Annotated in this window: 102 protein-coding genes, 1 pseudogene and 1 riboswitch (2 of these 104 cut by a window edge); of the genes and pseudogenes, 48 read left to right on the top strand and 55 right to left on the bottom strand. The window is 72.7% G+C overall.

Translation table 11 applies throughout. From position 1 onward, the window contains the following. On the top strand, window positions 1-1506 hold the 3' portion of the coding sequence (locus ACIBD9_RS22275) for a discoidin domain-containing protein (protein ID WP_396720381.1). 720 nt of this gene lie to the left of the window's left edge; only the last 1506 of its 2226 coding nucleotides appear in the window; its start codon lies beyond the left edge, outside the window; the stop codon is at window positions 1504-1506. A gap of 144 nt (window positions 1507-1650) precedes the next feature. Here the strand turns inward: ACIBD9_RS22275 and ACIBD9_RS22270 are convergent, their stop codons facing one another. From ACIBD9_RS22270 to ACIBD9_RS22240, 7 genes are all read right to left on the bottom strand, one after another. Continuing rightward, window positions 1651-2256, bottom strand: a complete 606-nt coding sequence (locus ACIBD9_RS22270) for a hypothetical protein (RefSeq protein ID WP_396720379.1) — start codon at window positions 2254-2256, stop codon at window positions 1651-1653. Window positions 2257-2338: 82 nt separating this feature from the next. Then, the gene (locus tag ACIBD9_RS22265) at window positions 2339-2920 is read right to left on the bottom strand and encodes a histidine phosphatase family protein (RefSeq protein ID WP_396720377.1); all 582 of its coding nucleotides are present in this window, start codon (window positions 2918-2920) and stop codon (window positions 2339-2341) included. Window positions 2921-2974: 54 nt separating this feature from the next. Beyond that, window positions 2975-3520 carry a dCTP deaminase gene (gene dcd, locus ACIBD9_RS22260; protein WP_396720375.1) on the bottom strand — a complete coding sequence of 182 codons (546 nt, stop codon included), beginning with the start codon at window positions 3518-3520 and terminating at the stop codon, window positions 2975-2977. Between the two features lie 15 nt (window positions 3521-3535). Continuing rightward, entirely contained in the window at window positions 3536-4333 is a 798-nt protein-coding gene (locus tag ACIBD9_RS22255; RefSeq protein ID WP_396720373.1) for a radical SAM protein, read from the bottom strand. 15 nt (window positions 4334-4348) lie between these two features. Further along, window positions 4349-5227: a hypothetical protein gene (locus ACIBD9_RS22250; protein WP_396720371.1), complete on the bottom strand. Its 879-nt coding sequence runs from the start codon at window positions 5225-5227 to the stop codon at window positions 4349-4351. Then, complete coding sequence (locus tag ACIBD9_RS22245) at window positions 5224-5682, bottom strand: hypothetical protein (protein ID WP_396720370.1); 459 nt, start codon at window positions 5680-5682, stop codon at window positions 5224-5226. Before ACIBD9_RS22245 ends, ACIBD9_RS22250 begins: the two co-directional genes overlap by 4 nt. 140 nt (window positions 5683-5822) lie before the next feature. Next, the gene (locus ACIBD9_RS22240) at window positions 5823-6581 is read right to left on the bottom strand and encodes an endonuclease/exonuclease/phosphatase family protein (RefSeq protein ID WP_396720368.1); all 759 of its coding nucleotides are present in this window, start codon (window positions 6579-6581) and stop codon (window positions 5823-5825) included. A 478-nt stretch (window positions 6582-7059) separates the two neighbouring features. Here ACIBD9_RS22240 and ACIBD9_RS22235 point away from each other — a divergent pair, with 478 nt between their 5' ends. Beyond that, window positions 7060-8193: a glutamate--cysteine ligase gene (locus ACIBD9_RS22235; RefSeq protein ID WP_396720367.1), complete on the top strand. Its 1134-nt coding sequence runs from the start codon at window positions 7060-7062 to the stop codon at window positions 8191-8193. Between the two features lie 26 nt (window positions 8194-8219). On the opposite strand, the gene ACIBD9_RS22230 is transcribed toward ACIBD9_RS22235, so the two are convergent. Continuing rightward, a complete protein-coding gene (locus ACIBD9_RS22230) occupies window positions 8220-10004 on the bottom strand; it encodes an N-acetylglutaminylglutamine amidotransferase (RefSeq protein ID WP_396720365.1) in 1785 nt (594 codons plus the stop codon). A gap of 99 nt (window positions 10005-10103) precedes the next feature. Next, window positions 10104-10535 (bottom strand): MarR family winged helix-turn-helix transcriptional regulator, encoded by a 432-nt coding sequence (locus tag ACIBD9_RS22225; RefSeq protein WP_396720363.1) that lies wholly within the window; start codon window positions 10533-10535, stop codon window positions 10104-10106. A gap of 97 nt (window positions 10536-10632) precedes the next feature. On the opposite strand from ACIBD9_RS22225, the gene ACIBD9_RS22220 reads away from it, so the two are divergent. Then, the gene (locus ACIBD9_RS22220; RefSeq protein ID WP_396720414.1) at window positions 10633-12411 is read left to right on the top strand and encodes an ABC transporter ATP-binding protein; all 1779 of its coding nucleotides are present in this window, start codon (window positions 10633-10635) and stop codon (window positions 12409-12411) included. Window positions 12412-12458: 47 nt separating this feature from the next. Here ACIBD9_RS22220 and ACIBD9_RS22215 read toward each other — a convergent pair whose 3' ends face one another. Continuing rightward, window positions 12459-13358 (bottom strand): TetR family transcriptional regulator, encoded by a 900-nt coding sequence (locus tag ACIBD9_RS22215; protein ID WP_396720361.1) that lies wholly within the window; start codon window positions 13356-13358, stop codon window positions 12459-12461. Between the two features lie 109 nt (window positions 13359-13467). Between ACIBD9_RS22215 and ACIBD9_RS22210 the strand changes: the two are divergent. The 4 genes and pseudogenes from ACIBD9_RS22210 to ACIBD9_RS22195 form a co-directional block, all read left to right on the top strand. After that, a pseudogene (locus ACIBD9_RS22210) lies at window positions 13468-14337 on the top strand (ATP-binding cassette domain-containing protein); the annotation flags it as partial. Between the two features lie 170 nt (window positions 14338-14507). Next, window positions 14508-16133: an ABC transporter permease gene (locus ACIBD9_RS22205; RefSeq protein WP_396720359.1), complete on the top strand. Its 1626-nt coding sequence runs from the start codon at window positions 14508-14510 to the stop codon at window positions 16131-16133. A 355-nt stretch (window positions 16134-16488) separates the two neighbouring features. Then, entirely contained in the window at window positions 16489-17091 is a 603-nt protein-coding gene (locus tag ACIBD9_RS22200) for a restriction endonuclease (protein ID WP_396720357.1), read from the top strand. 44 nt (window positions 17092-17135) lie between these two features. Further along, entirely contained in the window at window positions 17136-18020 is an 885-nt protein-coding gene (locus ACIBD9_RS22195; RefSeq protein ID WP_396720355.1) for a S41 family peptidase, read from the top strand. 207 nt (window positions 18021-18227) lie between these two features. On the opposite strand, the gene ACIBD9_RS22190 is transcribed toward ACIBD9_RS22195, so the two are convergent. Then, a complete protein-coding gene (locus tag ACIBD9_RS22190; protein ID WP_396720354.1) occupies window positions 18228-19091 on the bottom strand; it encodes a hypothetical protein in 864 nt (287 codons plus the stop codon). Between the two features lie 203 nt (window positions 19092-19294). Here ACIBD9_RS22190 and mptB point away from each other — a divergent pair, with 203 nt between their 5' ends. The 4 genes from mptB (at window position 19295) to ACIBD9_RS22170 (ending at window position 22866) form a co-directional block, all read left to right on the top strand. Further along, window positions 19295-20698: a polyprenol phosphomannose-dependent alpha 1,6 mannosyltransferase MptB gene (gene mptB / locus ACIBD9_RS22185; RefSeq protein ID WP_396720352.1), complete on the top strand. Its 1404-nt coding sequence runs from the start codon at window positions 19295-19297 to the stop codon at window positions 20696-20698. Continuing rightward, a complete protein-coding gene (locus tag ACIBD9_RS22180; protein ID WP_396720350.1) occupies window positions 20695-21918 on the top strand; it encodes a glycosyltransferase 87 family protein in 1224 nt (407 codons plus the stop codon). The genes mptB and ACIBD9_RS22180 overlap by 4 nt, the downstream gene beginning before the upstream one ends. 59 nt (window positions 21919-21977) lie before the next feature. Beyond that, window positions 21978-22427: a ribonuclease domain-containing protein gene (locus tag ACIBD9_RS22175; protein WP_396720348.1), complete on the top strand. Its 450-nt coding sequence runs from the start codon at window positions 21978-21980 to the stop codon at window positions 22425-22427. A gap of 73 nt (window positions 22428-22500) precedes the next feature. Next, window positions 22501-22866 (top strand): barstar family protein, encoded by a 366-nt coding sequence (locus tag ACIBD9_RS22170; RefSeq protein ID WP_396720347.1) that lies wholly within the window; start codon window positions 22501-22503, stop codon window positions 22864-22866. A 235-nt stretch (window positions 22867-23101) separates the two neighbouring features. On the opposite strand, the gene ACIBD9_RS22165 is transcribed toward ACIBD9_RS22170, so the two are convergent. The 8 genes from ACIBD9_RS22165 to ACIBD9_RS22130 all read right to left on the bottom strand — a co-directional run bounded on the left by ACIBD9_RS22165 (window position 23102) and on the right by ACIBD9_RS22130 (window position 33735). After that, window positions 23102-24595, bottom strand: a complete 1494-nt coding sequence (locus tag ACIBD9_RS22165) for an FAD-binding oxidoreductase (protein ID WP_396720345.1) — start codon at window positions 24593-24595, stop codon at window positions 23102-23104. 151 nt (window positions 24596-24746) lie between these two features. After that, the gene (locus ACIBD9_RS22160; protein ID WP_396720343.1) at window positions 24747-25472 is read right to left on the bottom strand and encodes an HD domain-containing protein; all 726 of its coding nucleotides are present in this window, start codon (window positions 25470-25472) and stop codon (window positions 24747-24749) included. Window positions 25473-25553: 81 nt separating this feature from the next. After that, window positions 25554-26909 (bottom strand): polysaccharide lyase family 1 protein, encoded by a 1356-nt coding sequence (locus ACIBD9_RS22155; protein ID WP_396720341.1) that lies wholly within the window; start codon window positions 26907-26909, stop codon window positions 25554-25556. Window positions 26910-26961: 52 nt separating this feature from the next. Beyond that, window positions 26962-28137 (bottom strand): Gfo/Idh/MocA family protein, encoded by a 1176-nt coding sequence (locus ACIBD9_RS22150; RefSeq protein ID WP_396720339.1) that lies wholly within the window; start codon window positions 28135-28137, stop codon window positions 26962-26964. A gap of 25 nt (window positions 28138-28162) precedes the next feature. Next, entirely contained in the window at window positions 28163-29656 is a 1494-nt protein-coding gene (locus tag ACIBD9_RS22145) for a mannitol dehydrogenase family protein (protein ID WP_396720337.1), read from the bottom strand. Then, entirely contained in the window at window positions 29647-30951 is a 1305-nt protein-coding gene (locus ACIBD9_RS22140; protein WP_396720335.1) for an enolase C-terminal domain-like protein, read from the bottom strand. The genes ACIBD9_RS22145 and ACIBD9_RS22140 overlap by 10 nt, the downstream gene beginning before the upstream one ends. Further along, on the bottom strand, window positions 30948-32381 hold the full coding sequence (gene uxaC, locus ACIBD9_RS22135) for a glucuronate isomerase (protein ID WP_396720333.1): 1434 nt from the start codon (window positions 32379-32381) through the stop codon (window positions 30948-30950). The genes ACIBD9_RS22140 and uxaC overlap by 4 nt, the downstream gene beginning before the upstream one ends. A 25-nt stretch (window positions 32382-32406) precedes the next feature. Continuing rightward, entirely contained in the window at window positions 32407-33735 is a 1329-nt protein-coding gene (locus ACIBD9_RS22130) for a Gfo/Idh/MocA family protein (protein ID WP_396720331.1), read from the bottom strand. A gap of 236 nt (window positions 33736-33971) precedes the next feature. Between ACIBD9_RS22130 and ACIBD9_RS22125 the strand changes: the two genes are divergently transcribed. The 6 genes from ACIBD9_RS22125 to ACIBD9_RS22100 are packed head-to-tail and all read left to right on the top strand — an operon-like array spanning window position 33972 to window position 39879. Continuing rightward, window positions 33972-35102 carry a LacI family DNA-binding transcriptional regulator gene (locus tag ACIBD9_RS22125; RefSeq protein WP_387166309.1) on the top strand — a complete coding sequence of 377 codons (1131 nt, stop codon included), beginning with the start codon at window positions 33972-33974 and terminating at the stop codon, window positions 35100-35102. A 19-nt stretch (window positions 35103-35121) separates the two neighbouring features. After that, window positions 35122-36471: an ABC transporter substrate-binding protein gene (locus ACIBD9_RS22120; protein ID WP_396720329.1), complete on the top strand. Its 1350-nt coding sequence runs from the start codon at window positions 35122-35124 to the stop codon at window positions 36469-36471. 31 nt (window positions 36472-36502) lie between these two features. Continuing rightward, window positions 36503-37486 carry a carbohydrate ABC transporter permease gene (locus tag ACIBD9_RS22115; protein WP_387166313.1) on the top strand — a complete coding sequence of 328 codons (984 nt, stop codon included), beginning with the start codon at window positions 36503-36505 and terminating at the stop codon, window positions 37484-37486. Then, entirely contained in the window at window positions 37486-38373 is an 888-nt protein-coding gene (locus tag ACIBD9_RS22110) for a carbohydrate ABC transporter permease (RefSeq protein ID WP_396720326.1), read from the top strand. Before ACIBD9_RS22115 ends, ACIBD9_RS22110 begins: the two co-directional genes overlap by 1 nt. Beyond that, window positions 38357-39037: a hypothetical protein gene (locus ACIBD9_RS22105; protein ID WP_396720324.1), complete on the top strand. Its 681-nt coding sequence runs from the start codon at window positions 38357-38359 to the stop codon at window positions 39035-39037. The genes ACIBD9_RS22110 and ACIBD9_RS22105 overlap by 17 nt, the downstream gene beginning before the upstream one ends. Beyond that, window positions 39034-39879, top strand: coding sequence for a PmoA family protein (locus tag ACIBD9_RS22100; RefSeq protein WP_396720322.1), 846 nt, complete (start codon window positions 39034-39036; stop codon window positions 39877-39879). Before ACIBD9_RS22105 ends, ACIBD9_RS22100 begins: the two co-directional genes overlap by 4 nt. A gap of 19 nt (window positions 39880-39898) precedes the next feature. On the opposite strand, the gene ACIBD9_RS22095 is transcribed toward ACIBD9_RS22100, so the two are convergent. From ACIBD9_RS22095 to ACIBD9_RS22015, 17 genes are all read right to left on the bottom strand, one after another. Next, on the bottom strand, window positions 39899-42118 hold the full coding sequence (locus ACIBD9_RS22095; protein WP_396720320.1) for a hypothetical protein: 2220 nt from the start codon (window positions 42116-42118) through the stop codon (window positions 39899-39901). A 50-nt stretch (window positions 42119-42168) separates the two neighbouring features. Continuing rightward, complete coding sequence (locus ACIBD9_RS22090) at window positions 42169-42924, bottom strand: hypothetical protein (RefSeq protein ID WP_396720318.1); 756 nt, start codon at window positions 42922-42924, stop codon at window positions 42169-42171. A gap of 30 nt (window positions 42925-42954) precedes the next feature. Beyond that, window positions 42955-43416: a hypothetical protein gene (locus ACIBD9_RS22085; protein WP_396720316.1), complete on the bottom strand. Its 462-nt coding sequence runs from the start codon at window positions 43414-43416 to the stop codon at window positions 42955-42957. Beyond that, window positions 43413-44342, bottom strand: coding sequence for a hypothetical protein (locus ACIBD9_RS22080; RefSeq protein ID WP_396720315.1), 930 nt, complete (start codon window positions 44340-44342; stop codon window positions 43413-43415). Before ACIBD9_RS22080 ends, ACIBD9_RS22085 begins: the two co-directional genes overlap by 4 nt. Further along, window positions 44339-44854, bottom strand: a complete 516-nt coding sequence (locus ACIBD9_RS22075; protein ID WP_396720313.1) for a phage tail protein — start codon at window positions 44852-44854, stop codon at window positions 44339-44341. Before ACIBD9_RS22075 ends, ACIBD9_RS22080 begins: the two co-directional genes overlap by 4 nt. Next, complete coding sequence (locus ACIBD9_RS22070; protein WP_396720312.1) at window positions 44835-47522, bottom strand: putative baseplate assembly protein; 2688 nt, start codon at window positions 47520-47522, stop codon at window positions 44835-44837. Before ACIBD9_RS22070 ends, ACIBD9_RS22075 begins: the two co-directional genes overlap by 20 nt. Continuing rightward, on the bottom strand, window positions 47519-47953 hold the full coding sequence (locus tag ACIBD9_RS22065) for a GPW/gp25 family protein (protein ID WP_396720310.1): 435 nt from the start codon (window positions 47951-47953) through the stop codon (window positions 47519-47521). The genes ACIBD9_RS22070 and ACIBD9_RS22065 overlap by 4 nt, the downstream gene beginning before the upstream one ends. Beyond that, the gene (locus ACIBD9_RS22060) at window positions 47950-48288 is read right to left on the bottom strand and encodes a hypothetical protein (protein WP_396720308.1); all 339 of its coding nucleotides are present in this window, start codon (window positions 48286-48288) and stop codon (window positions 47950-47952) included. The genes ACIBD9_RS22065 and ACIBD9_RS22060 overlap by 4 nt, the downstream gene beginning before the upstream one ends. Next, window positions 48288-49880 (bottom strand): phage baseplate assembly protein V, encoded by a 1593-nt coding sequence (locus ACIBD9_RS22055; protein WP_396720306.1) that lies wholly within the window; start codon window positions 49878-49880, stop codon window positions 48288-48290. The genes ACIBD9_RS22060 and ACIBD9_RS22055 overlap by 1 nt, the downstream gene beginning before the upstream one ends. Beyond that, window positions 49877-50749: a hypothetical protein gene (locus tag ACIBD9_RS22050; protein WP_396720304.1), complete on the bottom strand. Its 873-nt coding sequence runs from the start codon at window positions 50747-50749 to the stop codon at window positions 49877-49879. Before ACIBD9_RS22050 ends, ACIBD9_RS22055 begins: the two co-directional genes overlap by 4 nt. Continuing rightward, complete coding sequence (locus ACIBD9_RS22045) at window positions 50749-52191, bottom strand: hypothetical protein (RefSeq protein ID WP_396720302.1); 1443 nt, start codon at window positions 52189-52191, stop codon at window positions 50749-50751. Before ACIBD9_RS22045 ends, ACIBD9_RS22050 begins: the two co-directional genes overlap by 1 nt. Further along, window positions 52166-52648, bottom strand: a complete 483-nt coding sequence (locus ACIBD9_RS22040) for a phage tail protein (RefSeq protein ID WP_030327509.1) — start codon at window positions 52646-52648, stop codon at window positions 52166-52168. Before ACIBD9_RS22040 ends, ACIBD9_RS22045 begins: the two co-directional genes overlap by 26 nt. Before the next feature lies 1 nt (window position 52649). Next, entirely contained in the window at window positions 52650-53900 is a 1251-nt protein-coding gene (locus ACIBD9_RS22035) for a phage tail sheath family protein (RefSeq protein WP_387166338.1), read from the bottom strand. Window positions 53901-53923: 23 nt separating this feature from the next. Next, window positions 53924-54622 carry a carboxypeptidase-like regulatory domain-containing protein gene (locus ACIBD9_RS22030; RefSeq protein WP_396720299.1) on the bottom strand — a complete coding sequence of 233 codons (699 nt, stop codon included), beginning with the start codon at window positions 54620-54622 and terminating at the stop codon, window positions 53924-53926. Then, window positions 54619-55227 (bottom strand): glycine zipper family protein, encoded by a 609-nt coding sequence (locus tag ACIBD9_RS22025; protein ID WP_355430871.1) that lies wholly within the window; start codon window positions 55225-55227, stop codon window positions 54619-54621. Before ACIBD9_RS22025 ends, ACIBD9_RS22030 begins: the two co-directional genes overlap by 4 nt. Before the next feature lie 11 nt (window positions 55228-55238). Further along, a complete protein-coding gene (locus ACIBD9_RS22020) occupies window positions 55239-55574 on the bottom strand; it encodes a hypothetical protein (RefSeq protein WP_396720297.1) in 336 nt (111 codons plus the stop codon). A gap of 141 nt (window positions 55575-55715) precedes the next feature. After that, window positions 55716-56498, bottom strand: a complete 783-nt coding sequence (locus tag ACIBD9_RS22015; RefSeq protein WP_396720295.1) for an LppM family (lipo)protein — start codon at window positions 56496-56498, stop codon at window positions 55716-55718. A gap of 170 nt (window positions 56499-56668) precedes the next feature. On the opposite strand from ACIBD9_RS22015, the gene ACIBD9_RS22010 reads away from it, so the two are divergent. Beyond that, a complete protein-coding gene (locus ACIBD9_RS22010) occupies window positions 56669-57136 on the top strand; it encodes an NUDIX domain-containing protein (RefSeq protein WP_396720293.1) in 468 nt (155 codons plus the stop codon). Here ACIBD9_RS22010 and ACIBD9_RS22005 read toward each other — a convergent pair. After that, window positions 57106-58269, bottom strand: a complete 1164-nt coding sequence (locus tag ACIBD9_RS22005; RefSeq protein WP_396720291.1) for an FAD-dependent oxidoreductase — start codon at window positions 58267-58269, stop codon at window positions 57106-57108. The two genes, ACIBD9_RS22010 and ACIBD9_RS22005, sit on opposite strands and share 31 nt — an antisense overlap. A gap of 67 nt (window positions 58270-58336) precedes the next feature. Here ACIBD9_RS22005 and ACIBD9_RS22000 point away from each other — a divergent pair, with 67 nt between their 5' ends. After that, window positions 58337-58966, top strand: coding sequence for a TetR/AcrR family transcriptional regulator (locus ACIBD9_RS22000; RefSeq protein WP_396720289.1), 630 nt, complete (start codon window positions 58337-58339; stop codon window positions 58964-58966). A 635-nt stretch (window positions 58967-59601) separates the two neighbouring features. Then, a complete protein-coding gene (locus tag ACIBD9_RS21995) occupies window positions 59602-60726 on the top strand; it encodes an aromatic acid exporter family protein (protein WP_396720287.1) in 1125 nt (374 codons plus the stop codon). Window positions 60727-60882: 156 nt separating this feature from the next. On the opposite strand, the gene ACIBD9_RS21990 is transcribed toward ACIBD9_RS21995, so the two are convergent. Next, entirely contained in the window at window positions 60883-61584 is a 702-nt protein-coding gene (locus ACIBD9_RS21990; RefSeq protein ID WP_396720285.1) for an alpha/beta hydrolase, read from the bottom strand. 90 nt (window positions 61585-61674) lie between these two features. Continuing rightward, window positions 61675-62664: a LacI family DNA-binding transcriptional regulator gene (locus tag ACIBD9_RS21985; RefSeq protein ID WP_396720283.1), complete on the bottom strand. Its 990-nt coding sequence runs from the start codon at window positions 62662-62664 to the stop codon at window positions 61675-61677. A gap of 160 nt (window positions 62665-62824) precedes the next feature. On the opposite strand from ACIBD9_RS21985, the gene ACIBD9_RS21980 reads away from it, so the two are divergent. Both ACIBD9_RS21980 and ACIBD9_RS21975 read left to right on the top strand, forming a co-directional pair. Then, window positions 62825-64087, top strand: a complete 1263-nt coding sequence (locus ACIBD9_RS21980; protein WP_396720281.1) for an MFS transporter — start codon at window positions 62825-62827, stop codon at window positions 64085-64087. Window positions 64088-64160: 73 nt separating this feature from the next. Further along, window positions 64161-65057, top strand: a complete 897-nt coding sequence (locus tag ACIBD9_RS21975; protein ID WP_396720279.1) for an aldo/keto reductase — start codon at window positions 64161-64163, stop codon at window positions 65055-65057. 114 nt (window positions 65058-65171) lie between these two features. On the opposite strand, the gene ACIBD9_RS21970 is transcribed toward ACIBD9_RS21975, so the two are convergent. Together ACIBD9_RS21970 and ACIBD9_RS21965 are read right to left on the bottom strand one after the other, a co-directional pair. After that, complete coding sequence (locus ACIBD9_RS21970; protein WP_396720277.1) at window positions 65172-65840, bottom strand: hypothetical protein; 669 nt, start codon at window positions 65838-65840, stop codon at window positions 65172-65174. A gap of 31 nt (window positions 65841-65871) precedes the next feature. Further along, on the bottom strand, window positions 65872-66153 hold the full coding sequence (locus tag ACIBD9_RS21965; RefSeq protein WP_396720275.1) for a hypothetical protein: 282 nt from the start codon (window positions 66151-66153) through the stop codon (window positions 65872-65874). A 1-nt stretch (window position 66154) separates the two neighbouring features. Between ACIBD9_RS21965 and ACIBD9_RS21960 the strand changes: the two genes are divergently transcribed. Next, the gene (locus ACIBD9_RS21960; protein ID WP_396720273.1) at window positions 66155-66574 is read left to right on the top strand and encodes a hypothetical protein; all 420 of its coding nucleotides are present in this window, start codon (window positions 66155-66157) and stop codon (window positions 66572-66574) included. On the opposite strand, the gene ACIBD9_RS21955 is transcribed toward ACIBD9_RS21960, so the two are convergent. Both ACIBD9_RS21955 and ACIBD9_RS21950 read right to left on the bottom strand, forming a co-directional pair. Then, window positions 66511-67221 (bottom strand): hypothetical protein, encoded by a 711-nt coding sequence (locus ACIBD9_RS21955; protein ID WP_396720271.1) that lies wholly within the window; start codon window positions 67219-67221, stop codon window positions 66511-66513. The genes ACIBD9_RS21960 and ACIBD9_RS21955 overlap by 64 nt on opposite strands. Next, on the bottom strand, window positions 67214-67795 hold the full coding sequence (locus ACIBD9_RS21950) for an RNA polymerase sigma factor (RefSeq protein ID WP_396720269.1): 582 nt from the start codon (window positions 67793-67795) through the stop codon (window positions 67214-67216). Before ACIBD9_RS21950 ends, ACIBD9_RS21955 begins: the two co-directional genes overlap by 8 nt. 129 nt (window positions 67796-67924) lie before the next feature. Here ACIBD9_RS21950 and ACIBD9_RS21945 point away from each other — a divergent pair, with 129 nt between their 5' ends. The 13 genes from ACIBD9_RS21945 to cobA all read left to right on the top strand — a co-directional run bounded on the left by ACIBD9_RS21945 (window position 67925) and on the right by cobA (window position 85348). Then, window positions 67925-68260 carry a hypothetical protein gene (locus ACIBD9_RS21945; RefSeq protein WP_396720267.1) on the top strand — a complete coding sequence of 112 codons (336 nt, stop codon included), beginning with the start codon at window positions 67925-67927 and terminating at the stop codon, window positions 68258-68260. A gap of 258 nt (window positions 68261-68518) precedes the next feature. Next, window positions 68519-68648, top strand: a riboswitch (cobalamin riboswitch). A gap of 334 nt (window positions 68649-68982) precedes the next feature. Further along, the gene (gene cobN, locus ACIBD9_RS21940; protein WP_396720265.1) at window positions 68983-72651 is read left to right on the top strand and encodes a cobaltochelatase subunit CobN; all 3669 of its coding nucleotides are present in this window, start codon (window positions 68983-68985) and stop codon (window positions 72649-72651) included. Between the two features lie 55 nt (window positions 72652-72706). Further along, window positions 72707-75040, top strand: coding sequence for a magnesium chelatase subunit D family protein (locus ACIBD9_RS21935; protein ID WP_396720263.1), 2334 nt, complete (start codon window positions 72707-72709; stop codon window positions 75038-75040). An 87-nt stretch (window positions 75041-75127) separates the two neighbouring features. After that, complete coding sequence (gene cobO / locus ACIBD9_RS21930) at window positions 75128-75739, top strand: cob(I)yrinic acid a,c-diamide adenosyltransferase (protein WP_396720261.1); 612 nt, start codon at window positions 75128-75130, stop codon at window positions 75737-75739. After that, the gene (locus ACIBD9_RS21925) at window positions 75733-77088 is read left to right on the top strand and encodes a cobyrinate a,c-diamide synthase (RefSeq protein WP_396720260.1); all 1356 of its coding nucleotides are present in this window, start codon (window positions 75733-75735) and stop codon (window positions 77086-77088) included. Before cobO ends, ACIBD9_RS21925 begins: the two co-directional genes overlap by 7 nt. After that, window positions 77085-77912 carry a precorrin-2 C(20)-methyltransferase gene (gene cobI / locus ACIBD9_RS21920; RefSeq protein WP_396720258.1) on the top strand — a complete coding sequence of 276 codons (828 nt, stop codon included), beginning with the start codon at window positions 77085-77087 and terminating at the stop codon, window positions 77910-77912. Before ACIBD9_RS21925 ends, cobI begins: the two co-directional genes overlap by 4 nt. After that, a complete protein-coding gene (cobM, locus tag ACIBD9_RS21915; RefSeq protein WP_396720256.1) occupies window positions 77909-78754 on the top strand; it encodes a precorrin-4 C(11)-methyltransferase in 846 nt (281 codons plus the stop codon). Before cobI ends, cobM begins: the two co-directional genes overlap by 4 nt. Beyond that, window positions 78751-79902, top strand: coding sequence for a cobalt-precorrin-5B (C(1))-methyltransferase (locus ACIBD9_RS21910; protein WP_396720254.1), 1152 nt, complete (start codon window positions 78751-78753; stop codon window positions 79900-79902). The genes cobM and ACIBD9_RS21910 overlap by 4 nt, the downstream gene beginning before the upstream one ends. Continuing rightward, complete coding sequence (gene cbiE / locus ACIBD9_RS21905; protein ID WP_396720252.1) at window positions 79890-81179, top strand: precorrin-6y C5,15-methyltransferase (decarboxylating) subunit CbiE; 1290 nt, start codon at window positions 79890-79892, stop codon at window positions 81177-81179. The genes ACIBD9_RS21910 and cbiE overlap by 13 nt, the downstream gene beginning before the upstream one ends. Next, complete coding sequence (gene cobJ / locus ACIBD9_RS21900; protein ID WP_396720250.1) at window positions 81176-82903, top strand: precorrin-3B C(17)-methyltransferase; 1728 nt, start codon at window positions 81176-81178, stop codon at window positions 82901-82903. The genes cbiE and cobJ overlap by 4 nt, the downstream gene beginning before the upstream one ends. Then, window positions 82891-83088: a DUF362 domain-containing protein gene (locus tag ACIBD9_RS21895; RefSeq protein ID WP_387166396.1), complete on the top strand. Its 198-nt coding sequence runs from the start codon at window positions 82891-82893 to the stop codon at window positions 83086-83088. Before cobJ ends, ACIBD9_RS21895 begins: the two co-directional genes overlap by 13 nt. Further along, a complete protein-coding gene (locus ACIBD9_RS21890; RefSeq protein WP_396720248.1) occupies window positions 83085-83681 on the top strand; it encodes a precorrin-8X methylmutase in 597 nt (198 codons plus the stop codon). Before ACIBD9_RS21895 ends, ACIBD9_RS21890 begins: the two co-directional genes overlap by 4 nt. Then, on the top strand, window positions 83678-85348 hold the full coding sequence (gene cobA / locus ACIBD9_RS21885; RefSeq protein WP_396720246.1) for a uroporphyrinogen-III C-methyltransferase: 1671 nt from the start codon (window positions 83678-83680) through the stop codon (window positions 85346-85348). Before ACIBD9_RS21890 ends, cobA begins: the two co-directional genes overlap by 4 nt. A gap of 3 nt (window positions 85349-85351) precedes the next feature. On the opposite strand, the gene ACIBD9_RS21880 is transcribed toward cobA, so the two are convergent. The 7 genes from ACIBD9_RS21880 to ACIBD9_RS21850 form a co-directional block, all read right to left on the bottom strand. Next, on the bottom strand, window positions 85352-87505 hold the full coding sequence (locus ACIBD9_RS21880) for an FtsX-like permease family protein (protein ID WP_396720244.1): 2154 nt from the start codon (window positions 87503-87505) through the stop codon (window positions 85352-85354). Further along, window positions 87502-88182 (bottom strand): ABC transporter ATP-binding protein, encoded by a 681-nt coding sequence (locus tag ACIBD9_RS21875; protein ID WP_396720242.1) that lies wholly within the window; start codon window positions 88180-88182, stop codon window positions 87502-87504. Before ACIBD9_RS21875 ends, ACIBD9_RS21880 begins: the two co-directional genes overlap by 4 nt. After that, the gene (locus ACIBD9_RS21870) at window positions 88179-88703 is read right to left on the bottom strand and encodes a PadR family transcriptional regulator (RefSeq protein ID WP_396720240.1); all 525 of its coding nucleotides are present in this window, start codon (window positions 88701-88703) and stop codon (window positions 88179-88181) included. The genes ACIBD9_RS21875 and ACIBD9_RS21870 overlap by 4 nt, the downstream gene beginning before the upstream one ends. A 115-nt stretch (window positions 88704-88818) precedes the next feature. Then, on the bottom strand, window positions 88819-89181 hold the full coding sequence (crcB, locus tag ACIBD9_RS21865; RefSeq protein WP_396720238.1) for a fluoride efflux transporter CrcB: 363 nt from the start codon (window positions 89179-89181) through the stop codon (window positions 88819-88821). Further along, on the bottom strand, window positions 89178-89651 hold the full coding sequence (locus ACIBD9_RS21860; protein ID WP_396720236.1) for a fluoride efflux transporter FluC: 474 nt from the start codon (window positions 89649-89651) through the stop codon (window positions 89178-89180). Before ACIBD9_RS21860 ends, crcB begins: the two co-directional genes overlap by 4 nt. Before the next feature lie 136 nt (window positions 89652-89787). Then, on the bottom strand, window positions 89788-90546 hold the full coding sequence (locus ACIBD9_RS21855) for a class I SAM-dependent methyltransferase (protein WP_396720234.1): 759 nt from the start codon (window positions 90544-90546) through the stop codon (window positions 89788-89790). Window positions 90547-90689: 143 nt separating this feature from the next. Beyond that, the gene (locus ACIBD9_RS21850; protein ID WP_396720232.1) at window positions 90690-91910 is read right to left on the bottom strand and encodes an MFS transporter; all 1221 of its coding nucleotides are present in this window, start codon (window positions 91908-91910) and stop codon (window positions 90690-90692) included. Window positions 91911-92046: 136 nt separating this feature from the next. Here ACIBD9_RS21850 and ACIBD9_RS21845 point away from each other — a divergent pair, with 136 nt between their 5' ends. The 4 genes from ACIBD9_RS21845 (at window position 92047) to ACIBD9_RS21830 (ending at window position 95635) form a co-directional block, all read left to right on the top strand. After that, window positions 92047-92496 carry a MarR family winged helix-turn-helix transcriptional regulator gene (locus tag ACIBD9_RS21845; protein WP_396720230.1) on the top strand — a complete coding sequence of 150 codons (450 nt, stop codon included), beginning with the start codon at window positions 92047-92049 and terminating at the stop codon, window positions 92494-92496. A gap of 77 nt (window positions 92497-92573) precedes the next feature. Continuing rightward, window positions 92574-93896: a phenylacetate--CoA ligase PaaK gene (gene paaK / locus ACIBD9_RS21840; protein ID WP_396720228.1), complete on the top strand. Its 1323-nt coding sequence runs from the start codon at window positions 92574-92576 to the stop codon at window positions 93894-93896. A gap of 10 nt (window positions 93897-93906) precedes the next feature. Then, window positions 93907-95013: a nucleotide disphospho-sugar-binding domain-containing protein gene (locus ACIBD9_RS21835; RefSeq protein WP_396720226.1), complete on the top strand. Its 1107-nt coding sequence runs from the start codon at window positions 93907-93909 to the stop codon at window positions 95011-95013. 55 nt (window positions 95014-95068) lie between these two features. Continuing rightward, window positions 95069-95635, top strand: coding sequence for a dienelactone hydrolase family protein (locus tag ACIBD9_RS21830; protein ID WP_396720224.1), 567 nt, complete (start codon window positions 95069-95071; stop codon window positions 95633-95635). Window positions 95636-95839: 204 nt separating this feature from the next. On the opposite strand, the gene ACIBD9_RS21825 is transcribed toward ACIBD9_RS21830, so the two are convergent. Then, complete coding sequence (locus ACIBD9_RS21825; RefSeq protein ID WP_396720222.1) at window positions 95840-96532, bottom strand: hemerythrin domain-containing protein; 693 nt, start codon at window positions 96530-96532, stop codon at window positions 95840-95842. Between the two features lie 90 nt (window positions 96533-96622). After that, window positions 96623-99907: a BTAD domain-containing putative transcriptional regulator gene (locus ACIBD9_RS21820; protein ID WP_396720220.1), complete on the bottom strand. Its 3285-nt coding sequence runs from the start codon at window positions 99905-99907 to the stop codon at window positions 96623-96625. Between the two features lie 79 nt (window positions 99908-99986). On the opposite strand from ACIBD9_RS21820, the gene ACIBD9_RS21815 reads away from it, so the two are divergent. Further along, window positions 99987-100532, top strand: a complete 546-nt coding sequence (locus ACIBD9_RS21815; protein WP_396720218.1) for a YciI family protein — start codon at window positions 99987-99989, stop codon at window positions 100530-100532. Between the two features lie 84 nt (window positions 100533-100616). On the opposite strand, the gene ACIBD9_RS21810 is transcribed toward ACIBD9_RS21815, so the two are convergent. After that, window positions 100617-102872 (bottom strand): adenylate/guanylate cyclase domain-containing protein, encoded by a 2256-nt coding sequence (locus tag ACIBD9_RS21810; protein ID WP_396720216.1) that lies wholly within the window; start codon window positions 102870-102872, stop codon window positions 100617-100619. 194 nt (window positions 102873-103066) lie between these two features. On the opposite strand from ACIBD9_RS21810, the gene ACIBD9_RS21805 reads away from it, so the two are divergent. From ACIBD9_RS21805 to ACIBD9_RS21785, 5 genes are all read left to right on the top strand, one after another. After that, a complete protein-coding gene (locus ACIBD9_RS21805; RefSeq protein ID WP_396720214.1) occupies window positions 103067-105964 on the top strand; it encodes an AAA family ATPase in 2898 nt (965 codons plus the stop codon). A 139-nt stretch (window positions 105965-106103) separates the two neighbouring features. Continuing rightward, window positions 106104-106874: a DUF5995 family protein gene (locus tag ACIBD9_RS21800; protein WP_210785763.1), complete on the top strand. Its 771-nt coding sequence runs from the start codon at window positions 106104-106106 to the stop codon at window positions 106872-106874. Between the two features lie 375 nt (window positions 106875-107249). Next, the gene (locus tag ACIBD9_RS21795) at window positions 107250-107651 is read left to right on the top strand and encodes a hypothetical protein (protein WP_396720212.1); all 402 of its coding nucleotides are present in this window, start codon (window positions 107250-107252) and stop codon (window positions 107649-107651) included. 87 nt (window positions 107652-107738) lie between these two features. Further along, the gene (locus tag ACIBD9_RS21790; protein WP_396720412.1) at window positions 107739-109835 is read left to right on the top strand and encodes an amino acid transporter; all 2097 of its coding nucleotides are present in this window, start codon (window positions 107739-107741) and stop codon (window positions 109833-109835) included. 174 nt (window positions 109836-110009) lie between these two features. Continuing rightward, window positions 110010-111503: a hypothetical protein gene (locus tag ACIBD9_RS21785; RefSeq protein ID WP_396720210.1), complete on the top strand. Its 1494-nt coding sequence runs from the start codon at window positions 110010-110012 to the stop codon at window positions 111501-111503. Between the two features lie 84 nt (window positions 111504-111587). Here ACIBD9_RS21785 and ACIBD9_RS21780 read toward each other — a convergent pair whose 3' ends face one another. Further along, entirely contained in the window at window positions 111588-112547 is a 960-nt protein-coding gene (locus tag ACIBD9_RS21780; protein ID WP_396720208.1) for a TIGR03557 family F420-dependent LLM class oxidoreductase, read from the bottom strand. 387 nt (window positions 112548-112934) lie between these two features. Between ACIBD9_RS21780 and ACIBD9_RS21775 the strand changes: the two genes are divergently transcribed. Next, the gene (locus tag ACIBD9_RS21775) at window positions 112935-113390 is read left to right on the top strand and encodes a hypothetical protein (RefSeq protein WP_396720206.1); all 456 of its coding nucleotides are present in this window, start codon (window positions 112935-112937) and stop codon (window positions 113388-113390) included. Window positions 113391-113456: 66 nt separating this feature from the next. Here the strand turns inward: ACIBD9_RS21775 and ACIBD9_RS21770 are convergent, their stop codons facing one another. Further along, the gene (locus ACIBD9_RS21770) at window positions 113457-113663 is read right to left on the bottom strand and encodes a hypothetical protein (protein WP_007460667.1); all 207 of its coding nucleotides are present in this window, start codon (window positions 113661-113663) and stop codon (window positions 113457-113459) included. A 252-nt stretch (window positions 113664-113915) separates the two neighbouring features. Here ACIBD9_RS21770 and ACIBD9_RS21765 point away from each other — a divergent pair, with 252 nt between their 5' ends. After that, window positions 113916-114696, top strand: partial view of a hypothetical protein gene (locus ACIBD9_RS21765; RefSeq protein WP_396720204.1) — the 5' portion only. Its footprint extends 47 nt past the window's final position; only the first 781 of its 828 coding nucleotides appear in the window; its start codon is at window positions 113916-113918; the stop codon falls past the right edge of the window.

Here is a 114696-nt window from a genome sequence, read left to right as displayed (position 1 = left end):
AACCTCGGCTTCTTCACCCAGGTCGCCGGCCTGGGCATGAGCCCCGACGACGTCAACCTCAACGGCCACGTCCGTACCGAGGCGTTCTGGATGGGCGGCAACGCCACCCAGAACTTCTGGCGGGCCGCCGAGAACCTCTCGGTCACCCTGCCCGCCGGACAGACCGTGGAACGGTGGGCGGTCTCCCAGGCCGCGCCGTACCGACGGATGCACCTGCGCGGCGCGCAGAACCAGATCCAGCTCTGGAACGGCGGCGACGGCTGGTCCAGCGGTGGTCTGCTGGCCGACACCCGCATCGACGGCCTGGTCGTCTCCGGCTCGCAGCAGCAGTGGTACTCCCGCAACAGCGAGTTCGGCAACGGCTGGACCGGTTCGGTGTGGAACATGGTCTTCCAGGGCGTCAACGGCGCCCCGGCCCCGAGCTTCCCCAACCCCTCGCACACCGTCATCCCGCAGACCCCGCAGGTCCGCGAGAAGCCGTTCCTGTACGTGACCGGCAGCGGTGAGTACCGGGTCTTCGTGCCGGCGCTGCGCACCAACTCCACCGGCACCAGCTGGTACAACAAGACCCCGGCCGGCTCGTCCATCTCGCTCTCGCAGTTCTTCGTGGTCCAGCCCGGCACCAGCGCCGCCACCATCAACGCGGCCCTCGCCCAGGGGCGGCACCTGCTCTTCACCCCGGGCGTACACCACGTCACCGAGCCGATCCAGGTCAACCGGGCCGACACCGTCGTCCTCGGTCTCGGCCTGGCCACCATCCAGGCCGACAACGGCGCGGTGGGCATGCGGGTGGCCGACGTGGACGGCGTGAAGGTGGCCGGCATCATGTTCGAGGCCGGCACGACGAACTCGCCAGTGCTGATGGAGGTCGGGCCGTCCGGCTCGTCCGCGAGCCACGCCACGAACCCGACCTCGCTGCACGACGTGTTCTTCCGCATCGGCGGGCCGCACGTCGGCAAGGCCACCAACACGCTGACCGTCAACAGCGACAACGTGATCGGCGACCACATGTGGCTGTGGCGGGCCGACCACGCAGCCAGCGGCGTACCGACCGGGTGGACGCTGAACACCGCCGACACCGGGCTCACCGTCAACGGCGACAACGTCACCATGTACGGCCTCTTCGTCGAGCACTACCAGAAGTACCAGACCATCTGGAACGGCAACGGCGGGCGGACGTACTTCTACCAGAACGAGCTGCCGTACGACGTACCGAACCAGGCTGCCTGGATGAACGGGTCGACCCGGGGCTACGCCGCGTACAAGGTGGCTGATTCGGTGACCAGTCACCAGGCGTTCGGGCTGGGCAGCTACAGCTACTTCAACGTCAACCCCGCGGTGGTCGAGGAACGGTCCTTCGAGGTGCCCACCAACCCGAACGTGCGCTTCACGAACATGGTCACCGTCTCGCTCGGTGGCGTCGGCACCATCAATCGGGTGATCAACAACGCCGGTGGCACCGCGAACGCGGCCAACCAGACGGTGTACCTGACCACCTACCCCTGACCGGGGCGCCCGCCGACCCGGACGTCTGACGGACCGGGTCGGCCGGGTCGCACCGTGGGCCGAAGCCGGCCCGGTCCCGCCGAGACCGGGCCGGCTTTGGTCGTGCCGCTCAACCGGATGGGAGGTGGGCCTCGGCTTGGCCGCCTAGCCTCCTGAGGCCTGGAATCTCAGGGCCAGGTAGTAGACGCCGCTTGCCACCAGGTTGAGGGCGTTGATGATGCTGGTACCGAAGTCCTGGAAACTTGTGCCATAAATTCGAGCGTCAGGAGCGAATGCCTCGTATGCAACCAGCTCGACTTCCCGGCTCTTGGTGCGTATGAGGTTCAGCCAATGTAGCAGCTCTGCCGACTCACCATTCAGCAGTAGATGGGTGGTTCCCAAAGATCGCGGGTCATGGGTGGCGGCGTGCAACTCGGCCGCGTCCAGATCATCGAGGATCAGCCTCTCGACCGGTCGCTCGTTGTACTCCGCGGATATCAGCTCACGACAGTAGGCGGCGACCTTGGCCAGTTCGCCCTGAAGCCAGGGTTCTTGCTGTGCGGCCGCGCTGTGTTCCGCCATGCCGACAAGGGCGTGGAGCGAGTCCAGTTGCCCCCGTAGACGAATCCGAGGATGCGACTTCGGCACGAAGAAGTCAGCGTTGAGCTGTGTAACGTACGGGGCCTGTGAACCTACGACTTGGCCACAAGAGATGCAGGCGACGTTGTCGCGGGGTGAGATCGTGAAGGGGGGGTCTGCAGGGTGTGTCATGCTCCGTGCTCTTCCATCTTGGCGAAGGGGTTGACGGACTCCCTGCCTTTCGCCCGTGGGAGTCCACGCAACAGGGCCGACTCTAGGACGATCCGAGGGGAGGCGCAGCGCTGTTCACGGAGTTGATTGAGGCATGGCCCTCACTATAGTCGGCTCCGTTTTGGAGAACCTCGGTAAAAAGTGCCTTGGTGAATTTTCCATGCGTGACGACTGCGACCGTACTGAACCCCGAATCCGCCGCCGAGTCGATGACCGCTTGGAATGCGCCACGAACCCGCTCGACGAAGGGGCCGTACTCCTCGCCGCCTGGGACACAGTCGCGCCCTTCGCCCGGTACGAAATCCAGCCGGTCCAGGAGGTAACCAAACAGCTCTCGGGCTTGCGACCTGGTGTGACCGCTCAACACACCGTATGTGTTTCGTTCTCGAAGGTCGAAGACGACTGTCACAGGTAGGTGTAGTTCGCGACCGATGATTTCTGCGGACTCTCGTGCTCGCGCAAGCGGACTGCTGTAGACAGCCTGCAACCCGAATTCTTTGAGGTCACCAACCACCTGGGCGATTTGAGCGCGGCCGCGATCCGTCAACCGGAAGTCGGCAGCCCCGCCATAGCTGTCACTCGAGTCGTCCTCAGACTCACCATGCCGCACAACGTAGACGAGCACTGCAAAGGCCTCCTCGAAGGTCGAGCACAGGTGATGTGATTGCCGGACAGGCCCTCATTCAGGATACCAAGCGTCGTGAACCATGCGGGACGGCGTCGGGCCATCCTGATTCTGGTATTTTCCCGAGTACTGCGGCTCCGGCGAGCCATGCAGGGAAAACCAGTAGATCTGACCAAAAAGAATTCCGGCATAGACGCGGGTAGGCCGTTGAACAGTAATCTCCAGCGTGATTTGGCCCTCGAACCCCACATCAATCAGCCCGGCGGTTATGTGGTTGGTGACGAACTTCCGGCCAACCGAGCTTCGCCCTGTGATCAAAGATGCGAAAACCCGGGACCCGAACACCTCTGCCGTATGTCCGAGGTAACACTCTCCGGGCTGAAGCACCAAGCCGTCGTTGGCTATGAACACCTCTTCGAACTCGTCAACACCCCGAAGGTCGATCTCTTCGGACACAAGGCGAAGCAGGCTGTTCCCCAGCGTGTAGTTGTACGAGTTGGGGTTCAGCTGATCCTCCCTGAATGGGGAGATCAGAATCTCTCCGCTCGCAACGGCGTCCCGTATTCGGGAACCGGTGAGCCAACCTCCGAGTCTTGTCACGGAATTCCCTGGGGATCACGGGGCTGGAACAGTGAGTGTCCACTCTTTGAAAAGACGGAGATCGCTGGAGAGAATGAGTTGCGAAGCGCGGAAGCAGCCCTCCTGATCTACCTCAATCTCAACGGTGGTGCCGGCCTTGTGAAACTCGGGCATCAGACCCAGCCACGTGTCGCCCGAGAGGGGGTCCCGGTTCGTCTTGTCTGGTGTCGCCGGATAGAGCGGCCGGAATACGATGGCGTCAACGATGTCGCCGCAGTACTCCACGAAGCTCAGGGCGTCCGACAAGGTCTCGACTCCGCCTCGGATGATCGGAACCGAGAGCCTGATGCGCCGGAAGCCGTGGTCTCGCGCTCGCCCGACGACAACTCTGAGGTCCTCGCTTCCCTGACGAAGCCGCATGAGCTGCTGGTTCTGTTCAGGGTCGATCGAGCAGCGTGAGATGTTGAGCTCGTCCACGTGCGTGCCCACCGGCAGCCTTGCTCCGTTGCTGTAGAGCTTGATCATCGCGCCGGTTCCTTGCAGGCTGGCGAGGATTCCAGCAAGCCGCGGGTGAAGGGTGGGTTCTCCTCCGCCGGTGACCTCGAAGCGCGTCACGCCAGCGCTGACGAGAGTGGACGCGATCGGGGCAAGGTTCGACTCGTCCATCACCTCGATCTCGTTCTTGGGATTGTAGACCTCGGTCGCACAAAACACGCATGCCGCATTGCACACCTTCGCCACCGGGATCACGTAACACTTGCCCAGTGCCGCCTCGACGTACTCGCTGAGACTGACGTCCTGATCCGGGGCTCTCGAAATAGTCAGGTTGGCCATCGCATCCGCACCTTCCTAAGCCTTTTCCTCAATGCGCGATATGGAATCGGGCGGCAGGGCGAGGATCAAGTTCCCCCTGTCCGCGATGTGCCTGGTCATATCGAGGTTCCGATTGCGTGTGTTGGCATCGGCTTCCATCTCGGCCAGGGTCAGCCACGAGAACTCACGCCCATTGCGTTCGAAAGAACGCTCGAAGATGTAGCCCGGGATCTCGTCCTCGAGGTTGACGGCGTAGAAGCTGAACCGGTAGACGGTGCCCTGCCTGTAGAACTCGGAGTGCTTCCTGGACCTCAGGTCCGCGCCCGCAATGTAGTTACTGTGCACGGAACTGGCTGGAACGCCGAGATGTGACGCGACGAAGTCGCAGAGCAAGGGGTCGTCAATTTCCTGGAGCTTGACATCAACTACGTTGTAGTGCGGCAGCAGGTAACAGTCCCAGAGTTGGTCGTGGTACACGAGCACCCGGTAGTCGTGATCCGCTCCTCGAACTTTCAGCACACAGATCGCTCGGAACTCCCTCGCGATCTCGGCGCTCTGCACAATCTCGTTGATCACTGACTCAAGGCGAGGACGTCGGAGGTACCCGACGAAGCCGTATGCCGACCGTGCGGTAGCCCACGAAGCAGCGATGATGTACATGATCTGCCACTGGTAGCCGGTGAGGCCGAGACGTGTCCCTTGGGTCGGGAAATCGGTAACGGCCAAGCTCAGCCACAGTGACGCCGCTGCACCGGCGTAAATCGTCCATGCGCCTGCCTTCTCCGCGCGCATCGTGAAGTTGAAGAGGATGAGTCGGAGCCGGTCGAATGCGATGGAAATTGTTTCTGGCACGCCGTCGCCGCTCTGCGGCTCGGAGGGTTTCTCGTTCCGCTTGCGCAGCCACTTGCGGATCATCTCGCCTCCTCAACCCTCATCAGCAACTGTTCGAGTTCGGTGACGAGGCTTGAGAGCCTGCCAGTGTTCGAGACCTCAAAGGTGCAGTCTTCTCGGGCGATCAGGGCGTCGTGGGGATTTGTGGTCCGGCGGGGCGGCGTTACGTCGCCGCGTGACGCCAAGCGGTCCCCGTCCACCCAGACGAGCACGAACTTGAGCCGCTCCAGCACCGATAGCATGGCTGCCCGTCCGTCGTCGTTGATTACCGGGCGATCACCGCATGCCTTGACCCTCTGTTCGAAGTCGACCTCCAGAAAGTCCTTGCTTCTGGAGACCAGCAGGTCGCGTACAGCCTGCAGAAACTCCCCATCTTGTCTTCCCGTCAGGCTCGGCGGGGTAAGGCCAAGCCTCGTGTAGAGATAGTTTTCGACCTCACGCAAGGGCGCGGCGACCGAGACGATTGCCGCGGATGGCATGAGCCGTTGTAGCAACAATGCGGAAGTCGACTTACCGGCGCCAGGCGGTCCGACCAGAGCGATTCTTGGCGCGGGGCGCTCAGTGTGGTTGGTCAACATATGGCCCTGCCCGCTGAGAGGTGTCGAGATGGGGCTATGCGCTAGAGCTGAAGAACGACTTGGCAGTACGAGTGGTCGGCCTGCGTCGGCAGGACTTCTTGTGCCGCCAGCGCGAAGGCGCTGTCGTAGAGCACATAGTCCTGTTGGATGCCTTTGGGGATGGTCGGTGCTGTGAAAGCGTTGACGTACAGGTCGGGCGCCAGCACTGCGGGCAGGAGTTCGTCGATGGGCTCATGGTTGAGATCGATCGTGGCGACCGTCCGGCGGGTGGACCGGAGTGCCAACAGCCTGTCCGAAAACTCACGCCACATCGGCTCGAAGCGCGCCTCGGTCGGGCTCGCGTTGAAGTAGTGGAGCGGGAAGCAGTGAGCGTTCACCAGGCTGACGTCCTCGCCATCGACGCTCACGGCACATGTAGCGTAGCCTTTGTCGAAAAGAACCCACTCATTACCGCCGGGGCCGGTGGCGGAGAGGTTGGGGTTCGGGAATTCGGTATATGTGACGTCGCTAATTGGGTACTTCGACAGAATACCGAGTGCCAGGTGTGCGTCTGATCCGAGGTGGGACGGGCTGATCGGGACGCTGTGCGCGAACTCGTACCCCGCCTCGCGCGCGATCTCTGCCGTCTGGCTCTCCTTCGCCCCCAAGTAGTCGTGTGCCTCCTGTAGGCAAAGGATATCGGGATTCTGGCGGCGAATCAGGTCGATGTGGTAAGTGAGTTCTTCCTCGCCGTTCTCCTGGTGCGACTCGCCCAGAATTCCGGCGCCAATGTTCCATGTTGCGACTCGGAGCTGTGCCATACGTTGCCGTCCCCATTTGTTGATGCTGCGCGCGATTAACCGAAGTCACTTGAACAAAAACGTCTTTTGTCCGCACCAGCCTCATCAGTTGTGACAGGCATGCGGTTCGGAATGAGGTGTCACAAGTAAGCTTCGCCGCATTCACTCCCTGTCCCTTCAGTCACCGCGAGGCTCCGTGCACCCTATTGGCGGTAGAGAGCTGTCTCGTATCAACTGTCCCATACGGTGTCAATAGAGTGATCATGACTTGCCGTGCCGTTCGGCCGAATCGCCCTATGCATCCGGGGCGGGCGTGAGGTCAGGCGTCGGAGTGGGCCGTCGAGGCGTACCGGACGGCAGTCGCCGTGACGGACAACGCGGCCGAACGGGCCTTTCTCACCGCACGCGCGACGGCCGTGGCGACGCCCTGAGGGGGCGTTTGCCGCAGGGGCGGCCGGGAACCCGAGCCACCGGCCGCAGCAGGGGATGGGGAGGGGCCATGGCGAACCGTCCGACCGTCATCGACACCGCGCCCGACCTGTCCACTCTCACGCTCGGCGTGGAGGAGGAGTTCCTGCTGCTCGACCCGGACAGCGGCCGGAACCTGCCGGTGGCCGACCAGGTGCTCGCCGCGCTTCGCGGCCCCGCCCGGCACCAGAGCCGCCAGGAGTTCCGGCACAGCATGGTCGAGATGGTCACCCCGGTCTGCACCGACCTCACCGAACTGCGCGCGCACCTGGTAGCGCTGCGCCGCTCGGCCGCCGAGGCCGCCACCGCGGCCGGGGCCCGACTGGTGGCCGTCGGTGCCACCCCGCTGGCCGAACCGCACCGGACGGTCCCCGACGAACCGCGTTACCACGCGATGTCGCGCCGGTACGGGCCGGTGGCGCACGACCCGGCGGTGTGCGGCTTTCACGTGCACGTCGGTCTGCCCGACCGGGACCTGGCCGTGCTGGTCTGCAACCACCTGCGGGTGTGGCTGCCAGTGGTGCAGGCGATCACCACCAACTCTCCACTGCACGACGGGGACGACACCGGGCACGCCAGTTGGCGCTCGATGCAGCTGGAACGCTGGCCCAGCATCGGACCGACCCCGTACTTCGACTCCGCCGCCGACTACGACCACACAGTCGACCAGCTGATCGCCGCCGGCATCATGCTCGACGCGGCGATGGTCTACTGGTACGCCCGTCCGTCGTCGACGTACCCGACGGTGGAGGTGCGGGTCGGTGACGTCTGCACCGAGGTGGACGACGCGGTGTTGGTCGCCGCGCTGGTCCGGTCCCTCGTGGCCACCCTCGTCGACGACGTACGCGCCGGAGTGACCGCCCCGAACGTCCGGGACTGCCTGGTCGCGGCGGCGCACTGGCGGGCCGCCCACGACGGTCTCGACGGCGAGCTGATCGACCTGCGTGCCGGTGGCACCCGGCCCGCCTGGGCGCTCGTCGACGAGTTGATGGCGGTGATCGCCCCGGCCCTGCTGCGACACGGCGACCTCGGGTACGTCTTGGCGCAGCTGGCCCGGCTGCGGCGCGACGGCACCGGCGCGGCCCGGCAGCGGCAGGTGTTGGAGCGCACCGACGACCTCGGCGCCGTCATCGACGACCTGGTCGCCCGCACGGCCGCCGGCTGACCTCTCGTCGGAGTGGGCCCGGCGGCTCAGCGGATGTCGTGGGTCTGCAGCCACAGCTCCAGCAGGCCGAGCTGCCACAGCTTGTTGCTGCCGGCCGCCGCCTCCGCCCGGTCCGGCTCGGCGAGCAGGTGTGCCACGTACTCCGGGCGGAACAGCCTCCGCTCGCGCGCGGCCGGCGCCTGCAACGCCTGGGCGACCAACTCGCGCACCGGGCCGTCCACTTTGCGCAGCGCCGGCACCGGGAAGTAGCCCTTGGGCCGGTCGATCACCTCGGCGGGCAGCACCTCCCGGGCGACCTCCTTGAGTACGCCCTTGCCGCCCTGGGCGACCTTGTGCTCCGGCGGGCAGTGCGCGGCCAGGGTGACCAGGTCCTGGTCGAGGAAGGGCGTGCGCACCTCCAGACCCCACGCCATGCTCATGCTGTCCACCCGCTTGACCGGATCGTCGGGAAGCATCAGGTGGGTGTCCAGGCGCAGCACGGCGTCCAGGGCCGTCTGCGCCCCGGGCGCGGCGAGGTGCGCGCTGAGCAGGTCCCGGCTGGCGTCGTGCTCCAGCGCGTACGCCGGATCGACGATGCGGCGTAGCTCCTCGTGGCCGCGGTCGAAGAAGGCGGCGGCGAACGTCTCGGCGGCGCCGTGCCGGGGCGCCTCGACCAGTGGCTGGTGGTAGCCGTAGCCAGCGAACACCTCGTCGGCGCCCTGCCCCGACTGGGCCACCTTGACGTGTTGCGCCACCTGCTCGGAGAGCAGGTGGAAGGCGACCACGTCGTGGCTGCCCATCGGCTCGGTCATCGCCAGCACGGCCCGTCGGACGGCGGGCACCAGGTCGTCGTCGGCCAGTCGGATCCGGTGGTGGTCGGTGTCGTAGGCGCGGGCCACCAGGTCCGAGTAGTGGAACTCGTCGCCGGACTCGCCGTCGCGGCTGTCGAAGCCGATGCTGAACGTACGCAGGTGGTGCTGGCCGGCCTCGGCGAGCAGGGCCACGATGAGGCTGGAGTCCAGTCCGCCGGAGAGCAGCACCCCCACCGGCACGTCGGCGACCAGGCGTCGGCGTACCGCCGCGCGCAACGCGTCGCCGATCGCAGCCCGCCAGTCGGCGGCGTCCATCCCCGCGTCGGCGGGCTCCCGCACGTAGTCGGGTCGCCAGTAGACCTCCTCGCGGCTACGCCCGTCCGCCTCGATCACCCGCAGGGTGGCCGGCGGCAGCTTGCGTACACCGCGCAGCACGGTGCGTGGCGCGGGCACGATGGAGTGCCAGGACAGGTAGTGGTGTAGCGCCACCGGGTCGATGCCGGTGTCGACGTCGCCGGCCCGCAGCAGCGCGGGTAGGGTGGAGGCGAACCGGAGCCGCCCCGGTGTCTCGGCGAGGTAGAGCGGTTTGATGCCGAGCCGGTCGCGGGCCAGGATCAGCCGCCGCCGGGCCCGGTCGACCAGCCCGATCGCGAACATGCCGACCAGGTGGTCGACGAAACGTTCACCCCAGTGCGCGTACGCCACCAGGATCACCTCGGTGTCGCTGGTGGAGTGGAAGGCGTACCCGGCGCGGCGCAACTCCTCGCGCAGCTCGGGGTAGTTGTAGATGCAGCCGTTGAAGACCAGCGCCAGGCCCAGGTCGTCGCGGACCATCGGCTGCCCGCCCGCGTCGGACAGGTCGATGATGGTCAGCCGGCGGTGCCCGAGGGTCACCCAGCCGTCGGTGAACAGACCCTCGTCATCCGGGCCGCGTGAGCGCATCGCCTCGGTCATACGGGTGACTGCCGCCGCGTCCGGCGAGCGGCCGTCGAATCGCGCCTCCCCGCTGATCCCGCACATCAGCCGGGCCTCCCGTCACCTCGCCTCCGACCGGTGCCGGCCGGGTCCCGCCGACCGGACGGGGCCGCTGGCTACCCGTGGGCGCGGCGGGCAAACCGGTCAGCCGCGCAGGGTGCGCAGGATGCGGGCCAGTTCGGCGCGGTCGGTGTCGTCGAGGTGGCCGAAGAACCGGTCGGCCTCGGCCCGGCGCGCGGCCCGGATGGCGGTGCTGACGCGCTCGCCCTCCTCGGTGAGCGCGACCAGGGTCGCCCGACGGTCGGCCGGGTCGGGTCGGCGCTCGACCAGCCCACGGGTCTGAAGGTCGTCGACGACCTCGGTCGCCGAGCGGGGCGCGATGCGCAGGTGCTCGGCGAGGGTGCCGGGGCGCACCTCGCCGTGCCGGGCCAGCACGCCGAGGGCCCGGGACTGGCTGGGGGTGACATCCCAGGGCGCCAGGGAGTCCCGGGTCTGCCGGCGCAGACGGGACGCCACCGCCCAGAACGTCTCCGCCAGGCTCTCGTCGTCGGCGCTGTCGGCGGTGTGCTCGGTCACCGGAATACGGTAGCAGGAGATGTGGTTGCTACCTCATGATGAGGTAACCTCAGCAATAGTGTCGACGAAAGGTAGTGCCCCCTTGGAACCCACCCCCATGGGCCGCGACCGCGGCCACCGCACCCTCACCGCGGAAGAGAAGACGCAGGCCCGTCAGGTGTCGCTGCGCCGCATCGGCCGCCTGTTCACCCCCCACCGGCCCGCGCTGGCCGCCGTCACCGCGATCATCGTGGTCTCGTCGATCATCGCGATGGCCACCCCGTTCCTGCTGCGCGCCGTGATCGACCGGGCCCTGCCGCAGGGCGACGTGACGCTGCTGGTCTGGCTGGTCCTCGGCATGGTCGCCGTCGCGGCCGTGACCTCCGCCCTCGGCGTCGTACAGACCTGGATCTCCACCCAGGTCGGCCAGCGGGTCATGCACCGCCTGCGCACCGACGTCTTCAGCCACCTCCAGCGCCAGTCGCTCGGCTTCTTCACCCGCACCCGCACCGGCGAGGTGCAGTCCCGGATCACCAACGACATCGGCGGCATGCAGTCGGTGGTCACCTCCACCGCCACCGCCGTCGCGGCCAACCTCACCACAGTGGTCGCCACCGTGGTCGCCATGGTCGCGCTCTCCTGGCAGCTCTCCCTGGTCTCGCTCGTGGTGCTGCCGCCGGCCATCTGGCTGACCCGTCGGGTCGCCCGGATGCGCCGCGAGATCACCGCCCAGCGGCAACGCGAACTCGCCGACCTCAACGTCACCGTCGAGGAGGGGCTCTCGATCAGCGGCGTACAGCTGGCCAAGACCCTCGGCACCGGCCCCGCGCTGATCGACCGGTTCACCGCCTCCTCGGCCCGACTGGTCGACCTGGAGCTGCGCAGTGAGCTGGCCGGCCGCTGGCGGATGGCCTCGATGAGCATCATCTTCGCCGCCGTACCGGCGGTCATCTACCTCGCCGCCGGCCTGCCCGGCACCGCCGGCACGCTGAGCATCGGCACCCTGGTCGCCTTCACCGCCCTGCAGGGCGGCCTGTTCCGGCCGCTGATGGGGCTGCTCAACGTGGGTGTCTCGCTCACCGCGTCGCTGGCGCTCTTCGCCCGGATCTTCGAATACCTGGACCTGCCGGTCGACGTGGCCGACCCCGCCGAGCCGGTCCGCCTCGACCCCGCCCGGGTGCGCGGCCACCTGCGCCTGGAGGACGTCACCTTCGGCTACCCGGGCAGCGACACCGCCGCCCTGGCCGGGATCACCCTCGACGTGCCCGCCGGCACCAGCCTCGCCCTGGTCGGCGAGACCGGCTCCGGCAAGAGCACCCTCGCCGGGCTGGTCAGCCGGCTGCACGACCCGACCGCCGGCCGGATCACCGTCGACGGCGTCGACCTGCGCGACCTGCGCCTGGCCGACCTGGCCGCGATCGTCGGCGTGGTCAGCCAGGAGACGTACCTGTTGCACACCACCGTCCGGGAGAACCTGCGCTACGCCCGGCCGGAGGCCACCGACACCGAGATCGAGGACGCCGCCCGCGCCGCCCAGATCCACGACCTCATCGCCGGGCTGCCCGACGGGTACGACACCATGGTCGGCTCACGCGGCCACCGGTTCTCCGGCGGTGAGAAGCAGCGCCTCGCCATCGCCCGGACGCTGCTGCGCGACCCGCGCATCCTGGTCCTCGACGAGGCCACCAGCGCGCTGGACACCGAGACCGAACGCGCCGTACAGCGGGCCTTCGACGTGCTCGCGCAGGGGCGCACCACGATCACCATCGCGCACCGGCTCTCCACGGTCCGCGACGCCGACCAGATCGCGGTGCTCGACCACGGTCGGATCGTCGAGGCCGGCACCCACGACAGCCTGCTGGACCGCAACGGCCGCTACGCCACGCTGGCGGCCTGAGCTCCCGGCTCTCACAACCGTCTCGAAATAGTCTCGGAGCTGTCTCGTTATGGTGCGGTCAGGTGGCGGTAGACGGTCGCCCGCGAGACACCCAACGAGGCGGCGATGGCGTCCACCGAGTGGGTGCCCGCCGCGTGCATCCGCCGGGCCGCCTCGATTTGCTCCCGACCCAGCGCGGGCGGCCGTCCCGGCCGCCGACGCCGGCCCGCCGCCCCCGGTGGCGGCGTCGCGGCCGCGCTAGCCGGGGCCGCGTCCCCCGCGACCGCCCCTGGCGGGGCTTGCCGCGCCGCCACCGTCGTGGTCGTGCGAGCCCCGGCCGTGGTGTCCGCGTGGGCCCTGGCCGTGGCGTCCATTCGCGCCCCGGCCGCGTCGTCCGCGTGCGGCCCCGCCGTGGCGTCCGTGGGCAGCGGGGCCAGCAGTCGGCGTGCGCCGTCGAGCATGTCGGCGCGCAGCACCTCGTCCGACACGTCGGTGAAGAAGACGACCGGGTCGCTGCACGCGCCTACCGCCTGCATCGCGAGGACCCGCTCGCGGCGCCCGGCGTCCGGCCCGGCGATGAGGTCGTTGGCCCGCATCGCGATCTCCATCAGGCGGTGGTACGTGTCGCCCCGGCCGATCAGCGCGATGTCGTGGAAGAGCATGCCGAGGGGCCGGCGATGGGCGAGCATGATGTCCACCCAGCCCTCCAGCACCGTCCACCGGGCCAACCCGGCGGGCTGTGTCTGGGCCGCGTCGAGCAGCGCTTCCAGGTCCGCCACCAACGGCTCGACCAGGGCGGCGAGCAGGTGCTCCTTGGCCGGGAAGTGGTACAGGATCGCGGTCTTGGTGAGCCGCAGCCGCTCGCCGATCTGGCGCAGCGAGGTGCGCTGGTAACCGTGTTCGGCGAACAGGTCGAGCGCGGCGCGCAGGATCCGGGTGCGGGTGTCGTCCGCGGGATCGGCGGTCATGCCCGCCAGCCTAGCGACGTCCTGACCGGTGGGCACGATCACCGTTGATTCGACTGACCAACGGTCAGTACAGTGGTGACGGTCGACGCAGCCAACGGCAGGAGGGGCCATGCCCGTCATCTCGATCGGCAACCTGGTCAAGACGTTCGGCGCCATCCGGGCACTCGACGGGCTGGACCTGCACGTCGAGCAGGGGGAGGTGCACGGCTTCCTCGGGCCCAACGGCTCCGGAAAGTCCACCACCATCCGGATCCTGCTCGGGTTGCTCCGCCGCGACTCCGGCGACGCCCAGGTGCTCGGCGCCGACCCGTGGCGTGACGCGGTCCGCCTGCACCGCCGGCTGGCGTACGTGCCGGGCGACGTCAGTCTCTGGCCCAACCTCACCGGCGGGGAAGCCATCGACCTGCTCGGTCAGCTGCGCGGCGGCCTCGACCGGCGCCGCCGCGACGAGCTGCTGCACCGCTTCGACCTGGACCCGACCCGCCGCTGCCGCACGTACTCCAAGGGCAACCGGCAGAAGGTCGCCATCGTCGCCGCGTTCTCCTCCCCGGTGGAGCTGTACGTGCTCGACGAGCCGACCTCCGGCCTCGACCCGCTCATGGAGGCGGTGTTCCAGGACGAGGTCCGACGGGTCAAGCAGGCCGGCGCCACCGTGCTGCTCTCCAGCCACGTGCTCGCCGAGGTCGAGGCGCTCTGCGACCGGGTCAGCATCATCCGCGAGGGCCGCACCGTCGAGTCCGGCACCCTCGCCGAGCTGCGCCACCTCACCCGCACGGCGGTGACCGTGGAGACCGCCCGCCCGGTCACCGGGCTGGACGCGCTGCCCGGCGTGCACGACGTGCACGAGGTCGACGGCCGTACCCACCTGGAGGTCGAGCCTGCCCACCTCGACGAGCTGCTCGGCCAGCTCATCCGCTTCGGTGTCCGCGCGCTGACCAGCACGCCACCGACCCTGGAGCAGCTCTTCCTGCGCCACTACGGTGACGATCCCTCCGCCCCTGCCTCGGACGTTCCCGCCGCCGGCGCCATGGGCGCTCCTGCCTCGGACGTTCCCGCCGCCGGCGCCACGGGCGCTCCTGCCTCGGACCCTCCCCCCGCTGGCGCCTCGGACGCCGACGCGCACGTTGACGCCCCGCAGGGCGGTGCCCGGTGAGCGCCCTCACCGGTACGACCCTTCTGGCCCGGCTCGTGCTGCGCCGCGACCGGATCCGCCTCGCCATCTGGATCCTCGGCACGCCCCTGCTCGGCTACGCCCTCGCCGGCAGCGTCGCCGGCATCTACCCGGACCAGGAGACCCGGCTGGGCTACGCCACCACCTCGGCGTCCAGCCTGGTCGCCCGCGCTTTCAACGGCCCCATCCACGGCACCGACCTCGGCGCCGTGGTGGTCGCCGAGACGTACGTGACGCTGGCCCTGATCGTCGCGCTGCTGAGCACCTTCGCGGTGACCCGGCACACCCGCCAGAACGAGGAGACCGGCCGCGCCGAACTGCTCGGCGCCTCCGTGGTCGGCCGGTACGCGCCGCTCACCGCCGCGCTGCTCGTCATCGTCGCGGCGAACACCCTGGCCGCCGTGCTGCTCGCCGTCGCGTTGATCGGTGCCGGTCTGCCGCTCGGCGGCTCCGTCGCGGCAGCGGCCGCGATCGGCGGCGTCGGGGTCGCCTTCACCGCGATCGCCGCGGTCACGGCCCAGCTGTCCGTCACCTCGCGCGGCGCCAACGCGCTCGCCGCCGCCACCGTCGGGCTCTCCTTCGTGCTGCGCGCCGCCGGCGACGTGCTCGGCGAACAGAGCGCCGACGGGACCCGCGTGCGGAGCGCCTGGCCGTCGTGGATCTCCCCGCTCGGCTGGGGCAACCAGGTACGAGCCTTCGACGGTGAACGCTGGTGGGTGCTCGCCCTGCCCGTCGCGCTGCTGCTCGCCGGGGTGGCGCTGGCGTACGCCCTCGCCGAACGACGCGACCAGGGCGCCGGGCTGATCGCCCCTCGACGCGGCCCGGCCACCGGTGCGCCACGGCTGCTCAGCCCCACCGGCCTGGCCTGGCGGATGCAGCGCGGAACGCTGCTCGGCTGGGCCGTCGGGGTGGCCGTGCTCGGCCTTTCCATGGGCGTCGCCGCCGACGAGTTCGACGACATGATCGACGCGAACCCGGCCGCCGCCGAAGCGATCAACGCGATGGGTGGCGGAGCCGACCTGATCAACGCGTACCTGGCCGCGATGCTCGGCCTCTTCGCCCTGACCATCGGGGCGTACGTCGTGCAGGCCCTCCTCCGCGTACGCGGCGACGAAGCCGACGGGGTGTTGGAGGCCGCCCTCGCCACGGCGGTCAGCCGTACCCGCTGGCTCGGCACCCAGGTGCTCGCCGCCACGCTCGGCGCGGTCGCCCTGCTGCTCCTCGCCGGCGTGACCACCGGCCTCGGCTACGGCATCGTCACCGGCGACCCGCTCGGCCAGGCCGTCGAGCTGGGCGGTGCCGCGCTGCTGCGCCTGCCCGCCCTGCTCGTGGTGGCCGGGGTGGTGACCGCGATCTTCGGGCTGCTGCCCCGCTGGTCGGTGGTGCTGTCCTGGACGGCGCTGCTGGTCTTCCTGCTCCTCGGGCAACTCGGCGCGGTACTGGAACTGCCCCAGGCCGCGCTCAACGTCTCGCCGTACACCCATGTGCCGGCGGTGCCCGCGGTCGACCCGGCGGCGCTTCCCCTGGTGGTGCTGGCGGCGGTGGCCGCGGCCCTGCTGGCCGTCGGCGTGGCCGCCTTCCGCCACCGCGACGTCCCGTCCTGACCCACGGGGCAGCGCCCTGATGATCGCTGGCAGCTGGGCGACTCGACACGCCGACGCCACCCCTGCTGAACTGCCACCGATCATTCGGGCCGGGGGCGGGCAGTCAATGGGCGTGGGTCGGGGCGGACTGGGGTTGCCCGGGGCTGGCAGCCTTGGCGGCTGACGGGTACCGGACACCATGGACGGCAGGGCAGGCGGTTTGTCGGACGCTGCCGCGACACTGAGATTCCCTCGACCGGGGAGGTGCCTCGTGCCGTACGTCAGGTCACACATGAGGAAGGGTGGCGCGCGGGTTCGGGCCCACTACCGGAGGCGGCGTGGCGGCAGTGTTCGCCGCAGATCGACGGTCCGCCGCGTGGGCGGTGGCGGCAGATCGGCCGACGGCTGGGCTCTGGCGCTGTGTGCGGTCGTCGTCTTCGTGCTCCTCCGCATGGTCGTCGACTTCGTGCAGCGGCACCCATACTGGTCCGCTCTCCTGGTGAGCCTCGTCGTCGCGGGGGCGGCCACGGTGGGTCTTGTCGTGTCGAAGCAGCGTGCCCGCGAGCGGGCCGACCAAGCCCAGCGGGACAGGCTGATCGCGGTGACCGACACGATGAGCGGACCCGATTTCGAGCAGTGGTTCGCCCGGATCCTGGCCGCGTCCGGGTTCCGCAACGTGACGGTGTGCGGCGGCCCCGGCGACCGGGGAGCGGACGTCCTGGCGATCGCCCCCGACGGCCGACGCGTCGTGGTGCAGTGCAAGCGGCAGAGCGTCAGCAACCGGGTGGGCAGTGCCGCGATCCAGCGGTTCGCCGGCACCTGCCGGGACATCCACGGTGGCGAGATCTGCATGCTCGTGACGAACAGCTTCTTCACCGCGGGCGACGGCATCCAGATCGCCCGGCAGCTCAACATCACGCTCGTGGACCGGAACGCGCTGGAGATGTGGGCCTGGACGGGACAACCCACTCCCGCGTGAAATTCGGTGGTCAGGAGGCTGTTAGCGGTCTACCGTGGCCCGCCGTGCTCCCAAACGAACAGATCATCGGACAGGCCCTGGATCGGATCGAGGCCGGGTACGTCTTTCCGGAGAAGGTCGCGGACATCGACGCCGCGATCCGGCGCCATCTCGCGGCAGGCGAGTACGACGACCTCGACGGGCCGGTGCTCTGCGAGACGGTGACCGCTCACCTTCAGCAAGTCTGCCCGGACAAGCATCTGCGGCTGCTGTGGTCGGACCAGCCGCAGTCGCTGGAGCCAGCGGACGAAGACGGAGGGCGAGCCGCGTTCCTCGCGCTGCTCAAAGCGGAAAACCAGGGGATCCGCCGTGTCGAGCACCTGGACGGGAACGTCGGGCTCATCGACGTGCGGCGGATCGCGTACGCCGATGAGGGCGCCGCAGCGATCGGCGCGGCCATGCAACTGGTCGCTCTCAGCTCCGCGCTCATCCTGGACTTGCGTACCTGCTCTGGCGGAGCACCGGAGGGAGCCGCGATGTGGTGCAGCTACTTCTTCCGCGACGACCAGGTCCATCTCAACGACTTCTACGAGCGGTCCACCGGTGCCACCCGTCAGTTCTGGACTACCGCGCATCTTCCCGCGCCGCGCTACGTGGACCGCCCGGTCCACGTGCTCACCAGCGCGATGACGTTCTCCGGGGGCGAGGACGTGGCGTACACCCTTCAAGCGCACGGCCGGGCCGTCGTCGTCGGTGAGACGACACGTGGCGGCGCGCATCCGACGGCCCGCCACCCGGTCACCGCACACATCCTCGTGACCGTGCCGACCGCCCGGACCATCAACAGCGTCACCGGCACCAACTGGGAAGGCGTCGGAGTGGTCCCCGACGTACCCGTCCCGGCGGACCAGGCACTCGACACGGCCCTCAAGGCCATTTCGGGCGCGTAGGCGCGGCGGCATCAGCACCCGTTCGCTCGCATGTGGGGGCGTCGTCAGATGGCACGGCGGCTGACGCCTACTCAGGGCGGATGCACATTCGATGGAGATCGACCTGGCGGATCATCGCGGGAGCGCCGAAGTCTTCGCGATCCTCGCCAACCGCCACGCCTGCCCATGATCACTTGATGCTCAGGAGCTCTCGAAGGCCCCGAGCAACTACCCACCGTCAAGTGATCTTGACGGGGGAGATGAGGCAGGCGGGGCGGGGGTGGGGTGGGTCTGTTGTTGGGGGACTGGGGGTGGGGTGGGCGGGTCGGTGGGGTGTTCGTTGTGGCGGTGGAGGAGTTCGGCGATCCATCGTGCGGCTTCTCTTTGCGTGGCGAGCATGTGGTCGCGCGCGTCGGCCAGGTCGTGGTCGTCGGTGTGGTCATCCAGGATCGTCGCCCACTGGCGGCTCAGCTCCTCGGCGTACCGGGCTTGTCGGATCTGCTCGTCGAACTGGTATTCCAGCTTGACGAGGCGGTCGACGTGCGGCTGGAGCGCCGGCATGATCCGCTCGTCGAGTCGTACGGCGGCGTCGGGGCGGCAGGTGAGCGTGATGTCGCCCCGCTGGTAGTGCCACAGGGGATCCTCGGCAAGTGCTCGCTGCAACGCCACCTCCAGGTCACCGGCCCGGTGCGGGGGCAGGTCCCGGGCGGCGTCCGCGGCGAGCCGGGTCAGTCGCTGGATCGCGTTCGGTTGGAAGTACTGCACGTACCAGCTCAGCACCTCGGACCGCAGGCTGGCGGGCGACGACCAGGCGAACGTGGCGCGGATGTAGAACGAGTACACGTATCCGCGTGCCGGGACGGCGATCAGCCGGGGCGCGTCGCGTTGTTCGACGAGTGGACCGGGCGGTGACGGCGCGGCGGCGGAGCCGACGGGCGCCTCGTCCTGGAGCGCGGCGACAAAGCGATCCCAGCTCCGCGCCCACCACCGCCAGCCGCGCACGCCGGCGTCGCGGGCGATGGTCAACCCTCGTACGCCCCGCTGTCGCCACTGGTCCGCGGGCCTCGGCCTCCCGTCGGGGGCGTCCGTCATGGCACCCCTCCACGGTTACGGATCCGCGTTTCACGCTAACAACCGGTGACCGATCTGCCGGCCGCCACGCCGGCACCGGGCAGACCGCATACCGACACGAACCAGACCACGCGCCGACGGCCGAGCCGGTCCGACACCACGCCGTCGCCTGGTGATCGTCCGGGCGTCGTGTGGCGGCCAGCCGTGGGCGACATCCTGCCCGGGTGCGCACACTGCCGACCGTCGTCGCGTACCGGCTGCTCGGGGGCATCGGTGCCACGCTGCTGTCCGGCGCCGGCCTGGCCGCCGGTGCGCTCCCCGTGGGCGCGCACGCCGCCTGGTGGAGCGCGCTGCGGCAGCTCGCCGGGCCGGGTCTGCTCTGCGGGTATGCCGGCCTGACCCTGCTCGTGGCCGCCTGGTGGTGGGCGGGCCGGCATCCGCACGCACCCGACGAGGTGGTCGACCGGCGGTCCGCCGCGCTCACCCTGCTCTGCTGGGCGGGGCCGTTGCTGGTGGCGCCGCCGCTGTTCAGCCGGGACGCGTACAGCTACCTGGCGCAGGGCGCGATGGTCCTCGCCGACATCGACGTGTACCGGCACGGGGTGGCCCAGTTGGGCGGCGCGTTGGCCGGTGAGGTGCCGCAGATGTGGCAGCAGACCCCAGCGCCGTACGGGCCGGTGTTCCTCGCGGTGGCGGCCGTGGTCAGTGGAGTGACCGGCGGCAAGTTGGTGCTCGGCGTGCTCGGCCTGCGTCTGGTGGCGCTGGCCGGGGTGGCGCTGCTGGTGGCGTACCTGCCCCGGCTGGCCCGGCACTGCGGGGTCGACCCGGCCGCCGCGCTCTGGCTGGGCGTGCTCAACCCGCTCGTACCGTTGCACCTCATCGCGGGCGCGCACAACGAGGCGGTGATGCTGGGGCTGCTGGTGGCCGGGCTGAGTCTCGCCTTCGAGCACCGCTACGGCGCGGCCACCGTGCTGGTCACCCTCGCCGCGCTGGTCAAGGTGCCGGCGGTGGTCGGGCTGCTGGTGGTCGTGTCGCTCGCCGCGCGCCACCGCGGGCTGCCGACCTCGGTGGCCCGCACCGCCGGGTTCGCGCTGGGCACCGCCGCCGTGGTCACCTGGGCCACCGGCATCGGGTACGGGTGGGTCGGCGCGCTCGGCACACCGATGTACCGGCACAGCTGGTCGATCTCCAGCGCGCTGGGTCGGTTGGCGGTGCGCGCGGCCGGGCGGTTCGGTCTGCACCTGGGCGACGCCCCGATGCGGCTCTGCCTGGCGCTGGGCGTGGCCGCCGTACTGGCCGTGGCGGTCGGGGTGTGGCGGCATCGGCGGCGGCTCGGCCCGGCGTACGCGCTGGGTCTGGTGTTGGTGGCGGCGGCGCTGCTCGGCCCGGCGACCCGGCCCTGGTACGCGCTGTGGGGTCTGGTGCTGATCGCGGCGGCGGCGCACGGGCGGGCCCGGCCGGCGGCGGCAGTGGGCGCGGTGGTGCTCGCGTTCGTGGCGCTGCCCAGTGGCTTCGGACCGGACGTGGCGCAGGCGGTGCTGGCCGCGGCCGGGGTGCTGGTGGGGCTGCTCGCGGTCGGATCGCTGCGGCTGCTGGTGCCGTCCGCCCCGGTGGAGGTGGCCCGATGAACACGGGTCGGCGGCGGGTGGCGACGGTGCTCGCCGTGGTCACCGTGCTCACGGTGGCGATCGCGGTGCTGCCCGGGCATCGGGGCTGGTTCGACGTCGGTGTCTACCACGGCGCGGTCGGGCACTGGGTGCGCGGCGGCGACCTGTATGAGTGGACCACTAGCAACGGGTACGGGTTCACCTATCCGCCGTTCGCCGCGGTGACCATGCTGCCGATGGCCGCGCTGGCCTGGTACCCGACGATCGTGGCGAACCTGCTGCTCACCGCGCTGGCCGTGGCGTTCCTGCTGCACCTGCTGGTGGACCCGTTGGCCCGGCGGCACGGCTGGACCCGCTGGTACGCGCTCACGGTGGCCTGCTGTCTGCTGGCTGGGCTCAACCCGGTGCGGGACACGGTCAGCTTCGGGCAGGTCAACCTGTTGCTGGTGGCGCTGGTCTACCTGGACCTCTGGTTGCTGGAACGGGGCAGTCGACTGGCGGGCGTGGGGGTGGGGCTGGCCGCCGCCGTCAAGCTCACCCCGGCGATCTTCATCGGGTATCTGCTGGTCACCGGGCGCTGGCGGGCCGCTGCCACGGCCATCGGCACTGCCGTGGGCGCCACAGTGGTCGCGGCGGCGCTCGCGCCGGAGGCCAGCCGCACGTTCTTCGCCGAGGCGCTGTGGGACACCGACCGGGTCGGTGAGTTGGCGTACGTGTCGAACCAGTCGCTGCTCGGTCTGGTCGCCCGGCTCGATTCGGCACACCCGGACCGGCGGCTGTGGCTGCTGCTGGTCGTCGCCGTGCTGGCGGTGTGGGCGGTACGGGTACGTCGGTCCGTGCGTGACGGCGACGAACGGGCCGGCTTCGCGCTGACCGGCGTCGCCGCGTGCCTGGTCAGTCCGGTCACGTGGGTGCACCATCTGGTGTGGCTGGTACCGGGGCTGGTGGTGCTCGCCGCGTCCACGCTGCCGTGGCCGCCGGTGGGCGCGACGGCCCGCCGTCGGGCGCGTGCCGGCGTCGCCGGCTACGTCGTGCTGTGCAGTGGGCTGGTCTGGGTCTTCGCCAACGGGTCTGCCGGGCCGTGGGGGTTCGTCGGCGCCAACGCCTACGTCTGGGTCAGCATCGGGATGCTCGCGCTGCTCCCGATCGGGCGCGCCGAGACAGATGATCATTCGGGGTTCACCGAGCATTGTGGAGCAGTTGGGGTGCCGAGGGGTGTTGTCGCGGACCGGCAGCGGTGAGACTGGGTCCGGTCCGACAATCACGCGGATCGATCGATCGGATGGTCTGGAGGCAGCCTGTGTCCACCCTCGTGTCCCCGCTGGTCACGCTCGGCGCGATCCGCCGGCGTACCACCACCCTCGCCCTGCTCCTCGCCATGGTCGCCGCCGCGTTGGTCGGCCCGTCCGTGGTCTCCCCCCGGTTGACCGACCCGGCCTCGGCGGCGGTCTACAGCTCCTGCACCATGAGCCGCTGCGCGGACGCCCGCACCGCCCGTTCGGGCTGGTCCGCCAAGGGGTTCCCGACCAGCCGCGGCTGGTACTCCTGGAGCGGGGGGAAGTCCAACTTCGCCGGCGGCCAGTTCTACAACTACGAGGGTCAACTGCCCACCAACGCCACCTACTACGAGTACGACGTCTACCCGCGCACCCAGGGCGCCGCCCGGGACGCGTACCGGATCGTGGTGAACCGCAGCACCGGGGTCACCTGGTTCTCGCCCAACCACTACACCGACTTCTACCGGCTCTGACCGATCGGGGGGCCGGCCCGTCGGCGTCGGCCGGCCCCCGCGTCGTCGCCCCGAAAGGATCAGGAGGAACGTGATGGTCGACGAGGACGCGGGTCGGACACCCGACTGGCTGGTCGTCCGCCGCGACGGCGCCCTGGACGTGCCCGGCGCGGTGGTGCTGGCCGGGGCGGCGGCCCGGCGCAGGGCCGGGCTGTTCGCCGCGCTCGCCGCCGTGCTGGCCCTGCCGGCGTACCTGGGCGACACCTGGGACGCCCTCGCCGATGTGCTCCGGGACCGGCTCGACGCCGGCCCGCTCACCCTGCTGATCACCGACGCCGGCCAACTGCTCGTCGACGAGCCGTCCGATCAGTACGGTCTGCTGCTCGCCGTGCTCGGCGACCTCGCCACCAGCGCCCCGCACCCGTTGCGCGTCGTCCTCGACGAGGCGGCACCCTCCTGAGCGGTGATTCGAGCCCGCCGTCGGCGGCGGTGGGGGCGGCATCTCACCGTGGGTGACGGCCGCCGGGCGCGGTTGCTTCGATGAGCGGTATACCGCAGAGGTATGAATATGACTCTGAGGTATACCGCGCTCTTGAGTGACACGCCTCCCGCGCCGGGGCGCGCCTAACTCCCGTTCAGGAGGTTGGTGGCCCGGCGGTGCGGGTTGGTGGCACCCGCACCGCCGGTCATCCGGGTCACTGCGTCGCGGGCGGGATGCTCTGCTCGTACTGGAAGACGTTGTGCGGGTCGTACTTCGCCTTGATCTTGCGCAGCCGGGGGAAGTTGTGCCCCCAGTAGGCCTTCTCCCACTCGGCCATCCCGATGTTCGGCACGTTGACGTAGGCGCCGTCCACGTAGGGCCGCAGCGCCTGGCTGAACTCGGCGATCCAGGTCTGGGCGATCGGGGTGATGGCATCGTCGCTGTCGGGCTCGCCGCGGGTGCCCCAGCCCGCGCCGGGCTCCGAGTAGAAGAGCGCGTCGCGGTGCGGGAACGCCGAGCCGCCAAAGGGCTCCTGTCGTTGCGCCCCCCGGCCGAAGGCCTGGGTGAAGAAGTTGCTGTCGGGCGAGGGCGCCTTCTCCATGAACTCACGGACGATGCTGACCGCCTCCTCCGGGAACGGCTCCCGGGTGAACTGGGAGAAGAACTTCCAGTTCGCCGGGTCGTCCTCGTTCGGGGTCTGGAAGCCGGCGTAGACGTCGCCCCAGTTGCCGATCTGCACGGTGACCGTGGGGTTGCCGATCGACAGGATCGGCGCCAGCAGCTTCCTGGCCTCCGCCTCGGACCCGTCAGCGAGCACCGCGAAGAACAGGATCTCCTCCGGGTGGACCTCGAGCTGGCTGCCGAGGCGCGGGTCGGTGAAGGGTGCGACGCGCTGCCAGCTGTCGAAGACCTCGTGCAGGTTGCCGAGGCCGGGCCAGGTCACCTGCAGGTAGGCGACGCTGGTGAGCGGAGCGACCTTGTAGGTCAGCGAGGTGACGATCCCGAAGTTGCCGTTGCCCGCTCCGCGCAGTGCCCAGAGCAGGTCCGAGTGGTTCCACGGGTCCACCTCGAGCACCTTCGCCCCGTCGGCGCCCGCCGCCACGACGATCTCCGCGCCGATCAGGTTGTCGCAGGCCATCCCGAGGTAGCGGGTGAGGAAACCGAGGCCGCCACCGAGGGTCGCGCCGGACAGGCCCACGGTCCCTTCCGTGCCGGTCGTCACCGCGAAGTCGTGCTCCCCGAGGGCGGTCACCGCCTCCGACTGGGTGAGCCCCGCGCCGACCTTCGCCGTGCGGGCGGCGGTGTCGATGTGGACGTCCTTCAGCTCGCTGACGTCGATCACGATGCCGTTGTCGACGTTCGACCAGCCTTCCAGGTTGTGCCGGCCGCTGCGTACCCGCAGCGCGACGTCGTGCTGCCGCGCCCAGGTGAGCGCGTTGACGACGTCCTGGGTCTCCTGGGCGAAGACGATGACCAGCGGATAGTGCACGAACAGCTCGTCCCAGCCGAGGCTGGCCTCCGCGTAGTCGGGGCTCTGCGGGCGGACGATGCGGCCGGTCAGCTGTGCCGGCGGGAACTTCGTGTCGGAGGGCCACCCAGGACCGTCGGCAGCGATCGCCGAGCTGCCGGCGATCATGCTCGGGATAGCGACCGCTCCGGCGCCGACGGCCGTCGCCCTGAGCAGATCACGACGGGAAAGGTCGCGCATGGTCAGAATCCTCTCGATTGGTGACACGCCCGAAAGACGAACCGAGAGGGGCATTTCCTCTCATCTGGCGCAAAACCAACCGTAAGGCCCCAGGCTTCCTCTCAAATCCGAGAACTTGTCACGGAACCCGGTCGGGTGATCCGGGGACGGGTCAGTTCGGGGCGGGCTGGTCGAGGATGGCGCTGAACCGCTCCTCGGCAAGGTCCAACTGGCCGAAGATGTGCCGCTTCACCGCCGGTGACAACGGGGTGTCCGGTCGGCCGATCAGGTCCCGGAACAGCGGGACCAGCGGCCGGTACTTCCGGGCCGACGAGACCACCTTCGGCCCGACCGTGTGGATAACACCCACCCCGTTGTCGGTGAAGTCCGACACCTTGATCACCCGGGCCCAGGGCTCCCGGTCCAGGCTGACCGCCAAGTGCTCCCGGTACTGCTCGTTGCGGTCCCGCTCGGGGTCGTACACCGGGTTGGTGACCGCGGCGACCAGGGTGGCCACCCGGGGCCCGAACCGCGCGGCGAGCGCGGCCAGCGCGGCCCCGGTCGGGTCGGCGCCCGGGTCACCGTCGGCCAACTCGGCCGGGTGGTCCTCCACCGCGTCGTGCAGCAGACCGGCGACGATCACGTCCACGTCCCGCACCTGGTAGTGGTGCATCAACCGGATCGCCACCCGCAGCAGGTGGTTCAGGTACGGCTCACGGACCCGTCGGTCGTCGCGGTGCAGTTCGGCGGCGAGGTCGAGCGCGGCGGTCAACCGCGCCCGGGCGGCGTCGTCGAACTGCTGGACCTCCAACCGGAAACGTTCCAGCAGGCCCGGTTCGCCGTGGATCTCGGTGATCGCGTGCATCGGCATGCTGCCCAGGTGCGGCGGGAAGTCCATGCGTCACTTATAGCCGATCTTCACCATGTCGATGAGCCCGTACGTCGCCGACCCGACCGCGAGTCGCGGGCACCCGAGCCGTCAGATCGGCAGTCGGTTGGCGCCGGCGAGCGGGCCCACCACGAGGGGGACCAGCGGCGCCGGCAGGACGGGGTCGCGGCGCAGGGTGGGCGTCCAGCCCGCGTCCGCGGCCAGGTCGGGGTCATGGGTCGCGTTGTACGCCGCCAGCAGGTCGACCGGTCGGGCCGCGCCGCCGCCCTGGCGGACCCAGGAGCCCCGCTCGGTCACCGCGGTGCCGCCCCAGTCGTAGAGCAGGTCCGCCGGGTCGACCGCCGCGTCCAGGGTGAAGAAGTTGTTCTGCGCGTAGATCGCCGACTGGACACCCACGCCGAGCGCGTACTGGAAGTCGTCCCCACCGAGCCGGTAGTGGTTGTTGTAGACATCGACCTGACCGAAACGCACCCGGGGCAGCCGTTGCAGGACGCCGTCGAAGAGGTTGTGGTGCAGGGTGACCCGCAACCGGCCCTCGTCCGGGCCGACGGTGTTGGACGAGCCGATCAACAGCAGCTTGTCCCGACCGGTGAAGCGGTTCCACGAGGCGGTGACCAGGCTGGCGGTGTGCGTGACGTCCAACGACCCGTCGTGCACCTGGTAGGGCCGACCGAAGTACACCGGCTGGGCGCTGTCCGGGTTGTCGCCGTCGGTGAAGGTGTTGTGGTCGACCCAGACGTTCTCGCTGCGGCGTACCGAGATCTGGTCGTACTGGCTGTTCCAGTTGCCGGCCTCGCCGTCGGTAGGCGACCAGGCCGGGAAGCAGTCCCGGGCGTCGACGAGGGTCAGGTTGCGGACGATGACGTTCGGCGCCCGGTCGATCATGAGGGTGAGCCCGGTCAGTCGAGCGCCGCGCAGCCCGACGATCGTGGTGTTCGGCCCGACGTTGATCTGGGTCTGCCGGGTCTGGTTGGCCACCGAGCGCACCCGGGCCTCCTCCAGCGGCCCGCTCGGCGGCACCCGCCCCCACACCGCCGAGTCGTACGCGGCCAGGTAGGCGTCCAACCGGTACCCCGGGTCGGCCAGGTCCGCGCAGCTCAGCGGCGTACCGCCGGGCCCTTCGAAGCCGTCGATGGCACCGTCGACGTAGATGAGCTTCGGGGTGGCGTCGGTGGCGTTGCCGGCGTTGTCGCCGCCCAGTGCGGCCACCAGCTCCGCCCGATTGTGGACCACCCGGGTCCGCTCGGGAGTGGCCGCCGCGCCGCCGGTGGTGCCGGGACCGTCGGCAGCCCAACCGTCCCGCTCGGGCAGCGTCTGCCGACCGAGCTGACGAGCCGTCCAGGAGAGCCGGTCGGCGGACGGCACGTCCGGGCGGGCAGCGGCGGGGGCCGGGGCGGCGCCGAGGAGGAAGGCGACCACTGTGGCGCCGCCGAGGATTCTGCGCATCGACTGTCTCCGTTCGTTGGTGGTGGGTCTCCGTCCCAGGTGGCGTCCGCCGCTATCCGGCCAGCTCGGCGCGGTACGCGGCGGACGCCCACGGCACCGCCAGCTCGCTCGGCAGCGCGCCCCGCTCGGCCGCCCGGCGCAACACGTCGACGACTCCCCGCAGGTGGCGGACCCGCTCGGCGCCCTCGCCGAGGGTGGTCACCAGATCGCCGTCGAGCAGCCGGGGCTCCGGCGCGGGGCGCAACGAGTCCAGCAGTGCGGTGAACGGCGCGGTCCGGGCCAGTGGCGCGATCAGCGGCACGCCCGCCGGGTCGGCCCGGTGGGCCAGCAGGTTCTCCAGCAGCCCCAGCCGCCCCGGCACCCGGCGGGTCACCACGTCCCCGGGCAGCCGCAACCGGTCGGTCGGGTACTCCAGCACCGCCTGCCCCGCCGTACCGGTCACCATCACCTCGCCCGCCACGAACTCCTCGGCGGCCAGGGTCACCGCCACCAGCACCGGCGGCCCGGCGCGGAACAGGACCCGCAGCACGGCGGTGTCCTCCACCTCGATCGGCCGGACCCGGTACCGTTCCACCTCGATCGCGACCGGCCAGGGCGTCGCCCCGGCGAGCGCCTCGGCGATCGCCAGGCACTGCATCACCGCGTGCGCGAGCGGGTTGACGAGCGCGCCGTCCAGCACCGGCCGGCCGTCCAGACTCCGTCGACCGGCCCAGGGGGAGCGGGCGTAGTAGCCGTCCGGCCGTTGCCAGGCGGCGATGGTGGAGATGCCGGTGACCGTGCCCAGCCGGCCGGCGGCCAGCGCGTCGGTCAGCGCGGTGAGGGCTGCCGAGCCGAGCGCCTGGAAGCCGACCTGGGCCACCCGGCCGGCGGCGGTGAGGGCCCAGGTCAGCTCCTCGTGCTCGGCCAGCGACAGCACCGGCGGCTTCTCCAGCAGCAGGTCCGCGCCGGTGGCCAGGGCGTCGCGGGCGATCGCCAGGTGGGTGTGCGGCGGCGTGCAGATCACCACCACCTCCGGTCGGGTGGCGGCGAGCATCGCCCGGTGGTCGGTGAAGACCGCCACCCCGGGCGGCACCGGGGCGGCCGGGTCGTCCTCCACCGGTCGGACGTCGACCAGGGCGACCAACCGCAGCCGACCGGCCGCGTGTAGGGGCGCGATGACCCGCCGGTGCCAGCGACCGTGCCCGTTCGCCCCGATCACCGCCACCCGGGGCGGCCCGCCCTCGCTCACCGCCGACCGGCCTGTGCCGACCCGGTCACCGGGCGCCGGCCAGGGTCGCCTCGACGCCGTGCCGTTCCAACGCGGTCAGCCAGGCGATCACGTCGGCGCGGACCTCGTCGTCCTCGGCCACCTCCACCGGGATGACGTCGCGCAGCGCGAAGACCGCGTCGACCGCACCCGCCGGGCTCTGCGCGCCGGCGTCCAACGCGGCCCGGATCGGCCCGGCCAGTGGGTCCTGGAACGGCAACGGCCGGCCGTCGTCGGCGTACCCCAGCGCGAAGCGCAACCAGGACGCCACGACCAGCGCGCCCCAGCGCGCGGACCGCCCGGCCGCACGCAGGTCGGCGATGGTGTGCAGGACGCGCTGCGGCAGCTTCTGCGAGCCGTCGATCGCCACCTGGAGGGTGCGGTGGTGGATCGCCGGGTTACCGAACCGGGCCAGGGCCTGCTCGCCGTAGTCGACCACCCGGACCCCGTCCGGCGGGGTGAAGCTGGCCGCCACGTCCTCGGCGATCAGCTGGCGCAGCACGTCGCGCAGGTGCGGGATCTCCAGCGCGTCGGCGATCGTCTCCCGACCGGCCAACGCGCCGAGGTACGCGATGGCCGAGTGCACGCCGTTGAGGGCGCGCAGCTTCAACCGCTCCCACGGGCCGGCGTCGTCGGTGAGCACCGCCCCGGCGAACTCCCAGCCGGGCCGGCCGCCGGGGAAGTCGTCCTCGATCACCCACTGCGCGTACGGCTCGGCGGCCACCGCGGCCAGGTCGGTCACGCCGAGCGCCCGACGGGCCGCCTCGATCGTCTCCGGGGTGCTGGCCGGCACGATCCGATCCACCATCGTGCCCGGACAGGTGACGTTGGCGGCCACCCACTCGACCAGCCCGGTGGGCACACCGCCGGCCCGATCGACCGCCTGGTCGAGCATGCCGCGCAGTCGTCGACCGTTGGCCGGCAGGTTGTCACAGCTCACCAGGGCCACCGGCCCGGCGTCCGCGGCGGCCCGGGCGGCCAGCCCACGCAGCAGCAGCCCCGGCACCGTGCTCGGCGCTCCACCGCCGGCCAGGTCCGCGGCGAGCGCCGAGTCCGGGGACAGCTGGCCGGTCACCGGGTCGAGTTGGTACGCCTTCTCGGTGACGGTCAGGGTCACCACGCGGACCGCCGGGTCGGCGAGCAGCGCCACCACGGCGTCCGGGTCGCTGGGTGCGTGCCGTACACCACTCAGGGCGCCCACCACCCGGGTGGCGCTGCCGGCGGCGGAGAGGGCGCTGACGCTGAACAGGTTGTCCTGCGCGGCGATCGCCTCGACGACTGCGGCGCTGCGCGGGGCGACGGCCACGATGCCCCAGTCACCGCCGGCGGCGCCGACCGCCGCCTCGGTGAAGACGGCCTGGTGAGCGCGGTGGAACGCGCCCAACCCCAGGTGTACGACGCCGGTCGGCACGGTGCCCGGCCGGATCAGCGGGCGGGCCTCGGCGGGCAGCCGGCGCAGCATGCCCAGACCGAGCCGGGAGGCCCCGACGGTCACCGCCATGCCGGACCGTCCGGGAAGCGGAACTCGGCGATCGACGCGGGCTTCATGGTGGCGCTGTAACCGGGCCGCTCGGGCAGCAGGTAGCGGCCACCGCGGGTCCGCACCGGATCGACGAAGTGTTCGTGCAGGTGGTCGACGTACTCGATCATCCGACCGTCCAGCCCGGTGCCCACCCGCAGGTAGTCGAAGATCGCCAGGTGCTGCACGTACTCGCAGAGGCCCACGCCACCGGCGTGCGGGCAGACCGGCACACCGAACTTCGCCGCCAGCAGCAGCTCGGCCAGGACCTCGTTGACGCCGCCGACCCGGCAGGCGTCGATCTGCATCACGCCGATCGCCTCGGCCTGGAGCAGCTGTTTGAAGATCACCCGGTTGGCGGCCACCTCACCGGTGGCCACCCGGCAGCGGCCGGCGGTCAACTCGGTCACCGCGTGGGCGATCCGGGCGTGCCCGAGGATGTCGTCGGCGTGGGTGGGCTCCTCGATCCAGTACGGGTCCACCTCGGCCAGCACCGTCATCGCGGTGATCGCCTCGTCGACGTCCCAGACCTGGTTGGCGTCCATCATCAACAGCGCGTCCGGGCCGATCTCCTCCCGGATGATCCGGGCCCGCCGCAGATCGTCGGCCAGCGGGCCGCCGACCTTCATCTTCATCGCCCGCCAGCCGTCGGCGTACGCCTGCCGGGTCAGCGCCCGCACCTTGTCGTCGGGGTAGCCGAGCCACCCGACCGAGGTGGTGTACGAAGCGAAACCGTCACGTTCGAGGGTCGCCAACCGGTCGGCCAACCCGTCGTGTCCTTTGTCCAGGATGGCGGCTGCCTCGTCCGGGGTGAGCGCGTCGGTGATGTGCCGGAAGTCCACGCTGGCCACCAGGTCGTCGGTGGGCAGGTCGGCGAGGAAGCGCCACATCGGCTTGCCGGCCAGGGTGGCCCGCAGGTCCCACACCGCGTTGACCAGCGCCCCGGTCGCCATGTGGATGACGCCCTTCTCCGGGCCCAGCCAGCGGAGCTGCACGTCGGCGCTGAGCGAGCGCCAGAACGCCACCGGCTCGGCCGTGATCTCCTCGACGGTGCGGCCCCGCACGTGGTGGGCCAGGGCGCGCACCGCCGCGCAGGTGATCTCGTTGCCCCGGCCGTTGGTGAAGGTGAACCCGGCGCCGGTCGGGCCGGCGTCGGTGCCCAGCTCCACGTACGTCGCCGAGTAGTCACCCCGGTTGATCGCGTCGGAGCCGTCGCCCCGGGCGGCGGTGGGGAACCGCACGTCGTGCACCTCGACGGAGGTGATGGTGACGGTCATTGAGCCTGTCCTCCGAAGTTGAAGACCCGCTTGGGCAGCCGGTACGCCAGGTCGACGATGGTCTCGGCGGCCTCGTCCAGCGGCAGCCGGTGCTCGGCGACGAGCCGGGCCAGGAAGCCGGCGTCCACCCGGCGGGCCACGTCGTGGCGTACCGGGATGGAGCAGAACGCCCGGGTGTCGTCGACGAACCCGGTGGTGTTGTAGAAGCCGGCGCTCTCGGTGACCGTCTCCCGGAACCGGCGCAGCACCTCCGGGGAGTCCAGGAACCACCAGGGCGCGCCGAGCAGCAGCGCGGCGTACCCGCCCGCGAGGGGCGCCAGCTCGCGGGTGAAGGTGTCCTCGTCGAGGGTGTAGAGCACCAGTCGTAGCCGGGGGTCGTTGCCGTAGCGCTCCAGCAGCGGGGCGAGCGCGTGCACGTACTCGGTGGCCTGCGGGATGTCGCCGCCGACGTCGCGGCCGTGCCGGGCGTGCAACCACCGGTTGTGGTTGCGCACCGCGCCGGGGTGCAGCTGCATGACCAGGCCGTCGTCGAGCGACATCCGGGCGAACTCGACGAGCATGTGCGCCCGGAACGCCTCCGCGTCGGCGGCGTCGGCCTCGCCGCGCCGGCCCCGGTCGTAGAGCCGCTCGGCCTCGGCCGGGGTCAGGTCCAGGGTGCGTGCGGTGGGGTGGCCGTGGTCGGAGGAGGTCGCGCCGGCGGCGATGAACGCGGCGCGTCGGGCCCGTAGCGCGGCCAGGTAGCCGGCGTACGTGCCGGTGTCCTCGCCGGCCCGGTCGCCGAGGCGGTCCACATTGCTCGACCAGCCCTCGAACTCCATGTCCACCACGTCGTCCGGGCGGAACGTGGTGACCACCCGGCCGCCCGGCCCGCCCCAGCCGTCGGCCGCGAGCTTGGCGTGTTGCGCGAGGTCGTCCAGCGGCGACTCGGTGGTCGCCAGGACCTCGATGTTGAATTTCTCGAACAGCGCCCGGGGCCGAAAGTCCGGCTCGGTGAGCCGAGCCGCGATCTCGTCGTAGAGGGCGTCGGCGGTGCTCGGGCCGAGTGGGGCGTGCACCCCGAACACGGTGCGGAGAGTCTGCTCAAGCCAGAGTCGCGACGGGGTGCCCCGGAACAGGTGCCAGTGCGCGGCGAAGCGTCGCCAGATCACCCGACCGTCGGTCTCCACCGGGCTGCCGTCGCGGGTGGGCACCCCCAGGTCCGACGGAGGTACGCCCTGGCTGAGCAGCATCCGGGTCAGGTAGTGGTCGGGAACGATGAGCAGCTGTGCCGGGTCCGGGAAGGGGCGGTCCTCGGCGAGCAGGGCCGGGTCGACGTGCCCGTGCGGCGAGATGATGGGTTGCTCCGCCGCCAGGGCGTACAGCTCCCGGGCCAGCGCGCGCTGGCCCGGTTCGGGCGGCAGGAGCAGGTCGGTGTGGTCGAACGTGGGCACGGGGTGGGGCTCCTCGTCTCCTGTGTCAGCGGGGGGTGAGCAGGTCGGCGACGCGGACGGGTTGACCGGTCTCGAAGGACCGGTTGGCGGCCAGGCCGGTGAGCAGGGCCAACGCGCCGTCGTCGGCGGTCGCGGCGCGGCCCAACGGGTCGGGTTGACCGCCGAGGAGTACCCCGGTCATCCGGGCGTCCGCGCCGCCGTGCCCGTGCCGACTGCGACCCTGCACCGGGATCTGCCGGGGCGGGGCCCAGAACGGGCGCAGGGTCAGCGTCGCACTTCCGCCCTCGGCCGGCGCCTCGGCGCCGTGCAGGGCGGCGCCCTTGACCGCGCCGGCGGTGCCCCGGTCGACGAAGTCGTTCTCGGCCACCTCCAGCTCCAGTCGGCCCCGGCTGCCGTTGACCATCACCCGGTAACCCTCCCAGGGCGCGTACGCGGTGAGGTGGTAGGTCATCGTGGCGCCGGTGGAGTAGCGGGCCAGCACCGCCATGTCGTCCTCGATGCTCACCCCGGGCGCGAAGACGTTGCGGTCGCGCTGGTAGCCGTCCTCGGCCTCGGCGTCGAGGTACAGCTCACGCAGCCGGGGGTGGGCGTCCAGCCGCAGCGCGAACGGGTCCTCGGCGGCGGCGGGGGAGCCGTGCGCCCGGTCGTAGTCGCGGGCGTAGCCGTGCCGGCGACCGTCCTCGCCGTAGAAGAAGAGTCGGCCGGCCGCGTACACCTCGACGGGGGTGGCGGCCAGCCACCAGTTGACCAAATCGAAGTGGTGGCTGGCCTTGTGCACCATCAGCCCGCCGGAGGTGGCCTTGTCGCGGTGCCAGCGGCGGAAGTAGTCGGCGCCGTGGCGGACGTCGAGCAGCCACTCGAAGTGCACCGAGCCGATCTCGCCGACCGCGCCCTCGGCGAGCAGCCGGCGAACCTGTTCGTGCAGCGGGTTGTAGCGGTAGTTGAAGGCGACCGTGACCCGTCCGCCGGTCTCGGTCACCGTGTCCAGGATTCGCCGGCAGCGGGCCACGTCCACGGTCATCGGCTTCTCGGTGACGACCTCCCGGCCGGCGCGCAGCGCGGCCACCACGTACTCGTCGTGGGTGACGTCCACGCTGGTGACCAGGACGACGTCGACGCGCTCGGAGTCCAGCATGGCCTTGAAGTCACCGGCCGGGTACGTGGGCACCGGGCGGTGACCCAGCTCGCCCAGCCAGCGGTTGTGCGCGTCCATCCGGGCCTGGTTGACGTCGGCGAAGGCGACCAGCTCGGTGGTGTCGGCGTGGTCGAGCACCAGCGCCCGGACGAACATCTCGGCTCGCGCGCCGGTGCCCACGACGGCGTACCGGACCCGTTCGGCGGCTCTCGGTGACATGCGGTCACCTCCCGTGGTGCTGCAAAGGTTTGCAATGAAGTAATCACGATCGATCCGTTCGCGTCAACGACGACAGCGGGATCGGCGTCATTTGTCAGCGTTTGAGGGGGCGCAGGTCACCAAGGGGAGTGTGGGTGCAACAAAGCCGCAATCATTGACCGTTGACACTGGCGCAACCGTTTGCATTAATGGGCCACACCTGCGTGACCGCCACCACATCGGACGAAGGGGCCGCCGTGCCAGTCACCATCCGGGACGTCGCCCGGGCGTCCGGTGTGCACATCTCCACCGTGTCGCGCACCTTCTCCGCTCCACACCTGGTCAACCCGGAGACCCGGGTCCGGGTGCTGGCGTGCGCGGAGGACCTGGGCTATCGGCCGAACCGCGCCGCCCGGGCCCTGATCACCGGGCGGACGCACAACATCGGGCTGATCATCGCGGACATCGCGAACCCGTTCTTCCCGCCGCTGATCAAGGCGGCGGAGAGTCAGGCCCGGCACCGCGACTACCACGTCTTCGTGGCCGACACCAACGAGGACCCGACCGCCGAGGAAGAGCTGGTCCACGCGCTGGCCAAGCAGGTGGACGGGGTGCTGCTCTGCAGCCCGCGGATGAGCAACAGCCTGATCGAGCAGCTCAGCCGGGAGGTGCCACTGGTCGTGGTGAACCGCCAGGTGACCGGCCTGCCCTGCGTGCTGATGGACGTCGGGCAGGGTGCCCGCTCGGCCATCGAGCACCTGGTCGGCCTGGGGCACCGCAGCATCGCGCTGCTCGGCGGCCCGCGCAGCTCGTGGACCAACCGGGAGATGCGCCGTGCCGCCGGCGCGGCCGCCCGAGCCGTCGGCGCCGAGCTGACCGTACTCGGCCCCAACGCGCCCACCGAGGTCGGCGGCTCCGCCGTCGCCGAGCAGGTACGACGCAGTGGCGTGTCGGCGGTGCTCGCCTACAACGACCTGATGGCGATCGGCCTGATCGAGGGGCTGGACGCGCTCGGGGTCCGGGTGCCGCAGGAGGTGAGCGTCGTCGGAGTCGACGACATCACCCTGAGCCGGCTGACCCGCCCCAAACTGACGACGGTGGCCACACCCACCGGGGCCGCCGGCCGGACGGCCGTCGACATGCTGCTGCAACAGGACATCGAGTCACCGCGCGGTGCGCGGGGGTCCGGTTCCGGCACGGCGCTCGGCGTCCGTCGTACCACCGCACAGGTAATGCTCCAGACCGACCTGGTCATCCGCGACTCGACCGGCCCGGGCCCGTACGCCCGACCGGCACGTCCCCTGGCCGCACCACGTGGCCCGGGCCCGCATTGCCCTGCGGGCCCGGGCATCCCGACTGCGGCCACCGGTGACGCCGTCGCCTCCTAATGCCGAGGAGTGAGCGCACATGCACCCCGCAACGCCCCCCACCACTGACGCGCCCGTCAGGCGCGCCCACCGTACCCCGCTGCCGCGGCGGCGCCTGCTTCGTGGCCTGCTCGCCGTGACGGTCGCCGCACCGCTGATGTTCGGTGCCGCCGCCTGCGGAGACGACGACGGCGGCGCCGCCGATCCGAACGCGCCGGTCAAGCTCTCCATCTTCTGGTGGGGCGGCGACGCCCGGGCCAAGCTGACCGAGGACGCGCTGGCCCTCTACACCAAGAAGCACCCGAACGTGACCTTCGAGAAGACCTGGCAGGCCAACCAGGGCTACTTCGACAAGCTGGCCACGCTCACCGCCGGTGGCAACCCACCGGACCTGTTCCAGATCGACGACAACTACCTCGCCGAGTACGCGGCCCGCAACAGCACGCTCGACCTGACCTCCTACCAGGAGTCCGGAAAGCTGGACACCTCCAAGTTCCCCGAGAGCCTCTGGCAGTACGGCGTGGTCGACGGCAAGCTCGCCGGTCTGGCCGCCGGGGAGAACACCCAGGGCCTGGTCTACAACAAGACGCTGCTGACCAAGCACAACCTGCCCGAGCCGACCACCGGGATGAGCTGGGAGCAGCACATCGCCTGGGCCGAGCAGGTCACCGCCAAGACGAAGGTGCCCGGCACGCAGGACCCGAGCGCCGACTACAAGGCGTTCTGGGTCTGGCTGCGGCAGCAGGGCAAGGACCTCTACAAGGGCAAGGACCTGGGCTTCACCGCCGAGGACGTGACCAAGTGGTTCGACCTGTGGAAGGGCGCCCGGGACCGCAAGGCCACCCCGACCGCCGACGTCATCCACGAGGGCAACTCCAGCGACATCACCAAGCAGTTGGTGGTCACCGGCAAGGCGGCGACCTCCTGGGTCTGGGCCAACCAGATGCCGGACCTGAAGAAGAACACCAAGGACGAGCTGGGCGTGATCGCCTACCCCGGTGACCCGAGCGCGCAGTGGGCCCGGGCCTCGATGTACTGGTCGGTGTTCAAGGGCAGCAAGAACAAGGACGTCGCGGTCGACGTGATCAACTTCCTGAACAACGACCAGGAGGCGGTCAAGCTGCTCGGCACCGACCGCGGTCTGCCGTCCAACCAGGACCTGCGCCGGGTGGTCAGCGACGACACCACCGACCCGGCCATGAAGCAGTCCATCGCCGTCGAGGCGGAGCTGACCCAGAAGTTCGGCAAGTCACCGCAGGTGCCGATCAAGGGGCACAGCAAGGTGCGTTCCGAGCTGATCAAGGCTGCCGAGAACGCGCAGTACGGCCGGGCCACCACCGCCGAGGCAGCCACCCAGTTCGTCGAGGCGTGCAAGTCCGCCATCGCCTGACCGCCCCGCGAGGCGAGGAGAGGAGTTGTTCGTGGCGTTGACCACGGCGCCCGACCCGACCCGACGCGGCCCCGGATCCGACCGGGCCCACGCCGAGAGGCGTGGGCCCGGACGCTTCCGGAACAGCGAAGGTCTGGCGGGGTACGTCTTCCTGTCGCCGTGGCTCATCGGCCTGATGGGTATCACGGCAATCCCCATGCTGCTGTCGCTCTACCTGAGCTTCACCAACTACGACATCCTCACCCCCTTCTCCGAGGTGGAGTGGGTGGGCCTGGCCAACTACGAGCGAATGTTCACCGCCGACCCGTCGTACTGGCACGCGGTGCGGGTCACCCTGACCTTCGCGCTGATCGCCGTACCGCTGAAACTGGCCGCGGCGCTCGGCGTGGCGCTGCTGCTCAACCGCGCCTGGCGCGGCGTCGGGCTGTTCCGCGGGTTGTTCTACCTGCCGTCCCTGCTCGGCGGCAGCGTCGCGCTGGCCATCGTCTGGGTCAACATGTTCAACCGCGACGGCGCGTTCAACTCGCTGCTGAGCCTCTTCGGCATCACCGGCAAACCGTGGGTCAACGACCCCGACTGGGCCCTCGAAACACTGATGGTGCTGGCCATCTGGCAGTTCGGCGCACCGATGGTGATCTTCCTGGCCGGGCTCAAGCAGGTGCCCACCGAGCTGTACGAGGCCGCGTCGGTCGACGGGGCCAACCGGTTCCGCCAGTTCCGCAACGTCACCCTGCCGATGCTCTCCCCGGTCATCTTCTTCAACCTGGTGCTGGAGACCATCAACGGCTTCCAGGGCTTCACCGCCGCTTTCGTGCTCAGCAATGGCACCGGCGGCCCGGTCGACTCCACCCTGATGTACACGCTGAACCTCTACATCACCGGCTTCACCGACCTCAACATGGGCTACGCCTCGGCGATGGCCTGGGTGTTCCTGCTCGCCATCGCGGTCATCACCGCGATCTTCTTCAGCACCGGACGGTTCTGGGTGCACTACTCCGACGGGGAGGACCGGTGATGGTGACGGTGACCCCGACGACCGCAGCACCGCCGAACGCGCGCCGACGGCCCGGCGGACGGCCCGTGCTGCGGCTGCTGATCCTGGTGGCGATCGTCGCCGTGGTGCTCTACCCGCTGATCTGGATGGTGGGCACCTCGCTGAAGTCCCAGGAGGAGATCGTCAACAACGTCGGGCTGCTGCCCGAGCGGTTCACCCCGGGCAACTACACCGCCGGGTGGTCCAACTTCGACGTCAGCTTCGGCCGGTTCTTCCTCAACAGCGCCATGGTCAGCCTGCTCACCGTCGTCGGCAACGGGCTCTCCTGCCTGCTGGCCGCGTACGCCTTCGCCCGGCTGCGGTTCCGGCTGCGCGGCATGTGGTTCGCCGTCATGATCGGCACACTGCTGCTGCCCCAGCACGTGCTGATCGTGCCGCAGTACATCCTGTTCCGCACGCTCGGGCTGGTCGGCGGCGAATGGCCGTACCTGCCGCTGCTCATCCCGCAGTTCCTGGCCACCGAGGCGTTCTTCGTCTTCCTCATGGTGCAGTTCATGCGCGGCGTCCCCCGGGAGCTGGACGAGGCGGCCCGCATCGACGGCGCCGGCCCGTTCGGCATCTTCCGGCACATCATCCTGCCGCTGAGCCGCCCGGCGCTGGTCACCACGGCGATCTTCTCGTTCATCTGGACCTGGAACGACTTCTTCCGCCAGCTGGTCTTCCTGTCCCAACTGGAGGACTACACCGTTCCGGTCGCGCTGACCCTGTTCATCGACTCGACCAGCCAGAGCGCGGTCGGCCCGATGTTCGCCATGTCGGTGCTGTCGCTGCTGCCGGTCTTCCTGTTCTTCGTCGCGTTCCAGCGGATGCTCGTCGAGGGGATCAACACCAGTGGCATCAAGGGCTGAACCGGCCGACACCGTCGACACAGGCGGGCGGCGGGACTGGCGCGACGTCGCCCGCGACGCCGCCGACCTCGCGCTGCTCGGCATCCTGCTGACCCTCGCGGCGGTGCCGCTGCTCACCGCCGCCGCGGCGGCGGGCACGGCCAGCGCGGCGGTGCACGACTGGACGCGTACCGGCAGCTGGCCGTCGGCGCGTACGACCCTGCGCCGGTTCGGCCGCTCGGTGCTGCCCGGGTTGCCGGTCAGCCTGCTCGCGCTCGCCGGTGCCGCGCTGCTCGCCGCCGACCTGGCCGCGCTGGCCACCGGCCGGGTGCCGGGCGGCCCGGTGGCGCTGCTGGTGACGGCGCTGATCGCAGCCGGCCTGGCCGGGTACGCCGGGCTGGTCGTCGTCGAGGTGGGCGGCAACGGGGGCGGGCGGTGGCGGGCCTCGGCCCGGTCCGCCGCCCGCGCCTGCCTCGACGCGCCCACCCGCTGGGCCGCGCTCACCGGGGTCGTCGCGTTGGCCGGGCTGCTCGCCGTCCTGGTCACCCCGATCGCGGTGCCGATCCTCGCCGGCTACACCGTGGCCGCCCTGCACGCCGTCGCCGCCCGCCGGCCGGTCACGGCCGACCGCACCGCTCGCCGGCCGGTCTCGACCGCCGTCGTCGGCCGCCGGGAGCTGTCGTGAGTGAGGAGCCGGTGCGGCTGACGGTGGGGGCCACGGAGGTGGCCGAGTACGTGCTCGCCCCGGCGCTGGACCCGCGGCACGGGCCCCGACCGTACCTGCACCCGGTCCGCACCCTCGGCGGAACGGTGGTCACCGACGCGCTCCCCGCCGACCACGTGTGGCACCTCGGCGCGTCCCTCGCGGTGCAGGACGTCGACGGCAGCAACCTCTGGGGCGGGCGCACCTACGTCCGCGACGTCGGCTACACCTGGCGGAACGACCACGGCGTCATCGCGCACACCGGCGAGGTCGAACGGTCCCCGGGGCGGTACGCGCACGATCTCCAGTGGCGCGACCGGGCCGGCCGGGTGCTGCTGACCGAGCGGAGGTGGCTCGCCGCGTCGGTGGTCGCGCCGGACGCCTGGCGGCTCGAGGTGGAGTCCGTCCTCGTCGCCCCGGACGACCGGGAGATCCGGCTGGGCAGTCCGGCCACCAACGGCCGCCCGGGCGGGGCCGGGTACGGCGGGTTCTTCTGGCGGGCCGCCGCCGACGGCGAACCGGCGGTGTTCACCGCCGACGCGGCCGGTGAGGAGACGGTCAACGGCACTGCGGCGCCGTGGCTCGCGCTGACCGGCGCCCGGTCGGGCGGCGGGGCGTACACCCTGGTCTTCACGGGCCTCGGCCGAGACGACCGGTGGTTCGTGCGGACCGGGATGTATCCGGGGGTCTGTGTGGCGTTCGCGTTCGACCGTCCGGCGGTGGTGCCGGCCGGTGGGAGCAGGCACGGCCGGTACCGGGTGTGGGTGGCCGACGGGACCCTCGACCGGGGCGGGGTGGCCGCCCTGGTCGCGACGGTGCCGTGAAGCCCGTGCGGGCCCGGGGTCAGCCGGAACGGTCGGTCAGCTCACGGATCGCCATCTGGTACGCGGCCTGGGTGTGGTACGGCCAGTGGCCCTCGATCGGCGGCGGCACGGTGTCCGCCGGGTCGATGGTCAGGCTGCGGGGATCACGCAGTCGAGTGTCGATGTCGACGCCGGGTGGTGGGCCGTCCGGGCCCGGAGGGAAGATCGGCCCGCCGATCGGGTCGGTGTCGCGCCACAGGTTGCGCCACCGCCACCCGATCCGCCCGCCCAGGTCGCGCAGTGTCCGCGGCCCGAGGTACGCCGGGTAGAGCCGCGCGTAGGTGCGTTGCAGCGGTGAGCCGTAGGTCAACAGCGAGACCCGGGCCAGCACCGACGGCGGGAGTTGCAGGATGGTGGCGGCGGCGAGCACCGAGCCGTGGCTGTGTCCGGAGATGACCACCGGTCCCCGTGCGGTGAGCCCGGTGACCCGTTTCGCCAACTCCGGAACGGCGCGGGCGGCGTAGCAGGGCGGTGCGAACGGGTGGACCGTTCGGGGCCAGAACGTGCCGAGGTCCCACAGCACCGCCACCACCCGCCGGGTCTGGGCCGACCGGTACGCGCGGAAACCGAGGACCATGAGGCAGAGCACCAGCAGGCTGATCACCCAGACACCGGCGTCGGTGACGTAGGCGGCGAGCACGGCGGCGCCGCCACCGCGCCCACCCAGGCGGTCCGCCAGCTGGGTGGGACCGATCCCGATCAGGTCGAAGGCGACGGTGGCCAGCCCGATCGACGCGATCAGCAGGAACGCGACCAGGACCGGGCCGAGCTCCTCGGTGATCCGGGACCGGGCGATCGCCTCACGGACCAGGCGCAGCCGGTGCGCGTCCTGCGCCGCTACGTCGGGGTAGTCCCGCTCGGTGATCCGCGCCGCCAGCCTCCGTCGCCGCCGGCGGCTCAGCAGGAGGGTCGCCGAGGTCACCGCCGCGCCGATCAGCAGCGCGGCGAGCCCGGCGAGCGCGGCCCACCAGTAGGCCACCGGGGGCTCCAGCGGGCCGACGATCGGCGGGTTGGGCCGGATCGGGTCGGGGATGTCGCCGTGGTCGAGGAAGTCCGCGACGCGGTAGACCAGGGTCGCGGTGAAGGCGGCGCCGACGCTGACCGCAGCCGCCGCCATGATCGGGGTGCCGAGCCCGCGCAGGAAGGGGCGCTCGTCGCCGCGGGCGGCACGCTGACGGGTGTACGTGACGACGGTGAGCACGACGAGCAGGACGCCCTGCGTGGCGACCACCCCGGCGGCGGCGCCCTCGTACCCGGGCAGCTTGCCCAGGCCGACCGGTGTCGGGTCCGCGAGCGTGGCCGCGCCGAGGCAGCACACGGTCACCACCACGGTGGCCGCCCAGAGGGGGCGCAGGAGCCGTCGGGCCCTCGCCGGGCTGGCCGGCACGGGCAGGGCGAGCAGGATCACCGCGACAATGAGCAGCCCGGCGGCGATTCCGAACAGCACGTCGTGACCGGGTGCGCCCACGCCGCCCGGTGTGATGCCGGCGAGCAGGGCGACGTTCAGCGTCCCGATGCCGAGCACCACGTGCAGCTCTCGCAGCCAGCCGGTGGTCTGCTCGTCCTGCCAGAAGCCGGCGTCGGCGAGGCCTGCGTTCCGGCCTCGCGGCGGTCGCTTCGACGACGGGCCGAACCCCTCGAAGGCCCGCGCCGACCGGGTGCCGATGGCCCAGACGACCCGCAGCGCCAGCAGGGGTACGACCGACAGCAGGGCCAGTCGGGGCCCGGTCGGGAGGACATGCAGCCAGGCCAGGTAGGGGCGGCCGGCCCGGCACCCCGGGTACGGCACACACTGCCAGCCGACCAGGTCCAGCGTGACGCCCACCGCCGCCAGCATGAACGTGGCGGTGAGGGTGCCGGCGAGCAACCGGCACAGCACGCCGAGCAGCCCCCACCGGTCGTGCCCCGGCGGCCGGAGCCAGATCGCCAGGTTGCTCAGCATGAAGGGCAGCAGCAGCAGCATCGAGGCCGTCCGAACCGCTGCGCCAGCGGTCAGCGAACCCCAGCGGTACGCCTCGACGGCGACTCCGTCGGTGGCCCCGCCGGCGGTGCCGCTGCCCGGCCGGGGGCGGAAGAAGCCCGCGTGGCCGTTCCCGGCAACCCGGGTCACGATCGGGTGGTCGAGGATCCGTTCGGCGGTGACTCCGGAGATGCCGTGCACGCGCAGTTCCACGGCGTCGCGCCCGGGCGTCCTGTCCACGCCGTCAGGGTCACAGACAATCCACCCGGGCGCTGCCGATACGGCAAACGTCAACGGGTCGGTAGGGCGGCGGTGACTCGGATGGCCTTGACGATCGCCGGGATGGAGCCGATCAACAGCACCAGCCCCCAGATGATCGCGATGATCGCGAACACCAGCGCCGCCACGTCGTCGACGATGCTGACCAGGATCACCGGCACCAGGTTGTGCAGGAACTCCAGCACCACCGTGCACAGCAGGGTGGTGAGGATGAGCAGGACGAGGCCCTTGTTCTGCAGGAAACGCGGCTGGGCCAGCACCAGCATCCCGGCCCACACCAGCTTGAGCAGCAGCACCAGCCCCAGCAGCACGGCCGCCTCGCCGACCGGGAAGAACCCCCACAGCGCCAGGTACGCCAGGGTGCCGAACGGGACGGCCAGGAAGAGCGACACCATAATGGACAGCTCCACGAACGCGATGACCAGCGCGACCAGCCCGACGATGATCAGGATGATCGAGAAGATCAGGCTGGCCACACCCTGCACCCGACCCTGCACGCGCTCGGGCAGCAGCAGACCCAGGCAGAACAGCCCGGTGCTCCAGACCGCCACCGCGTCGATCAACGCCAGGTAGCCGGTGCCCCGGCCGGACGGTTCGCTGACCCCGGACACGTCGTCGATCTCCACGTCCAGCGCGCCGGCGCTGTCCGCGAGGGCCGCACCGGCGTCGGCGCCGCCGAGCAGCAGCCCGGCACCGAGCTCCACCCCGATCGCCAGGACGATCGCGAGCATGGCCATCAGCAGGAACGGCTTGCGCAGGTCACCCACGGCGGCACCCTCCTCTCGGTCCAGATCGGGTCAGGACATGGCCACGACGACGGTGCAGCCGCCCAGGCCGGGGCAGACCAGGCCCACCTCGGTGGCCTGGTCGACGGCGATCTTCGCCACCGCGCCGGTCCCGTCCGCCGCCGGCTCGACTTCGTCGCGGATGGTGAGGTCGGCGTCGCCGGGCGCCGGGGCGACCACCGTGAACCGGGCCGCGCTGCGCAGCACCAGGGTGCGCAGCTCGCCGGGGTCCGCGACCCGCACCGCGCAGCTGCCGGAGAACGCCAACCGGCCCGCCTCGTCGGCGCAGTCGGCGCTGACCGTCGCCGGATCCACCGCGGACCGCTCGCCGCCCAGCGCACCCAACCGGTCGACGAACCCGTGCCGGGCCCCCGGATCACCCTGGTCGTCGCGGCCCACGCCGACCGCGACCACGAACAGCGCCACCAGCAGGACGGCGAACAGCCCCAGCAGCGCCTTCTGCCGACCACTCATCGCGCCACGGCCTGCGCCACGACCTCGGTGAACCGGAACGTGTCCACCCCGGCGAAGTAGGAGTTGGTGCCCTGCGTCTTGCCGACCACCAGCAGCGTGACCCGGTGCGCCCCCTTGGCCAGCCGGACCGTGCCGACGTCCAGGAATTCCGTCTTCCGCACGGTCGGGGTGAAGCCGAGGAACGTGCCGCCGACCTGGTTGCCGTCGATGGCGAAGACGGTGTTGGCGTAGTCGGGGGCCGTGGTGCGGACCGTGGCGAACCGCCAGGTGCCGTCGGCCGGGATCTGCACCGTCACGGTGACCTGATCGCCGATCGCCAGCCCCGTGAAGAACAACTGCTTGTTCTCCGACCAGGTCACCTCACAGCAGTTGGGCTGCGCGCCCACGGCCGCCTTGCTGTTCTGCGGCGACTTGACCACCGCGCCCTCCACCAGGCTCTCCGCCTCGACGGTGACCACCCGCGGCTCGCCGGGGGCCGGCTCGCCGTCGCGGGTCAGCAACACCACCCCCACGGCGACCACCGCCAGCACCAACGCCGCCGCGGCGGCGATCCACAACCACGGGGTACGCCGTGGCGGCGCGACCGCCCGCACCTCGTACGTGACCCGGCCGCTGGAGCGGGAACTCTCCTCCGGCGCGGTGTTCGCCGAGTACGCGAACCCGGTCATGTCGTAGCGCCGGGGCGGGGTGCCGGCCGGCACGGCGAGTTTGACCAGGAACGACACCGAGCCCTGGCCGGGTACCACCCGCTGGGGTTCGGCGACGGTGAACCACGCCCGCTGCGAGCCGTCACCGGGCGCCACGTCGAACACCACAGTGTCCGGGGCGTTGCCCGGGTTGGAGACGGTGAAGGTCAGCTCGCCGCTGTTGCGCGGGTCGAGGGTGAACTGCTCGGCGGCGGCGACGACCGCCCACTCGGTGGTCATGACGACTCCTCTTCCAGGACGATCTCGACGGTGGCCGAGGCGGGTTTCTCCGCCTCGACGATGCGGGTGATCACGGCGAGCTGATTGGCGGCGGCGGTCGGCACCCGCACCACGACGTGGAAGGCCCGCTCGGCCGGCTCGTCGATGGCGAAGCCCGACACCCCGGTGGCCAGTTCCAGAGCTCTTCGCATTCCGTACGGGGTGCCGCGCCAGCGGGCCAGCAGGGCGGCGTTGGCCACCAGGTCGCGCAGCCGACCCACCGGCAGCGGCAGCGGGGCGTCCGGCCGGGGCGAGGCCACCACGTGGTCCATCGCCACCCAGCGGGTCAACCGCACGACCAGCCCGTCCGGCGCCCGGTACGGGTCGAACAGCGCGTCCACCTCGGCCAGGATCGCCTCGTCCGGGGCGTGCAGCCCCTCCATCACGTCCAGCAGCGCCCAGAGCACGCTGCCCGGCACGCAGGCCCGCTGGTAGGCGGCGGGCAGCAGCCGTTCAATCGCCGAGCGTCGCATCCTGGCGCACCACCTCGATGTCGTGCTCGCCGGAGCAGAGCAGCCAGGTATCCGGGACGGTCACCACGTCGGCGGTGGCCTGGTTGGCGCTGGGCGTCCAGGTGACGGCGTCGGCGCTGCGGTGCACGCCGCGTTCACCGCTGGCCAGGATCAGCCGCTCCGCCGCGCCGGTGCCGCCGGGTGCCGCGCCCCCCGCCGTCGCGCTGCCGGCCGTCGGGCCGCTCACCGCGATGGCGTCGACCGGCACGAACCGGGTCCGGTCCCGCAACGGCAACCCGCAGTTGACCGACACCGTCTGCCACTGCGGCTGGGCGGCCAGGGTGTCCAACCGCAACACCCCGCCGCTCTGGGTGGCCGCCACCGCCTGCTGGCCCGCGAACGCGAGGTCCCGGCAGGTGCCGCCGATCCACCCGGACTGCATCGACTGCCACTTCACGTCGGACTCGAACAGCCGGGTGCGGTGGCAGCCCTGGCCGGGTCGCTTCGGGTCCGGCTCACCGGCACCGCTCCACAGCAGGGTGGCCGGACCGTCGTACTGCACGGCGAGGACCCGGTTGTCCACGTTGGCCAGACCGACGTGGGTGAAGCTGCCGGGTCGGCCACCGCTGGTCGACAGGTACACCCCGAAGCTGGCCTGCGCGGCCACCGCGACGCCCGGCGCGCCCCGTTCGGAGACGAACGTGCGCACCGCGTAGAAGCCCCGGTCGGCGTCGGACGGGTCGACCAGGATCTGCAACGGCACCGCCCCGGGCAGCAGTGACACCTCGTACAGACCGGTGTCGGTGGCGACCAGCAGCGCGCCCGCGCCGTCGCGGTCCAGCCAGGCCACGTCGGAGATCCGCGAGTCCAGGTCGGTGAGCAGTGACCACGTCTCACCCAGGTCGGAGCTCAGGTGCACCCGGGAGCCGCCCGAGGCCCGCAGCGTCACCACGGCCACCGAGCCGGGACGCGCCACGATGCCCGGCCGTACCGGCGCGGGCGCGGGCGCCACCCGCAGCACCGTTTCGTCGTCGAAGCGACCGGCCGGTTCCCAACCCGCGCCGCCGTTGCTGGAACGGAACAGCACCGGGCCGCGTCCGGCGTACCAGGTGCGCGGCTGGTACTGGTCGACGGCGAGGGCGCGGACGTCGGCGTCGGGTGCCTCGTCGACCACGAACCGCACCGACTCGACGTAGCGCACCCCCGGCTCGGCGTGCTCCAGCAGCCGGTACACGTTGGAGGCCCGCAGTGGCTCGCCGAACGGCCAGCCGGTCGGGTTGAGCGCGGTGGGCAGCGGGCTCAACGTCTGGTGCAGCCGGTCGTGGATGCGGCGCCGGACCGCGTCCACGTCCTCCTCGCGGCGGACCACCACCCGGGCCCGCACCGACACCGCCTTGAACCGCGCCCAGGTGGCCCGGGAGCGGATGCCGACCATCCGGCGTTCCTCCAGGTCCGCCTCGACCCGGTGGCGCGCTTCGGGCACCTCGTGCTCGCGCAGCACCGCCACCGGCAGCCGGCCGCCCGGACGGGCCGCCTCCGGTACGTACGGCACCAGCACCACCTCGACCTCGCCCGGCCGGGCGAAGCTGTACACCGCGGCGCGAGTGAACGCGCGGGCCCGCGCCACCGCGCCGGAGCTGGTCGCGAGGACCTCGAAGTCGCGGGCGGTGACCGCCCGCTGCTGGGCGAAGAACTCGTACGGGCCGCGCAGCAGCACCGACTCCAGCGCCTCCATCTCCCGGCCGCCGGCGGCCGGTGCGGGGTTGTCCACGCGTACCCCGGGTAGGGGGTCGCGCAGGCTGGTCAGCGTGCCCGCCGCCACGTTGCCGGTGGGCCCGCCACCGGCGCGGTACCAGAGCCGGATCTGCCGTCCGGCCGGCGGCACCGCCGCGACGGTCACCGGCGGCACGGTGCTCGGCGGTGCGGCCGCGTCGGCGGTGACCTCACCGTGCGAGGTCGCCCCGGCGGGGGGCCGCAGGTCGAGGGCCGGGGCGAAGGTGACCGTGCCCGAGCAGCGGTCGATCAGGTACGCCTTGGCCTGCGGGCCGAGCCCGGCGAAGCTGTCCACCGGCTGCCAGATCTCGAACGTGCGACCGTCGTGCTCGCGGGCCGCCGCGCCCAGCTCGACCGTGCCGGCCGGCACCTCCACGCCGAGCAGCAGGTCCAGCGCCTCGGCGGTGTGCGTCAGCGGCGCGTGCGCCGCGCGCAGCACCTGCCCCGGCTGACCGGTGCCCACCCCGAGCAACTCCGCCTCAACCGGTTCGCAGTGGTGCATCCGTACCGTCACCGACGTCTCGTCGGCGGGCAGCAGCGTCGGCTCCGTGGTGACGAACACGACCGGCCGGGGGTCCGCGCCCCGGGCGGCCGCGACCCGCAGCCCGGCCGGGATCCGGACCGCGCCGCGGTCGGTGCCGGTACGGGTGAACCGGACGTCCGCCCAGGCCGCGGTCGGCGCGTGCCGGGTGACCCCGAGCAGGTTCAGGAACGAGACGTACGCCTTCTCCGGCAACTGGTTCAACCGGTAGATCATCACCTCGGTGAGGTGCGCGAACGTCTCCACCAGCGCCATGCCGGGGTCGTGCGCCGACAGGTCGGTCCACGCCGGGCAGGACTGCCGGATCCGTTCCCGGGCCTCGGTGACCAGGTCGAGGAAGCCGCGATCGTCCAGGTGCGGCACGGGCAGCGTCATGAGAGGCCTCCCTGGGCGGGCTCGTCGGCTGGGAGCAGGTCCACGGAGAAGACCAGCTGCCCGGGTGTCAGGCTGGCCCGCACCCGGTAGTCCAACCGGATCACCAACCGCCACGCGTCGTCCGGGTCCGGCCCGGCGTCCACGTCGATCACCTCGACCCGGGGCTCCCACCGGGCGATGGCCTGCCGCACGTAGTGGATGGCCAGACCGGCCGTGGTGTCGTCGTTGGGCGCGAAGACCAACCGGTGCAGCCGGGAGCCGTACCCGGGTCGCATCAGCCGCTCGCCCGGGGTGGTCGACAGGAGCAGGAACAGCGCCTGCCGTACGCTCTCGTCGCCCTCGGTCATCGCCAGCCCGCCGGCCGCGGTGAGCGCCAACCCGCCGGTACGGCCGGCGTCGAAGCCGGCACCGACGAAGCGGAAGGCCCTCATCGGTCCGCCCCCAGGAACTGCTGGCGGGGGTCGCGCACCGTGTGCTTGACCAGCCCCGGCGGTGTGCCGTTGGTGAACCCCTCCAGGTGCGACAGCACCACCCGGTGCCCGTCGACGCGGACCCAGTCGCTGTAGCCGACCCGGACGGTCAGCGTCTTGGTGCACGGCTTGATGGTCGGGCCGTAGTTCGGGCAGGCAACGATTGTGCGTCCCTCCGGGTCGTCGTCGACGAGCACGGGCACCCCGGTTACGGTCACCCACTGCCGCGAGGGTCGGTTCTCGACCCGGCCGTCGTGATCGCAGGTGATCACGGAGTCACGGTGGATCCAGCGCATCAGCCGCCTCCTTGGTGGTGGGCGCGGGCGAGCGAACGGGCCTGCTCCGCCGCGGTGGTCGAGTCCTCGGTCGAGTCGGCGTGCAGGAAGTCCACGCTGCGGGCGCGCACCACCATGGCCCGGCCGGGTGCGGAGATCACCAGGTCGGACGCGGCGTGCAGGGTGGCCAGGTCGGGGGTCAACTCCAGGAAGCTGCCGCCCTCGGTGCCCAGCCGCAGGCTGCGCCGTACGTCGTCGACGACGATCGACTGCCCACCGGCCGTGCGCATCGTCCAGCGGCGGGCTCTTCCGTCGTCGATGCCCGCGTCGTACGGCTCGACGGCGCCGAACAGCGAACCCAGCACGATGCCCGAGGCCGGCTCGCCACCGGGCAGCACCACCAGCACCGTGTCGCCCGGATCGGGCAGCGCCACCAGACCCTTGCCCGGCCCGGCACCGGGGCAGAGCACGGCAAGCCAGCCGGCGTCCAGGTCCCCGTACGCCGGCAGGGTCAACCGGACCCGGCCCAGCCCGTCCGGGTCGGCGACGTCGGTGACGGTGCCGAGGGTGACCACCGCGCCGCCGGTCGGGGTGGTCGGGGTGGCCGGTGGCACGGTGGAGAAGCGGGTCAGGTGCCCGTCGCCGTCCACGGTGTGCACCACCTCGGTCAGCACGTACGCCCCGGCGACCGGGTCGGGCACACCGTTCAGGGTGATCCGCCGCCCCGGCCGTAGCGCCGGATCGCCCTCGGCCACCCCCTCGGCCGTGACCAGCGCCGCCGCCCGGGTGTCCAGGCGGGCCTGGGCCAGCGCGACCAACTCGTCGTCGCTGCGGCCGGGCTGGTCCACGGCGGTGCGAACGCCGCCGGCTCCCACGTCGGCCGGGTCCGGGCGGTCGTCGGCGGGCCGGCCGCAGCGTGCCTCGTCGACCTGTTGGCTGATCACCTCGGCCCGCTGCGGGTGCCAGCCCAGGGCCGCGCTGGCACCGCTGGCCTGGTCGGTGTTGGTGGACAGCCGCAGGGTGTGCACGCCCGCGCCGAGCGTCAACGCGACCGGCTCCCCGTAGCCGGCGAGGGTGACCAGCCGGACCCCGTCACCGTCGGCGGCCAGGTGCAGCCCGGCCCGGCCGGCCACCTCGCGCAGCAGCTCCAGATCGCTGTGCCGGTGCTGGAGCAGCCGCTCCAACCGAGGACCGTCGACCTCGGCGGTCACCGCCAACCCCACCGCGCCACACAGCTCCCGGGCCAGCTCGACGGCGGTCACCGAGGTGAAGACCCGCAACCCCTGCCGCTTGCGCAGCCGGTGCAGCGGGTCGTACGCCCGCAGCCGCAGCACCGCCGCCCCGTCGGCGGCGTACTCCACCTCCACGCAGGTGACCTCCCCGCTGAACAGGCCATCCGCGTGGTCGGTGAGCCGTACGTCGAGCGCCGTGCCGGGGCGTACCGCCGGGTCGAACGCGCCGGTCCCGGCGGCGGTGGCCAGCACCAGCTCGGCCTGGGTGGGCTGATCGAGCCGGGCCGCCACCCGCAGCGAGCGGACCCGCTGCCGGGCCGCGCCGACCAGCTCGACGCCGTCGAGCAGGACGATCAACGCCCGGGGCGCGATGCTGGTCACGGCGTACCCCCGGGGTTGCCGGACCCGCTCGGAGCCGCGCCGGTCGGGCCGGTCGCCGCGTCCCACGGCGTGCCGGCGATCGAGCCGCCCACGTACGACGCTCCCGCGCCCACCGCACCGGCCACCGCCCGCGCAAACCTGGTCACCGAGCCGGTGCCGACGGTCGGTGGGACGGCGAGGGTGGTGCCGGCCGGCACGGCGAGGGGATCGGTGATCCGGTTGTGTTCGGCCAGCAGCCGCCAGCGCAGCGGCGAGCCGAGCGCGTCGTTGGCCAGCAGGTCGAAGCGCACACCGGAGCGACCCGGCTCGGCCGCGCCGTCACCGGCGGCGATCACCGCGCTGCCCGGCGCGGCGGTCGGGGTGCTCGCGGCGGCCAACTCCTCGGCGAAGCCGGCCTCGGCCTGATCGGCCGTCTCGGCGGCGCGGACCAGCTTCAGCCGAAGCCAGGACCGTCGCGGCGACCCGGTGCCGGTGAACGCGTCGAACCGTTCCGCCACCGCGGTGATCACACCGGGCACGTTCCAGGTCTTGCCCCAGACCAACCGGACCAGCGGCGGTCGCAGCCAACCATGCTCGGCGGTGGAGTTCTCCGCAAGCATCCACAACGGCCGGGTGAGCACCCGGACGTCGGCCGGACGCAGTTGCGCCTCCACGAAGTCGACGTCGAAGAGCAGGTCGAGCACCAGCTCGGTACGGCCGCCGCCGGTGAAGACCAGCGGGTCGTCGGCCAGGCCGGACCCGGTGAGCTGCCCACCGCCGGCGCCCCGTTGGCGTACGCCGGCGAGCCGGGTCACCTGCACGGTCTCCGGGTTGAGTAGGCAGTCCACCCGTTCGCCCGAGGAGTCGATGAGGAAGGCGACGCGTTCCATCAGTCGCCCGCCTGTTCCCGGTCGAGCCGGGTCAGCTGCGCGGTGTCCAGCGCTGCGCCGGCGACCGACCACAGTGCGGTGTCGTCGGGCAGCGCCGGCCACGGGTCGACGACCCTCACGGCCACTTCGAGTGGTGGCCCGTCGAGGCCCGGGACTCGTCCGCCGCCGGCCGATCCCGTTCCGGTGCCGCGCACCGCGTCCGGTCGCCCGGGTTGTGCGGGCTCACCGGGCAGGGCCAGCCAGGGCCCACCGTCCGCGACGCGAGCCAGGTCCCCACGCGCAGAAGTCGACGTGTTCCGGGCACTCGTCGTCGTGCCGGTCCAGGATGCGTCGAACTCACCCGCTGTTGGCCCGGCCGGACGCCCGTACGACGCCGCGCCCGCCGCCGCGTCCACCTGCGACGCCCGTGCCGTGCTGTCGCGCCGGCCGACCGGGTACCCGCGCTGACCCGCTCTGGGTCGGGGCGGATCGTCCGCCGAGCCGTCCGAGTCGCCCCGGAACCCGTCGCGACCACCGGAGAGCCGGTCGGCGGTGGGTCGTACGGCGGACGAGCCCGGGGAATCCCCGGGGCCGTGGTCGACCTCGCCGAGCCACTGTGCGTCCCGGGGTGGGTGCGGCGTGGTTCGGATGGCGTCGGCCTCCGTCCGGTGCGCGCGGCCGCTCGGCGATGTGTGCGGCTCGAAGACCATGGAGCGGACCGGCTGCCGGGAGCCATCCGACCGGGGCAACCCGCTCGCGTCGAGGGCCGCGGTATCGCCTCGGGCCGTGGTGTCGCTCCGGGCCGCCCGCCGTACCGGAGGCGCGGCCGCGCCCGGTCCCGCCGGCCAGGTCGGACCGGCTGGCGGGGTCGACGTGTCCGGCCAGGTGGATCCGGCCGACGGGGTCGTCCCGTCCGAGCTGGACGAAGGCACCCCGCCGCCGGGCGGGCCGGCAGCATCGATTCCGGTTCCGTCGGGCCGCTCACCGGCCCGCGACGGGCGGCCCAACCTGCCGCTCCGGCTCTCGGCGCGCGACCTCGTCGGCCCCCGGTCCCCGCTCGCGCCGGGGCCGCGCCCGCCAGCGCCGCTCTCCCTGACGGGACGGCCCACGTCGGGCGCGTTGTCGAACCTGCCGAGCCTGGCGCTTCCGACCGGGTTCGCGCCATCGGCGTCGACCCGATCGGCCGATTCGTCCCGTCCGCCGTCCCGGGCCCCCGCCTCGGCGGTGCCGGCCGGGGACGGGTCCAGGTCCAGGTCGTGCAGCAGGCCGGGCGCGTGGGCGGCGACCAGGTCCAGCCAGTGCTGCGGAGGCTCCCCGAAACGGCGTGGTGTCGCCGTGGGCGTCTCCGACGGTGGCGGTGGGTGGCCGGCGGGCTCGACCCGCCCGGCGAGGCGCTGCACCGCCCCGGCGGCCGAGCGCAGCCGGACGGCCAGCCAGCTACGCGGGTGTCGGCGCGGTGGCACCGCCGGTCTCCAGCTCCAGGCCCTCGTAGCGCAGGGTCAACGAGGCGATGGCGATCTCGTGGCTGAGGGTGTTGAGGTGCGCGCCGCGCCACCGGGTCGGCCAGGCGTCGATCAGGTTCCAGCGCAGCACCTCGGCCGTCCCGACCGAGTCGAGCAGCACCACGGAGACGTTGCGCCGGTTGAGGGTGCCCTGGGCGGTGGCGTTCACCCAGTCCCACAGCTCGCGGGAGGCGGTGAGGCCGAAGTGCAGCGTCACCGGCTCGTACTCGGCCTGACCGGGCACCATCCGCATCCGACCAAGGCCGTGCTCCCGGTACGGCTGCCCGGGGATGTTGACCTCCAACCCGGTCATCTCGGTGAAGTGGCCGTTGGTGACGCCGTTGATGAGCAGTCGGAAGTTGTACGCCCGGTACGGGTCGACCGGGGCGCCGGGTTGCGGGGTGGCGGTGGTGGGCATGTCAGCCTCCGATCGTCTCGGTCTCGGTGCCGCCGGCCCACTGGCTCAGCTTGAACACCACGAATTCGGCGGGCTTGACGACCGCGATGCCGATGTGGGCGATCACCATGCCGGCGTCGCGGACGTCCGGCGGGTTGGTCTCCTCGTCGCACTTGACGAAGAACGCCTCCTCGGGGCTGCGTCCCAGCAGCGCGCCGTCGCGCCACACCCGGGTGAGGAACGCGCCGATGTCGCGCCGGATCGAGCGCCAGAGGGTGAAGTCGTTGGGCTCGAACACCATCCACCGGGTGCCGTTGGCGATGGCCTGCTCGATGGCGATGCTCAGGCGCCGGACGTTGAGGTAGCGCCACTCGCTGGCCTCGGCGGCGAGCGTACGGGCGCCCCAGACGCGGATGCCCTCGCCGGCGAAGTAGCGGATTACGTTGACGCCCTTGGGGTTGAGCACGTCGTGTTCCGGTCGGGTGACCAGGTAGCCCAGGTCGACGGCCCCGCGCACGGGTTCGTTGGCCGGGGCCTTGTGCACCCCGCGCAGGGCGTCGGTGCGGGCCCAGATGCCGGCGAGGTGCCCGCTCGGCGGGGTGAGTTCCAACTCGCCGCTGATCGGGTCGCGTACCCGCAGCCAGGGGTAGTAGAACGCGCCGAACTCGGACTGTCGCGGCCGGTAGGCGGCCCCCTCGTGACCACCGGAGCCGCCCGGCTGGGCCGGGCCGCCGCCGGGACCGCCGCCCGTACCCTCGGCGGGCTTGGGGGGTTTGCCGGAGGACGGCGTGGCGACCCGGGTCAACGCGGAGATGTCGTCGATGTCCGGCGCCGGGTCGCAGATCGCGACCATGGTGCGGGTGCGCTCGGCCATGCTGAGCAGCGCCTCGTGGGACACCACGTCGTGGAAACCGGGCGCGGCGATGATGGAGATCTCGTCGACGGCCTCCAGCAGTTGCAGGCCGCCGCGCCGCTGCCCGGAGCCGGTGATCGCGCCACCCTCGCCGACGTTGACCACCCAGCAGCGGGCGCCCCCGTTGTCCAGGAAGCCGAAGACCGCCCGGGCCAGCGGGGTGCTCTCCACCCGCTCCCCACCGGCGAAGAGCCGCAGGAACTCCGTCCAGTTGTTGACCGGCACCGCCTTGCCCAGGTGGGCGGAGCGGTCCGGGGCGACGCCGACGAAGGCGGCGATGCTGGTGCTCGCCGGCCCGATCGGTCGGGCGCCGCTGGGGACCTCCTCGACATAGATGCCGGGGGAGAAGTAACTGGGCATCGATCCTCCTGTGCCTGTGGGTGTCAGCTGGTCGGTGGCGCGCAGACGATGACGATGTCGTCCTCGGCGGGGTCGACGTCGGCGGTGAGGACGAGCCCGCGTCCGGTCAGCCGCAGCCGGACCGGGCTCGGGTGCTCGGGGTCGTGCGGGACGCCGACGATCACGAACCGGCCCTGCGGGTCGGTGCGGGTGGCGGACCCGGTGCCGGGCAGTTCGACCCGCATCGCGGCCAGTGGCTGGTCCTGGGGGCCGACCACCCGTCCACTGAGGCTGCGCACGTCGAGTTGCCGCAGCCGCAGTGGTTGCAGCACCGGCGGCGCGGCCGGAGTCGGGTGGTCCACCTGCGCCGCCACGTCGATCAGCAGCGCCGGCCGGGGCACCGTGCCGAAAGCCGTCCACAGTGGTGCGTCGCCGGCCTCCAGTACGACCGGGTAACTACCGTCGCTGGTCGCGGCGGTGAGCACCCGGTCCAGCCGGGGCAACCCGGCCGGCCCGGTCACGCAGAGCAGGTGGCGGACCGTGAACCGGTACGGTTCGCGGACCGCGCCGCTGGAGCGGGTCTGCCGGGCCGGGCGTAGCTCCATCGGCCAGAGCGTGAGCCCGTCGGCGTCGTCGCAGGCACGGGGCGGGCCGACCGGGACGGGTTCCCCCGCGGCGCTGGTCACCCAGGCGACCAGCTCGGCGGTGGCGGTCTCGATCGGTCCGCGCCCGTGGGTGCTCATCGCGGCGGCGTCCCCTGGATCCGGTACGCGATGGCCTCGTTCCAGACGTGCGGGTAGACGCCGATCTCGAAGTACCGGGTGAAGCGGTTGATCGGGGCGTTGGTGTGGTCGTGGTAGAGCAGCCACACCGGCGCGATGGTGAACAGGACGTAGTTGGCCAGGACGAGGGGGATGTAGAGCGGCCCGAGTAGGCGACCCTGGAAGATGTGCACGTCCTCGTGCCGCTGGATCCCCGAGCTGGAGCCGGCGCAGACGGTGCCGATGGTGGTGGCGTACCGGGGTGAGACCCCCTCCACCACACTGACCCGACCGCTGCCCAGCGACGTGGGCCGGTCCAGTGAGTGCCCGAAGATCAGGTGCACGGTCAGGTAGATGGCGCCGACGACCGTGTTGAGCAGACTCCAGGTGTGGTCGACGACGAAGAGGAAGATGCCGCGGGCGTCCGAGGCGTACACCCCGGCGGACGCCACCGACCAGCCGAAGACCGCGCCGACCACCAGGCCCACGACGGCGCCGATCAGCAGCCCGATCGGGCCACCGGCGAGGAAGCCGAGCAGGGCGCCGAAGCCGACCTGGATGGCCGCGCTGAGAATTCCGAAGACCATGACGACACCCCTCAGACCCAGGAACGGAAGACTCGGGGCTCACGACCGCTCGCGACCTGGGTCGGCGTCGCCTGTCGGTTGCCGGGTGGGAACTGGTTGACGCCGAGCGCGGCGGAGAAGATGACAAGCGCGTTGAAGAACGCGATGACCCACTTCTCGCCGCCGGCGTCGTCGGCGAACGCCGCTGTCAGGTAGGACAGCAGCATCGCGATGGCGATGGCGATCCACTTGCGGAGCTTGTCGCCGCTCGGGCCGATCAGCCCGCCGATGATGTTGGTGGCCAGCAGGGTGGCGGCGCTCGCGCCGGCGATCGTCCCCAGAGCTGCCCAGGTGAAGAGATCGTTCATGACGATCCCCCTTTTCTGCGATGGTGCGACCGGTCTGTGGTGGTGAGGTTCGGTGCCCCGCGGGGAGCACCGGGGCCGGTCGCCGTCGTGTCGGGGGCGGCCGGGGCCGGGCGTGGCCGGCTGAGCCGGCCACCAGATGGATCAGCCGGGCCCCGGGGCGCCGGCGGGCGGGCCCGGCGGCGGGGTCGGACCGGGCGCAGCCGGCGCCCCGGGATGACGGCGGCGCACCAGGAGTACGCCCACCGCGGCGAGCACCAGCAGCAGGAGGACACCGCCGACGACCAGCAGCCAGGGGAACCCGCCGTCGTCCTCCTCGCCGGCGGCGGCCGGCGAGGTGGACGGTCGAGGTGGCGCCTCGGCCACGGCCCGCAGCTCGGCCGGCTTCTCCTGGTTGGGATCGACCTTCCAACTGACCGAACGGCCGTTGACGGTCCCATTACTGTCGATCACTCGGCCGGGAAATGTCACCGAGATCTCGAACGACATGAGCTTGAGGAACGCCTGTTGGTTTTGCGGATTCTGCTCCGCAACCTTTCCGCCATATTTCTTGGGATCAAGCGGCAGAGTGAAGCGGTACAGGTCCCCGTCCCTGACCAGTTTCACGCTCTCGGTGTCGAAACCGGCCAGCGGCGCCTTGCGGTAACTGATCTGCGAGCCGTAGAAAGTGTCGTCCTGGTAAAGGGTCTCCTCGCCCGCCGGTAGGGCGGGGATGTTCTGCCGCAACTCCGCGAAGGCCAGCGGGATGTTCTTGTTCCGGGCGGTCAGCACGGACTTCTGGGCCGTCAGCAGGAGCTGCCCGTCGACCGTGTCGTCGGCGTTGACGGTCAACCCCATGTTGAGTTGCATGCAGCCGCTCAGCGCGGCGAGAAGCAGGAGGCACACCGCGACGCGGAGTGCCCTACCGCGGTTGACTCTCCTGTTCATGGGCTCAGTGTGTGTGATCGCTTTCATCATCAGCAGTCAGCGATCGGTCACAACGAAGTCGCCGATTGTACCGGCGCACTGTCGCCTTTGATTAGCTCCGACGACGACCCGAATGACTATTCTGGAGCTTTGGGGCCACGACGGTTTGTCGTCGGCCGTAGGCTGGTCGGATGAGAATTGTCGCGTGCGTCCTGCTGGTGGATCCCGACGGGCAGCTGCTGTTGCAACTGCGCGACGGCGACGCGCCGCACCACCCGAACGTGTGGGGGTTGCCCGGCGGCCACGGCGAGCCGGGGGAGACGCCGGAGCAGACCGCCGATCGGGAGCTGTGGGAGGAAACCGGGCTGCGCGCCGACGGGCCACTGCACCCGATCGCCGTGCAGACGCTGCCCGAGCTGGCCAGGATGAAGCACTACTTTCTCGGCACCACCCGGGCCCGGCAGGAGGACGTGGTGCTCGGTGAGGGCGCGGCGATGCTCTTCGTGCCCGGCGACGAGGTGCTCGACGGTCGCCCCTGGACGCCGGGCACGGTGGAGGTGCTGACCGAGTTCCTCGCCTCACCCGAGTACGCCGCTCTGGCCACCGGTCGGATGCCCACGGAGCCGGCTCAGCCCGCCGGGGGTCGCCAGTCCGCGTAGCGGGCCATGCTGCGCAGGGCCACCCGGCCCGGGGTGAGCCGCAACGCGACGCTCCGCATCGCGAAGGCGATCGGGTTGTGCAGCTGCTGTCCGAACCGCCCAGCGATGTAGGAGGCCCGGGCAACGGACTGACTGCGTGGTCGACGCTGCGCGTCGTACGCGGCCAGGGCGGCCGGCACCTCCACCGCGCCGCCGGCGCACACCGCGCCGAGCACCACCGCGTCCTCGATGGCCTGCCCGGCGCCCTGCCCGAGGTTGGGTGTCATCGGGTGGGCGGCGTCGCCGAGCAGTGCCACCCGTCCGCGCACGTACGAGGGCAGCGGCGCGGGCAGGTAGTGGATGTCGTTGCGCAGCACGACGTCGGGTGGGGTCGCCGCGAGAAGCGCCGGGATGGGGTCGTGCCAGTCTCCGAAGTGCTCCCGCAGGGCCGCCAACTCGTCGGGGGCGTGGCCGCCGGGCGGGGCGTTCACCGCCCCGTACCAGTAGAGCTGGCCGTCGCCGATCGGCACCATGCCGAATTCGGCTCCCGGTCCCCAGGTGATGGCGGCCGGGATCGGGTCCGGAAACGCGATGGCCGCTCGCCACGTCGTCGATCCCGCGTACACCGGGCCGGGGTGTTGCGGCCAGAGCTGGGCACGGACCCGGCTGCGCAGGCCGTCGGCGCCGACCACCAGGTCGGCGGTGAGGGTGTGCGCGCCGTCGGGCCCCTGATAGCGCACCTCGGCGCGGTCCGGGCCGGACTCGACGTGCTCCACCGTGGCGCTGGTGTGCAGGGACGAGGCGGGCAGGGCCTCGCGCAGGGTGCGGTGCAGAGTGGCCCGGTGTACGCCCAGCGCCGTGGTGCCCAGCTGCCGGATCATCTCCGACGCGTCCACCCGGGACAACCACCGCCCGTGCCGGTTGCGGATCCCGCCGGGCGCCTCGCCGTGTCCACCCCGGCGCAGGGCCGGGCCCAGGCCGAGGGCGTCCACCCCGCGTACGGCGTTGGCCATCAGGCTCAGGCCTGCACCGACCTCGCGCATCTCGGGGGCGCGCTCCAGCACGGTTACCCGCCACCCGTGCCGGTGCAGGGCGAGCGCCGCGCTCAACCCGCCGATGCCGGCGCCCACCACCACCGCGTGTGAGTCGTCCATGTCGACCCTCCTTCTACACCTGTAGAAGAGTGATACTACCTCCGGACCACCACAAGGAAGGAGTGCCATGACGGCGCGGGCGAACCGGATCGCGACGCTGACCGACGCGGCCATCGAACTGATCGCCGACGGTGGCATGCGAGCTTTGACCCACCGGGCCGTCGACGGCCGCGCCGGACTGCCGCCGGGCACCACCTCCGCGTACCTGCGGACCCGTCAGGCGCTGATCGAGGCCGTGGTGGGACGGCTCGCCGAGAGGGACCGGGCCGACCTGGCCGCGTACGACCTGCCGACCGGCCCGCCACCCCCGACCCCCGCCCCCCGGCTCGACAGCGACGACCTCGACGCGCTCGCCGCCGGCGTCGCCGAGGTGCTCGACCGGTGGTTGAGCGTCGGACGTAGCCGGAGCCTCACCCGCTACGCCTGCCTACTGGAGGCGGTGCACCGGCCCGAGCTGCGCGGCATCCTGCAGCACGGCACCGGCCTGCGGGTGCAGGCCCGGGACCTGCTGACCCGGGCCGGGGCCACCGACCCCGACCGGCAGGGCGACCAGTTCGTCGCGTTCGTGGACGGGCTGCTCTTCGACCGACTGGCCGGCGCGGGCGCGCTCTGCGCCCCACAGCCCGGCACCGCCGCCAGCCGCGCCGACCTGAGCGCCGCCGTCCGTACGCTGCTGCGCGCCCTCACCGGAACCTGACCCGACCGACGCGCGGGCCCGACCGGCGCGCGGGCCCGACCGGCGCGCGGGCCCGACCGGCGCGCGGGCCCGACCGGCGCGCGGGCCCGACCGGCGCGCGGGCCCGGCCGTGTGCGGCCCCTGCCCGGCCGTGTGCGGGCCTGGCGGCGTGCGGGGTTTGGCGGGTACGTCGGGCGCGCGGGCCCGTCGGCGTGCTGGCACCCGGGCGGGGGCGCGGAGCAGCCCGGTGATCAGGTCCGACGCGTGATGGGAGACGATCGCCTGGGGATGCCGTGCGCCGCCGGCGTGGTGCCGTGGGTAGGCCCTTTGGAGCTGAATCGTTTACGACATCGAGCCTGATTCGTTTACGGCATCAGCTCCAAAGGGGGAGTGGACGGCGTGCTGCTTAGCCGGCGGTGTGGTGTCGGGCGTGGGTGGTCTGCCGCTGTAAGCCGGTGGCGGTGCGGCGTGGTGCCGTGCGGTGGCGACGGTGCGGTGTGGCGGCGGTGGTGCGGTGCGGTGCGGTGAGGCGGCGGTGCGGTGTGGTGCCGCGCGGCGGCGTGGTGCGGTGAGCTGGTGGTGCCGGACCGGACCGGGGCGGAGCGGACCGGGGCGGGCGGGGCGGGGCGGCTGGCGTGGGTGGGAGAGGGTGGGCGATGGTGGGGTTCAGCGGCCTGCGGACGGCCGGCGGGCGGTTGCGGCACGGCTGGCGGCCGGTGCTGGAGGCGACCGTCGCGGCGACCGTGGCCTGGCTGCTGGCCACCCGGTTGCTCGGGCACCCGCAGCCCTTCTTCGCGCCGGCCACCGCGCTGATCGTTCTCGGTCAGGCCCGGGGGCAGCGCATCCGCCGAGCCGTCGAGGTCGTCCTCGGGGTCGCCGCCGGAGTACTCGTCGCGGACCTGGTGGTGCAGGCGCTCGGCCCGGGCAGCACCTGGACGGTCTTCACCGTCATCCTGCTCACCGTCCTCCTCGCGGTGGCCTTCGGTGCCACCGGCGTGACGCTGGTGCAGGCGGCGGTCTCCGCGCTCTATCTGGTGGTGGTCGCACCGCCGGACGGGTCGTTGGTGCCGTTCCGCTTCGTCGACGCGCTGGTCGGCGGCGTGGTCGCGCTCGCGGCCAGCCTGCTGGTCGACGCCCGGCACCCGCTGGCCCCGCTGGTCGCCGAGGTGCGGCGGACCTTCGACGAGTTGGCCGGGCTGCTGGGCGGGATCGCCGACGCGCTGGACCACCGTGACGAGCCGGCCGCGGTCGCCGCGCTGAAACAGGCCCGGGGGATGGACGCCCGGGTGGACGGGCTGCGCGACGGGGTGCTGGCCGCCGGTGAGGCGTTGCGGCTCAACGTCCGTCGACGTCAGCACATCGGTCGGCTGCGCTCGGTGGACGAGTCGATCCGGCAGATCGACTACGCCGTCCGTAACGTCCGGGTGCTGGCCCGTGCGGGCGTGACCCTCAGCCGACTGCACACGCCGGCCCCGGCCGAGCTGGGTGCCGCCCTGCGGTCGCTGGCCGAGGCGGTCCGCCAGGCCGGTGCCGCTCTGGCCGCCGACCTGGAGGGGCAGGAGGAGACCGCCGACCGGCACGCCACCCGGGCCGACGAGTCGGCGTTGGCCGCGGTGCACGCCGCCGGGCAGCTCTTCGGCTCCACACAGACCCTCCCCCTGGCGATGATCATCGGTCAGGTTCGGGCCACGGCCATCGACCTGCTGCGGGGCGTCAACCCGGAGGACGACGCCGCCGTCCTCGCCCGCGTCGACGACGCCCTCGGCCTCCCCCCGGTCTGACGCCCGGACGGTCAGAGCCGCCATCCACCGACGCTCCGGGTCGATCAAGGACTGGTGGTGCCTCCCGCAAGCCACTCTTCGGCATCAATTGCCCACCACAACTCCATGATCGACCGGGCGGGGCGGGGCGAACGGGGCGGGGCGGGGCGGGGCGGGTTAGGTGGTTAGCCAGGTGGTGGCGGAATCGCGGATCGGGGAGGGGATGTCGTGGCCGCCGGGAAACTCCTCGTAGGTCACGTCGTAGCCGAGGTCGTGCAGGCGGGGGACGAGGCGGCGGCTGCAAACGTCGATGGGCAGCACCCGGTCGTCGACGCCGTGCGAGATGAAGATCCGGGGCCGGCCGTGGGTGACCGGTGGCGCGGCGAAACCGGGGGAGAAGGCCAGCACCGCGTCGATCAGGTCCCCGTTCGCCAGGCCCAGCGACAGCGCGTACGAGGCGCCGTCGGAGAAGCCCCCGACCGTCACGTCGGACACCGGGTAGGTGCCGAAGACGGTCGCCAACAGCCCGTCGATGCGTCCCACGTCCGCCCCGAAGCCGCCGGCGATCAGGTCCCAACTGGCCGCCGACGAGTCCGGGGCGACCAGCAGCAGGTGCTGCGCGTCCGCGACCGGCAACAGCAGGTCCAGGCCCTGTCGGGCCGAGCCGCCCGCACCGTGCAGGAGTAGCACCAACCGGTACGCCGAACCGTCGGCCGCCGGCTCCGGGGCGTACCCCAGGGCCACCCGGTCACCGTCGGGGCCGGCCATCGGCACGAGCCCGGTGCGTCCCGGCGCCACCGGCGGGTGGCGGCGGGCGGTCAACCGGCCGTCCCGAGGGCTCGGCGGCGAGTCCCAGTGCGACGGCGCGGAGTCGGACACGGGTTGGCGCTCCTCGCGGTGGACGAAAGGTCCGACGCGGTTACCCGGCCCGTGCGGGGTTAACCTAAGCGTTCTCAGCCGAGCGTCGACTCAGGCGCTGGCCCGCGCCACCAGGGCGGACGGGAAGAGGGTCACCGGAGCCGCCGGGCGTCCGTCCAGCAGAGCGGTGGCCGCGGCGCCGGCGATCCGCCCCACCGGATGACTCGCCGTGGTCAGCGCCGGGGCGGTCATCCCGGCCAACGGAATGTCGTCGAAGCCGGCCACCGCGACGTCGCCGGGCACCCGCGCGCCGGCGTCCCGCAGGCCCGCGATCACCCCGAGCGCGGTGTCGTCGCTGATCGCGTAGATCGCGTCGATGTCCGGCCAGCGGCGCAGCGCCTCGCCGGCCGCCGTTCGGCCGCGCGGCGCCCTGAAGTCCCCGGGCAGTATCCGCTCCGGTAGGCCGGCCTCGGCCATGAGTCGGCGGTACGTCTGCACCGGGCGTTGCGCGCAGGGCAGCCACCGGGGGCCGGTCACCATGGCGATCCGGCGGCGACCCGAGGCGTACAGGTGGCGCAGTACCGCTTCGGAGCCGGCGGCGTTGTCGACGTCGAACGAGGGCACGGTCGGTGAGCCGACGCCGATCGAGACGACCCGACCGCGGAGCGACCGGGGCACCGCCTCCAGCAGCTCCTCGGTGGTGTTGACCAGGATCACCCCGCACACGCTGCGGTCCCCGTCGAGTTGGTCGAGGCTGCGGGGGTCGCCGAACGGCAGCCAGTACAGCGCCACCCCGACACCGGCGGGCGTGCACACCCGGGCGGCCGCGCCGACCACCTGGTGCACGTACGGGTCGTCCAGCACCGCGGCGCTGGTGCCCAGAACGGCCACGACCAGGCGTACGCCGCCGCCGCGGACCAGCGCCCGGGCGGCCGGGTTGGGCACGTAGCCGAGCTGGTCGACGGCTGCCGTGACCTGTTTCCGGGCGGCCGGCGAGGCGAAGCCCGTGCCGGCGATCACCCGCGACGCCGTGGACCGGGACACCCCGGCGATCCGGGCCACGTCCTCGAGGGTGGCCGGTCGGTGTGCCGCTGTCGTCATCGTCGCCTCCTGCGGCGGCCCGTCCGGTCGGACCAACGCCTGCTCACATCATGCCCCGGCCAGACCAGCAGCGGTAAGGGGCGGTTGCCGCTTGTGGTGGTAGCGCTCTCAGGTGTGCGATCGTGCCAGGAGATCACCCCGAGAAAGAGGACCTACCCTCGTGAGCGCCCCCACCAGTCGACCCGTAGCCCCGGATTTCGCATCGCCGACCCTGCGGACGGTGCGGCTCGCCCGCAACGGCGTCGCTGTCACCTTCACCCTCAACGGGCTGGCCGTCGGCAGCTGGTTCTCCCGCGTCCCGGCGGTCCGTGAGGCGTTGGACCTCTCCGCCGGCCGACTCGGGTTGCTGCTGCTGGCGATGAGCGTCGGCGCGCTGCTGGCCATGCCCACCTCCGGCCTGCTCGCCCAGCGATTCGGTGCGGCCCGCACCGTCACGATGGCCACGGTGCTGGTCGCGGTCGGCCTGACCGTGGCGGGGCTGGGCGCCACGATGACCGGGTCGTTCGCCATCGTCGCCCTGGGACTGGTCGCCCTCGGCTACGGCTCCGGCGCCTGCGACGTGGCGATGAACGTCGAGGGCGCGGCGGTGGAACGGCGGCTGGGCCGTACGATCATGCCCCGTTTCCACGCCGGGTGGAGCCTCGGTTCGGTGGCCGGAGCGGCGCTCGGCGCCGGGGCGGCCCGGTTCGACGTGTCGGTCGGCGCGCACCTTGTCGCGGTGGCGGTGGTCGTGTTGACCGGCACCGCACTGGCCGCCCGCACGTTCCTGCCCGTGGGCAGCGATCACACCGGTGACCCGGCGGACGCCACCCCGGCCGCCCGTCGCCGGGCGCAACTCGCCGCCTGGCGGGAGCCGCGCACCCTGCTGATCGGGCTGTTCGTGCTGGTGGCGGCGTTCACCGAGGGTGCCGCCAACGACTGGTTGGCCGTTGCGTTCATCGACGGACGGGACTTGAGCGAGGCGGCCGGCGCGGCGGTCTTCGCCGTCTTCGTGGTGGGCATGACCGTCGGGCGCACCGCCGGCACCATCGCGCTGGACCGGTGGGGTCGGGTGCCGGTGCTCAGCGGCACCATCGGGCTCGCCGTGGTCGGCGCCGGCCTGGCCGTGCTGGCGGGCTCCGGGCCGGTGGCCATCATCGGCGTCGCGCTGTGGGGCCTCGGTGCGTCGCTGGGCTTCCCGGTCGGGATGAGCGCGGCGGCCGACGACGAGGCGCACGCGGCGGTGCGGGTGAGCGTGGTCGCGGTGATCGGCTACACCGCGTTCCTCGGCGGCCCGCCGTTGCTGGGGCTGATCGGCGACGAGGTCGGCACCCTGCGCGCGCTGCTGGCGGTGCCGCTGCTGCTGCTGCCGACCCTGCTGCTGGTGCCGGTGCTGCGCCCGCCACACCCCGCCGGAACGGCTTCGTCGGTAGCTAAAAACTAACCCACTTCGCCATCGGGCGGTATCGGGTGCGTGGCCGACTGCGCCGCGCACCCGGGCTGGTTACGGTCGCCCGATGCCAACCGACAAGATCAGCGCCGCCGCGGCGGGCACCTGGACCCTGGGCGACCGCACCGTGCACCGGATGGGCTTCGGCTCCATGCGGATCACCGCGAACCCCGACCCCGACCAGGCCGTCGCCCTGCTGCGCCGCGCCATGGAGCTGGGCATCAACCACATCGACACGGCCGCGTTCTACGTCTCGCCCGGCGGCACCCTACGCGTCGGCACCGGCCCGGCCCGCTACGCCACCGAGCTGATCCGCGCGGCGCTCGCCCCGTACCCGGAGGATCTGGTGACCGCCACCAAGGTCGGTTTCGGGTACGACCCGGAGGAAGGCTTCACCGAGGCGTACACCCCCGGGCAGTTGCGGGCCCAGGTGGAGGAGAACCTTCGCCGGCTCGGCCGCGACCAGCTCGACGTGGTGAACCTGCGCCTCGGCCGGGGGCCGGGCCCGGTGCCGCTGGCAGATCGGTTCGGCGCGCTCGCCGAGCTGCGGGCCGCCGGGCTGATCCGGCACCTCGGGCTCTCCAACGTCCGGCCCGAGCAATTGGACGAGGTGGCGGGCATCGCTCCGGTGGTCTGCGTGCAGAACAACTACGGGGTGGACGCCTACCGGGAGCAGGACGCGTTCGTGCGGCTCTGCGGTGAGCGGGGCATCGCCTACGTGCCGTTCTTCGCGCTGGCCGGCACCGGGCGGGAGGCGGGCGCGAGCGCCGCCCAGGGCGAGGCCGTCGAGGCGGTCGCCCGCGCGCACGGCGTCACCCCGCAGCAGGTACGCCTCGCCTGGACCCTGCACCAGGGCCCTCACGTGCTGGCCATCCCCGGCACCGCAAACCCCACCCACCTGGAGCAGAACATCGCCGCCGCAGCCCTGCGCCTAACCCCCGAAGACCTCACCCGCCTGCCCTAACCCGCCCGGCCCTCCGCCCTCCGCGCCGTCCGGTCGTCCCCGCCGTCGATCATGAAGTTATCGCCACCGCTGTCGGCGTGTCGTGTCGCTAACTTCATGATCAACGGAGGTGGGTCAGTCGTGGAGCCAGACTCGGAGGGGGCCGGTGGGAAGGAAGCCGGCGTCCAGGGCCGGGGGTAGGTCGGGGTTGGGCTCGTAGCCGAGCAGCGACGCGGTGGGGACGGTGGCGCGCACCCCGTCCCAGATGTTCCGGGGGTCGGCGGTGCGGGTGAACAGGTTGGAGACGCCGTACCGGCCGTCGCCGCCGTTCAGCACCGCACCGCCGGTGACCGCGCCCCGGTCGTCGTGGCGGGCGAGAATCCGGACCCGCGGGTCGGCCAGTAACGCCGGGCGGAAGAGCTCGCCGCCGCCGTGTGCCGCCGCCCAGGCCGCCAACCCCTCGGGTGTACGGATCGGGGTGAGCGGCGCGTCGACGGGTGCTGCCGTCGGGGGGCGGTGGATCCACTGGGCGTCGAAGAGCACCCGGAACCCGTACCCGGACAGGTCGAGGTCGGCGAAGCTGTCCTTCACCGACGCGCCGGGCCCCGCGTCGATATGCGCCAGCAGAGCCTCGGCGTCGACGCCGGGTCGCAGGGTGACCGCGTCCGGGTACCACTGTGGCGACCGGCGGGGGACCGACCAGGCCTCGTCGTCGGTACGCCCGACCAGCCCGTGGCTGCCGCAGACGATGTCACACCATTCGGCGTTGTTGCGGGCCGCCGCCGCCCGAGCGTCCGTGGGCACGTCGGGAAGCCTAGGCGGCCCGAGCGCCGGCTCAGGGGGCGTACACCAGGTCGATGGTGTCGGTGTGCCCGGACCAGCGCAGGTCGAGGTGCCAGCACCCGGCCTGCGGCAGGTCGATGATCGATGGGCCCGGACCGCCGGCGACCTCCCGGCTCACCCGGGTGTCGGCGCCGTCCAGGGTCGCGGTGATGACCAGGGTTGCCGGTGCCGTCGGGTCGGGCGAGGTCGTGGCGGCGCGGGCCACCCAGAGGATCTTGTTGTTCGACCCGTCCGTCCGGACCTGCCGCAGCGGGTGGGCGAACAGCACCGCCACGATGTCACCCTTCGCGCCGAAGACGTGTGGTATCCGCGCGTCCCCGCTGAAGCCGGCGTCCGCCCAGTCGGGCAGTGAACCCGTCTCGACCCGCGAACCGCAGCCCGTCGCGGCGCTCGACCCGGTGGTGCTTGACGTCGCCGCGCTCGATGTGGTCGCGCTCGACGTCGCCGCGCTCGATGCGGTGGTGCGTCCGCTCGTCGGCGCGGCCGAACCACCGCTGGTCGTGGTCGTGCAGCCCGCCAGCAGAACCGATGCCGCCAGCAGCAATTTGCCCCGTGAAACCATCTCGCCCCTTCCGGTACCCGTCGACGACTCGTCGCATCGTCATGACACCGGCCGGGCCCGCCGGGTTCCCTACGGCAGTGATTCGGCGATCCCGACCGCCTCCGCCCGGCTGAGGGCGCCCTCGATCCGGTAGGTCACGTCGCCCTCCTCCCAGATGAGCGTCGAGGCGGCGAGTCGGGCGGTCTCCTCGCGGACCTGTCCGGCGCGATCGACGTACGACAGGACGTGTGGCCCGTCCACCCAGATGGCGAAGTCGCCGTTGACGTGGGTCCAGGCCACTCCCGGCGAGCTGACCTCCTTGTGGAAGGCCAGATTGAGACGACCGTCGAACGCGTCGACGCGCAGCGCGCCCCCGTCGTAGAGCAGGGCCACCACCCGGTACCGGCCGGTCTCGTCCGGGTCGGCGACCAGCACCCGCTCGGGCGGGCCCAGCGTCGCCGGTTGGCGGATCGGGAACCGCACCAACCGTTGCGCCTCGTCCGGGGCGACGGCCCGCTGCGCCGGCAACGGGGACGGAGTTGCGCTTGGCAGCGTCGGCGCGGGCGAGGTGGCGATGCTGACACCGGCGAAGCGCAGCAGCCCTGTGACGGCGTCGGCGATGGCGGCGCGGGTCGGTGGCACCACCGCCACGATCAGGGCGACGAGCGCGGCCACGGCGAGCGAGCGCCACCGGCGGGTGGGCCGGTGGACCCGCGCGCGGACGCGAGCGGTCACGTCGGGCGGCTCGGGGGTCTCCAGCCAGGCGGACAGATCACGCAGTTCCCGTTCGAGGTCACCCATGCCGGACCTCCTCACGGTCGAGCAGGCTGCGAAGCTTCGCCAGCGCCCTGGACGTACGCGACTTCACCGTTCCCCGGGGCCAGCCCAGAGCCGCCACCGTCTCCTCCTCGGTGAGATCGAGGAAGTACCGGCAGACGATCACCTCGCGGTCCCGTACGGGCAGTTGCCGCAGGGCCTCCACCAAGGCGGCCCGGCGCTCCCCGGCGAGGACCGCGCCGACGGCCCCGTCCTCGGCGATCTCGGCCGCCGGGTTCGCGGTCGCGGCCCGCAGGACGAGCCCGTCGCGCCGGCCCCGCGACCGGTGCAGGTTGCGGGTCTCGTTGGCGACGATCGCGAGCAGCCATGATCGGAAGGACGACTCACCCCGATAACGGGACAGCTTGCGGTACGCCTTCACGAACGCCTCCTGGATGACGTCCTCGGAGTCCGAGCCCGCGCCGAGCAGCACCGCCGTCCGGTACGCGGACGCGGTGTGCCGGGCGACCAGGAGGTTGTACGCCTCCAGGTCACCTGCCCGAGCGCGGGTGACGAGCGCCTCGTCGTCCAGGGGAGCCTCCGTTCGGATCACACTCATGACACCGCCCACCCGCCGCGGGTTCCACACGGATTTACCGGCGCAGGTCAGCTCTCTCCCACCCGGCGTGCAGCGTATTGCCAGGAATCGGTGCTGCACTGGAGGGGCGTCGAGGAGAGGGGCGGGGGCATGAGCTGGTTCAATCGCCGGTCACGGGGTGCCGGGGCGACCCCGACGAAGCTGGATCGGGAGGCGACCCGCGACGACCTCGCGGCGCTGGAGGCGTTCGTGGCCACCCGGCAGGGGGTGGAGTTCTACCTGGAGCCGGAGACCACCGCGACGGACACCACAGTGGTGGCGATCGCCCACGACGGCGAGTGGATCCGGCGCCGTACCGGAACGCCCCGCGCCGCCGGGACCATCGCCCGCAAGCACGCGGTGCCGCTGTACGAGGCGGCGCGCACCGGCTACCCGGAACGCATGCGGACGTGGAGCCGGGCCCACCCGGAACGCCACTCCCGCTAAGACACGAGTCAGCGGATCATGACTGTCCCCGGGGATGAATCGTCTACGACATCAGCTCCAAAGGACATTGCCCACACACCGCCCCGCCATGGAGCACGTCGCCACCGACCAGCCAGCTCAACAGCCCGCCGTCGGCGAGAAGCAACCCGCACGGCAACATTTTCGCAGGTCAATGTGGTGGTCGTGGCCGAGCGGTGGCGGGGTCCGCGTTGACCGGCGGCGCGGCGGTGTGGCAGCATTCGCGGCCTGACGGCAGTGAAGGAAGTCGGTGCGATTCCGACGCGGTCCCGCCACTGTCACCGGGGAGCGATCCCCCCTCGTGAGTCACGGCCGTGTGTCTGCGGTTGGAAGGCCGGGGGAGAGCGTCGATCCGGAAGCCAGGATACTTCGGCCGTCGGGACGTACCCCAGGGCGTGGACACCCGAGGAGGAACCGATGACGCACGGCGTCTCATTCATCGACGAGCATCGTCATAACTTGTGCGCAGGGCGCCGCAGCGCGCCCGGAACCGGCCGCGCCCGCGCGCCTCGGGCCGGCCGCAGCGGCGTGCGCCAGGTCGCTGGCCTCCGGTACCGCTGAGCCGAACGCCCGCCGCTGACCGGCCCCGACGCCCGCGTCGGTACGTCGTTCACCCGGGCCGTCGTACCGGCTGACGCCGTACCCACCCGCATCGTCCCGGTCGCCCCCGTTGGGGCCCAGGACGTCACTTTCCGGAGCCAACCGTGCGCATCCTGCTGCTGTCCACCGCCGACACCGACCTGCTGGCCGCCCGCGCCAGCGGCGCCGACTACCGGTTGGCCAACCCCGCCCGAGTCACCGTCGAGGAGGTGCCCGCCCTGCTCGACGGGGTCGCCCTCGTCGTCGTACGCCTGCTCGGTGGTCGGCAGGCGTGGCCGGACGGCCTCGCCGCGGTGCTCGCCACCGGCGTGCCGACGGTCGTCCTCGGCGGCGAGGCGCTGCCCGACGCCGAGCTGATGGCCATCTCCACCGTGCCGTCCGGGGTCGTCACCCAGGCGCTGGCGTACCTGGTCGAGGGCGGCCCGGACAACCTGGGGCAGTTGGCCCGGTTCCTGTCCGACACGGTGCTGCTCACCGGCGAGGGGTTCGCCCCGCCCGCGCCCACCCCGGCGTACGGCGTGCACGGCGAACATCCCGCCGACCCGGACCGGCCCACCGTGGGAATCGTCTTCTACCGGGCGCACGCCCTCGCCGGCAACACCGACTTCGTCGACGTACTCGCGGACGCGGTCCACAACGCCGGCGGCAACCCGCTGCCGATCTTCTGCGGCTCGCTACGCGGGCTGACCACGGGCGCCGGCCCACTCGGGCTCTTCGCCCGCTGTGACGCGCTGCTGGTCACGGTGCTCGCCGCCGGCGGTGCGGTCGCCGCGGACGCCTCCGGTGGCGGCGACGAGGACGCCTGGGACGTCGGCGCCCTGGCCGCCCTGGACGTACCGGTCATCCAGGCACTCTGCCTCACCAGCACCCGCACGCAGTGGGCCGACAGCGATGCCGGACTGTCCCCGCTGGACGCCGCCATGCAGGTCGCCATCCCCGAGTTCGACGGCCGGATCGTCACCGTGCCGTTCTCGTTCAAGCAGATCGACGCCGACGGGCTCTCGGTCTACGCCGCCGACCCCGAGCGGGCCGCCCGGGTCGCCGGGATCGCCGTGCGCCACGCCCGGCTGCGGTACGTCCCGCACGCCGACAAGCGGGTCGCCGTGGTGCTCAGCTCGTACCCCACCAAGCACTCCCGGGTCGGTAACGCCGTCGGGTTGGACACCCCGGCCTCGGCGGTCCGGCTGTTCGCCGCGCTGGCCGAGGCCGGCTACGACCTGGGAGACACGCCACCGCCCGACGACGGCGACGCGCTGATCCACGCGCTGATCGCCGCCGGTGGCCACGACGTGGAGTGGCTCACCCCGGAGCAGTTGGCCGCCGCCGAGGCCCGGATACCGGGGCCGACGTACCGGCGCTGGTTCGACCAGGTTCCGGTCGAGCTGCGTGAGCGGATGCGGGAGCACTGGGGTGAGCCGCCGGGCGAGCTGTACACCGACGGCGGCGACATCGTGCTCGCCGGGCTGCGCTTCGGCAACGTGGTGCTGCTGATCCAGCCGCCGCGCGGTTTCGGGGAGAACCCGATCGCCATCTACCACGACCCGGACCTGCCGCCGAGCCACCACTACCTGGCCGCGTACCGCTGGTTGACCGCGCCCGTCGCGGACGGCGGCTTCGGCGCGGACGCCGTGGTGCACCTGGGCAAGCACGGCACCCTGGAGTGGCTGCCCGGCAAGGGCCTCGGCCTGGCCGCCGACTGCGCGCCCGACGCCGTCCTCGGCGACCTGCCGCTGGTCTACCCGTTCATCGTCAACGACCCCGGCGAGGGCACCCAGGCCAAGCGGCGGGCGCACGCCGTGGTCGTCGACCACCTGGTCCCGCCGATGGCCCGCGCCGAGACCTACGGCGACCTGGCCAAACTGGAGCAACTGCTCGACGAGTACGCGACCGTGCAGGCCCTCGACCCGGCCAAGGTGCCCACCGTGCGGTCCCAGATCTGGGACCTGGTGCGCGCCGCCGAACTGCACCACGACCTGCACGCCGAGGCGATGCCCGACGCGGACGACTTCGACGACTTCGTGCTGCACCTCGACGGGTACCTGTGCGAGGTCAAGGACGTGCAGATCCGCGACGGGTTGCACATCCTCGCCGACGCGCCCACCGGCGAGCCACGGGTCAACCTCGTCCTCGCGGTGCTGCGCGCCCCGCAGATCTGGGGCGGCGCCCGGGCCTTGCCCGGCCTGCGGCAGGCCCTCGCCGTCGCGTACTCCCTCGACGAGCAGGAGCTGCTCGCGGCGCCGGGACAGCGACTGGCTCTGCCTGCGGCGCTGACCGAGGTGGTGGACGGGCCGGCCGGCACCGCCGCCGACGCGATCGACCTCATCGAGGCCCTCGCGCGGCGGTTGGTCGTCGGCATGGAGACCCTGGACTGGGCCGTGGACGCGGTCGACGCCGTGGTGACCGAGGTGACCGGTCAGTCGATCCCGGACGTCGCCGCGGTGCTGCACTTCGCCGCCACCGAGCTGGTGCCCCGACTGGACCGGACCACCGACGAGCTGACTCACACCCTCGGGGCGCTGGACGGGAGGTTCGTGCCGCCCGGCCCGTCCGGCTCACCCACCCGGGGTCTGGTCAACGTGCTGCCCACCGGCCGCAACTTCTACTCCGTCGACCCGAAGGCCATCCCCAGCCGCAACGCCTGGGACGTCGGGGTGGCCCTCGCCGACTCGCTGCTGGCCCGGCACCTCGCCGACACCGGCGCGTACCCCCGCTCGGTGGGGTTGACCGTGTGGGGCACCAGCGCCATGCGGACGCAGGGCGACGACATCGCCGAGGTGCTCGCGCTGCTGGGCTGCCGGCCGGTCTGGGACGACCGGTCCCGGCGGGTCACCGGTATCGAGGTGGTGCCGACCGCCGAGCTGGGCCGGCCCCGCGTCGACGTCACCGTGCGCATCTCCGGCTTCTTCCGCGACGCGTTCCCGCACGTCGTGGCGCTGCTCGATGATGCCGTGCGGCGGGTGGCCGCGCTGGACGAGCCGGACGAGGAGAACTACCTGCGGGCGCACGTCACCGCCGACCTCGCCGAGCACGGCGACGAGCGGCGGGCCACCGCCCGGATCTTCGGCTCCAAGCCCGGCGCGTACGGCGCGGGGCTGCTGCCCCTGATCGACGCCCGGACCTGGCGCAGCGACGCCGACCTGGCTGAGGTGTACGCGGTGTGGGGCGGCTACGCGTACGGCCGGGGCCTGGACGGGCGGGAGGCGCGCGCCGACATGGAGCGCTCGTTCTCCCGAATCGCGGTGGCGGTGAAGAACCAGGACACCCGTGAGCACGACATCGTCGACTCCGACGACTACTTCCAGTACCACGGCGGAATGGTGGCGATGGTCCGCCACCTCACCGGCACGTCACCGGCGGCGTACGTGGGTGACTCGGCGATGCCGCACGACGTGCGCACCCGCACGCTGGGTGAGGAGACCCGGCGGGTGTTCCGGGCCCGGGTGGTCAACCCGAAGTGGATCGCCGCGATGCGCCGGCACGGCTACAAGGGCGCGTTCGAGCTGGCGGCCACAGTGGACTACCTGTTCGGCTACGACGCCACCGCCGGAGTGGTCGACGACTGGATGTACGAGCATCTGGCCGCCGCGTACCTCTTCGACGAGACCACCCGGGAGTTCCTGGAGCAGTCCAACCCGTGGGCGCTGCGCGGCATCACCGAGCGGCTGTTGGAGGCCGCCGACCGGGGGCTGTGGGCCAAGCCGGAGCCGGCCACCCTGGACCGCCTGCGCGACACGTACCTGGCCAGCGAGGGCGACCTGGAGGACCGGGTGTGAGCGCGAGGAGTGAGCCGGTTTTGCGAGCCCCGCAGTCGCGAACGAAGGAAGCGCAGTGAGCGCAAGAAGTGAGCCGGTTTTGCGAGCCCCGCAGTCGCGAACGAAAGAAGGCGCAGTGACGATTTACCCGTTCAGTGCGGTGCTCGGCATGGCCGACATGCGGCTGGCGTTGCTGCTCAACGCGGTCTCCCCGGCGATCGGCGGGGTGCTGGTCCGGGGTGAGAAGGGCACCGCCAAGTCCACCGCCGTACGGGCCCTCGCCGCGCTGCTGCCCCCGGTCCGGCGGGTGGCCGGCTGCCGCTTCGGCTGCGACCCGGCCGAGCCCGACCCGGCCTGCCCGGACGGCCCGCACCCGGCCGACTCCGCCGCCGAGACCCGTCCGGCCCGCCTCGTCGAGTTGCCGGTGGGCGCCGCCGAGGACCGGGTGGTCGGCGCACTGGACCTGGAGAAGGCGATCGGTGAGGGCGTACGCGCCTTCGAGCCGGGTCTGCTCGCCGCCGCGCACCGGGGTGTGCTCTACGTCGACGAGGTCAACCTGCTGCACGACCACCTCGTCGACCTGCTGCTCGACGCGGCGGCGATGGGTCGCAGCCACGTCGAGCGGGAGGGCGTCTCGGTCAGCCACGCGGCCCGGTTCCTGCTGGTCGGCACGATGAACCCGGAGGAGGGTGAGCTGCGCCCGCAGCTGCTCGACCGGTTCGGGCTCACCGTGGAGGTGGGTGCCAGCCGGGACCCGGAGATCCGGGTCGAGGTGGTCCGCCGCCGGCTGGCCGCCGACGCCGACCCGGTCGGATTCGCGGCGCGCTGGGCCGACGCCGACGCGGAGATCGCCGGCCAGGTGGCCGCCGCCCGCCGCCGACTTCCCGGGGTACGACTCCCGGACGCCGCGTTGCGGCAGATCGCCGAGGTGTGCGCGGCGTTCGACGTGGACGGGATGCGCGCCGACATCGTCACCGCCCGGACCGCCCTCGCCCACGCCGCCTGGCACGGCCGGGACCGGGTCACCATCGACGACGTCCGGGTGGCCGCCCGGCTGGCCCTGCCGCACCGCCGCCGCCGCGATCCGTTCGACACCCCGGGGCTGGACGAGAAGCGCCTCGACGAGGCGTTGCAGCGCGCCCAGGACGCCCACCCCGACGATCCGGACGACGCCGGCCCCGACGACCGTGGCCCCGACGGCGGCGGCCCGCGGGGCGGTGGCCCGGCCGGTGACGGCGGCCCGAACGGTGGTGGCCCGAACGGTGGTGGCCCGAACGGTGGTGGCCCGACTGGCGGCGGCCCGACTGGCGGTGGCCTGACTGGCGGCGGTCGGCAGGGCGACGGCGTCGAGCAGGACGAACCCGGGTCGGCCGGACACTCGGCGGCGCGTGACGGCGCTTCTCCCGACGGACACGCCGACGGCCCGGTCGGCACCGACGGGTGGCCACAGCACCAGACCGGCGACCGGGGCGACGACGGGTGGCCGCAGCGTCCGGCGGACGACCGGGACGGCGACGGCCCGAACGCGCGCCCGCGCGGCGGCCGGGAATCGGCGACAGGTGACGACGACCCGACCCGCAGTGGGAAGGCGCAGCCGGTGGCCGTACCCCGGGGTGGGTTGAAGGCGCGGGTGCTCACCGCGCCCGGCCTGGGTGACGGGGTGCCGGGCCGGCGGTCGCGGGCCCGCACCGGGCGGGGCCGCACCACCGGCGCCCAGGTGCCGGCGGGCCGGGTCGGCGCGCTGCACCTGCCGGCCACGATCCGCGCCGCCGCGCCACACCAGGCGGCCCGGGGCCGGCTCACCGGTCCGCTGCGACTGCGCCGGGACGACCTGCGCGAGGCGGTTCGCGAGGGGCGTGAGGGCAACCTGGTGCTGTTCGTGGTGGACGCGAGCGGCTCGATGGGCGCCCGGCAGCGGATGACCACCGTGAAGGACGCGGTGCTCGCCCTGCTCACCGACGCGTACCAGCGGCGGGACAAGGTCGCGGTCATCGCGTTCCGGGGTGCCGGCGCCCGGACCCTGCTGCCGGCGACCTCGTCGGTGCTGGCCGCCTCGACCCGCCTGGCCGAGTTGCCCACCGGCGGGCGTACGCCGCTGGCCGAAGGGCTGCTCGCCGCCGCGGACCTGTTGCGGGTGGAACGCCTGCGCGACCCGAAGCGCCGCCCGCTGGTCCTCATCGTCACCGACGGCCGAGCCACCGCCGGCACCCGCCCACTGGACCGGGCGGCAGCAGCCGCGAAGGCCCTGGCGGCGACCGGCGCCGCGTGCGTGGTCGTCGACTGCGAGTCCGGCCCGGTCCGCCTGCACCTGGCCGCCCGTCTGGCCACCCAGCTGAACGCGCCCCGGACCCCCCTGGAAGCCCTCACCCACCCTCACCCCCGCGATCTTGCACTTCCTGTCGCGGCATAACGGACCAAACGCACGTATGACCAACAGAAACCGCAAGATCGCGGGAGAGACGGGCGCGGGAGTGCTCGCGGGACGGGGGACGGGCTGATGCCGCAGGGACAACCGAGTTCGGTGCCGCTCGACGGGTTGACCACCCGGCAGCGGCGGCACCGGCCACTGCTGATCGTCCACACCGGACAGATGAAGGGGAAGTCGACGGCGGCCTTCGGGTTGGCGTTGCGGGCCTGGACGGCCGGTCTGCCGGTCGGGGTGTTCCAGTTCGTCAAGAGCGCCAAGTGGCGGGTGGGGGAGGAGAACGCCTTCCGTGCACTCGGCGACGTGCACGAGCGCACCGGCCAGGGCGCGCCGGTGGCCTGGCACAAGATGGGCGAGGGCTGGTCCTGGATCCAGCGCGGCGGCGACGCCGACCACGCCGCCGACGCCCTGGAGGGCTGGCGGCAGATCCAGCGTGACCTGGCCGCCGAGCGCTACGGGCTGTACGTGCTGGACGAGTTCACCTACCCGATGAAGTGGGGCTGGGTGGACGTCGACGAGGTGGTCGCCACGCTGGCCGACCGTCCCGGCTTCCAACACGTCGTGATCACCGGCCGGGACGCCGACCCGCGGCTGGTCGCCGCCGCCGACCTGGTCGCCGAGCTGACCAAGGTCAAACACCCGATGGACGCCGGCCAGAAGGGCCAGAAGGGCATCGAGTGGTGAGCGCGCACTGGGCGCTGCCCCGGGTGGTGGTCGCCGCCCCGGCCAGCGGCCACGGCAAGACGACTGTGGCCACCGGGCTGCTCGCCGCGCTGCGCCGTCGGGGCCTGACGGTCAGCCCGCACAAGGTCGGCCCCGACTACATCGACCCCGGCTACCACGCCCTCGCCGCCGGGCGACCCGGGCGCAACCTCGACCCGTTCCTGGTCGGGGCCGACCGGATCGCCGCCCTGCTGCGACACGGCGCGAGCGTCCCCACGCCCGCCGACATCGCCGTGGTCGAGGGCGTCATGGGCCTGCACGACGGCGCGGTGGGCCGCCGCGACTACGCCTCCACCGCGCACGTCGCCCGGCTGATCGAGGCGCCCGTGCTGCTGGTGTTGGACACCACCGCACAGGGCCGGTCGGCCGCCGCGCTCACCCACGGCATGGCCGCGTTCGACCCGGCGGTACGGATCGGCGGGGTGATCCTCAACCGGGTCGGCTCACCCCGGCACGAGGCGCTGCTGCGCGACGCCCTCGCCGAGGTGGGCGTACCGGTGCTCGGGGCGGTCACCCGCGCCGCCGAGGTGGCCGCGCCCGCCCGGCACCTCGGGTTGGTGCCGGTCGCCGAGCGGGCACCCGAATCCGTCGCGATCGTCACCGCGCTCGCCGAGCTGGTCGAGGCCACCGTGGACCTCGACGCCGTGCTCGACCTGGCCCGGACCGCCCCGCCGCTGACCACCCCGGCGTGGGACCCGGTCGCCGCCGTCGGCGGGCCGGCCGGCGTCGAGCGACCACTGGTCGCGCTCGCCGGTGGTCCGGCCTTCACCTTCTCGTACGCGGAGACCGCCGAACTGCTCGTCGCGGCCGGCGCGGACGTCGTCACCGTCGACCCGCTGCGCGATTCGGCGCTGCCCACCGGCACCCGGGCGGTGGTGATCGGCGGCGGCTTCCCCGAGGCGTACGCCCAGACGCTTGCCGACAACACCGCGCTCCGCGCCGAACTGGCCGACTTCGACGGGCCGATCGTGGCCGAGTGCGCCGGGCTGCTCTACCTCGGGCGGTCCCTGGACGGGGTACCGATGTGCGGCCGGCTGGACCTGACCGCGCGGATGACCGACCGGCTCACCCTCGGCTACCGGGAGGCCCGGGCCGTCACCGACTCCCCGGTGGCGCGTGCCGGCGAGGCGGTACGCGGCCACGAGTTCCACCGCACCACCACCGACCCGGGGCATGGCGAGGCGCCGGCGTGGCGCTGGAACGACGCCGAGCACGGCTTCGTCGCCGGGCGGGTGCACGCGTCCTACCTGCACACCCACTGGGCCGGTCACCCGGACGCGGCCCGCCGACTGGTCGAGGCGTGCCGATGAGCGCCGACACGCAGCGCGCCCACGCGCGGCCGACCGCCGACGTGTCTCCCGCCGACGCCACGCTGACCGGCGTCGGTGTCGGGCCGGGGGACCCGGAACTGCTCACCGTCAAGGCCGTGCGGATCCTGCGCGAGGCCGACGTGGTCTTCGTACCCGTGATGGCGGACCGGGTCGCGCCCACCGCGACGGCCGGTGCGACGCCGCCGGGCGCGGAGGTCGGGCGGGCCGAGGCGACCGTCCGGGAGTACGTGCCGGCGGACCGGCTGCGCCGGCTGCCGTTCGCCCTCGACGACCGGGGTGGGGTGACCGCGCGCCGGGCGGCGGCCTGGGACGACGCCGCCCGGGTGGTGGTCGAGGCGATCGACGCGGGCGCGCGGTCGCTGGCGTTCGCCACCATCGGCGACCCCAACGTCTACTCCACCTTCGGCTACCTGGCCCAGAGCGTCCGCGCGCTGTGCCCGGCGGTGCGGGTGGCGACCGTGCCCGGCGTCACCGCCATGCAGGAGCTGGCGGCCCGCAGCGGCACCCCGCTCTGCGAGGGACGCGAACCGCTCACCCTGCTGCCGGCCACCGCCGGCCTGGCGCTCTTCGCCGACGCCCTCGCCGGGCCGGGCACCGTGGTCGCCTACAAGGGCTGGCGGCGGCACCCGGAACTGCTCGCCGAGCTACGCCGGCAGGGCCGCCTCGCCGACGCGGTGCTCGGCCGCAGCCTGGGGTTGCCCGGCGAACGGATCGGGCCGGTCGACGACACCGAACACGACCTGCCGTACCTGTCGACGCTGCTGGTTCCGGCCCGCCGCGAGCACCGAGGAGGAAAGCTGTGACCAGCGACGGCAAGGTGTGGTTCGTCGGTGCCGGCCCCGGGGCGGCGGACCTGTTGACCCTGCGGGCCGCCCGGGTCATCGCCGAGGCGGACATCGTGATCTGGGCGGCCAGCCTGGTGCACGCCGACGTGCTCGACCACGCCCGCCCCGGCGCGGAGATCGTCGACTCGTCCCAGCTGCCCATCGAGGGTGTGCTGCCGCTCTACCGGCGCGCCGCCGAGCAGGGGTTGACCGTGGCCCGGATCCACTCCGGAGACCCGGCGCTGTGGGGCGCGGTGCAGGAACAGCTGGACCTGTGCCGGGCGCTCGACCTGGCCGTCGAGATCGTGCCCGGGGTGTCCTCGTTCACCGCCGTCGCGGCGATCGTCGGACGGGAGCTGACCGTGCCCGAGGTGGCCCAGTCGGTGATCCTCACCCGACTGGAAGGCGGCAAGACCCCGATGCCGCCCGGTGAACGGGTCCGCGACTTCGCCCGGCACGGCACCACGATGGCGCTGTTCCTCTCCGCCGCCCGCTCCGGGCAGGTGCAGGCCGAGCTGCTGGCCGGCGGCTACCCGGAGGACACCCCGGCCGTGGTGGCGTACCAGGCCACCTGGCCCGACGAACTGGTGGTGCGCTGCACGGTCGGCACCCTGGAGGCGACGGTCAAGCAGCACAAGCTGTGGAAGCACACCCTGTTCCTGGTCGGGCCGGCCCTCGCCGCCGAGGGCACCCGCTCGCACCTCTACCACCCCGGGCACTTCCACACCTTCCGGCGGGCCGAGCCGACCGCCCGCGCCGAGCTGCGCCGCCAGGCCAGCGCCCGCGCCGGGGGGACAGCCACACCGGGGCACACACCATGACGTACGCCGAGCCGCCGCTGCGCGAACCGGACCTGCCGCGAACCGCGAAGGTCCGGCCCACCGCGCTGCGCACCGGCTGGACCACCGGCGCGTGCGCGACGGCGGCGGCCAAGGCCGCGGTCACCGCGCTGGTCACCGGCACCACCCAGCAAGAGGTGGAGATCGGCCTGCCCGCCGGACGCCGGGTGCGCTTCCCGGTCGAACGTTGCGAGGTGACCGGCAGCCCGCCGGTGCGCGCCGAGGCGGTGGTGGTCAAGGACGCCGGGGACGACCCGGACGTCACCCACGGCGCCGAGCTGACCGCCACCGTGGACTGGACCGACGCCCCCGGCCTGCGGCTGGCCGGTGGCGCCGGCGTCGGCACGGTCACCAAGCCCGGCCTCGGGCTCTCCGTCGGCGGCCCGGCGATCAACGACACCCCCCGCCGGATGATCGGCGAGGCGGTCGCCGAGGTGGTCGACCTCAGCGAGGTCGGCGTCCGGGTGGTGATCAGCGTGCCCCGGGGCGAGATCATGGCCCGCAAGACCACCAACCGCCGGCTCGGCATCCTCGGCGGGATCTCGATCCTCGGCACCACCGGGATCGTCCGCCCCTTCTCCACCGCGTCGTGGCGGGCCAGCGTCGTGCAGGCCGTGCACGTGATGGCCGCCCAGGGCGAGCCGACCGTGGTGCTCTGCACCGGCGGGCGTACCGAGCGGGCCGCCCGCGCGCTCCTGCCCGACCTGCCCGAGGTCTGCTTCGTCGAGGTCGGCGACTTCACCGGGGCCGCGGTGACCGCCGCCGTGGGTGACGCGATGACCGGGGTGGTCTTCGTCGGCATGGCCGGCAAGCTCGCCAAACTCGCGGCCGGCATCCTGATGACCCACTACACCCGCTCCAAGGTGGACCTCTCCCTGCTCGGCGCCGTGACCGCCGAGGCCGGCGGCGATCCGTCGCTGGTCGCCGCCGTGACCGAGGCGAACACCGGGCGGCACGCGTACGAGCTGTGGGAGGCCGCCGGGCTGCTGGCACCGGCCGGGGACCTGCTCTGTCAGCGGGTCCGCCAGGTGCTGCGGCGCTTCGCCGGGCCGACGGTCACCGTGGACGTGGCGATGGTCGACTTCGCCGGAGCACACGTCGTCGCCTCGTCCGGCCGGTGGCCCCGGTGACGCCGGTGGAGTCGGGTGCCTCGGTGGCCCCGGTGAGCCCCGTGACCGTGGTCGGCCTGGACGCGGCGGGCGCCCCGCCGCACCCCGCGCTCGCCCCGGTGTTGGCCACCGCCGGGCTGGTCGTCGGGGCCGCCCGGCACCTGGCCGCGGTGCCCGTACCGGCCGGCGTGGACACCATCGCCCTCGGGCCGCTCGGCCCCGCCCTGCGCCGCCTCGCCGAGGCCGTCGACGCCGGAGTGCCGGCCGTGGTGCTGGCCAGCGGCGATCCCGGCCTGTTCGGCATCGTCCGGCGGCTGCGCGCGGCCGGGCTGCCGCTGTGGGTGGTGCCGGCGGTGTCCAGTGTGGCCGCCGCGTTCGCCCGCGCCGGGCTGCCCTGGGACGGCGCCGCCGTGGTCACCGCCCACGGGCGCGATCGAAGAGCCGCCCTGAACGCCTGCCGGGCGCTGCCACTGGTCGCGGTGCTCACCGCGCCCGGCGCCGGCGCGGCCGAGCTGGGCGCCGGCCTGATCGGCTGGTCCCGCCGCCTGCTGGTCGCCGAGCACCTGGGCACCGCCGACGAACGGGTCCGCGCGGTGACCCCCGAACAGGCCGCCGCCGAGACCTGGGCCGACCCGCACGTCCTGCTCAGCCTCGCCGACGCCGCGCCCGCCGGGCCCGCGGACGCCGCGCACGGTCTGGGCAGGGCCGGCGGCATGCGCGCCGACAACCAGCCCGCCGCCGCGCCGGCCGGCGGCTGGGCGCTGCCGGAGGACCGGTACGCCCACCGCGACTCCATGATCACGAAGTCGGAGGTGCGCGCCCTCGTCGTCGCCCGGCTGCGCCCCCGACTGGGCCGGCTGGTCTGGGACGTCGGCGCGGGCAGCGGCTCGGTCGGCATCGAGTGCGCGCTGCTCGGCGCGGCCGTCCTCGCCGTCGAACAGGACCCGGAGGCCGGCGCGACCATCCGGGCCAACGCCGCCGCGCACGCCGCGCACGTCCGGCTGGTTACCGGACGCGCCCCTGCGGCGCTGGCCGACCTTCCCCAGCCCGACGCGGTCTTCGTCGGCGGTGGCGGCGTCGACGTCCTCACCGCCGTGGTGGCCCGCCGACCCGAGCGGGTGGTGCTCACCCTGGCCGCACTGGACCGGGTCGCACCGGCCGTGGGCCTCCTGCGCGCCGCCGGCTACACGGTCGAGGGCAGCCAGCTCTCCGCCGCCCGCCTCGCCGACCTGCCCGGCGGGTCGATCCGCCTCGCGGCCACCAACCCGGTGGTCGTCCTCACCGGGGAGCGCCCGTGACCGACCAGAACCCGCCCGTCCGGATCGGCCTGGTGGCGGCCACCGCCGCCGGCCGCCGGCACGCCGACACCCTGGCCGCCGCGTGGCCGCACGCCCGGCTGGTCGAGGGGGAGACCGTCGCCGACGCGCTGCGGACCGCCTGGGCCGGGTGTGACGCGGTGATCGCGTTCCTGGCCGCCGGGGCGGTGGTGCGGATCGTCGCGCCGCTGCTCGACGACAAGCGCACCGACCCGGCGGTGGTGGTCGTCGACGAGGCGGCCCGGCACGCCGTGGCACTGCTCGGTGGGCACGCCGGTGGGGGCAACGCGCTCGCCGAGCGGGTCGCCGCCCTGCTGGACGCCCGACCGGTGATCACCACCGCCACCGACGCGGTCGACCTGCCGGGGCTGGACACCCTCGGCTGGCCGGTCCAGGGCGCGGTCGCCGCGGTGTCCCGGGCCATCCTGGACGGCGAGCCGGTCCGGCTGATCGCCGACGCCGACTGGCCACTGCCCGCCCTGCCCCCGAACGTGCGCGCCGCCGGCGAGGACCCGACGGACGACGGGTACCGACTGCTGGTGACCGACCGGGTCGTGTCACCCGACCAGCGGACCGCCGTGCTGCGGCCGCCGTCGCTGGTCGCCGGGGTGGGCGCGAGTCGGGGCGTACCCGCCGCCGAGGTGGAGGAGCTGCTGCACCGGGTGCTGGCCGAGGCCGGCCTCGACCCGGCGAGCCTGCGCTGCCTGGCCACCGCCGACATCAAGGCCGACGAGGCGGGCATCCGCAGCACCGTCGACGCGCTCGGCGTACCCCTGGTGACCTGGCCGGCGGCGCGGCTGGCGGCGGTCGACGTGCCGCACCCCAGCGAGGTGGTCCGCGCCGCGGTCGGCACGCCGAGCGTGGCGGAGGCCGCGGCCCTGCTCGGCCCGGACGGCCGGGCCGACGACGCGACGCTGCTGGTGGGGAAGACCGCGACGGCGATGGCCACGGTGGCGGTGGCCCGGCACGCGCCACGCGGCCGGCTGGCCGTCGTCGGCCTCGGGCCGGGCGCCGCCGACCTGCGCACCCCCCGCGCGGTGGCCGAGCTGCGTCGCGCCGCCGTTGTGGTCGGGCTCGACCAGTACCTGGAGCAGGTCCGCGACGTGCTCCGCCCGGGAACCCGGGTCTTGTCCAGCGGGCTGGGCGCGGAGGAGGCGCGGGCACGCGCCGCCGTCGCCGAGGCCAACGCCGGCCGGGCCGTCGCGCTGATCGGTTCCGGTGACGCCGGGGTGTACGCGATGGCCAGCCCCGCCCTGGAGTACGCCGACGAGCGGATCGACGTGGTGGGGGTGCCCGGCGTCACCGCCGCCCTCGCTGCCGGGGCGCTGCTCGGCGCGCCGCTCGGTCACGACCACGCCTACCTGAGCCTCTCCGATCTGCACACCCCGTGGGACGTCATCGAGCGGCGGGTGACCGCCGCCGCCGAGGGTGACTTCGTGACGCTCTTCTACAACCCGCGCAGCCGGGCCCGGGACTGGCAGCTCGGCAAGGCACTCGGCATCCTCGCCGCGCACCGCCCACCGGACACCCCGGTGGGCGTGGTGCGCAACGCCAGCCGCCCCGGCGAACGGGTGCACCTCGCGACGCTGGGCACGCTCGACCCGGCCATCGTCGACATGTACAGCGTCGTGGTCGTCGGCAGCAGCGACACCCGGCTGGTCGCCGGCCGGATGGTCACACCCCGGGGGTACCGGTGGCGCTCGTGACGATCGACGCGTGCCAGGGCTGCGGCGCCTGCCTGCTCACCTGCCCCACCCACGCGATCCGCCCGGTCGCCGGTGGCCTCACGGTCCGCGCCGACCGGTGCACCGGCTGCCTGGAGTGCCTGGAGATCTGCCCGGTCGACGCGATCCGCGTCGTCGAGCCCGACGCGGTTGGAGGAACCCGATGAGCCGGGTGGTGCACCCCATCGAGGTCGAGTCGTACCGCATCCTGCGCGAGCGCGTCGACCTGTCGCACCTGCCGCCGCTGAGCCGCGCGGTGACCGAGCGGGTGGTGCACGCCAGCGCCGACCTCGCGTACGTCGACGAGCTGGTGTGCGACGAGGCGGCCCTGGAGTCAGGGCTGGCCGCGCTGCGTGCCGGGGCGCCCGTGGTCACCGACGTGGCGATGGTCGCCGCCGGCATCACCCGGGCCGGCCTGGAACTGGTCTGTCCGGTCGCCGAGCCGGCTGCCGCCGCCCTGGGCCGCTCGGCCGGCATCACCCGCTCGGCGGCGGCCGTGCGGATCGCCCTGGAACGGGTCGGGCCCGGAGCGGTCTGGGTGGTCGGCTGCGCGCCCACCGCGCTCGTCGAACTACTCACCCTGGACGCCGCACCGGCGCTCGTCGTGGGCCTGCCGGTCGGCTTCGTGGGCGCCGCCGAGTCGAAGGCGGCGCTGCGGGCCAGCGGCCTGCCCGCCGTGTCAAACGTGGGGGAGAAGGGCGGCTCGGCGGTCGCCGCCGCCGCCCTCAACGCCCTGCTCTACGTCGAGGAGAAGTCATGACCGGGTTGGTCATCGTCGGGCACGGTACGCGCAGCGCGGCCGGGGTCGACCAGTTCGCCGCTCTCGTCGAGCGGGTCCGCGGTCGCGGTGACGTCGGGGACGTCGAGGGCGGCTTCATCGAGCTGTCCCGCCCCCCGCTGACCGACGCGGTCGGCGCGCTCGTCGCCCGCGGGCACCGGGCGCTGGTGGCGCTGCCGCTGGTGCTCACCGGCGCCGGCCACGGCAAGGGCGACATCCCGGCCGCGATGGCCCGGGAACAGCAGCGCCACCCCGGGCTCAGCTACCGCTACGGCCGCCCGCTCGGCCCGCACCCGCTGCTGCACGACGCCCTCGAACAACGCATCGACGCGGCACTGGCCGGTGCCGACCGGGCCGGCACGGAGCTGGCCGGTGCCGACCGGGCCGGCACGTGGGTGGCGTTGATCGGGCGGGGGTCCACCGACCCGGACGCCAACGCCGAGGTCGCCAAGGTCGCCCGGCTGCTCTGGGAGGGGCGCGGCTACGCGGGTGTGGAGCCGGGGTTCATCTCCCTGGCGCAACCGTCGGTGCCGGCCGTGCTGGAGCGGTTGCGCCGCCTCGGCGCGCGGCGGATCGTGGTGGCGCCGTACTTCCTGTTCGCCGGGGTGCTCCCGGACCGGATCGTCGCCCAGTCCGCGGAGTTCGCCGCCGCCCACCCCGACCTGGACGTCCGGGTCGCCGAGGTGATCGGCGACTGTGACGCCCTCGCCGACCTCGTCCTCGAGCGGTACGCGGAGGCGCTGGGCGGGGACATCCGGATGAACTGCGACACCTGCGCGTACCGGGTGTTGATGCCCGGGTTCGCCGACAAGGTGGGCCGCCCGCAACGCCCGCACGACCACCCCGACGACCCGGTCGGCCACCACCACGGGCACGACCACGCACACCACGACCACGACCACGACCACGGCCACGGTTCGGTCGCCGTGGTCGGCGGCGGGCCGGGGCCCGAGGACCTGATCACGGTACGCGGAAGGGCGCTGCTCGACGCCGCGGACGTCGTGGTGGTCGACCGACTCGCCCCGCAGGGGCTGCTCGCCGGGCTGCGCCCCGACGTGCTGGTGGTCGACGCCGCGAAGGTGCCCCGTGGCCCGTCGATGGCCCAGGAGGCGATCAACGAGGCCCTCGTGTCGCACGCCCGCGCCGGTCGCCGGGTGGTCCGGCTCAAGGGTGGTGACCCGTACGTCTTCGGGCGCGGCCACGAGGAGGTGCAGGCGTGTGCGGCGGCCGGCGTGCCGGTCACGGTGGTCCCCGGGGTGAGCAGCGCGCTCGCCGCACCGGCGCTGGCCGGCGTGCCGGTGACGCACCGGGGTGTGGCGCACGACGTCACCGTGGTGTCCGGGCACCTGCCGCCTGGGCACCCCGACTCGCTTGTCGACTGGGCGGCGCTGGCCCGGGCCCGGGGCACCGTCGTGCTGCTGATGGCCGTCGACACCATCGCCAAGATCGCGACTGTGCTGATCGAGCACGGTCGCGCCCCGGAAACCCCGGTGCTGGCGGTGCAGGACGCCGGGCTGCCCGACCAGCGGTCGGTGCCCGCCCGGCTGGACGAGATCGGCGCCGTCGCCGCCCGGGAGGGCGTCGCCCCGCCCGCTGTCTTCGTCCTCGGCCCGGTGGTCGCTCTTCCGGCCACCGGGCCGACGGGATGACGACTACTCGCTGCGGGCGGTCTCCGGACCGGTGATGCGTTCCAGCAGCGGCAGGGTCGAGGCGATGACACCGAGGCAGGCCACCAACCCGACGACGACGATCACGTAGAAGCCGGGCTGCGGCGCGACGAGCGTGTAGTCCATCTGCGCCCGCAGGAACAGGTGGGCGGCGAGCAGGCCCATGCCGATGGCGACGGCGGCGACGGCGAGCATCGGTACGGCGCTCTCCAGCGCCACCACCCGACGCAGGACCCGCACCGGCGCGCCGCTGAGACGCAGCAGGCTGAACGGGCGTCGGCGTTCGGTGAGACCACCGATGACGCTGACCGCGAGGCTGCACCCGCCGAGCGCGAGGCTGGCGATGATGATGACGTTGGCCAGTTGTTCCCAGCCGCGCAGCGTGTTCGCGAAGTCCGACTCGAAGTCGCCGGGTACATTCGCCCCCGTCCAGAAGGTCGGGAAGGCGGCCTCCAGCACCGTGCGAGTGCGCTCGATGACGGCGGCGGAACCGTCCGTGTCGACGACGACCGACATCACCGGGAGCTGTTGAAGATCGCCGAGTGGGACCGACGCGGAGGGCCAGACCCTGGCGGACGACGCCGACTCCCGGAAGGGAACGAAGCCCGTGGCCACCTGGGCGACGGTGGCGCCCTCGGCACACCGGCCGTACGCGCTCGGGATGTCGGTGCACGCGATCAGGCCGGGCTCGATGGCGTTCATCCGGTCCGGGTTCTCGCGCACCGCGGTCGCGGCACGCACGCCGTTGATCGAGCGCAGCTCGGTGAAGAGCGTGTCGGGTGCGGCCGGCGCATCATCGGGAAGGTAGAGAGACACCTGTCCCGCCTCGGTCGAGCCGATCGGCGCCGGGCCGCGGTTGGCGATGATCGTGGTGATCACGCCCACGGCGACGCTCGTCACGAAGAGCGCGAGCATGATGCCGCTGATCGCCCGGAAGCCGGCCTTCGGGTTGTCGGCGAGGCGTCGCGCGGCGATGAGCGTGGCGGGGCGGCTGGCGTACCGGGCCATGACCCGGGCGCCGACCATCGTCAGCCACGGTCCGGCGAGGACCAGGCCGGCCATGACGAGCAGAAGGGCGGGTAGGAACACCGCGGCCTGGCCATCGGATGTCGGGGGCCGGAACCCGATGGCGAAGAACAGCACGGCGACGCCGAGCACCATCGGGATCAGCCGGTACGCGCGCGGTGCGCGGGGGGTGACCCGCCGGGTGACGCCCAGCGGCGAGATCCGTACCCGGCGCAGCGAGACCTGGGCAGCCACCGCCGCGCCGGCCGGGACGCCGAGCGCCACGAGCAGGACGTTCAGCACGCCCAGGGACATGTCGTTGGGGTAGAACGGCATGCCGGTGAACGGGATGCTCGCGAGCGGGTCGCGGAAGGCGTAGAACAGCCCGAAGCCGACGGCGGTGCCGGCGATGGCGGCGGCGGCCGCCTCCACCGCGGCGACCATCGCGATCTGCCGGGGTGTGGCGCCGACCAGGCGCATCGCGGCGAAACGCTGCTCCCGGCGGGCGGCACTGAGACGGGTGGCGGTGCCGATGAAGATCAGTACCGGGAAGAGCAACCCGCCGGCGATGACGCCCAGGATGAGGTTCACCGTGGTCTCGGGGAGGGCGGGGGTGTCGCCGACGCTGGTGACCTGCTTCGCGGCGGGCAGCTTGGCGACCTGGTCGGGGGTGCCGCCCGCGATGACCAGCAGGGTGTCCGGCGAGGTCAGCGCGGCCGGGCCAACGGTGCCGAGGTCACGCCCCGGGAAGCGGTCGCCCAGTTGGTCGGCCGGGTGCGCGGCCAGCAGGTCCCGCAACGCGGGCGAGGCGTAGAATTCGCCTGGACCCGGAATGGTCGGGACACCGACCGGGGTGGGCGCGCTCGGACCGGTCGCGGCGACGTCGATCCGGATGATCTGCTTGGCGTGGAAGTAGTCCTGCCGGGTCGACCACCACAGCGGGTCGGTGCCGCCGGTTGAGGCGTTGGGATACATCGACGCGTACCGGGTGAGCTGGGAGTTGACCGCGTTGACCCCGGCGAGGGTGGTCAGCAGCAGCCCGCTGCCGATCGCGACGGCGGCGGCGATGACGACCAGGCGGGTGAGCGCCTCACGGCCGCCGGCCACAGCGAGGCGGAGCGCGAAGCGGATCATGAGGCGATCCGGTCCGGCGCGTTCACGCGCCCGTCGCGGACCATGACCTCGCGGTCGGCGTACGCCGCGATCCTCGGCTCGTGGGTCACCAGGATGACCGTGGTGCCCTGCTCGCGGGCGGCGCCGACCAGCAGGTCCATGACCTGCTCGCCGGTGAGCGAGTCGAGCGCGCCGGTCGGCTCGTCGGCGAAGAGCACCTGCGGCTCGGCGACCAGGCCGCGGGCCAGGGCCACGCGTTGCGCCTGCCCGCCGGAGAGCTCACCCGAGCGCCGCTGCTCCAGGCCGTCCAGGCCGAGGCGCGCGAACCAGTCGTACGCCTTCGGCAGCGCCTGCTTTCGGCGTACGCCGCTGAGCAGCAGTGGCAGCGCGACGTTCTCCACCGCGGTCAGCTCGGGGACGAGTTGACCGAACTGGAACACGAAACCGAACCGGTCCCGGCGCAGGCTGCTGCGCTCGGTCTCGGCCATGGCGTGCACCCCGGTCCCGTCGAAGAGGATCTCACCGGAGTCGGGCACCAGGATGCCGGCCAGGCAGTGCAACAGGGTGGACTTGCCCGAGCCGCTGGGGCCCATGACGGCGAGGATCTCGCCCGCCTCCACGGCGACGCTGGCGCCGCGCAGGGCGGGGGTCTGACCGAAGGAGAACTCCACGTCGCGCGCTTCGATCACGACGCTCACGGCCGCACCTCTTTCCGCAGGGCGTCCAGTCGGGCGCCGGTCATCTCGATCCACCGGAGGTCCGCCTCCAGGTGGTAGAGGCCGTGGTCGGCCAGCAGAGCGTCGACCAGGCCGCCGGCGCGCTTGATCTCGGTGAGCTCCCGCATCCGGTGCAGGTGCGCGCTGCGCTGGGTGTCGAGGTATTCGGCGGCCGGCCGGTCCAGCATCAGCGCGAGCACGACCTTGGCGAAGAGGACCGTCTGCAGGTGCGGTTCCGGGTCGACCGGTTGGGTCAGCCACTGCTCGACCTCGGTCGCGCCGACGTCGGTGATGATGTAGCGCTTGCGGTCGGGGCCGGCGCCGGGGGCGACGTCGCTGATCACCACCTTGCCGTCGCGGGCCAGTCGGCTGAGGGTGGAATAGACCTGGCCGAACGGCAGTGGCTTGCCCCGGCCGAAGAAGGCGTCGTAGTCGCGCTTCAGGTCGTAACCGTGGCTGGGCTCCCGTTCGAGGAGGCCGAGAAGGGTCAGTGGCACGCTCATGCCAGCAGACTACACCGAGGGTATACCTCGCGTATATACCCTCGGTGTGTTCGTGGGGAACGCCTGGTCCAGACGTTGGTGTCGATGGAGACGGTGCGGTGTGGCGGGAGCGCGCTCAGGCGGTCAGGGCTCGGGCCAGGGCGTAGCCGGCGCTGGCCGCGGCGAGCCCGGCGGCCACGCTGCCCACCACGTTGGCCAGCGCGAGGAGCCGCTGGCCACCCCGGGCCAGCCGAAGCGTCTCGTAGCTGAAGGTGGAGTAGGTGGTCAGGGCCCCGCAGAACCCGGTGCCGACCAACGCGCTGGCCGCCGGGCCGGCCGGCCACCCGACCAGGACGCCGAGCAGCAGCGACCCGGCCACGTTGACGACCAAGGTGCCCCAGGGGAACGGCGAGCCGTGCCGAGATTGCACGGCCCGGTCGGTCAGGTAGCGCAGCGGCGCGCCGACGGCCGCGCCCAGGGCGATGAGCAGGACGGTCATCGGGTCGCCCGCCGCAGCAGCCCGGCGGTGACGGCGTCGCCCAAGGCGACCGCGACGAGCGCCCCGAGCACCGTCGCGGCGAGGTACGCCAGCGCGGTGCCCGGTGCGCCCACGACGAACGCCTGCTGGACGTCGACCGCGTAGGTGGAGAAGGTGGTGAACCCGCCGAGCACCCCGACTCCGAGGAACGGGCGAGCCAGCGGGTGCCCGCCGCCGAGGTGCCCGAGCACCGCCATCAGCACGCCGATCAGCAGGCAACCGGACGTGTTGATGGCGAACGTGGCCCACGGGAAGCCGGTCGGGGGGTGTGGAACGGCGTGTTGCAGGCCGGCCCGGGCCAGCGCGCCGAGCACCCCGCCGGCCGCGATCGCGGCGAGAACCGTCGCGGGGCGCGCGGTCAGCTCGCGGCGGTCGGCGGGGACGCGCAGGTCGACGTCGGGGTCGGTACGCGGCTCGAACGGCTCTGGCACGGCTCCTCAGCGTAGTGCCGGCGCCCGCGGTGTCACCGCGCTGCCGGCGACAGCGGCCTGAGCGCGCTGCCGCCGCCAGCGGGGTCACCGCACTGCCAGGCGCAAGTGGCGCCGGCCACTAACGGGGACGGCGGGGTCAGCGCACTGCCGCGACGGCGGCGTCCGGGCCGCCTCGCCAGATCGTGCCGACCTCGCTGAATCCGGCCGCCGTGAGGGCGGCCAGGTGCCAGGAGACCGGCGGGTTCCACTCGGGGCTGTGCCCGGCCGGGTAGATCGCGTGTCGCTGGGCGACCAGCGGGGCGAGCGCCGGGTCGGCGCCGGCCCGCTCCCACCAGTCCGACCAGGACAGCACCGAGCCGGCGGCGTACCGGGCGTTGCGCCGGTCCCGGGCCCGGTCCATCAGCCGCTTGGTCAGCTCCGGCAGGGTGTCGTCGACCATGTGATCCGCGTTGACGAAGACGCCGCCTGGTCGCAGCACGTCGCGCAGTTCGGCGTAGAGCTGCCCGAGCCGGTCGGCCGGCAGCCAGTGCAGGGCGGTGGCGGTGAGCACGGCGTCGTACTCCTGGTGGGGGAGGGTGGAGCGCCACTCGGGGGTGCCTAGGTCGGCCGTGATGATGGTGGCCCGGTCGGCCAGCGAGGCGTCGGCGATGGCGAGCAGCGCCGGGTCGAGGTCGACCACTGTCGTCTCCGCGGCGGGGAAGCGGGCCAGCGTCCGCAGCGAGATGGTGCCGGTGCCGCCGGCCAGGTCGAGCACGCGCGGCGGTCGGCCGTCGAGGACCGCGTCGACGGTGTCGAGCATTGCGGTGAACCGGTGTTCCCGGTCCGGGAGGTAGGCCTCCTGCTGACGGTCCCAGCTTTCCTGCCAGGCCCAGGGATCCACGATGTAAGGACTCATGATGATCAGGCTAGTTACGGCACGAGCTTACTGTCCAGACCTTGTTGCACATCTTTTGCAATTACGGGACGATGGCAGGGCGATGATCAGAGAGGCGCCGGGCCGGGCTTCCGCCCGGCCCGGCGTCGCCCCTCCGGGCCGGGTCAGACCGTGGTGTCCACCAGGCTCGCGTCGGCCCGCGCCGGTTCGTCGCGGCGGGCCAGCCGCAGCGCGCCGAGGAGTACGCCCAGACCGATGAGGGTCAGTGCGGCGCCGGCCCAGATCGGCGAGGTGTAGCCGAGTCCGGCGGCGATGGTCACCCCGCCGATCCACGCGCCCAACGCGTTGCCGAGGTTGAACGCGGCGATGTTCGCCCCGGACGCCAGGGTCGGCGCCTGATGGGCGTACCGCATGATCCGCATCTGCAGCGGCGGCACGGTGGCGAAGCCGAACCCACCCATCAGCACCAGCGCGACGATGGTCAGCACCGGGTTCGTGGCGGTCAGGGCGAAGCCGACGAGCACCACGGTGAGCACCGCCAGGACGGTGACCAGAGTGCGCGACAGTGACCTGTCGGCCGCCCGGCCGCCGAGCAGGTTGCCCGCGAAGAGCCCCACTCCGAAGAGGACGAGCAGCCACGGCACGGTGCTGGTGGCGAAGCCGCTGACCTCGGTGAGCGTGTAGGCGATGTAGGTGAACGCGCCGAACATCCCGCCGAAGCCCAGGACGGTGATCACCAGGGAGAGCCAGACCTGCGGGTGGGTGAAGGCCCGCAACTCGCCGCGCAGCCCGCCGGCCGGACGGTCGGCGGCGGCGGTGTCGCCCCCCGGGATGAGCAGGGCCAGCCCGACCAGGGCGACCACCCCGATGGCGGTGATCGCCCAGAACGTCGACCGCCAGCCGAAGTGCTGCCCGAGGAAGGTGCCGAACGGCACGCCGAGCACGTTGGCGATGGTCAGGCCGGCGAACATCATGGCGATGGCGCCCGCCCGGCGGGCCGGTGCGACCAGGCCGGCGGCGACCACGGCGCCGATGCCGAAGAACGCGCCGTGGCAGAGCGCGGCGACGATCCGGCCGACCATCATCACGGCGTAGTCGCCGGCGACGGCGGAGAGCAGGTTGCCGATGATGAAGAGCACCATCAGGCCGAGCAGCACGGGTTTGCGCGGCAGGCGGGTGACCGCCGCGGTGAGGGCGACCCCGCCGACGGCCACGCTGAGCGCGTAGCCGGAGATCAGCCAGCCGGCCACCGGCTCGGTGACCGCGAAGTCGGCGGCCACCTCGGGCAACAACCCCATGATCACGAACTCGGTGAGCCCGATGCCGAAGGCGCCGATGGCCAGCGCGATCAGGCCGGGCGGCAGGGACTTGTGGCGTACGGACATGGTCTTCCCATCCGGAGGGGGCAGATATGCGGCGCGTGCAACTACACGCGGAAGCAACGAAATACTTGCACGCGCGTTATATCGGCGCAAGCGTGGTAGCCTGGGGACCGTTCAGATCACACCCAGGAGGCCGGCATTGGGCATCGCCGACGACGCGGTCGAGATCCGCGCGCAGGGCTGGCGCACCCTCGCCGCCCTGCACGGGCTGATCGAGACGTCCCTGGAGCGGGCCCTACAGGCCGGCCACGACCTCTCCGTCGTCGAATACACGGTGCTCGACGCGCTCTCCCGTCAGGACGGTTGGCACATACGGATGAGCCAGCTCGCCCGCGCCGCCGCGCTCTCCGGCAGCGCCACCACCCGGCTGGTCACCCGCCTCGAACAGCGGGGGCTGCTCACCCGCATCCTCTGCGCCGACGACCGGCGCGGCATCTACACCGAGCTGACCCCGGCCGGCTCCGAGGTGCTCGCCCAGACCCGACCCACCCACGACCGGGTGCTCTCCGACGCGCTCGCCCAGGCCGAGGCAACCCCCGAGCTGGCGCCGCTGGTCGACGCCCTGCACCGGCTGCCGGCCGCCCGCTGACCACCCGCCGGCCCGGGCGACGGCGGGCGTACGGTACCCGCAGCCCCACCGGGACCGCCGCGCCAAGGAGGCAGCCGATGCAGGACCGCACCCCTCGTCCGGAGGAGCTGGAGCCGATCGAGCGCGCCGGCATCGACGAACTGCGCGCCCTGCAACGCGACCGACTGCGCTGGTCGTTGCGGCACGCGTACGACAACGTGCCGCACTACCGGCGGGCGTTCGACGCCGCCGGCGTGCACCCCGACGACTGCCGGGACCTCCACGACCTGGCGCGCTTCCCGTTCACCGGCAAGGCGGAGCTGCGGGAGAACTACCCGTTCGGCATGTTCGCCGTACCCCGGGAGCGGGTCGCCCGCCTGCACGCCTCCTCCGGCACCACCGGCCGGCCGACAGTGGTCGGCTACACCCGCGACGACCTGCGTACCTGGGCGCGCCTGATGGCCCGGTCGATCCGCGCGTCCGGCGGCCGTCCCGGCGACCGGGTGCACGTCGCGTACGGCTATGGGCTCTTCACCGGCGGCCTGGGCGCGCACTACGGCGCCGAGGAGCTGGGCTGCACGGTCATCCCGGTCTCCGGTGGCATGACCGAGCGCCAGGTCATGCTGATCCGCGACTTCGAGCCCGAGGTCATCATGGTCACGCCCAGCTACCTGCTGGCCATCGTCGACGAGATGCGCCGCCAGGGCATCGACCCGCGCGCCACCTCACTGCAAGTGGGCATCTTCGGCGCCGAGCCGTGGACCGAGGACATGCGCCGGGAGATCGAGCAGCAACTGGACATCCACGCCGTCGACATCTACGGGCTCTCCGAGGTGATGGGTCCCGGCGTGGCGACCGAGTGCGTCGAGACCAAGGACGGGCTGCACCTCTGGGAGGACCACTTCTACCCGGAGATCATCGACCCGGTCACCGGGGCCGTGCTGCCCGACGGTGAGCGGGGTGAGCTGGTGTTGACCTCCCTGACCAAGGAGGCGATGCCGGTCGTGCGCTACCGCACCCGCGACCTGACCCGGCTGCTGCCCGGCACCGCCCGGCCGATGCGCCGGATCGAAAAGATCACCGGCCGGACCGACGACATGATGATCCTGCGTGGGGTGAACATCTTCCCCACCCAGATCGAGGAGCTGATCCTGCGCACCCCGCAGCTGTCGCCGCACTTCCAGTGCGTCCTCGATCGGCACGGCCGGCTGGACACCCTGACGGTGCGGGTGGAGCGGCGGGCCGACGTCGACGTGGACGCCGCCGAGCGGGCCGGAGGCACGCTCGTTGCGCTGGTGAAGAACACCATCGGCGTCAGCGTGGCGGTCGACGTCCTCGCCCCGGACACGGTGGAACGGTCGATGGGCAAGATGCGCCGCATCGTCGACCAGCGGCCCACCTCGACGGCGTCGTCGACATAGGATCCTGCCCATGCGCGTCCTGGTGGTCTCCGCCCCGCTCGTCGGGCACGTCTTCCCGCTGGTGCCGCTCGCGGTCGCGCTCCGCGACGCCGGCCACGACGTGTTGGTGGCCACCGGCGGTGGTGGTCTGGCCGCCGCCGACGCCGGTCTGCCGGTGCACGACATCGCGCCGGGCTTCGACTTCGGCCGGATCGCGCTGCGGGTCTTTCCCCGCCATCCGCTGATCGCGCGGGCCGAGCTGGCCGGCACCGCCGGCACCCGGGGCGCCGGCCTGCTGTTCGGCGCGCTCAACGACCAGCTCACCGACCCGGTGGTCGCGCTGGCCACCCGGTGGCGGCCGGATCTGGTGCTCCACGAGCCGTTCGCGGTCGCCGGTGCGGTGGCCGCCGCGCGGCTCGACGTGCCGGCCGTACGCCAGGAGAACGCCCTCTTCGACGGCCGGGACCTGGTCCGCGCCACCGTCGCCCGGCTCGGCGCCGCGCTGCGCCGGCACGGCCTCACCGAGCTGCCCGCGCCGGCCGCCGCCCTCGCCGTGGCCCCGCCCAGCGTCGCCACCCAGGGCGGTTGGCCGATGCGCTACACGTCCTACGTGGGCGGCGGCGAGCTGCCGGCCTGGCTGCGCGAACCGGGTGAGCGCCCCCGGATCCTGGTCACCCGCAGCACCCTCACCGGCCCCGGCGACCGGGGGCCGATGCCCGCCGTGGTGGCCGCCGCCGCCGAGGTGGACGCCGAGATCGTGCTGGTCCGCCCCGACGAGCGGTCGGCCCGTTCGTTGCCCGGCAACGTGCGGGTGGTCGACTGGATCCCGCTCGACGAGGCGTTGCCGGCGAGCGCGGCGCTGGTGCACCACGGCGGTGCGGGCAGCGCCTTCGGCGCCCTCGCCGCCGGCCTGCCCCAGCTGGCCACCACGGGCCCGGGGGACCGGCGGCACAACGCCGAGCTGGTGGCCCGCCGGGGCGCCGGCCTGGCACTGCGCCCCCGGGACATCACCGCGCGGGCACTGACCCAGCTGCTCACCGACGAGCGGCTGCGTACCGCTGCCGGGCAGGTCAGCCGCGAGATCGCCGCGATGCCGCCACCCGCCGACCTCGTCGCGCGGCTGACGGAACTGGTCTGACACCCACCCCGCGTGGCCACACCGGACGGATCGCTGACTGCGGCAGGATGACCGGATGCGACACGTCGTGCTGTTCCACCCCGTCTACGGGCTGCGGCCCGCCGTGCGCGCTGCCGCCGACCGGTTGCGCGCCGCCGGGCACCAGGTCAGCACCCCCGACCTGTACGGCGTCCCGGCCACCGACACCGTCGAGGAGGGGTTCGCGCTGCTCGACAAGATCGGCCAGGAGGTGGTGCTGGACCGGGCCCGCGACGCGCTGCGCGACCTGCCACCGGAGACGGTGCTCGCCGGCTTCTCGATGGGCGCCGGGGTGGCCGGGGCGCTGCTGGCCGAACGCCCCGACGCCGCCGGCCTGCTCCTGCTGCACGGCACCGGCGGCGCCCCGGACGCGGTCCGACCCGGGTTGCCGGTGCAGCTGCACCTCGCCGACCCCGATCCGTACGACGCGCCGGACGAGGTCGACGAGTGGCAGCAGGAGCTGACCGACGCCGACGCCGACGTGACGGTCTTCCGCTATCCCGGCGCGGGGCACCTGTTCACCGACCCGGACGTGCCCGAGTTCTCCCCGGACGCCACCGCGGAGGCCTGGCCGCGCGTGCTGGCCTTCCTGGCCGCCCGCTGAATGCCGACTCAGCGGCGGCCAGTGGGGTCGACGCCGCGGCGTCGGTGTGCGCTCGGCTGGCCCGCCATGTCGAGCTGCCGAGGAGCGGTATACCTCAGAGGCATGAATATTCCTCTGAGGTATACCGCTTGATGCCGCATCCGCAACGACGGAGGTGACCGACGGTGATCGTCCGGGCCACTCCATCGGTCCACAGGACTTCGTTCAGCGGACGGTGGTGCCGATGCGCGGGGGCGTGGCGGTGCCGTGCACCCGCTTGGCGTGGCTGGCGAAGAGCCGCGGCGCGATGATCGGCATGAGCAGCCGGGCCGGCAGCGGGGCGTGCGCCAGCACCGCCTTGACCACCTCCGGGTCGCCCTCGTACATGGCCAGGCCGAAGGCCAACGGGAGCTGCTTCTTCGGGGACTTGCTCATGCCGTGCTCGCCGAGCTGCATCCACTCCCGGGCGGTGACGTGCCGTTGCGCCAGCGGCAGGATCTCGCTCTCCTCCAGGACCATGTGCTCGATCAGCGCGGCGCGTAGCTGCTCCAGGGCGTCCCCGAGTTGCTCACCGCCGCGTGCGGTGCGGCGCCACTGGGGGAGGAGGGCGACCACCGCCGCGTGGGCGTCCTCGATGGCGTGGTGCTGCGCCTCCATGGTGGGGACGATCGCCGCCGCCTCCGCGCCGCCGCGCTCCAGCAGCCGGGGCCACAGCAGCAGGTCCTCGCCCTCGTGGTGCACGTGCAGGATGTGGCAGAGCATCTCGGCGTGGGCGCCGACGACCTCCGCGCGCGTGGCGTCGCCGGGTGTGACGTCGCGGACGAGCTGCGGCAGCAGGCTGAACTCGCGACGGAGGGCCGAGTGCGCCATGTACATGTCGCGTACGTCGGCCATGGCTTCGCGGTGGTTCTGGTTCACGGTGACCTTTCCGAGGGATCAACTGGCACAGATCTGTTGATCATGCTCGGTGTCACTTGGAACCGGCTTGGAATCCACCAACCGTGCCGGTCAGCCGGCCAGGGCCGACGTCGCCTCGGCCAGCCAGTGCGGCGACCCCCACCGGCGGGCCACCCGTGCGGCGAGGGTGAAGTGCCGGGTCGCCTCCTCGCTGCGGCCCACCAGCCGGAACAGCTCCCCGAGCGTCAGCGCGACCGGCCGCACCACGGCCGCGGTGGTGGAGAATCCGGCCAGTTGGTCAGATACCGGGAGCAGCGCGTCGATCACGGGCTGGGCCAGGTCCCGTCGACCCAGCGCCACGATGACCATCCCGCGGACGGTGAGCAGGGCCGACTCGAAGTAGTCCGGGCGGTAGGTGTGGCGCCCGATCGGCATTCCCCGCGCCTCGTCGAGGCGTCCGCTTCCGATCAGCGCCAGGGCCAGCAGGTCGTCCACGATCGGGCCCAACGACTCCCGTATCCGCCGGGTCGCCTCCAGGTGCTCACCGAACCGCCCCTGGCTGATCAGCAGGGTGCCGGCGGAGAAGTAGTGGAAGGCCTCGGCGTGCAGCGAACCCTGCCGCCGCATCTGCACCGCGACCTGGTCGTAGTGCCGCCGCGCGGCGGCGAAGTCGCCGGCGATGTGCGCGAGGGCGCCCAGCGAGCACAGGTTGATCGTCTGCGCCTCGTTCAGCTGATACGTCTCGGCCAGCCACCCCTGCCGGGCGACGCTGAGGCGCAGTTCGTCCGGCTCGTTGAGCGCGGCAGCGGAGTGGCCCAGCGCCTGCTCGGCGACCGAACGGTAGGTCACCAGCCCGTGCTCGTCGGCGAGGTCACGCAGCTCAAGGGCGAAGGTCCGACGGTCGGGCGCCTCCCGCTCGTAGCTCATGGTGCGCAACCGCGCGGCCAGCCCGAGGGCGCGCAGCTCGGGGTCGTCCAGCCGGCGCGAGAGGGCCAGCGCCTCCCGTCCGGCCGCCACGCCTCGCGGGTCGGACTCCCCGTCCAACTCGGTGGCCAGCGCCTCCAGCAGCCGGCAGCGGGCGACCGGGCCCAGGTCGTCGGCGCGCAGCAGCCGGGTGAGCAACTCGACGACCCGGTGGTCCACCACGCCGTACTCGTGGGTCAGCCACGGGGTGGGCACGGTCCACGCGGTGAACGCCGCGACCAGCAGGTCGTCGCGGCCGGACTCCGCGGCGACGTCGATCGCCCGGGCCCGGGTCTGCCGGGCGGCGGCCACCGCCCCGGCCCGCGCCTGGGCGCGCAACAGCCGTCCGAGCAGGTCGACCCGGAGCGCGTCGCGGTCCCCGGCGACCGTGGCGGCGGCCTCGACAGCATTGCTGAGCAGCTCGATCGATGCGTCGTACGCGTACCGCCGCTCGGCCAGTTCGGCGGCCCGGATGGCGTAGTCGACGGCGAGCGGTGCGGTGTCGGCCGACGCGGCGCGGGCGTACTGGTGGGCCAGTGCCGGGTAGTCGTCGGGCCGCAGCCGGCGGGTGGCGGCGGCGATCCGGGCGTGCAGGCGGGTGCGGCGCAGCTGCGGCAGGTCGGTGTAGATGGTGTCGCAGACCAGGCCGTGCACGAACCGCACCCGCCCGGGCGCCGGTTCGGTGAGCAGCCCGGCGGTGAGCCCGGCTTCCAGCGCGCCCAGGACGGTGGCCTCGTCCGTGCCGGCGGCGTCGACGAGCGTGCGGACGTCGGCCTCCCGCCCGACCGCCGCGGTGAGGCGCAGCACCGAGAGGGCCGTCGTCGGCAGGCGGGAGAGTCGTCGGCGCAGCACGTCGCGTACGCCCTCGGGCACGTCGGAGGTGGCCACGAGCGTGCCCTCGGCGGCGAGTAGCCGTGCCGACTCCCGGACGTAGAACGGGTTGCCGCCGGTCCGCTCGGCCAACGCGGCGACCGTGTCCGGGTCGACGGTGGTCCGGGCCAGCGCGCCGAGCAGCCGTTCGACCTCGGACGCGGTCAGCCCGCCCAACGGGATCCGGTGGGGCGACCGGCGGGCCAGGACCGCCATCGTGTCGGCGAGCCGCTCGGCGTTGTCGGCGGGTCGCAGCGCCGCGACGAACAGGACGGTGCCGGCGGTCATCTCGGTGACGCTCTGCAACAGGAGCAACGTCTCGGCGTCGGCGGCGTGCAGGTCGTCGAGGATCACGGCGACCGGTCTGCGGGCCGCGGCGGCGTCCAACCAGGCGCCGACGGCGCGGTGCAGCCGGAACCGGCCGGCGGTGACGTCGCCACCGGGCTCGCCGTCGGCCCCGCCGAGCAGCGGGGCGAGCGCGGGTGCGAGATCGCCCGGCGGTACCTGCTCGGCGAGTTGCCGCAACGCCTCCACCCAGGCCCAGGCCGGCGGGGCGCCCTCGACCTCGGGGCAGCGGCCGACGGTGACCAGCCAGCCGTGGGCGGTGAGCCCCTCCCGGAAGCGGGTGAGCAGGCTCGTCTTGCCGGCCCCGGCCTCACCGCTGAGCAGCGCGACGCGCGGCCCGCCCGCCACCGCCTCGGCGGCTGCCTGCCGCAGCGCCTCCAGCTCGGCCTCCCGGCCGACGAAGACCTCCTCGGACACCTGCCGCCGGGCGCGTACCGCTGTCGCCGCCACGGGTGGCAGCAGGTCGAGCCGCTGGCCCAGGATGGCGGCCTCCACCTCGACCAGCGCCGGACCCGGGTCCAGTCCGAGCTGGTCCGCCAGGGTCGCCCGCGCCCGGCGCAACGCGGCGAGCGCGTCACCCTGCCGGCCGGTACGCCACAACGCCAGCGCCAGCAGCCGCCAACTCTCCTCCCGCAGCGGCGCCTGCCGGGTCAACAGTTCCGCCTCCGGCACCGCCTCGGCCGCGTCGCCGCAGCGCACCGTCACGTCGAGCAGCAGCTCCCGGGCGCCGAGCCGGAGCTCCTCCAGCCGCAGCACCTCCGGCTGCGCCCACGGCTCACCGGCGAACTCGGCGTACGCCCGACCGCGCCACAGCTCGAGCCCGCCGCTCAGCAGCTGACGTGCCCGGCCCGGGTCGGCGGGGCCGACCGTACGTGCCTCGGCGAGCAGCGCCTCGAACCGGCCGGCGTCGACGGCGTCGGCGGGCAGCCGCAGCGCGTAGCCCGGTGGCGCGGTGACCAGGACCCGGGCCGGCGCCCGGGGTTCGCGGGCCGGCTCCAGCAGGCGGCGCAGATGCGAGACGTACGCCTGGAGGGACGCGATCGCCCGTGGCGGCGGGTCACCCCGCCACAGATCCTCGATCATCTGACCGACGGAGACGACCTCGCCACGGGCCGCGAGCAGGAGCGCGAGCACAGCGCGTTGACGGGGGCCGCCGAGCTCGACCGGCCCGCCTGTGTCGACCTCGACCTCAAGCGGCCCGAGCACCCGTAGCAGCATGACAAGACCAATCCTAGTCAGGCTGGTGGGCGGCCCACCCGCTCCCGCCGGACCCCGGGGCACCCGGCGAGAATGCGGCGTGGAGTTTCTCTGTTACCACCGTGACCGCCCCGGTTCGACGGCGTTGCGCGACGAGCTGTTGCCCGAGCACTGGTCGTACATGGACCGGTACGCGGCGGAGATGATCGCCCGGGGCCCGACCTTCATCGGCGACACGCCCACCGGCAGCCTGCACATCGTCGACGTGCCCGACCCGGCCGCCGCGCGGGCATTCGCCTTCGAGGAGCCGAACTACCAGGCCGGCGCGTACCGGGACGTGCTGCTGCGCCGATGGCACAACACGCTGGGCCGCACCATGTGGGACTTCCCCGGCGGCCGGACCGGCGGCAACCGCTATCTGGTGCTCGGCCTCGGCGCCGGGCAGGCCGCCGACCTGGCCGTGCCGCCCGACCCGGACGAGCTGATCGCGTACGGGCCCCTGCTGGCCGACGACGGCGTCACCTGGCTCGGCACCGCCGCGCTGATCCGGGCGCCGAACCCGGACGCGGCGCGCGCGATCCTGAGGGCGGACCGGTACGCCGACATTGAGGTGCACAACTGGCAGTTCGGCGGCCGACCGTCCTGAGCTGCCCTGATCGCCTCGATCACTTGATGCTCAGTAGTCGTCGAGGGGTCAGTTCGACTGCTGGGCACCAAGTGATCATCGGATTCAGGCGGAGGCGGGCAGGCCATCCGGTCGGCGGACCAACGGCGGGCGGGGTATTGCGCGCACGGTGCCGCCCGGGCCGCCGACGCCAGCGGGCGCCCGGTTTGCGGCTGACCTCGCAGGCACCGTGCGGATCGACGTTGGGGGGCGGGTGTTGTCCCGGGGCGGGTGACCGCCCGTACTGCTCGGAGGCAGGGACGCCGCCGTGGCCCGGGTCGGCGCTACGTTCGCCGACGCCACGGCTCGGAGCCGGCGAGGGCCCGCCAAACGGTTGGTGTCGGGACTCGACACGGCTGGCCGGGCGGCCATCGTCGGGGTGGGGTTACGTCCCCGCAGCGCTGCCCGGCTGGGAGCGCCGCCCGGACCCAGCGCCGCGAAGACGGCGTCGAGCCGGCCGGCCCGAGCGCCAACGGTGTCGAGGCGCACGATCTCGGCGCTCCGCGCCGCCGAGCCGTCGACCGCCCCGGCGCGACCCGCCCCAGCGCGGCGGTCGGCCGGGTTGGCGTCCCGGTGCACGGTGTCGAGGTGCGGGACGCCGACGGCCCGGCGCTGGAAGAGGGCCCGCAGGGCGCGGGGCAACCGCTCGGCGGCGACCTGGCGCAGCGCGGGCGCGGCGAACGCGTACCCGTCGACGTGGTGGGGGAGCAGCAGCCCGGCGGCGACCAGCCCGCGCAGTGTGGGTGCGGACCGCCCGGGCGTCCAGCCGAGTGCCCGGTCCACCGCCGCGCCGGAGATCAGGCCGGCGAGGGTGCCGGCGGCCATCAGCACCGCCCGTCGCTCACCGTCGAGGTGGTCCAGTTCCGCGCCGACGGCCCGGCGTACCGCCTCGGGCAGCGGGAGCGCCGCCGGGTCGGCACCGTCCACGACCGCGGTGACGTACGCCGCCGCGTGCCCGGGGCGGCCTCCCACCAGTGGCAGCAGCCGGTCGACCAGGGTCACCGGCTGCCCGGCCCGGGTGAGTAGGTGGCGCAGCAGCCGTCCGGACTGCACGGTGGCCAGTGGTCCGATCGTCACCCGTCGGGCCGGACCGGGCCGGGTGTCGGCCCACTGCGGCTGGTGCACGGTGAGCAGGGCCAACGGCAGCCCGCGTTCCGTCGCCGCGCTGAACAGCGCGTGCAGGAACCGGCTCACCGCCGGTGCGGCCCGGTCCAGGTCGTCGACGGCCACGATCAGCGGCCGGTGGGCGGCCAGCCGCAGCAGGACCTCCCGGCAGATCGCCGCGCCGGCGAGGGCGGCGGCCGAGCCGTCCGGAGTGGTCAGCATCCGCTGGAGGGCCGGGACCGCGGTGGCCACCCTGGTCGGTGGGTACAGCGGCGTCAGGGCGGCGACGAGCCGGTCGTGGACCGCCGTGGGGCCGTCGCCGTGCCGGATCCCGGCGACGACGCGGAGCAGGTGCGCGACCGGCGCCAACACCTGATCGGGGTACGGCTGGCAGGCCGCCACGCACCAGCGGACCGACAGTCCGTCCACCGTGGTCAACCCACGGGTCAGCTCGTGCAGCAGCCGGCTGCGGCCACTGCCGGTGGGGCCGACCAGGGAGATCCAGCGCGGCGTCCGGTCCCGGATGGCCGAGACCAGCTGGTCGCGGATGGTGGCCAGTTCGCGGCGTCGACCGATCAACGGGCCGTCGTGTCGGTCCGCGCCGGGGCGTACCGGCCCTACGGCGTGCCAGACCGGCATCGGCGGCACCCGGCCGGCGACCGGCACCGGCGTCAGCTGGCGCTGGGTGATCAGGCCGGCGGTGGCGCGGGCGGTGGCGGCGCAGAGCGCGACGGCACCGGGTGCGGCGTACTCCTGCAGGCGGGCCGCGGTGGTGATCACCGCGCCGCTGGCCAGGCCGTGTCCGCCGGTGACGACGTCGCCCAGGTCGACCACGACCTCGCCGGTGGCGACCCCGACCCGGACGCGCAGCCTGGTGCCGCCGACCATGGGCCGCCGGTCTAGCGCGGCCTGGATCTCCAGCCCGGCGCGAACCGCCCGGTACGCGTCGAAGCCGTCGGAGTGCCGGGCGCCGAAGAGTGCCATCACGGCGTCGCCGATGTACTTCTCCACGACTCCCTGCCAGCGGTGCAGCACACCGGCGACGGTGTCGAAGTAGGCCCGCTGCAACGCTCGGACGTCCTCCGGGTCGAGCCGGTCCACCAGGGCCGTGGAGCCGACGATGTCCGCGAAGAGGACGGTGACGATGCGCCTCTCCTGGGGTACCGGCCAGAGCGGGGTGACGGTCCGTTGCGTGTCGACGATGATGCTGGTGGTCATGGGTGTCGCACCGGCCTTTCTTCCCGCTGTTGCCTGATCACCTCCGGAGGTTGGCATTCCTGGGCCGACGGGGGATCTGCCGAACGACGTATGTCGGCCACCTGCAACCTTTAGTCGCAAAGTCGACGCGAGGAGTACCACAAGCGGCCGGCGGCCGTAGAACGGTGTGGGGCCCTGTGATTAGGCTGCGTGGCATGGCCAGCGATGTGGACACCGCACCGCTCGTGGGCCGGGCCGAGCTGGTGCAGACGGTTCGGTCCGCGTTGCTCGGTGACGCCGCGCACGGGCAGACCGCAGCGGTCTTCCTGACCGGCGAGAGCGGTGTGGGAAAGACCCGGCTGTTGGGCGAGATCGGCGACCGCCTGCGGGAGCGGGGTGCCGTGGTGCTCACCGGCAGCTGCCTGGACATCGGTGACGCCTCCCCGCTGCACCCGCTGTTACAGGCGCTGCGCCGGTTCGACACCGAGGTCTCCGCCTCGCCCGGCCGCACCTCCTCGGCCGTACGAGGGCTGTTGCAGATGTTCGCCGACGAGACCGCCGGCCCGGACGGCGCGGGCGCGCTGCTGGAGCGGGTCTCCCGCGGCCTGCACCTGATCGCCGAGGGCCGCCCGCTGGTGCTGATCCTGGACGACCTCCAGTGGGTGGACCGCAGCACCCGGCAACTCCTGCTCTACCTGCTCGCCGGCCTGGGCGACCTCCAACTGTCGGTGCTGGCCGCGGTGCGTGCCGAGTCGTTGCAGGGCGCGCACCCGCTGCGCCGGGTGCTCACCGAGCTGCGTCGGCTCCGCACGGTGCGGGTACTCGACCTGGCGCCGCTGGGCCGGGCCGACACCGAGACGCTCGCCGCCGCGGTGGTCGGCCGGACGCTGACCGCCGACGCGGCCGAGCAGGTGTGGCAGCGCAGCGGTGGCAACCCGTTCGTCATCGAGGAACTGGCCCGGGATCTGCGTGATGGCCGCGACGGCCTGTCCGAGACGCTGCGGGAGATCTTCCTCGACCGGGTCGACGCGCTGCCGCAGCACGCGCACGCGGTGGTGCACGCGGTGGCCGCCGGTGTCGAGCCGGTGCAGCACTGGCTGTTGGCCGAGGTGCTGCGGATGCCGGAGGACGAGCTGATCGCCGCCGCCCGGGCCGCGGTGGCGCACCGCCTGCTGGTCGGCGCCGACGAGGGCTACCGGCTGCGGCACCGCCTGGTGGCCGAGGTGCTGGCGCACGAGCTGCTGCCGGCCGAGCGCTCCGGGCTGCACCGCCGCTACGCCGAGGCGCTGACCACGGCGCCGGGTGAGCTGCACCAGGCCCGGCTGGCGCACCACTGGCGACTGGCCGGCGAGCCGGCGCGCGCCCTGCCGGCGGCGGTGGCCGCCGCCCAGGAGGCCGAACGGCTGCACGGTTACGCCGAGGCGCACCGGCACTGGTCGGCGGCGTTGCAGTTGGCCGCCGAGCCGGGCCCACTCACGGCGGACCGGGTCGAGTTGCTGGAGAACGCCGCCGAGGCCGCCCACCACTGTGGGGAGCACGCCCGCGCGTTGGCCCTGCTGGAGGAGCTGGTCGCGCTGCGTGGTGGCGAGCCGAGCTGCGCGCTGCACATCCGCCGCGCCCGCTACCTGGCCGCCGCCGGTCGCTCCGCGCTGGCCGAGGAGGAATACCAGCGGGCGCTGAAGGCGGAGGACTGCTCCCCTCGGGACCGGGCGAGCGCGGCCGCCCGCCTGGCCGAGCTGCTGCTGCACCTGGGTCGGTACGCCGACGCCGGCGAGCGGGCCCGCGAGGCGCTGGCGTTGGCCGAGAACGTGGAGGGCTCGGCCACCGAGGTGGTGCTGGCCAGCTCGGCGCTGGGCTTCAGCGACGCCTGCCTGGAAGACCCGGATGCCGGGCTGGCGGTGATGCGCGACGCCCTCGAGACCGCCGAGCGTGCCGGCCAGCCCGAGGACGTGGCCTGCGCGTACCTGCACCTGGCGGAGCTGCTGACCGGGCCGCTGAACATCCTCGAAGAGGGTGTGGTGGTGGCCCGGCGGGGTGCTGAACGGGTGGCCGAGCTGGGCCTGGGCCGCACCTGGGGCACCCGGCTGTTGGCCATCGCCATCAACGGGTTGTTCCGGGTGGGCCAGTGGGCCGAGGCGGAGAAGGTGGTGGCCGCGGCCCTGCGACACCGACCGTCCGGTGCGGACGCCGTGGAGCTGCTGCTGGCCCGGTGCCGGCTGTCGGTGGGCTACGGCGACATCGAGGCCGCCGGTCGGGACCTCGACGCGGTGGCGACCCTGCTCGCCGGCGGCGGGGCGCGACACGTCATTCCGCTGCTCACCCTGCGCTCCGGACTGGCCATGTGGGAGGGCCGGCACGACGTGGCGCGGCAGGCGGTGCAGCGCGGGCTCACCGAGAGCCGCTCCGACGACGTGATGATCCTCTCCGCGCTGGTCTGGCACGGTCTGCGCGCCGAAGCTGAGGCGCACGCGAGCCGTACCGTGGAGGTGGACCCGACGGCGGTGCGCCGGCTGCGCGACGTCGCCGATCGGGTGGCCCGCAAGAGCGCCGGGGCCGCCCGGCCGGTGCGCTCGGTGGTGGAGGGCTTCCTGGCCCTGTGCGCCGCCGAGGTGAGCCGCCTCGACGGCAGCGTCCCGGAGCTGTGGGCCGTGTCGGCCGCCGAGTGGGACCGACGTCATCACCCCTACCCGGCGGCCTACTCCCGGCTGCGGCAGGCCGAGGCGCTGCTGGCTCGGCGCAGCCGGGTGGCCACCGCGGGCAAGCTCCTGCGGGAGGCGTACCGGGTCGCGCAGGGGTTGGGCGCGGTGCCGTTGACCTCGGAAATCCGCGAGCTGGCCGGGCGGGCCCGGGTGTCGCTGGACGAGCGCGACACCACCACCGGTACGCGCGGCGTCCCGGTCGACGCGTCCGACGACGAGTTGGCGGCGCTCACCGCCCGGGAGCGGGAAGTGCTCGCCCTGGTCGCGGAGGGGTTGACCAACAAGGAGATCGGGCAGCGGCTGTTCATCAGCGAACGGACCATCGGGGTGCACGTGTCGCACATCTTCGACAAGCTCCAGGTCCGTACCCGCGTGCAGGCCAGCGCGATCCAGTTGCGCAACCAACGGGCCTGACCCACCACTGCGTACGTATCCCGGCGCGTGTGCGCGCCGGGATACGTCGTTTTACTGATCCGGCGGGCGGGTGTCGGCTGAGAGGCTGGGCCGCGTCGACGACGGCACGGGGGATGCCGCCGACCACGATGGAGGAGAAATGATCGAACCGGTCTGGGGGCCCGTGCACCGGGACATCGTCGACCTGCTCGCCGACCACCCCGCGGACGTGCCGGCCGTGGTCGATCACCTGACCAAGCTCCAGGACATGCTGGTCCGGCTGCCTCCGTTGGAGGCCAGTTGTCCCCTCGCTGACTTCAACAAGCTCTACCTGACCATCACCAGCAGCGTGCTGGACGGGCTGTACGACGACCGCTTCGTCGACCCGGTCTTCCTCTCCCGGCTCGACGTCGAGTTCGCCGCCCGGTACTTCGACGCGATGCGGCTGTGGACCGACTCCAGCCCCGGCACCCCGAAGGCGTGGTCGTGCCTCTTCGAGCGGATGCGGGGGCCGGACGCCCGTCCGCTGCCCTCGGCGGCGGCCGGGGTGAACGCCCACATCAACTTCGACCTGCCGTTCGCCCTGGTGACCACGTTCGACCACCTGGAGTCGGAGCCGGTCGACGGCAGCGACCAGCACCACGACTACCTCGAGATCAACAACATCTTCGCGGACAAGATCCCCGGCCTGCGTCGTGGCTATCTGGAGCGGTGGCAGCTGCTCATCGACATGCTCAACGGCGACATCGACGACTGGTACCAGGGGGAACTGGTCGAGTACACGCGCGATGTCGCCTGGCGTAACGCGCAGAAGATCTGGCGGTGCCGGCACGATCCGGACGCCCGCGAGTGTGAGCGCACACGGTTGGACGACAACGCCGCGGCGCTCGGCCGGCTGCTGCTCTCGCCCCTCGGGGCGTTCCTGCAGTAGCCGGGACGGGGGGCCCCCGCGCTCCGCCCCGTGGGGGGCGGCGGAGCGCGGGGGCGCGTCCCACCAGTTCCACCCCGCATGGCCGCCCGAGGTCGGGTCGGCCACGTCGGGGGACAGCCGGTCGGCGCGGGGGGTGTCGACCGTCTGCCACCGTCGGCCGGCCCGGGGGGTGCCGGCCGACGGTGGGGGAGCGCCGGGCGAGGGTCGCGTTGACGGCGTGCGGATCCGAGGGTGTCGGCCGGCCCGGATCGGGTACGCCCGCGCCATGACCGTCCTGGCCCGGCGTCGGCCCGCCGCCCGCCCCCGACCCGCGCGGCCCGGCCCTCTGCGGCCGGGTGGACCGGTGTCCCGACCCACCGCTCGGCCCGGCGCCCGATGACCGGCGCCGCGACGCGGTTTCCGTTCCGCTTCGATCCGCTCTTCCGCCCGGTGCTGGCACTGCTGGGGGTCCGTCCGGCGACGGCCTGGGTCGCCGTCACCGAGCGGGACCTGATGATCCGGTATGGGCCGTGGCGGCTGCGGACCGACCGGGCCAACGTCACCGCCGTCGAGCTGAGCGGACCGTACCGCTGGTGGCGGGCGATCGGCCCGCACCTGTCGCTGGCCGACGGCGGCGCGACCTTCGGCAGCAGTGCGGCCGGCGGGATCTGCCTGCGCTTCGGCGTCCCGGTGCCGGCGCTGGTGCCCGGGGGACGGCCCCGGCACCCGGCGGCCACGGTGACCGTCGCCGACCCACCCGCGCTGGCCCGGCTGCTCGCCGTCGCGGACCTGTCCTGAGCAGGCCGAACAGGTGCCCGGTTCCGGCAACCCGGCGCCGGGGCACCGCCTACCGTCGGATCAGGACCTGTGAGGGTGGGACTGGCGATGGGTGACGAGCACCGGGCGAGACCACGACGCTGGAGCGGACGCCGCCACGCGCCGACCGGGCCGGACCCGGCACTGCGGGCGGCCCGCGATCCGGCCCGCCCGCACCCGGGCGGCCGGCAGGGGGTCGTGGTGCCCGAGCGCGTGCCCACCCCGGCCCGCTCGGCGCCTCCGGCCAGCCCGCTGCGCCGGTGGCTCTTCCAACATCAGGTGCAGCCGCCCGGCCCGGAGGCCACCGAGGGGCAGAACCGTCGGCACGCCTGGTGGCAGGTGATGTGCCTGACCGGGGTGGACTACTTCTCCACGCTGTCGTACCTGCCGGGCATCGCGGCGGTGGCTGCCGGTGCGCTCTCCCCGCTGGCGACCCTGTTGATCGTGGTGCTCACCCTGTTCGGCATGCTGCCGATGTATCGGCGGGTGGCCCACGAGAGCCCGCACGGTCAGGGTTCGGTGGCGATGTTGGAGCGGTTGTTGCCGTTCTGGCGGGGCAAGATCTTCGTCCTCGTGCTGCTCGGTTTCGTGGCCACCTCCTGGATCATCACGATCACCCTCTCCTCGGCCGACGCCACCGTGCACCTGTTGGAGAACCCGTACCTGCCGGACGCCCTGCACGGGTCCCTGGTGCCGGTCGTGGTGACGGTGGTGCTGCTGCTCATCCTCGGCGGGGTGTTCCTGCTCGGGTTCCGCGAGGCGGTGGTGGTGGCCATCCCGCTGGTCGCGGTCTTCCTGGTGCTCAACGCGGTGATCGTCGTGGTCGCGGTGGCCCGGATTGTCGAGGACCCGGGCATTGTGTCGAACTGGACGGCCGCGGTGACCTCGACCGGCGGCGGGCCGGGCCACGTGCTGCTCACCGCCGTGTTGGCGTTCCCGCTGCTGGTGCTGGGGTTGTCCGGGTTCGAGACCGGGGTGAGCATGATGCCCCTGGTCGCGGCCGAGGGCCCGGACAAGCAGGCCCGGCTCGCCGCCCGGATCCGCAACACGCGGCGGCTGCTCACCACCGCCGCGCTGATCATGTCGGTGTACCTGATCTTGACGACCTTCGTGACCACGGCGCTCATCCCGAAGGAGGAGTTCCGACCGGGCGGCGGGGCCAACGGGCGGGCGCTGGCGTTCCTGGCGCACACCTACCTGGGTGAGGTGTTCGGCAGCGTCTACGACGTGAGCAGCGTGCTCATCCTCTGGTTCGCCGGCGCCTCGGCGATGGCCGGGTTGATCAACATCGTGCCGCGCTACCTGCCGTCGTACGGCATGGCACCGGAGTGGGCACGGGCGGTACGCCCCGTGGTGATCGTCTACACCGTGGTCAGCGTCGCCATCACGATCGCCTTCCGCGCCGACGTCAACGCTCAGGCCGGGGCGTACGCCACCGGCATCCTGGCGATGATGGTCTCCGGGGCGGTGGCGGTGACGATCTCGGCGGCCCGTCACCACCGGCGTGGCTCTGCGATCGGCTTCACCGTGCTGACCCTGGTGCTGCTGTACGCGCTGCTGGAGAACGTCATCGAGCAGCCGGACGGGATCACCATCTCCGCCCTGTTCATCCTCGGCATCATCGTGGTCTCGTTGGTCTCCCGGGTCACCCGGACCACCGAGCTGCGCGCCGAGCGGATCGAGTTCGACGAGGCGGCCCGTCGGTTCATCACCGAGTCGCTGGCGCACGACGGGCAGCTGCACCTGATCGCGAACAAGCGGCAGACGGGGTCGGTGAAGGAGTACACGCTCAAGGAGCGGGCGCAGCGCGGGATGAATCCGGTGCCGGGGGCCGCGGACGTGTTGTTCCTGGAGATCGAGGTGGTCGATCCGTCGGAGTTCAGTCAGGTGCTGCGGGTGCACGGGATCGAGGTGGGCGGCTTCCGGGTGCTGCGGGCCAACAGCCCGGCCGCGCCCAACGCGATCGCCGCGATCCTGCTGGCCCTGCGGGACGCCACCGGGGTCCGGCCGCACGCGCACTTCGAGTGGTCGGAGGGGAGCCCGATCGCGCACCTGGCGCGCTACCTCATCCTTGGTCGGGGGGACACCCCGCCGGTGGTGCGGGAGATCATTCGCCGGACCGAACGGGACCCGCTGCGTCGGCCCGGCATCCACGTCGGCGGGTGACGTCGATGTCGATCTGGCAGCTTTGAAGATGAAAGAGGGCACTATTCACGTTCACGCCTTCCTGTCCGTATTACGGACTTATCGTGACGTTTGGTAGTCGGCGAACACGTCGAGCGCCCCGCGCCCGAATCGACGCGCGGTCACGTCACGTACGCAGGAAGGTAGGCACCGTTGATGTCCACGTACCGAGAGGGAGACCGCGCGACCCGACCCAGACGGCGGTCCCGATGGTTCTTAGCCAGCGGCTTGCTGGCGGGGAGCCTGGTCGTGGGAGCGGCCGGAGCGGCCGCGGCCGCCGACCGCGCCCTCGCCCTCCCCGGTCTGGCCCGGCTGACCCCAGCGGCCGCCGACGACCGACGCGACGGCGACCGGGCGCCGCAGCACGGCGAGGACGGTGCCGAGCGCCCGACCACCCCGGGCACCGGCAAGCGGGGGGTGGTGTCGGTGCCGTGCGACGCCGCGAAGCTGGTGGCGGCGCTGGTCACGGCCAACGCCGAGGGTGGCGGCGAACTCCGGCTGGCGCCGAAGTGCCGTTACACCTTGACCGAGGCGTTCCACGAGACCGACCAGTACGACGGCGGAATCCGGGACGCCCGGGAGGCCGCCGACGCGGCGGAGACCCCCGGCGACGCCGATGCGCCTCCGCACAACCCGGCAGACGACACCGCCGGCCTGCCGGTGATCTACCAGGCCATCACGATCGACGGCGCGGGCGCCACCATCGCCCGGGACGCGCAGGCCGCCCCGTTCCGCTTCTTCACCGTTCGCGACGGCGGCGAGCTGACCCTGCGCGACATGGAACTGCACAACGGCCGCTCGGCCATCGAGGGTGGCAGCGTGCACGTGGTGCACGGCGCCACCGCCGTGGTGGAACGGGTCACCGTCACCCAGAGCACGTCGCTGTCTCCCGAGGGTGGCGGCGGCGGCATCTTCAACGACGGCAACATGGTGGTCACCGACTCCACGTTCGTCGGCAACAGCGCTTCCGGCGCCGCGGGCAAGGGCGGGGGCCTGCTCAACGGTGGCGTACTGACACTGAAGCGCTCCGAGTTCCACCGCAACAGCGCCAACGGGTACGGCGGCGGACTCGGCAACTACCGTGGCGCGGCCGACGTGGAGAGCGTCTCCTTCACCCAGAACAGCGCCGGTCAGGGTGGTGGGCTGGCCAGCTTCTCCGCTCGGACGAAGGTCTCCGACACCGAGCTGCTGAACAACACCGCGCAGGTCGGCGGCGGTGCCGCCAACTCCGATGCGGTGCTGGTGATGCGCACGATGACCATCCGGGGCAACACGTCCACCGTCAACGGCGGCGGCGTCTCGACCGTGAAGGGCCTGACGCCGATCGACGACAGCCTGGTCGAGGGCAACACCACCCACGGTCTCGGGGCCGGCATCTACGCCGAGAAGGCGAACCTGCTGGTCCGCGGCAGCGATGTGACGCGTAACGAGGCCGTCGGCGCCGCGTCCCAGGGCGGCGGCATCTACGCCAACGCCGGCTCGGTGGCGATCTACACCAGCAAGGTCACCCACAACGCGTCGACGGTGAAGCCCGGCGGCATCTTCGGCATGCACGCCCAGGTCAAGATCGACGATGAGAGCGTGGTGGTCGAGAACGAGCCGACCAACTGCGAGGGTAGCCAGGTGCCGATCGCGCACTGCTTCCGCTGAGTGTCGACCCGCGCACCCATTCCGAGCGCACCGCCCGTCCGGACGATCGTCCAGGCGGGCGGTTCGCTGCCCCAAGGGCTGGCGTCAACCCACCGCGCGCAGCCGGTCGGCGAGGTCGCTGGCGAAGAAGTCGAGGAAGCCGTCCGGGTCGGGGCCGGCGTTCTGCAGGACGATGTGGTCGAAGCCGGCCTCGACGTACGACCGGACCTTGGCGACGTGCGGTTCCGGGTCCGGGCCGATGGCGAAGAGTTGCCGGATGTGCTTCTCCTCGACGTGCGCGCTGGCCGCGTCGAAGTTGACCGGGTTGGGCAGCTCGCTCATCACCTTCCAGCCGGTGACCAACCACCGGCTCGTCTGCAACACCGCCTGCACCGCCTGTTGCTCGTCGGTGGCCCAGGCCAGTGGCACCTCGGCGTAGCGCGGGCCCGAACCCTTGGCGCGGCGGTAGTGCTCGACGATCGACGCGTCCGGCTCGGTGGCGAACAGGCCGTCGCCCAACTCGGCGGCGAGCCGCGCCGACGCCTCACCGCTGGCCGCCACCGCGATCACGGGCAGGGTCTCCGGCAGGTCGAAGACCCGGGCGTCCTCCAGTTGCAGGTGCCGTCCCTCGTACGACTGGTAGCCGCCCTGCCAGAGCAGCCGAATGATCTCCAGCGCCTCGCGTAGTCGCTCGTGTCGGCCCCGCACGCTGGGAAACCCCTGCCCGACCACGTGTTCGTTGAGCCGCTCGCCAGCGCCCACCCCGAGGGTGAACCGGCCGTCGGAGATCAGCGCCATGGTCGCCGCGGCCTGCGCGATGATCGCCGGGTGGTAGCGGACGGTCGGGCAGGTGACACCGGTTGCCAGGCGCAGGGTGCTGGTCTTGGCCGCGATGGCGCCGAGCACGCTCCAGGTGAAGGACGAGTGCCCCTGTGCGTCCAGCCACGGGTGGAAGTGGTCGCTCATCTCGACGAAGTCGAAGCCGGCCCGCTCGGCCAGGACGGCCTGTCGGATGATCTCCTGCGGACCGTACCCCTCGGAGGCCAACTTGTAGCCGATCTGCATGCCACGCTCCCGACTTCATCCGCCGACTGACGCCCGACCGGTTCCCGGCTGCGGCACCGACAAACGCCGCCACCGCCTGCAAACCAGCCTCCTAGGACGCCGTAGGCGGTGTGACGGTGCCCATGCGCAGCCGCCTCGAACAGGTCCGAACACACCGCTGACCAGGCCGGAAACCCAGGTGTCCGTTCGGAACAGGGTTCAGCCCTTCCCGGGCCCAGCGTGGGGCCACGACACTTCGTGGCATCCGGAACGTCCAGACGACGGCCGGGAGGGGGAGGCCCAGGACCGGCGTCCACGTCGCGCTGGCCGACGAGTGGCGGGCCCGACGGATACCCATCAGTGCCGGCGCCCGGACAGGTCGCGGCAGAGCCGACAGGGAGTTGACCGATGACCAACAGACTGTTCCGCCGTGCCGCCGCCGTGGTCGCGGCAGTCGTGCTCGGGGGAGGCGTAGCCCTCGCCGCCGCGTCACCGGCCCAGGCCGCGACCACCTGCAAGCACGGCGAAAACACCGTCGCCAGCCCGACCGGTGGAGCGGGAGCCACCGCGGCGGCAAGCATCTGCATCGACAGCACCGGCCACGCCTGGATCGACTGGTACGACTACAGCTACGTCAAGGACCGGAAGGCCGACGGTTACGCCGCCCGCGCGTACGTCTACTGGGCGACCCGGTACACCGGTGCGATCGCCGTCGACGACACCTCCACCTCCCAGGCCACCCTGCTGAGCTGGGAGTCCAGCGGCGGCACCCAGTACCGCTGGACGGAGGTCTGGGTCTGTCTGGGCTTCGCCCACCCCGACGACGGCAGCGGTCGCTGCGCCCTGGTCGTCTACCACACCTGACCAGCCCTACCGAAACGCACCGGCCCGTGCCCCTGAGTCAGGGGCACGGGCCGGCGGGCGTCTGTCCTACTTGGAGGGCTCGGGCAGCTTGCAGTCGACCTTCGGGTTGGCGCCGATGTAGTTCAACGGCCCGGCCACGATCGTGACCAGGATGGTGCCGGCCTCGGCGCAGTTGGTGTCGTCGCCGCTGTAATAACCGCGCTGGCCACCGGCGATGGCGCCGATCACCAACCAGATCACGACGATGACTCCGAGAATCGAGGTGCCGCGCATCGCTGCCTCCTGAGGTATGTGGTGGATCTGAGGTGCAGGCGTTGTACCCAATCGGGTCGCGCGGCTAACGGTGGCGCGCCGCGACCCCGGCGGGATCCTCCGTCCGGCCGATGCCGTCCGCCGTTGCGTACCGCCTGGGCATCCGCCGCCCGCACCGGGTAGTGCCTGTCGGCTATCGGATCCGCGACCGACCTCGCCGTCACACGGGTGGGTGGACGTAGAACTGCCTCACGGCCCCGCCGAGGAGGACTCATGGACGCCCCGACACCGCCCCTCTACATCGACCGCCCCGAAGACGTCGCGGTCGCGGCCCGCGCGCTGGCTGGCGGCGCGATCGTCGCGGCGGCGTTCGCCAACTTCTACGTCATCGTCACGCGTCCGGACGCAGCCACCGTACGGCGGGTCAACCTGGCCAAGGGGCGACCCGTCCACCAGGTCGGCAGCATCACCACCGCGATCGGCCGGATCCCGGGGATGTTCGACTGGACGCGGATCTCGCCGCGGCTGCCGGTCGGTCGGGTGCGGGCGCTGATGGACGCCCTCTACGGGGCCGGGCCGTTCGGCTTCCGTGGGCCGGCGGCCGACCGGCTCCCCGACCACCTCACCCAGGTCGACCAGGGGATGCGCACCACCCAGGTGATCGCGCCGGGCCTGACCTGCCCGTCCAATGCCCTCTTCGAGCGGGCGCTCGCCGAGACCGGAGGCGATCACCTCTACATCACCTCGGCGAACCGGTCCCGGCATCTCACCGGCGCGGCGGAGGAACCGGCGCACTGGAAGGCGGGCGCCCTCGCCGCCGACTTCGCCCACCTCGACGATCTGGTGGTGCTCGCCCACCGGGACGAGGCGGCGGCCCGCGCCGCGTACCCGGGCTACCTCACCACGTCGGTCACCCTGCTCTCGTTCCACGCGCCGGAAGGCGACCTGGAAGAACCGCCGGTGCTCACCGTGGACCGGCACGGCTCGCTGCACCTGGACGACGTCCGGCGCGCGGCCGCGCCGCTCGGCCTCCAGGTGCGCCTGGCCGGCAGCG

This window comes from Micromonospora sp. NPDC050784 (genome assembly GCF_044456765.1).
Taxonomy (GTDB): domain Bacteria; phylum Actinomycetota; class Actinomycetes; order Mycobacteriales; family Micromonosporaceae; genus Micromonospora; species Micromonospora foliorum.
The sequence above is the reverse complement of the archived record's forward strand: the minus strand, read 5'-3'. Positions and strand labels throughout refer to the sequence as shown.

Excerpts from the sequence above, each read along its gene's own strand:
- ACIBD9_RS22270 (WP_396720379.1), bottom strand. The coding sequence starts at position 2,256 with ATGACACACCCTGCAGACCCCCCCTTCACGATCTCACCCCGCGACAAC.
- ACIBD9_RS22255 (WP_396720373.1), bottom strand. The coding sequence starts at position 4,333 with ATGGCCAACCTGACTATTTCGAGAGCCCCGGATCAGGACGTCAGTCTC.
- ACIBD9_RS22250 (WP_396720371.1), bottom strand. The coding sequence starts at position 5,227 with ATGATCCGCAAGTGGCTGCGCAAGCGGAACGAGAAACCCTCCGAGCCG.
- ACIBD9_RS22245 (WP_396720370.1), bottom strand. The coding sequence starts at position 5,682 with ATGCCATCCGCGGCAATCGTCTCGGTCGCCGCGCCCTTGCGTGAGGTC.
- ACIBD9_RS22240 (WP_396720368.1), bottom strand. The coding sequence starts at position 6,581 with ATGGCACAGCTCCGAGTCGCAACATGGAACATTGGCGCCGGAATTCTG.
- ACIBD9_RS22235 (WP_396720367.1), top strand. The coding sequence starts at position 7,060 with ATGGCGAACCGTCCGACCGTCATCGACACCGCGCCCGACCTGTCCACT.
- ACIBD9_RS22230 (WP_396720365.1), bottom strand. The coding sequence starts at position 10,004 with ATGTGCGGGATCAGCGGGGAGGCGCGATTCGACGGCCGCTCGCCGGAC.
- ACIBD9_RS22220 (WP_396720414.1), top strand. The coding sequence starts at position 10,633 with ATGGGCCGCGACCGCGGCCACCGCACCCTCACCGCGGAAGAGAAGACG.
- ACIBD9_RS22215 (WP_396720361.1), bottom strand. The coding sequence starts at position 13,358 with ATGACCGCCGATCCCGCGGACGACACCCGCACCCGGATCCTGCGCGCC.
- ACIBD9_RS22190 (WP_396720354.1), bottom strand. The coding sequence starts at position 19,091 with ATGACGGACGCCCCCGACGGGAGGCCGAGGCCCGCGGACCAGTGGCGA.
- ACIBD9_RS22180 (WP_396720350.1), top strand. The coding sequence starts at position 20,695 with ATGAACACGGGTCGGCGGCGGGTGGCGACGGTGCTCGCCGTGGTCACC.
- ACIBD9_RS22170 (WP_396720347.1), top strand. The coding sequence starts at position 22,501 with ATGGTCGACGAGGACGCGGGTCGGACACCCGACTGGCTGGTCGTCCGC.
- ACIBD9_RS22165 (WP_396720345.1), bottom strand. The coding sequence starts at position 24,595 with ATGCGCGACCTTTCCCGTCGTGATCTGCTCAGGGCGACGGCCGTCGGC.
- ACIBD9_RS22160 (WP_396720343.1), bottom strand. The coding sequence starts at position 25,472 with ATGGACTTCCCGCCGCACCTGGGCAGCATGCCGATGCACGCGATCACC.
- ACIBD9_RS22155 (WP_396720341.1), bottom strand. The coding sequence starts at position 26,909 with ATGCGCAGAATCCTCGGCGGCGCCACAGTGGTCGCCTTCCTCCTCGGC.
- ACIBD9_RS22145 (WP_396720337.1), bottom strand. The coding sequence starts at position 29,656 with ATGGCGGTGACCGTCGGGGCCTCCCGGCTCGGTCTGGGCATGCTGCGC.
- ACIBD9_RS22140 (WP_396720335.1), bottom strand. The coding sequence starts at position 30,951 with ATGACCGTCACCATCACCTCCGTCGAGGTGCACGACGTGCGGTTCCCC.
- ACIBD9_RS22130 (WP_396720331.1), bottom strand. The coding sequence starts at position 33,735 with ATGTCACCGAGAGCCGCCGAACGGGTCCGGTACGCCGTCGTGGGCACC.
- ACIBD9_RS22120 (WP_396720329.1), top strand. The coding sequence starts at position 35,122 with ATGCACCCCGCAACGCCCCCCACCACTGACGCGCCCGTCAGGCGCGCC.
- ACIBD9_RS22110 (WP_396720326.1), top strand. The coding sequence starts at position 37,486 with ATGGTGACGGTGACCCCGACGACCGCAGCACCGCCGAACGCGCGCCGA.
- ACIBD9_RS22085 (WP_396720316.1), bottom strand. The coding sequence starts at position 43,416 with ATGAGTGGTCGGCAGAAGGCGCTGCTGGGGCTGTTCGCCGTCCTGCTG.
- ACIBD9_RS22080 (WP_396720315.1), bottom strand. The coding sequence starts at position 44,342 with ATGACCACCGAGTGGGCGGTCGTCGCCGCCGCCGAGCAGTTCACCCTC.
- ACIBD9_RS22075 (WP_396720313.1), bottom strand. The coding sequence starts at position 44,854 with ATGCGACGCTCGGCGATTGAACGGCTGCTGCCCGCCGCCTACCAGCGG.
- ACIBD9_RS22070 (WP_396720312.1), bottom strand. The coding sequence starts at position 47,522 with ATGACGCTGCCCGTGCCGCACCTGGACGATCGCGGCTTCCTCGACCTG.
- ACIBD9_RS22065 (WP_396720310.1), bottom strand. The coding sequence starts at position 47,953 with ATGAGGGCCTTCCGCTTCGTCGGTGCCGGCTTCGACGCCGGCCGTACC.
- ACIBD9_RS22060 (WP_396720308.1), bottom strand. The coding sequence starts at position 48,288 with ATGCGCTGGATCCACCGTGACTCCGTGATCACCTGCGATCACGACGGC.
- ACIBD9_RS22050 (WP_396720304.1), bottom strand. The coding sequence starts at position 50,749 with ATGGAACGCGTCGCCTTCCTCATCGACTCCTCGGGCGAACGGGTGGAC.
- ACIBD9_RS22040 (WP_030327509.1), bottom strand. The coding sequence starts at position 52,648 with ATGCCCACCACCGCCACCCCGCAACCCGGCGCCCCGGTCGACCCGTAC.
- ACIBD9_RS22035 (WP_387166338.1), bottom strand. The coding sequence starts at position 53,900 with ATGCCCAGTTACTTCTCCCCCGGCATCTATGTCGAGGAGGTCCCCAGC.
- ACIBD9_RS22030 (WP_396720299.1), bottom strand. The coding sequence starts at position 54,622 with ATGAGCACCCACGGGCGCGGACCGATCGAGACCGCCACCGCCGAGCTG.
- ACIBD9_RS22025 (WP_355430871.1), bottom strand. The coding sequence starts at position 55,227 with ATGGTCTTCGGAATTCTCAGCGCGGCCATCCAGGTCGGCTTCGGCGCC.
- ACIBD9_RS22020 (WP_396720297.1), bottom strand. The coding sequence starts at position 55,574 with ATGAACGATCTCTTCACCTGGGCAGCTCTGGGGACGATCGCCGGCGCG.
- ACIBD9_RS22015 (WP_396720295.1), bottom strand. The coding sequence starts at position 56,498 with ATGAACAGGAGAGTCAACCGCGGTAGGGCACTCCGCGTCGCGGTGTGC.
- ACIBD9_RS22010 (WP_396720293.1), top strand. The coding sequence starts at position 56,669 with ATGAGAATTGTCGCGTGCGTCCTGCTGGTGGATCCCGACGGGCAGCTG.
- ACIBD9_RS22005 (WP_396720291.1), bottom strand. The coding sequence starts at position 58,269 with ATGGACGACTCACACGCGGTGGTGGTGGGCGCCGGCATCGGCGGGTTG.
- ACIBD9_RS22000 (WP_396720289.1), top strand. The coding sequence starts at position 58,337 with ATGACGGCGCGGGCGAACCGGATCGCGACGCTGACCGACGCGGCCATC.
- ACIBD9_RS21995 (WP_396720287.1), top strand. The coding sequence starts at position 59,602 with ATGGTGGGGTTCAGCGGCCTGCGGACGGCCGGCGGGCGGTTGCGGCAC.
- ACIBD9_RS21985 (WP_396720283.1), bottom strand. The coding sequence starts at position 62,664 with ATGACGACAGCGGCACACCGACCGGCCACCCTCGAGGACGTGGCCCGG.
- ACIBD9_RS21975 (WP_396720279.1), top strand. The coding sequence starts at position 64,161 with ATGCCAACCGACAAGATCAGCGCCGCCGCGGCGGGCACCTGGACCCTG.
- ACIBD9_RS21960 (WP_396720273.1), top strand. The coding sequence starts at position 66,155 with ATGTCACCCTTCGCGCCGAAGACGTGTGGTATCCGCGCGTCCCCGCTG.
- ACIBD9_RS21955 (WP_396720271.1), bottom strand. The coding sequence starts at position 67,221 with ATGGGTGACCTCGAACGGGAACTGCGTGATCTGTCCGCCTGGCTGGAG.
- ACIBD9_RS21950 (WP_396720269.1), bottom strand. The coding sequence starts at position 67,795 with ATGAGTGTGATCCGAACGGAGGCTCCCCTGGACGACGAGGCGCTCGTC.
- ACIBD9_RS21945 (WP_396720267.1), top strand. The coding sequence starts at position 67,925 with ATGAGCTGGTTCAATCGCCGGTCACGGGGTGCCGGGGCGACCCCGACG.
- cobO (WP_396720261.1), top strand. The coding sequence starts at position 75,128 with ATGCCGCAGGGACAACCGAGTTCGGTGCCGCTCGACGGGTTGACCACC.
- cobI (WP_396720258.1), top strand. The coding sequence starts at position 77,085 with ATGAGCGCCGACACGCAGCGCGCCCACGCGCGGCCGACCGCCGACGTG.
- ACIBD9_RS21910 (WP_396720254.1), top strand. The coding sequence starts at position 78,751 with ATGACGTACGCCGAGCCGCCGCTGCGCGAACCGGACCTGCCGCGAACC.
- ACIBD9_RS21890 (WP_396720248.1), top strand. The coding sequence starts at position 83,085 with ATGAGCCGGGTGGTGCACCCCATCGAGGTCGAGTCGTACCGCATCCTG.
- cobA (WP_396720246.1), top strand. The coding sequence starts at position 83,678 with ATGACCGGGTTGGTCATCGTCGGGCACGGTACGCGCAGCGCGGCCGGG.
- ACIBD9_RS21880 (WP_396720244.1), bottom strand. The coding sequence starts at position 87,505 with ATGATCCGCTTCGCGCTCCGCCTCGCTGTGGCCGGCGGCCGTGAGGCG.
- ACIBD9_RS21870 (WP_396720240.1), bottom strand. The coding sequence starts at position 88,703 with ATGAGCGTGCCACTGACCCTTCTCGGCCTCCTCGAACGGGAGCCCAGC.
- crcB (WP_396720238.1), bottom strand. The coding sequence starts at position 89,181 with ATGACCGTCCTGCTCATCGCCCTGGGCGCGGCCGTCGGCGCGCCGCTG.
- ACIBD9_RS21855 (WP_396720234.1), bottom strand. The coding sequence starts at position 90,546 with ATGAGTCCTTACATCGTGGATCCCTGGGCCTGGCAGGAAAGCTGGGAC.
- ACIBD9_RS21850 (WP_396720232.1), bottom strand. The coding sequence starts at position 91,910 with ATGTCCGTACGCCACAAGTCCCTGCCGCCCGGCCTGATCGCGCTGGCC.
- paaK (WP_396720228.1), top strand. The coding sequence starts at position 92,574 with ATGCAGGACCGCACCCCTCGTCCGGAGGAGCTGGAGCCGATCGAGCGC.
- ACIBD9_RS21835 (WP_396720226.1), top strand. The coding sequence starts at position 93,907 with ATGCGCGTCCTGGTGGTCTCCGCCCCGCTCGTCGGGCACGTCTTCCCG.
- ACIBD9_RS21830 (WP_396720224.1), top strand. The coding sequence starts at position 95,069 with ATGCGACACGTCGTGCTGTTCCACCCCGTCTACGGGCTGCGGCCCGCC.
- ACIBD9_RS21820 (WP_396720220.1), bottom strand. The coding sequence starts at position 99,907 with ATGCTGCTACGGGTGCTCGGGCCGCTTGAGGTCGAGGTCGACACAGGC.
- ACIBD9_RS21810 (WP_396720216.1), bottom strand. The coding sequence starts at position 102,872 with ATGACCACCAGCATCATCGTCGACACGCAACGGACCGTCACCCCGCTC.
- ACIBD9_RS21805 (WP_396720214.1), top strand. The coding sequence starts at position 103,067 with ATGGCCAGCGATGTGGACACCGCACCGCTCGTGGGCCGGGCCGAGCTG.
- ACIBD9_RS21800 (WP_210785763.1), top strand. The coding sequence starts at position 106,104 with ATGATCGAACCGGTCTGGGGGCCCGTGCACCGGGACATCGTCGACCTG.
- ACIBD9_RS21795 (WP_396720212.1), top strand. The coding sequence starts at position 107,250 with ATGACCGGCGCCGCGACGCGGTTTCCGTTCCGCTTCGATCCGCTCTTC.
- ACIBD9_RS21790 (WP_396720412.1), top strand. The coding sequence starts at position 107,739 with ATGGGTGACGAGCACCGGGCGAGACCACGACGCTGGAGCGGACGCCGC.
- ACIBD9_RS21785 (WP_396720210.1), top strand. The coding sequence starts at position 110,010 with ATGTCCACGTACCGAGAGGGAGACCGCGCGACCCGACCCAGACGGCGG.
- ACIBD9_RS21780 (WP_396720208.1), bottom strand. The coding sequence starts at position 112,547 with ATGCAGATCGGCTACAAGTTGGCCTCCGAGGGGTACGGTCCGCAGGAG.
- ACIBD9_RS21775 (WP_396720206.1), top strand. The coding sequence starts at position 112,935 with ATGACCAACAGACTGTTCCGCCGTGCCGCCGCCGTGGTCGCGGCAGTC.
- ACIBD9_RS21770 (WP_007460667.1), bottom strand. The coding sequence starts at position 113,663 with ATGCGCGGCACCTCGATTCTCGGAGTCATCGTCGTGATCTGGTTGGTG.